Below are 108,848 nucleotides of genomic sequence, written 5' to 3'. Positions count from 1 at the left end.
ATTAAAGTTACGTTATCTTTAGAGGGACGTGCTGTCCATTATTTTGTCTAGGATCACATAGCTATTACTTCATTGCGAGCTTTATAGAGAAACATATAGAGTTCCACAGCAAATTCCTAGCTAAATAACTTTCATAGATATGAGGATGTACAATGTTGTTCTTGAGTGCTTCTTGAGCAATATAATTTCCAGATGAAGAGGTCAGGTTATAAATCTAAGGTAGAGTCAATTGATCCTTATATAACTAAGATTGAATTTAATCATCTCATATCTTAATTTTTTGATTCAAATGTTATTGATATTAACTTGAATAAATTCATAGCATTATGTCGAAATAAAAACCTAAATTTTGGCTCAGCTATGGGATGTTTTTTAACTTTTATACAACAAAACTTTCTGACATGCATACATTAGCAATGACAGAATCAGTTTGAATTCTAATCAATTGTGGAGTTTTAGTCATGCTTAAAACAGCTTTATATGTCCGTCTTGAAGCTAAACCGGGTAAAGAAGACGAAGTGGAAGCTTTCCTTAAAGCCGGTTTACCTATTGTAATGGAAGAACCTGCGACAGTTGCGTGGTTTGGCTTACGTCTTGGACCTACAACATTTGGTATTTTTGATGCATTTCCTGATGAGGCGGGTCGCCAAGCACATTTATCTGGCAAGGTTGCAGCTGCGTTGATGGCTCAGGCCGAAGAGCTATTTTCAGAGCCACCGTCTATTGAAAAAGTAGATGTTTTGGCGAGTAAACTACCAGCTTAAACCGACGCTTAAATGTATAAATGTGCTGCCTGAAATTTTGAATGAAAGGCAGCACTTCAACCCTGTGAGGTTTGTCAGAGGCTTTTTATTCAAGTTGGGCTACTTTATTTAATGGCTTAATCTCATCATTTACATGGGTCAATATCCAAAACAGGGTAAATAAACGAATGCAGCTATGTACATGCTTTATATTGAACCAATCTATCTAATTTACTGTCGCATTTGTACATCTGCTAAACCGTGCCAATCTGCTTTTAAAATATTTAATCATCGTTATTTTGTATGAGTCATTCACTGTTTTAGCCAATGCGTTCACGACCATGTCAGTAGTCATACATGTTGATACCTTCCATACAACAATCGCTCGTGAAAATACATCAATAATAAAAGTGTTATAGAACAAGCCTGAATGTGTTTAACCATCACTAAAGTCGCCAAGCTGAAATAATTTTTATAAAAATAGACGACTGGTCTATTTTTATGTATAGTTAGCACATGGTGCAGTCAAAAGCCGCAGTGTTGTCCAATTTTTTTAAAGTTTATTTGATGAATAACGGTGGTTTTTCAAATCAATTAGTTGATCATCCTAGGATAAAAATATGCTGAATTTTAACTTTTATAATCCGACCCGCATTATTTTTGGTGGCGATACAATAGCTAAAATCAATGACTATGTGCCTACAGAAGCAAAAGTATTAATGTTGTTTGGTGGTGAAAGTGCACGTAAGAATGGTACTTTAGCTGAAGTGCGTGAAGCATTAGGTGCAAGAGAAATTCATGAATTTGGCGGAATTGAGCCGAATCCGAGTTACGAAACCCTCATGAAAGCTGTAGAGCTGATTCGAGAACAAAAGATTGATTTCTTGATGGCTGTCGGTGGTGGATCGGTAATTGATGGTACTAAATTTATTGCAGCAGCAGTCAATTATACAGGGGATACATGGGAGATTTTAGAAACCCATGGTACTAAAATTACTCAAGCTTTGCCTTTTGCGAGTGTACTCACCCTTCCGGCAACTGGTTCAGAAATGAATAGCGGTGGGGTAGTAACCAGAAAATCGACCCAAGCCAAATTGTCATTTAGCAGCCCCTATGTTTTTCCGCAATTTTCCGTACTGGATCCGAATAAAACTTTTAGCTTGCCGACGCGCCAGTTAGCAAATGGCGTGGTTGATGCATTTATTCATGTCATGGAACAGTACTTAACTTACCCTGTGAATGCACAAGTACAAGATCGTTTTGCCGAAGGTCTATTGCAAACTTTGATTGAGATTGGACCGAAAATCTTGGAAGATTCAGCAGATTATGACACGCGTGCGAATTTGATGTGGGCTGCTAGCATGGCACTGAATGGGCTGATTGGAGCTGGTGTACCACAAGATTGGTCAACCCATTTGATTGGGCATGAGCTCACGGCTTTACATGGTATTGATCATGCTCGTACCTTGGCCATTGTGTTGCCGGCCAATCTACAAGTGCGTCGTCAAGAGAAGCGAGAAAAATTACTACAGTATGCAGCTCGAGTCTGGCAGATTGTCGAAGGTGATGAAGAACAACGTATTGATACTGCTATTGCTCGTACTCGAGCCTTCTTTGAGCAACTTGGATTGCCGACTCGTCTTAGCGATTATGGACTGGGGGAGACAGATATTGAGATCATCATTACGCAACTTAAATCACATAATCTTACACAGCTAGGCGAACATAAAAATGTTTCATTAGAGATCAGTCGCCAAATTCTCGAGATGAGCATCTAAGCTAAATGCGCGTATATGGCATGCTCTGACCCTGTAACAATGCTCCTCAATCATGAAAATTATCGGAGAAATAACATGAAAATTTTAATCGTTTTAACCTCACATGATCAACTTGGCAATACTGGTAAGAAAACAGGTTTCTGGCTAGAGGAACTTGCTGCACCGTATTACACCTTTATTGACTCTGGTGCTGAAGTTACGCTGGCGTCGCCTCAAGGTGGGCAGCCACCACTAGATCCGAAAAGTAATTTAGCCGATGCTCAAACTGAAACCACTCATCGTTTTGAAGCAGATCCAACTGCAATGCAAGCATTAACACAGACGCATAAACTTAGCGAAATTTCTGTAGCTGATTATGATGCAGTGTTTTATCCAGGCGGGCATGGCCCATTGTGGGATTTAGCGGAAGATCCGATTTCAATTTCTCTGATTGAACAGGCGATTCAGTCTGGCAAACCTGTTGCAGCAGTGTGTCATGCCCCGGGTGTTCTTCGTCATGTGAAAGCAAGTAATGGAGCGCCTTTAGTCAGAGGTAAATTAGTGACTGGTTTCACCAATACTGAGGAGGCCGCTGTAGGTTTGACTGAAATTGTACCATTTTTAGTCGAAGACATGCTTAAACAAAACGGTGGTCATTATTCTAAAGTGGATGATTGGCAAGTATATGTTCAAGTAGATGGCTTGCTGGTTACTGGACAAAATCCAGCATCTTCTGCTGCAACTGCCTCAGCATTACTTCAATTGTTGAAATAAAGAGTAGCTAGTGTCTGTTGTGGTGCTTAGCAGTGAATAAAACTTCTGACTCTGAGCAACTGGCGCAATAAGCAAAATAACCCTCATTTAATGGTGAAGGGCCTGAGTTAATAGCTTTCCTTCCTTTATTTTTTCTATATACAGGAAGGAAGGGTATTTTTTTAATTTAGATCAATTAAGTCATGATTACTTGGATACAATGAAATGAAAGACAGCAAACTTTTTCAGAACTTAAGCTTAGGCCCTTATGTTTTGCAAAACCGTATTGTATTGCCACCATTAACACGGTCGCGCAGTAGTCAGCCAGGGAATATTCCAAATGAATTAATGGCAACCTATTATCAACAGCGTGCCGGTGCAGGATTTATGGTCACCGAAGGTACGCAAATCGAGCCCCGTGGTCAAGGCTATGCTTGGACGCCCGGTATTTACAGCTCTGAACAGATTGCTGGATGGCGTAAAGTGACGGAAGCAGTGCATGCTAAAGGAGGCATTATTTTTGCACAACTTTGGCATGTTGGGCGTGTTTCACATACATCTTTGCAACCCGATCATGCATCACCAGTCGCGCCCTCGGCTATTAGGGCTGATAGTAATGTTAAAGTCTTTATTGAGACCGGGCCCAATGCAGGGGCCTTGGCTGATCCTTCCATGCCACGTGCTTTAAGCAATGCAGAAGTTAAAGAATTAGTGCAACTCTATGCTCAAGCAGCACGCAATGCCTTGGCTGCTGGTTTTGATGGGGTTGAAATTCATTGTGCAAATGGTTATTTGGTGAATCAATTTATCTCTGCACATAGTAACCACCGTGAAGATGAATATGGTGGATCATTAAACAATCGTTTGCGTTTTTTACGTGAAGTAGTAGAGGCAGTTGCTGAGGTGGTTGGTGCAGATCGTTTAGGAGTGCGTTTTGCCCCGCTATTTGAAAGTACAGAGGAAGATCGTGTTTACATGGGGTTGGTTGAAGATGATCCACATGTGACTTATATTGAAGCCATAAAAATACTTGAAGAAGTTGGGATTGCCTATTTATCAATTGCAGAAGCTGATTGGGATAATGCACCAGAACTTCCTCATGATTTTCGTAGAGATGTCAGAGACACTTTCAGTGGTCGGATTATTTACGCAGGTCGATATACGGCAGAAAGAGGGACTCGAATTTTAGAGGCAGGGCTGGCCGATTTAATTGCATTTGGACGCCCATTTATTGCGAATCCAGATTTACCCGATCGCATCGCCAATGTCTGGCCATTGAATGCAGTAGATGCAAGCAGTATGTATGGTGGGACGGAAAAAGGCTATATTGATTATCCAGCTTACGCAGATTAATATCGACTAAGTAAGTTATTTTGCCAACCTTTGTGGTTGGCAAAATAAGGACTTAGGATTGCTGTTGCCAGCATAAATTCTTCTTAAAACAAATTCTTAAAATTTTTTAGCTGTGTAATGAGCCAACCTGCCAGTGGGAAAGAAATCAGTTGCGTTACTGGCACTAATACTATGACTTCAATCAACACCATCATCGGGAAACTTTGATGCTGTGTAATTGGCTTTAATAAAGTGAGAACCAGTAATAGTGTGGGATATAAGCCTAAATAACCAACTAAAATACGAGTCATGAGGGCTTTAGAAGGAGAATTCATTGTGCGCTATACTCATGGATTGTAAATTGATCTAATAGCAACACAATAATAGGTAATCATTGGACTGCTATCATGAATTATTAATTATGTAGTTGATATTTAATTTTTATGAATCTTCACTTTTTAATAGAAATTTAGTTGCTCTCAGAGCTTGATGTAATGGTGTTTTATCTTTTTGCAACTTACTCAGTAATGCTGCACCTAACCACATTTGGTAAAGTACTTGTGCCAAAGTAGAGGCCTCGGTATCTGCTTGGATAGACTGATCCTGTTTTCCCAAATCAATTAAACCAGCAATACGTTGGATTACATCATCAACGCCAGCGGACATAATCGAGCGCATATCTTCAGATAGATCGGCAACTTCTGCGGCAAGTTTCACAATTAAACAGCTATCCGCCCAACCACACTGTGTTTCAGGATCTTCTATCCATAAATTAAAATACTCAATCAGCTTTTGATAAGGGGATTTATCACAACGCCATACATCATTTAAACGGACTTGGTAATTGTCTACATAATGCTGTACCAATTCACATCCGAAAGCTTCCTTAGATTGGAAATAATGATAAAACGAGCCTTTAGGGATTTCACAGCTCTGTAAAATTTCCTGTAATCCTACGCCAGTAAAACCTTTATGCAAAATCAGGTCTGAACTGGTGTTAAGAATGTGTAAGCGCTTCGCTTCAGACTTTTTAATAGGAGTAGGCTTCATATTAATTATTTACTCTATTGTAAAAAATAGACCAGTCGTATTGTTTTTTATTATAACTCATCTACAATGGATGTAAAGAAATTTTAATCACAGTTTTTGATTGTGAAGAAAAATACTTTTAAATAAAACATGGAGTTATATGTGTGAAAACAGTTATTAATCAACGCATCGTTTTAGCTAAACGGCCAGTGGGTGAGCCAAAACACAGCGATTTTCGTATTGAACAAGTTGAGCTCAATGAACTTAAACAAGGCGAGATATTGTTAAAAACCATTTACTTGTCACTCGATCCTTATATGCGTGGTCGCATGAGCGATGCTCCTTCATATGCAGCACCGGTTGAAATTGGCGAAGTGATGGTCGGTGGAACAGTCAGTCAAGTGGTGGCCTCTAAAAACCCAAAATTCAAAGAAGGCGAGTGGGTTCTTTCCGGAAATGGCTGGCAGGGCTACGCAATTTCTAATGGGTCTGCCTGTCAAAGCTTAGGTATGCAACCTGAACATCCATCTTGGGCATTGGGTATTTTGGGAATGCCAGGATTTACTGCTTATATGGGGTTGTTGGACATTGGTCAGCCTAAAGCCGGTGAAACATTAGTCGTTGCAGCTGCAACGGGACCTGTTGGTGCTACGGTTGGACAAATTGGCAAACTTAAAGGTTGTCGCGTGGTTGGCGTTGCAGGTGGGCCTGAAAAATGCCGTTATGCAGTAAAAGAACTCGGCTTCGATGCTTGTATCAATCATCATGATGAAAATTTTGCAGAACAATTACAACAAGCAGCTCCCAACGGTATTGATATTTATTATGAGAATGTCGGGGGTAAAGTGTTTGATGCGGTATGGCCATTGCTTAACTCTGCGGCACGTGTACCGGTGTGTGGTGTGGTTTCCCAGTATAACGCTACCGAGCAAGCACAAGGGCCAGACCGTTTACCGGGCTTTATTTCCACCCTTTTAAAAAAGCGTATTCGCATGCAAGGCTTTATTATTTTTGATGATTATGGCAGTCAGTATCCGGAATTCTATCAGCAAATGTCTGAATGGTTGAAAGACGGAAAAATCAAATATAAAGAGCATATGGTGCAAGGTTTAGATAACACGATCAATGCTTTCAATGGTATGTTGAAAGGCGAAAACTTTGGCAAAGTGGTTGTAAAAATTTAAAAAAATAGGAATTATCATGATCACACTACATCATTTAGATCAATCACGTTCTTTTCGTATTTTGTGGTTACTTGAAGAAATCAAGCAGCCCTATGAGCTGAAACGCTATTATCGTGACTCAAGCACGCATTTGGCCCCTGACTCTTTAAAAACCATTCACCCTTTAGGGAAATCTCCAGTATTGGAATGGGATGGCAAAGTTATTGCAGAGTCAGGCGCAATCGTTGAGTTATTAATTCAGAAACTTGCGCCGCATTTAGCACCAGATATGGATGAATCTACCTATGTCGATTATCTACAGTGGATTCATTTCTCAGAAAGCTCTGCCATGCTGCCATTTTTGTTAAAAACGTTTAATACGATAGAAACCAAGCAGGGCACGAAGTTGGTATTTCTAGAAAATTATACTCAAGTTGAGTTCGATAAAGTATTTGGCCATTTAAATGAATATTTAAAAGATAAAGAATTTCTAGTGGCAGACCGTTTAACCGGTGCTGACTTCATGATGGGCTTTGGACTACATGCTTTAGTTTATCATATGGGACAAGGTGAAAATTATCCCCATATCCAACGTTACGTAGCAGGTTTAAGCCAACTACCTAGCTGGCAAGCCGCAGTACAAATTGAACAAAATGGTGTGAAAAGTCAAAAATAGCAAGATTGTTTTTTTAAGGCAATTGAGAAAAAGAATCATGATTGACAAGTACATCTGGTTATAAAATAAGCTGACACTTATTTAAAGTAAACGCCTAATGAATTTCATCGGGCGTTCTCTATTTTAAAGATAAGGAATTACCATTATTTAAGATAAGCTTCGCCTATTCTTTCACTGCAAATTCCTATCAAAAGGGCTTGAATATCACGACGGTTACGTTGAAAGATATAATCAACTTTTGAAAGAAAAGTGACAAACGCACAGCAAGATTAAATTATTCCTCGGGGTATTAAACAAGTAATCTATATCATTTTACTAACATAAACACATCTGCGTAAAAATCACGCCCCGCTTAACTGGCAATAGTTTTTGAACCCTTGTATAAAAGCTTAAAAGAATCTAGCAAGTCTTTAGACTTCTTGCGTTAGTCAAAATTTAAACAGCATAAAGCTACATTTAATAAGGTTTTAGCCAATTCAAAAATTAGGTAAAACGATACTTTCGCAAGAGGTCTTTTATTTAATGTTAATACTCATCCAGTATTGAGGTTTTTTATCTTTTCTTGCCTGTGATCTAGGTTGTAATACTCTAATTTCATACTCGCCTGAAGCAGGTAAAATATAAATACCATTATTATCAAGCTCTGGAGAATATTCTCCAAAATTGCAATATCAATATGCTTTTGTCCTCTACAAAGCGTGGTGTACGAATATCACTGATATTCGGGGCTGCTCATCCGCAAAGTTTAATCAGACTTTGCACAAAGCCAGTGACCATACGTAAAGACAGACGGAATAAGGATTTAATCATTAAGCAGCATTGGATGGCTGCGTCGGAGTAGGTTTGATTTCGCCCTTGTTTGCCTTTTGATGGGGCATACCATTGCGTAGCAAGATCAAACCAAATGGCAATATTTCCGCGATGAATGAGTGCTCGGTTATATGCGGACCAATTGGTTGTGCGATAAATTTTATGTGTATGCTTCTTCATTTGAAAAATATATTGCTGAAAAAGCCCTTAAGAACAGCTTTGTGCAACAAAGCCGTTCAAGATTGTTATGATCTTTTTTGACAGAAAACAAATTTTCCCTGATCAAGCAAATAACTTTAAAATTTTCTTAGTGAGCAAGATGGCCAATACTTATTAGAAGAAAAATCTTTTGTTTATGATGCTGAAAATGATCAATTTCTAGAATCGGATATACAGGCATTTTATTCCCTTTTGTCTGCAATTCTAGACTGGCAAGACCCGCCTTTTAAAGGCAGTTTTCCTATGTAATAACATCGATAAATCAGAATTAGGATTGTAAATTTTTCACCCACCGAATTTTTTTGTGCTAGCTGTTATAATGCGCCAAATTGCTGCCAAGTCTCATCATTATGTAAAGAGTCATAATAATTTTGCAGTTCTACTAAATCATAATATTGAATATAAGCTAATAGCAATAGGCCGAGGATCAGTCCAACTTTAAGACAACTAAGTCTATTTGGCTTTCTATATAAATTATCTATTCCAAAAGCAGTTAGAATTAAAGAAGGAACCAATACAATTGTTTTTAAATGGTTTAGAAAGTGAATTCCATGTGTATACAATAACCCAATAATAAGCAAAACTATCCCTAAACTGGTGTAAATACGGTCATGCAGAGAAGTGCGTAACGCGAAATTACATTGAAAAGCTAAAATAAAAGTTGCAAATAAATAAAAACCAGTTCCACCAATAATGAACGTATAAATTGCATTGAATAGGCAATAAGCCAACAACACTGATAGTGCGAAAGAATAGAGTTTGGTATAGAGAATGTGTGAAAAGGTGAAAATCTGTTTCATAATTTGCTCTATTGAAAACTCACATCCTATTAAAAGAGGATTTGAAGCTTAACATACTATTCACTTTTTGCCACTGGGGCATGTTTTTTTAGTGTTGGAGATGGCTTGAATAAATGTCGCGTACGAGTAGAGCTTAGACCACAGATTATTAAACACAGCGTCCCTCCAATAAGTACTGCTGGCACCACAGAAAAATAGCGCGTCATCAGGCTCATGTGTAGGGCACCGAGCTGATTGCCTGAAGTGACTAATATGCCATTTAAAGCCGCTACACGCCCTAATAGTGCTTTTGGGGGGAGTTGCTGTAATAAAGTTTGTCGAATGACCATGCTAATGCTATCAAAGGCACCGATTAAAACAAGGAAGAAGACTGAGAGCCAAACATGGGAGGATAGTGCAAAGGCTAAAATACATAAAGCAATTGCAAAACTACTATAGAGCATATTTCTCCATGCATTTTGCATCGGAGAATAACAGGTCAACATCAACATCATGATACAGGCGCCAATAGCTGGTGCAGCTCTGAGTATACCTAAGCCTTCAACACCAAGATGCAGGATATCGTGTGCAAAAATAGGCAGTAAGATAATGACACTACAAAAAAGCATGACGCTGAGATCCAGCAACATACTCCAAAACATTAGTGGATGTTTAAAAATAAACAAATAGGCTTCTTTCAAACTTTTGCTCAAATGCTGTTTATGTGGGCTAGGGAATTGACGAGGACTTAATCTGAATAAGCAGATGCTACCCACGCAACACAAGAAAAAAACAATAAAGAGGGTCTTTTCAAGCCCAAGTTGGCCGAGTAAAAGTCCTGCGCATAAAGGCGCTAAAATGCCGCCTATTTGCCAAATGAGCGCGGTCCATGTGGCTGCATTGCTATAGGCTGACTCGGGGGTTAGAAAAGGGCGTAATGAATTAAATGATGGGCTGTAAATGCCTCTAAGTATGCCTAAGCAAAAGATGAGGCTATAAATGCCGCATAAAAGTGTATTTTGTTGAATGTGCTGTTGTTGGTACTGAGAAAAAAGAACAATAAATAATAATGGAATTAAAGTGCTACAGCTAAAACTCCACTGCACAATTTTTTGTCGGTTATAGCGATCAGCCCAGTCGCCACTGATCAGGGAGAGGCAAATAAAGGGGAGTAACTCAATTAAGGCAATCATGCCAAGGCTGAGTGGATTTTGAGTGAGTTGATAGATACTATAGGCAATGACGACTTCTTGAATCATGATGGTTAGAATTAAGCACAACTGATTGACACTCAGAAGTGAAAAATCACGTGAACGAAAAGCCAAAAAAGCATCGGAATGGAAAAGCGACATACACAGAATAGTTTCAAATATGAATTAAAAAAGGATGGCGAAAAGTCCATCCTTTTTAGGGTTTAAAGCAGATTACTGTGCTTTTGCTACCGCAATAGTTTCGTCATTTGCAGCTTTAGCCATAGGTGTATATTTCAAACCAAGGGTTGTGCTGGTGTATTGGCGAACTTGGTCAAGAAGCACAGGATTAGTGCTGAGTTCTTGTTGGTACGATTTTACAATTTCATGTAATTTCGGATTCCATTTACCTGCTACTTGCTGAGGGAACGCTTTTTCAAGCAAGCTCAACATAATATAAGGGGAAGTTGAAGCACCAGGAGACGCACCTAATAGGGCTGTCACAGCACCATCTTGTGATGCAAAAATCTCGGTACCAAATTGCAAGCTTGCAGGTTTGCCTGGTTCTTTCTTAATGATTTGAACACGTTGACCACCTTGATTCATGCGCCAGTCTTCTGGTTTTGCATCAGGATAGTATTTTTTTAACTCATTAAAACGGTCTTCATCGGTCATCATGACTTGGCTAACTAAGTATTTCACCAAATCAAGATTTTCCATACCCACAGCGGTCATTGGTAAAACGTTGTTCTTAGTGGTTGATTTCAATAAATCAAGCTGAGAACCTTGTTTTAAGAACTTGTTTGAATAAGTTGCAAATGGACCAAACAACACATATTTTTTACCGTCGATATAACGTGTATCAATATGTGGAACAGACATTGGTGGTGCGCCTAATTCAGCACGACCATAAACTTTTGCAGTATGACCTTCAGTGACTTTTGGGTTGTCGGTCATTAAGAACACGCCACCTACAGGGAAGCCAGCATATTGCTTCGCTTCTGGTAAGCCTGTCATTTGTAAAAGTTTAACCGCTGCACCGCCTGCACCAATGAAGACAAAGCGCGTTTTCACGTGATCTGTTTTCCCTGTAGTGAGGTTTTTAAATGCAACAGTCCACGTTTTATCATCATTTTGGCTAATGCCAGTCACTTCAGTCGATGTTTGTAACTGGAAATTAGATTGTTTTTTAAGGTGATCGACCAATTGAGTGGTGATCGAACCATAGTTCACATCCGAACCTACATCCATGCGTGTTGCAGCTACTTTTTGTGCAGCATCACGGCCATTCATCACCAATGGTGCCCATTGTTTAATTTCGGCAGGATTCTCAGAGAATTTCATGCCATAAAACATTGGGTTTTTAACCATTGCAGCGTAACGTTTTTCGAGGAAATTCACGTTATCGCCCCAAACGAAAGCAATGTGCGGTACAGGGTTGATGAAACTATTTGGTCGTCCCAAGACACCTTCTTTGACTTGATAAGACCAGAACTGTTTTGCAACTTCAAATTGTTCAGCCACTTTTACAGCTTTGGTAATGTCCATTTTCCCATCTTTTTCAGAGGTGTAGTTCATTTCCATAAAGCCAGAGTGACCTGTGCCTGCATTATTGAAGCCGTTAGAGCTTTCTTGTGCAACTTTGTCTAGGCGTTCATACATGCGAATTTGCCAGTTTGGCTCAAGTTCACTAAGATATGTGCCTAGGGTTGCACTCATGATGCCACCACCAACTAAGACTGCGTCAACGACAGGCTCATTGCTGGTGTTTTGAATTTTCTTAGACGCGATAGGTCTAAATAAAAAGATTAGTGCTGCAATAATAAGCAGAACGATGAATACCAATAGGTATTTTAAAAATTTGTTCATGCGATTATGACCATGGAGGGCAGGTTTGGATCGCTTTATAGCGAAGACAAGAATAACAATTATGGTGATAGGAACACTTGTAAAGAATTAGCTTAGAGAATTGAAGTAATACTCAAAATTACAAGTATGCAAAGATTAACGTTCGAAGCTATCACACATTTTTGATTGATGGATATTTTAGACTAAATATGTATTGACTTAGTAATTTTTATTGTAAATGAACATAATTAAAATATAAATACCAATGATGTTTGTTCTTGTTTATTGGTTTTTATTTTAATTCACTATCTGGTTTAAAAAAAAATCAGATGTTGAATATTTATACAAATACTCACTAATTTATGGAAAAGAAGCTTATAACTTGTTTCAAGGTTACTTTCCAACGGCTTTATTGCACAAATATTTGAAAGGCAAAGCGCCCCTAATTGAGCCAAATTTAAGACGTAACTTGGGTAAGTGGTCGACCTAATCCTGTAAATCTGTTAAGGACTGCTACACGTGCATGAATCTCATTGTGAACCGTACCGGGTTTGTCGGAGACCAACTTTCCTGAGATGAGAAGCATTGCTTCGCAAGACGTAGCGAAGCGTAGTGTTCCAATGAAAAAAGTAAAATATACCCCTGAAATCAGAGATAGAGTGGTTCAATTATTGATTGACTACCAAGACGGTATCTCAGGTGAATGACTTTACGTATATTCAAACAAATTCAGGCTGGGTCTATACCGCCTTTATTACTGATGTGTTCTCACGAGCAATTGTTGGATGGAAAGTATCAACACGTATGAATACAGATATGGTGCTCGATGCACTTGAGCAAGCATTACACGATTGAGGTATGCCAAGGAATGTGATTCACCATTCCGACAGGGGTGTGCAATATCTTTCGATTCGCTATACCAATCGTTTAGAAACAGCAAATTTACGAGCATCAGTCGGTACGACTAGTGATTCATACGATAATGCTTTGGCTGAAACGGTGAATGGCTTATACAAAACAGAGGTGATTGAATATTTAAAATCAGATTAGCAAGGTTTAGCGGATGTACAACTTGCGACATTAAATTGGGTAGATTGGTTCAATAAAAAGCGTGTACACAGTGCACTGGGTTATGTATCGCCTTTTGAGTTTGAAGCAATGTACTATGATAAGATTAACCCGTTAGGTCAGGTGGCCTAACTTAAATAAAAAAAATCTCCGATAAATCCGGTAAGGTTCAAAATGCGATTTATGGCTTTTTTATGTAAAAAAAAGTAATATCTGTTTTATTGTTAAATTATAACAATTAGTATAAATACACCTATGATTTACAGATGAAAAAGGTAGTTAAATGAAATATTTTTTAAGTTTAACTTTGTTAGTTTTAGCAATGACTGGGTGTACTTCGAGTCCAAAGACTGAAACTTTACAAGATAAGGCTACAAGCAATACTTCAGCTGATACGCAGGTCCTTAAATTTTCTGGTCCAAATGGTTTATTAATTTTTCTGAAATCATCGGATAACTTTGAAACTGCTTTAATGACTGATAACTCAGGCATGGTATATCGTTTAAAGCAAACAGTTGCTGGTAGTGGTATTCGTTTAGCTAATAATAATGGAGTTTCAATTCACTTTAAACGTGGTGAAGGGGTTGTTGAATTTGTAAAAGACCAGCCAATCAGCATTACTGAAGTAAAATAATAAGGTTTAAACTTTAAGAGAACCCCACACCATAATCTGCATACCGAAAGTTGGACACTATTCCTTGAAATGTGGTCAAACATGATCAAGGACTAATTCGCACTCTGTTAATGGGTGAATTCAAACATGAGGTGCGACAGTTTCAAAAGCCTTATGATAATCTGTGTGATTCATAGACATCACTTCAATATAATGGGTGTCTATGAACAGAGAAATTCAACAAAGACTCGTATGGGGTTAAATTATTTGAAGAGACCAATAATGCTGGCCTGGTTTGTCGGAGATGTGGCATTTCTAGACCAACTTTACGCAAGTGGTGGAAACGATATTCTGAACAAGGTATTGATGGATTAAGTAGTCATAGTAAATGTCCCTTAAAATCGCCAAATACTAAAATCAATGCTGAGCTAGAAGCTTTAATATTGGAAATGCGCTCAGCTAGAAATCTTGGTGCTCGACGTTTGCAAACCGAATTAATGAGCTGCACGGAGTCTCGTTGTCCTTGGCGACTATCCATAAAGTACTATCCACCCATTAAGTCAAACCGATTAAAAAATTCCGTCGTAAAGTAGATTACATTTGTTATGAACGTCCATTACCAGGCGATAGAATTCAAATGGATACCTGTAAACTGGGTCCTGGACTATATCAGTACACATCTATCGATGACTGCACACGATATCGCGTTTTAAGGATATATAAACGCCGAACAGCTGCGAATACACTCGACTTGTTAACTGTGTAATTGAATAAATGCCTTTTCCCATACAGCAAATACAGACCGATCGTGGACGAGAATTCTTTGCTGAAAAAGTACAGAAAAAATGATGCAGTATGGGATAAAATTTAGGCCGAATAAACCGGGTTTACCTCATCTGAATGGCAAGGTAGCGCTCACAAAAGACTGATAAATCTGAGTTCTACGCTACTGTAGATATCGATTCAGAGGAAATTCAGAGCAAACTGGCAGAATGGCAGCATTACTATAACTGGATGAGACCACATTCAGCTTTGAAAGGTAAAACACCGATGGAAAGGTACTTTGAATTATGTGAAGAAACTCCTTTCTTAGATGAAGTCCAGAAGCAATACGCCCCCTCAAATGAACGGATTCAACATGCCAATTACAAGATGTATTTAGAGATTGCTAAATTGAAACGATCTCTATGAATTACGTATCTATATCATTTTTACTAATATAAAAACATATACGTAAAAATCACGCCCCGTTTAACTGGCAATAGTTTTTGAACCCTTGTATAAAAGCTTAAACGAATCTAGCAAGTCTTTATTTAATGTTAATACTCATCCAGTATTGAGGTTTTTTATCTTTTCTTGCCTGTGATCTAGGTTGTAATACTCTAATTTCATACTCACCTGAAGCAGGTAAAATATAAATACCCTTATCATCAAGCTCTGGAGAATATTCTCCAAGATTGATGGAGTCTTTTAATTGATTACTCCATAAGTAAGCTTCAACATTTCCTCCAGTCAACTTCACTTTTAACCTTTGCCCTTTTTTAGCATAAAATTTGTAGGAATCATACTTGTATCCATCTATCCTTCCGTAATAATTTGCAGAGTAAGCTTTTTTAGCAAACTTAACTACAATAGTCTTTCGTATATCATTGTTATCATTTGCAAGTACGACAGGGCTAACTATAGTTAAAGTTAGGGCTATCAAAGCGCCAGCTAGTAATTTCGTATTCGCTATTTCCATAATAAGGTTACCCTAATTCTTGTATCGCTCCTGACATAATAACATAACTAATAAGTAACCATGAATCATAGAGCAGAAATGTGAATAGTCATAACATGAGGCTGCACTTCAAATGCCAATTTAAGACTTGCAAAATCAATGGTTAATTAATTGGTTACTAGGGAATAACCAATCTAAATATAAATTTTATTTAACAATTACTTATAAAAATATGTGATGCGTATGATACGCATCATATGAATATCGCTTAAATTTGCTATAATTGAATTGAGCAGTGCCATTTGTGGTTAGGTTAAAAATTCATGAGTCTTACTGAAATTAAGGTACGTCAAGCTAAACCAAAGGAAAAAATCTATTTTCTGGCAGATGATGATGGCTTAAGTTTGAAGGTAGAACCAAACGGACGTAAATCTTGGAGTTACCGCTATTCACTTGCAGGGACAAATAAACGTCCTCGCATGAAGTTGGGTGAATATCCTGTAATGTCCTTGAAAGAGGCCAGATCAGTCCGGGATGAATATAAATTTAATAATTATGAAAATAAACCACTGCATAAAAAATACATCAAAACTTTTCAGGATATTTGTGAAGAGTGGTTAGAATTTAAAATTAAAAATTCCTTTGAAGATGAACCACGATGCGGTGTAATTCAGCTCGCAAAAAAATGTTTAGATCAGGATGTTTATCCAAATATTGGACTAATGCCATTTATGGAAATTAAAAGATATGATCTAGTTAAGATTATTAAAAATATAGAATCTAGAAATGTAAAAGAACCTGTAAAGAAAGCCTATAGTTATTTAAATCAGATTTATGATTATGCGGTAGCGATGGGGTATTGTGAATATAATATTGCACATGGACTTCATAAAATATTAGTCAACAATAAGATTAAGAAAAACTATCCTCATTTAAATTCAGATGAACTATCTAATTTCTTAGCTAAATTAAATCAGATTAATACAGATCCTATTATTAAAAAAGCCCTGTTGTTTAAATTATATACAGGCGTCCGTGGTGGAGAATTATTGCTTTGTGAACCACATCACTTCGATCTAGATAAAAAAATATGGAAAATACCAGCCTTACATATTAAACAATATAGAAGAAAGGTTATTTTAGGTCATGATATCCCTGATTTTTTTGTTCCACTATCTGATCAAGCACTTGAAGTTGTGAAATCAGCACTCGTTTGGTCTCATGGCGAAAAATATGTGTTTTCTAGCCCCCGAAACAATAATAAACCTATTCATTTTAATACCCTGAACTTGATTATCAGAAAAATGGGATATACTAAAAATGAATTAACTTCTCATGGGTTACGATCGACATTTAGTACCATATTAAATGAATCCGGTTTATTTCAATCAAATTGGATTGAAGCACAGCTATCTCATACTGATAAAAATAAAACCCGTGCAAGTTATAATCATGCAGAATATTTTAATCAGCGTATGGAAATGATGCAATGGTGGGGCGATTTTATTGATAGTTGTACTGTAAATTAATGGTTATGAAATTCAAGTTTTAATTAGAATAGGCTTTGTTGCACAAACCTATTCACCGCCATAAATCATTATCTAAAATTGCATCTCGTGGTAAAAGCTCAATGGGCCGGCTCTATGGCTATAAATTACATGTTGTGATGAATCAACTTAGAGAAATAGTCTGTTCACAATAATGATTTCTCTTAACTCGTAAAGTTTATGACGGTGTTGAACGTGTTCAATTGAATCTTAAGCAAGGTAAATGGATAGAAGAGAACTTCATTAAGTCGTATTAAAATATTCTTGAAAAATAGGCATTTCATTTCGCATTAGAGCGAGAATCTCATGAGAAAGTTGCCTGATTGAATGTATTGAATAGATTCATTGCATAATTGTTGACTAAAATTTTCTATATCAGCCTGTTTAAGATTAATCGGGCTGATTCTGTTAGGTCGAATATAATAGCGACCTGCTTTAATCATTTTTATTTGAACTTTATTTTATGTCACAGCTTGCTTCCCATTTTAAGCACAATCAGTTTTGTATTTTGTTGGAATATTTAAGTTCTGCTAAGGGCATTGCCGTACCAATGTCTTTAGCAGAATTTCCATGTGCGATCACTTTGGCAGATCGAGTGCATGCCGATAGTGATTTGCCACCACTTGAATGTGCGAAGACATTTCCTTCATCAGTGGAAAAAATCATCCATTATTCAGGGAAAGGTCGGGATATTACTGATTTTGAGACCTTCTTAAAATTAACTCAAGCTTCGGGACAAAAAAATTTACTGCTTCTCACAGGTGATAAGTTAAAAGGGCATACAAATGGTCAAGATGGAACGAATCGCACCCGATATTTAGAGTCTGTAAATGCGGTCATGGCCGCAAAGTGTTATGGTGGATTTCATATTGGTGTAGCTTTTAATCCCTTTAAATATGCTGAAGCTGAACGTGATGCACAATATTTAAAACTTCACAAAAAGATTAAAGCAGGAGCAGACTTTATCGTTACCCAGTTGGGTTACGATATGGAGGCTTTAAAACAAGCCAAGGCTTTTTTAAATCGTCATCGATACCCACAAAATATACTTGCTTGTGTTATGCCACTTAGTTTGGCACGTGCCAATTTTATGGTGAAACATAAGGTCGCAGGAATTGTTATTACACCACACATGTTACGAGTGTTGGCTCAGGAAAAACAGGATGGACGAACTGAGAATGCTTATAAACGTTGTGCTATACAAATATTGATGTGTAAATATTTGAGTTTTGCAGGTGTGCATCTTTCAGCATGCCATAAGCCTGAAGAGCAAAAGCTTTTAGAAAAATATATTGAACAATATCGACATTATGGTTTACAGGAACTCGAAGCACTCTGGAATGCACTGTGGCAAGTGAAGACTAAAAATGAACTCGTGCCAGAATTAGCTTATTATTCCCGCCAACTATCCTCTAGCCAGCTTATTAAATATCAGCAATTGCATTTCATGCACAAGGCTCTATTTGAGTCCAAAATTGCCAAAGGTGTGGGGCATTTTATTTTTAAGGCCTCATTCTGGGAAAATGCGCCTGCAGCAAAAGCATTGTTAAAAACTGAATTTATCTCTAAGCAAGGGGTCGTGGGTTGTGAAAGTTGTGGTCAATGTAGGTTAGGAGATACTTTATATATTTGCCCTGAAACTTGTCCGAAAGGATTGGCGAATGGTCCTTGTGGGGGTACGACATTGGATCGCTGTGAGTTTGGAGATCGTGAATGCATTCATTCTGTGAAAGCCCGACTTGCCAAAGCCGTGGGACAGACTGACGTTCTAAAAGAAAAACTGATTCCAACTGTACCCATTGAAGTCCGTGGAACCAGTTCCTGGAAAAATTGGTATCTGGCGACTGAAGCTTAGCTTTCATCATCCATGGCATTCGAATAAAATTTCACGCCCAATTTGATGCGATCACGACCTTGGCTCATACGCCAACGGTTGGTATCACGTAAGGAGTATACACAGCCACAATATTCTTGTTGGTAGAATTCTTCCTTCTTGCTGATTTCAAGCATACGAACAGCACCACCATTTTTACGCCAGTTGTAGTCCCAATAGGTGATACCTTCATAATGTGAAGCAGAACGATGCCCACAATCATTGATCTGCTTCATATCTTTCCAACGAGAGATACCCAATGAGCTACTAATTAGGCTGAAGCCATTTTCAGCTGCATAAAGGGCAGTCCGTTCAAAGCGCATATCAAAACACATGGTACAGCGAATACCTTTTTCTGGCTCATTTTCCATGCCTTTGGCACGTGCAAACCAATTGTCTGTATCGTAATCACAGTCAATAAAAGGAATATTATGTTTTTCTGCAAAGCGAATATTTTCTTCCTTACGGATTTCATATTCCTTGACAGGGTGAATATTGGGATTATAAAAAAAGATCGAAAAGTCGATGCCTGATTCAATTAGGGTTTCCATCACTTCACCCGAGCATGGTGCACAGCAGGAGTGAAGCAGAAGCTTATCGTGACCTGCTGGGAGAGTCAATTTCTGACGTTCAAGTTTGTTTGACATAGTTATATGGGTTTAAATCTAAACCCTATATTTTAACGATTTAATTAGATAGTAAGGATTTGATATACTGATATTTTCTAAGGTTAAGATGAAAGAAATTCACTAATTGAAATTTAATAAGAACGGCTTTGTTGCACAAACCTATCTGTAAAGGCTTTTCAGCGATATAATTTTCAAATGAATAAGCCTACACATAAAATCTACCGCACAACCAATTGGTCCGCATATATAACCGAGCACTCATGAGTCGCGGAAATATTGCCATTTGGTTTGATCCAGCTACGCAATGGTATGCCCCATCAAAAGGCAAACAAGGGCGAAATCAAACCTACTCCGACGCAGCCATCCAATGCTGCTTAATGATTAAATCCTTATTCCGTCTGTCTTTACGTATAGTCACTGGCTTTGTGCAAAGTCTGATTAAACTTTGCGGATTGAATTGGACAGCACCAGATTACACCACGCTTTGTAGAAGATAAAAGCATATTGATATTGCAATCAGCTACCAAAAAAGTAGCGATGGGCTACCAGTTAATCTTGCGAAGCAGTGCTTCTTGTATCTTGATTGATATAGTGATTAGCTACCACTATACGCAAATTGTAGAGTTTGGAGTGCTGCTAAAATCTTAAATTTGAACCTGAGATAAAACCTACAATTTGCCCTTATCCCTCATACAACTCTGAACGGTAACTAAGCAGTTTGATGCTGTATTCACAAGGTAAGATGATGGTTAATGGGATAAAAATCATAGCTTAAACTCAAGGAATATCACCATGATTATGCTAGGTATTGATGTCAGTAAAACCAAAATAGATTGTTGCATTTTCCCTCAAGGTTTGACTGGAAAAAGAAAAAATAAAATATTTACTAATACAGAAAGTGGCTTTGGCAGTCTGCTCAAATGGCTCATCACTCTTAAAATTGAACCTGATCAAGTGACAGCAATCATGGAAGCGACTTCGGTTTATCATGAGAATTTGGGATATTATCTATATGATGCAGGTGTAAAGGTTTGTGTGGCTAATCCTTCACGAGTAAGAGCCTTTGCCAAAGGCATGTCCATGCTAAATAAAACGGATAAAGCTGATAGTGAAGCTCTTTCACGTTATGGTTACACCGCAAAGTTAATCATATGGCAGCCTGAACCTGAAAATGTCAGATTATTAAAAGCTTTACTAGGCAGACGAGATGTCTATCTAGGTAGTCTATTGCAGGAAAAGAATCGACTTGAAAAGGCGCAGTCCACTCATACCTCCGTTGTTGTGATTAAATTACTTGAAGAGAATATTGAGTATTTAAATCAGCAACTTGAACATATTGATAAGTTAATAAATAATCACATAGATCAAGATCCAACATTGAAACAGGATTTGAAATTACTGCAAACTATTCCTTCAATCGGTGAACGATCAGGCTTATTACTGTTGGGGTTATTTCATTCGCACAAGTTTGAAAAAGCAAGTCAAGCTGCTGCATATGTAGGTTTGGTTCCAGTACATCAGTTGTCTGGCAGTTCAGTCAACAAGCAAAGTCACTTATCAAAAGCAGGTGACAGTAAAATACGCTCAGTATTGTATATGTCAGCATTAACAGCGATTAAATATAATCCACACATTGAAGCTTTATATCAACGATTATTAAGCCAGGGTAAAAATAAAATGTGTGCTTTAGGTGCTGCAATGCGCAAGCTTATACATCTGTGTTATGGCGTTTTAAAACATCAGACTGCCTATCAAAGAGATTATTTATTGGTCGAATAATCTCAAAACCTGATTGACTACCAAGACGGTATCTCAGGTAGGACACTATGGAAAAAATGGTCAGGCTATCATCGGCGAAGTTTGGTTGAAACTAAGATGCACTGCATTAAATTATTAGCAGATAAACTCAGTGCAAGGAGCTTTGATAGCCAAGTGAATGAGACCCATGCACGTGTAGCAATCCTCAACAGATTTACGGAATTAGGTCGACCACTTACCCAAGTTACGCCTTAAATTTGGCTCAATTAGGGGCGCTTTGCATTTCAAATCTTTGTGCAACAAAGCCTTTACACATACTTGATAGTTGGAGATTTATTATCTTTAGTAGAGTTGCAAAAAACATTATCAATTTCAGATAAAGATTTTAGATAGCCACTTAACTTACTGAATAACTAAAAATCCTCAGAATCTTTAATTTATTAAGATGAGTATTTCTCATCTTAAGCTGAATTTATATCGTTTTACTCACTTTCTTATTCACGTTTAAATACAGCCATTCAGAAATTTAGCTTTTTATAAAATTTTTAGGTGGCAATCTCCATGAGTACAGCATTTGAGTGTTCAATTAAACGTATCCGTTTTGATGAAAACTACACGCCAGCAGAAAGCACACGTTTAACCACAAATTTTGCCAATTTGGCACGTGGGGAAAGCCGTGAAGAAAACTTGCATCGTACCCTTGCGATGATTAACAACCGTTTTAATAGCTTAGCGACCGTTGATAATCCTAAAGGTGATCGCTACTCACTTGAGATCGACATCATTTCTGCTGAAATTGATATCGAAGGCAATGGCCAAACCTTTCCATTTATTGAAACCCTCAAAAGCACCATCATCGACCATCATACGGGTGAGCGTATTGAAGGCATGATTGGCAATAGCTTTTCATCTTATGTGCGTGATTACGACTTCAGTGTGGTATTGCCTCAACTCGGTTGTGGCGTCGGTGAAAAACCTGAAGATTTTGGTAATCTACATGGCAAGCTTTATCAACATTTAGTCAATTCAGATGTATTTAAAGCAGAATTTAAAAAACAACCTGTCATTTGCTTAAGCGTTTCAACCTCTAAAACGTATTTCCGTACAGCCAACGTACATCCTATTTTGGGTGTGGAATACAAAAATGATGAATATTCACGTACTGATGAATATTTCGCCAAAATGGGCTTACGTGTACGTTACTTCAAACCAGAAGGTGGTAATGCACCATTAGCATTCTATTTCGCTGGCGACTTAGTCCGTGATTATACTGATTTTGAATTGATCAGCGCGATTGCAACCATGGAAAGCTTCCAAAAAATTTATCGTCCTGAAATTTACAACACCAACTCTCCGGCAGGTGTGGAGTATCAACCAAGCTTGAGCTATGGCGATTACTCACTGACACGTATCGTTTATGACCGTGTTGAACGTGGTGAGTTGGCGGTTAAGCAAGGTAAATGGACAGAAGAAAACTTCATCAAACCATATCAAGATATTTTAAATGAATGGGCAGCAAACTTTAAGATCGAAACAGCTGCTTAAGACATCGAATTGACACACAGACTGACGAATTTAGAGAAAGAAGATTAGACATGGCGCTTACACAACCGAAACTTTTACTCCCAACTTCAACTGCGGGTAGCTTGCCAAAACCGTCTTGGTTAGCTGAACCTGAAAAATTATGGTCTGCATGGAAACTTGAAGGCGAAGAGTTATTAGAAGCTAAACGTGATGCTTTGAAATTATCATTACATGAGCAAGTCACTGCTGGTATTGATATCGTAAGTGATGGTGAGCAAACTCGTCAGCACTTCGTAACTACGTTTATTGAACATCTTGAAGGTGTGGATTTCGAAAAGCGTGAAACCATGCGTATTCGTAATCGTTATGAAGCAAGCGTACCGTCGGTTGTGGGTGAAGTTTCTCGTAAAAAAGCAGTGTTTGTAGACGATGCGAAATTTTTACGCAGCCAAACCAGTCAGCCAATTAAATGGGCGTTGCCTGGTCCAATGACCATGATTGATACACTTTTTGACGGACACTACAAGAGCCGTGAAAAACTGGCTTGGGAATTTGCCAAAATTTTGAACCAAGAAGCTTTAGAACTTGAAGCAGCAGGCGTAGACATTATTCAATTTGATGAACCTGCGTTTAACGTATTCTTTGATGAAGTGAATGACTGGGGTGTACCAACCTTAGAACGTGCACTTGAAGGTCTAAAGTGTGAAACTGCAGTTCATATTTGCTATGGTTACGGCATTAAAGCCAATACAGATTGGAAACAAACTTTAGGTAATGAATGGCGTCAATACGAAGAGTCATTCCCGAAACTACAACAATCTAAGCTCGATATTATTTCACTTGAATGCCAAAACTCACGTGTACCAATGGATTTAATCGAATTGATCCGTGGTAAGAAAGTGATGGTGGGTGCAATTGATGTGGCAACCACTCAAGTGGAAACTGCAGAGGAAGTAGCAAATACGCTACGCAAAGCATTGCAATTTGTTGATGCAGATAAACTGTATCCTTCAACTAACTGTGGTATGACACCGCTATCTCGCCAAGTGGCACGTGGCAAACTTGAAGCTTTAAGCGCAGGTGCTGCCATTGTTCGTAAAGAGCTAGAAGCTTAATCAAACGTAGTCTCGTGCGAAGCAGAACAAATCATCGCAAGGTCATTTGTCCAGCTTTATGCGCGAGCACGTGATATGTACATTTGAGATGAAAGAGATGATTGAAGCAACAGACTTTAGAAATGCAATGTCTTTACTCACCACAGCAGTGAATGTTATTACGACTTCGGGTGAAACAGGTATGCATGGATTTACTGCATCTGCCGTATGTAGCGTGACGGATACACCGCCAATGTTATTAGTCTGTATGAATCAATCCTCCCGTTCACATGCCCATTTTGTTGAAAATAAAGTCTTGGCTGTAAACGTACTAAGTACTCAGCATGAACAGCTTTCAAATGCTTTTGCTTCAAGTAAATTCAGCTCAGAAGATCGTTTCAAACTCGGTGATTGGAGTACGATGGAAACTGGTTCACCTATTTTGAAAGATGCCTTGGTCAGTTTTGACTGTGAGATTCAAGATATTCAGCAAGTCGGTACACACAGTGTTTTCATGTGTCGTGTTCTTAAAGTTCAACAAAGCGATCAAGAAGAAAGTCTGGTGTATTTTAACCGTGCTTATCATCAAATGGGTCAGTTGGAACACGCTTAACTCAATGCCTTAATTCTTTTATCTTTTTAAAGTTAGTTTATTGTGGAACTTATAACCTTTTTAGTCATCGGCGCTTTTGCTGGTTTTGCAGCAGGGCTGTTTGGTGTCGGCGGTGGTACGATTATTGTACCACTGCTTTTTATTGTCTTTACTCAAATGGGTTATGACCCTGATGTTGTTATGCATCTCGCATTAGGTACATCTTTAGCAACAATCGTTGTCACTTCAATCAGCTCATTAATGGCACATCATAAAAATGGCGCTGTGCTATGGCCTGTATTTAAAAATCTAGCTCCACCAATGGCGATTGGTTGTTTTTTTGGGGCAGGTATTGCTGGTTTGATATCAGGGTTACATCTACAAATCATTGTTGGCTTATTTCTGATTTGGGTCGCATATACGATGCTTACAGATGCTAAAACAGCAATTAATTCAACGCAAACTTTACCGTCGTCAGGTCAACAAGTTACTGCTGGTAGTGTCATTGGGATTGCATCAGCAATTTTTGGAATAGGTGGTGGAAGTCTGACGGTTCCGTACCTGAATCGCTATGGTGTGGTCATGCAGAAGGCGGTTGGAACATCTGCGGCATGTGGATTCCCCATTGCTGTCGCTGGTGCATTAGGTTTTATTATTTTTGGTATAAATGCTGAGATTAATGTACCTAATACCATTGGTTACGTGCATATTTATGCATTTATTGGCATTAGCATCATGAGTTTCATTACGGCTAAGTTTGGTGCGAAGGCGGCACATGCTTTATCGCCAGCAATGTTAAAGAAATGCTTTGCAGTTTTATTGGTCATTGTAGCAAGCTTCTTCCTTGTGAAGGGATTAATTTAATATTGGACTTCGCATAAGAGATTTTATGCTAAATGTAATTTTAAAGGGCTTTGTTGCACAAAGATTTAAAAGACAACACTCTGCTCATTTGAACAGAATTCAAGTGACAACTTGGGTATGAGGACGACCTAATTCTGTAAATTTGTTCAATACGGCTATGCGTGCATGAATCTCATTCACCTGACTAGAAAAACTCCTTGCTGTTAATTTATCACCTAATAGTTTGATGCAATGCATCTTGGTTTCAACTAAACTTCGACGATGATAACCAGACCATTTTTTCCAAAGCGTTCTTCCTAAACGTTTAACTGTTTTCAGTAACTCATTCCGCTCTAAAGATCTCAATTTCTGATCTTTCCATGGGTTTGCATTTTTTCTTGGCGGAATGACCGCATGTGCATCTCGATCTAGAATGACTTGTCTGCAGTGCTTAGTGTCATAAGCACCATCGGTATAGACCGAATCAATTCGTTCATCTAAGGGAATTTGAGCAAGTAAATCACCGAGTACTTGCGAATCGCTCACATTATTTGTGGTAAGCTGTACTGCACGTATTTGCAAGGTTTCAGCATCGATGCCAATATGAAGCTTACGCCATTGGCGACGATATTCAGGTCCATGTTTCTTACGTTTCCACTCACCTTCACCTAGAAACTGAACCGTACCGGGTTTGTCGGAGAGTCAATATTCTGAGAGACTATCCCGATGACAAAATTAAAATATACCCCTGAAATCAGAGAAAGAGCGGTTCAATTATTGATTGAATCCGAGAAAGATTATCCATCGAATTGGGCTGCGATCACAGCTATTGCTCCCTGAGCAGTATACTGCGCAAGGGTTGTACTCCTGAAACACTACGTGTTTGGTATCAAAAATATTTAGATAAACAAAATCCAGTTAAAGTACAGCAGCTTTCAGACCAAGAACGTATCAAACAACTGGAACGCGAAAATAAAGAACTGCAACGTGCGAATGAAATTCTACGTAAAGCAGCCGCTTTTTTCGCCCAGGCGGAGCTCGACCGCCCACACAAATAATGGTGGATTTCATCCATAACAATAAAGACTTATATGGTGTTGATGCGATTTGTAGGATTTTACCGATCGCAGCTTCAACCTATTACCGGACTCTAGATCTCTGCGAAAATCCAGAACATCGAGCAAAGCGAGATTTACATGACTTGCATCATGCTGAGGAGATTAAACGAATTTGGAAGGAAAGTTCAGGTCGGTATGGTGTACGTAAAGTCTGGCAAAAACTGAAACGTGAAGGCTATATTATTGCACGCTGTACTGTTGCTCGATTAATGAAAAAGCTAGGTATACAAGGTGTTTGGCGAGGTAAGAACAAACAAACCACCCGTAGCCGAGATGATCAAAAACGAGCGAATGATTTAGTGAAACGTAATTTTAGTGCTGATCATCCAGATCAGCTGTGGGTCAGTGACTTTACGTATATTCAAACCAAGTCAGGTTGGGTCTATACCGCATTTATTATTGATGTGTTTTCACGAGCAATTGTTGGATGGAAAGTATCAACACGTATGAATACAGATATGGTGCTTGATGCATTAGAACAAGCTTTGCATGATCGAGGTATGCCAAAGAATGTAATTCATCATTCCGATAGAGGTGTGCAATATCTTTCCATTCGCTATACCAATCGTCTAGAAGCAGCAAATTTACGAGCGTCAGTCGGTACAACTGGTGATTCATACGATAATGCTTTGGCTGAAACAGTGAATGGCTTATACAAAACAGAGGTGATTGAATATTTAAAAGCAGATTGGCAAGGTTTAGCGGATGTACAACTTGCGACACTCAACTGGGTAGATTGGTTCAATAAAGAGCGTGTACACAGTGCATTGGGTTACAAGTCGCCTTTTGAGTTTGAAGCAATGTACTATGATAAGATTAACCCGTTAGGTCAGGTGGCCTAACTTAAATAAAAAAGTCTCCGACAAACCCGGTACGGTTCAAAGTGCAAGTGCAATTCCGCAGTTTATTGAACTTTTAGCTAAGCAGTCTGACTCTTACTATACTCTAGATACTAATAGAGTATAAAGTCTATGCTATACAGAATGATAAATTCTGTATAGCTAAATCTAAAAAATATAGATTAGACCTCTTGCGAAAGTATCGTTTTACCTAATTTTTGAATTGGCTAAAACCTTATAATATGTAGCTTTTGGCTGTTTAAATTTTAAATTTTGACTAACGCAAGACGTCTATTTTTATAAATATTTTTTTATTCTTAGGGCGTGTCATCAATTAGCTTGAGAAAATCTTACCGGTCCTCATAATTTTTCATGACTAAACGCTATGCATTAAAAGATGATCAGTGGGAACAGGTTAAAGATCTGTTACCTGGACGAATGGGTACTGTTGGAGTAACGGCCAAAGATAACCGACTATTTGTTGAAGCGCTATCGTTCAGGTATCCCGTGGCGAGACTTATTCGAACGCTTTGGTGATTTTAGAGTCGTGCATACTCGCTTTTCTGCGCAGCTGTATTCATTTTATCTGCATTCAGTCGTTCCAGTTCCAGGTCAACCGCAGCAATATCTTCTTCAACCGCTTCGTCCCATAGGTGGATTTGTTTTGCGGTGAGATGTTCATTTTTACTACCGAATTTATACTGTTTAAATAGCGCAAGTTCATGCTCGTATTTTTGAGCGAGAACAGAGAGATGTTGGTTGCATGCTTCAAGATGTTGAACTTTGGCATCCAATTGCTGATTTGATACTTCAAGATGCTGAACTTTGGTATCTAATTGTTGTTTATCTTCTGCGAGTTGTTGATGCTGCAGCGCTAGCTGTCTGGTAAATTCCAGCAGTTGTTCATGGGTCAGTTGGCTTAAGTCAGGCAGCATTTTAATGACCGCAGTATGCCTGAGGTCATGACGCAGAGGAAATAGAACGTTTGGAGAATAGCAGAATGTACCAAGCTGGTTTAGAGCATCGTCACCACCAATGCGCTGCCAAGGCAAACCCTGGATCAGTGACTGTAACTGTTCCAGACTGATCGCCATGCTTTCACCCTGGTGAACCTGCGCCCAGTGGAATTTTCCCTGTTCCAGCCGCCGGGCACACAGCCAGATCCCCGTCCATCATGCACCAGCACTTTCATGCGATGGCCACGTTTATTACAGAACAGGTAAGCGCAATGCGGTTTGATCGAGCCAAAGACTCTCAACACCTTAGCCATGGCAGTATCCATACCCGCACGCATGTCCATGGGCTGGGTAGACAACCAGATTTCATCAATACGGATCATTGAGTCAAACCCTGGATCAGCAACAGTAATTCAGTTACTGACTCCACTGGCCAGTCGATCTCGATCATCTGATCCCTTGCGGAACTTTGTTCCTTATGCAATGGAATCCTGATATGAGCGACAGCATTCTTCTCCGGCACAGGTGGCGGAGGTGCGTCTTGTTTGACTGGAGTCGGGTGAAGCATGACCGGAAGAAAGTCAGTCTGTGGAATGGAGGGGGTGTTAATGCAGGGGCATTGATCTGGACTGACGAATCCATTTATGCAACAGATTGGCATTGATCTGATGTTGCATTGCGACCTTAGCCACTGATGTATCTGGCTGCTGGCATTGCTGAATAAGTTGATGTTTAAATTCAGCCGTGAAGGTTCGACGGGGCTTTTTTAGCATTGGTGTGCTGTCTATAACTGTCTTTAAATCCATAAATAGGTGTCCACTTAAAATTTAGTGGACACTATCGTGGTATTCATGAGTGAGAAAAAGTGAGGCTCAGCGGACGCTTACTTTCATCTTGAGAGAGTTGGGTGTATTTCTTCATTGCGTGCTTTCCAATTGCGAGTTGAAAAAGTCTAATGATTCTACGAATACACCTAAATTTTTCAACTAACTACAAATGTGTCGCACTTGTGATTTGAATCTGCTGTTTTCAAAATCTGTTTTTCAGCTCGTTATGCAACAAACCCGAACCGAATTAAAAATAGAAATGTAGTTGAGCTGATGCTTGCTCATTTCTTTATTTTTAGTAATTGAGGTGAACATACTGTCAGTACATGGTAGTTATAAGTAACGTGTAACTTTGTTCGCACAAAGATTTGAGTTATGCCAAGTGATGGATTGATTTGTACTTAAAATTTTAAGCTTATCCACTTGCTTTGCAAGCCACTACACTTTATTTACAATCCTATGTTGTGGAAGTAAGGGATCTTGTACTCGCCCAGTATGTTCAACTTGATTATATCTAAAGGACTATTAGGCTTCAATCAAATCAATTTTCCAATTATTCGACTGAATTAACACATTTAAATCACGTAATTTAAGACTAATATCATCAGCTTGTTTTTGTAATGATGAAACTGGAATAACTTTATGCCACTTTATTTCCCGCGTACTATAACGATCAGATTCACGAGATGTATTACTTATTGCTGCAGTTAGGGTTTTGTGCTGTTCTACAAATTCATCACGCAAAGTCAATAAAGCAAGTAGAGAACGACCATCATTTAATTTTGTTAAAGCATTAGTTTCATGAATTGCATAACTTAATTTTTGAAATTCTTGAATTAAAGAAAATACTTGTTTCAATAGTTCATTTGGATCTTCAGATGGTTTATCACCATCTTGTACCAATACATTTGCATTGATACGTTGTTTTAGTGAAATAATTTTTTTTTGTTGATCACTTCGAAGTAAGAGAGCTTCTGCTAATTTCATTTTTCACCTATTAACCAATTAGAATTAAGTTTTAAGCAGCTAAGTAATTTTACAAATACTATATCCTCATTCTTTAAAGATCAAAAAAATTGATTTTTTACAATTTTCAGAGGTAGAAGTCTTATATTTTGTCATTAGTCGAAGCTCAGAATTAAGCTAAAGGCCTTTTTTTCAGATGCAGAATCCTTTATCTGATCCTAGACAGTATTATGGACATTCGATCCCTCTAAATTCTTACAATATTTTTGTTCAAAGGCTTCAGGACTTAACCAGCCATTTGCAGAATGTATTCTGATTCGATTGTAATAAATCTCGATATAGTCGAACAGGACAGCATTCGCTTCTTTTCGAGTGGCAAACACACTGCCATGGATTACATGACCTTTCAATGTATGAAAGAAGCTTTCAGTCACTGCATTGTCCCAACATGAGCAGTGTACTGCGCAAGACTGCGTGACATACTTTGAATACAGTTATTCGTCAATAATAGCGCTCTAAAAGCACGACTACAGTACTGACTGCCTTGGTCAGAATGAACCATAACTCCTGTTGAATAAGCTTTTCATGCGCCAAGGTTGGTCCGAAACCATGCAGTTGATCAGAAACAATATTGAGGCACTTGAGTCTGAGTTCTTCAGAAAGCCTGGAATTGCTGGTTTGGCCACGACCCGTATGGGCTAATACAGCTGGACCTTGAACTTTGTATTTCTGCAGTAAGCGTCTGACCTGACATTCTGAAATATGAAGTAGCTGAGCAGCCTGGGATTGAGTTATGCGTTGATCGCAGATTTCCTGCAAGACCGACAATCGTTTAAGTTCTTTATCCGACATAGACACCAACATATCAAACCGTCCGCTAAGGAAATTGCAAAAGTGCACATTCTAAAAGCGGACATTTCTATTTTGGGCTTACAACACTGTGTTATTCACCAATTAAAATGTCTATGCGATAAACCATTTAAAATGTCCTGTTTTTAACCACAAGAGTCAAGCACAGGATTTAACTTTCTTTGTTCAATAACAGCTTTCTGAGCTTTACGACTCGGCATACTTTTCTTGAGACGGGAACGTTTATTCTGTTTTTCCAACTCTTCATGCTGTTGCTGAATATGTGCCAGAACTGTACCTAACCGTTTATTCTCAACAATCTCATTTTGCTGCAGCCCAGCCAATTTATTGAAGATGCTGTAGTTGAGCTTTCGCCCTTCATGCATGAGGGCCACAGTGCCATCCGGATACTCTAGAAATGAAATGTATTGCCCAATCAGCTTATGATTCAGTACTGTTGGCTCAAGCATATAAATACATTTGTCATAGGTCAGGGTCAGATTCTTGGTGACCTTACGCGGTTCCTGCCAGGTAAAAATATCATCCAGTTCAAGATCAGATTCGGTTAATGGCCGATGTAAATTCTTTGAGTTTCGCGCATATTTGGCGAACTTCTGATTGAACTGCTCGATAAAGCAGGGCAACCATGCATTGGCCTCAGCAATCGAACAGATACCTTCCAGGCGCATCTCCTTGATCAGACGGTCCTGAAGAGTTCTATTGGCACGTTCTACGCGGCCTTTGGCTTGTGGGGAGTTGGCGAAGACAATATCAATGTTTAACTCATTCAGGATCCGCCCAAATTGCGTGATCTGGCTATCTTGGCTCGATTTCTGATTCACTCGGAATACCGAGTGTTTATCGCTATAAAACGCTAAAGGCTTGCCGTATTGCTCAATGTAGGCTCGGGTTGAAAGCATATAATCAAAGGTCGTTTCAGCCTCACAAAAGCGCAGATGCAACAGCTTTCCAGTGGCGTCATCGATATAAACCAGCAAGCAGCATTTGGAAGCTCGACCTTCAAACCAGTCGTGATATGAGCCATCGATCTGGATCAGCTCACCGAAGCAATCACGGTTGTATCGAGGCTGATATGGACGTTTCAGGCGCTTGGATCGAGGAATCCAGAGGTCATTTGCAGTCATCCAGCGACGAACCGTTTCTACCGGGATATGCAGGCCAAACATGCTGCTGAGCTTCTCATGAGCCAATGTAGGACCAAAGCCCAGCAAATGTTCAGAAATAATGGAAAGACATTCTGATTTTAACAGGACGTCATGGCGACGATGACCCGGTTGACCACGACTGGCATGTGCCATACCTGAGACACCATCTTGATTGAGCTTCTGCAATAACCGGGTAATTTGACGGGTGGAAAGATTCAGGATTTCAGCAGCACGGACCTGGGTAATACGATGATCTCTAACGTCTTGCAGAACTGCAAGACGTTGAATTTCTTTATCAGACATAGTGATCAGCATCTATATTTTATATCCAGTCCATGGTGATAAAAACCATCATAAACCAGACATTTTTATTGGTGAGAATATAGACACTTTAAATGGGTTCTAACACACTGATTTCGTATAATATTGATTATGTTAAATGACTTATACCTGATAATAACTTCATATCTTCTTTTATTAAACGAAAATTCAATAACTTAAATAATTTCAATTTCATTTGTAAAATATAATATGTTGACCTCAAGAATACTTCATAAACTTTACTATGTTTGCTTTAAAAACAATTCATTTGGAAAAGAAAGTTTCAAACGAAAATCAAATTATTCTTTTGTTTGATCTGGATTCATCATGTCCATGTTTGTACCCAGTAATCCCTCCTAAAAACAATAGGACCTAAAAGTAGAATTTTCTCTTAAAGTATAGGCAGGAGATTCTGCATGAAAACATCTAAATTTACTGACAGTCAGATCATATCCATTTTGAAACAGGCGGAGTCTGGCACACCTGTAGCCGCCCTTTGTCGTGAACACGGTATGAGTAATGCGACCTTCTATAAATGGCGTGCCAAATATGGCGGTATGGATACATCATTAATGGCAAAACTCAAAGAACTGGAAGCAGAAAATACCAGACTTAAAAAGATGTATGCTGAGGAACGCTTAAAGGCAGAGATCATTCAGGAAGCGATGGCAAAAAAGTGGTGAGGCCATCTTGCCGACGTAAGATGGCACAACAGGCAGTTGCCCACTATGCGATTAGCATTCGTTTGGCTTGCCGAGCATTTAGTATCAGTGAAACCTGCTACCGTTATCAATCCAAGTTAAACGATGACAATACATTAATTGCAGAACAGCTCATTGAGCTCACTGAAGAAAATACAGATTGGGGTTTTGGTCTGTGTTTCTCTTATCTACGTCATGTTGAAAACCATGTTTGGAATCATAAGCGTGTTTATCGCATTTACTGTGAGTTAGCACTGAATCTGCGCATTAAACCGAGAAGAAGACTAAAACGGCATGCACCAGAACCACTGAAAGAGCCGATCCGGGCAAATCAGGTCTGGTCACTGGATTTTATGCATGACCAGCTGATCGATAGTCGTAAGTTCCGATTGTTGAATGTGATTGATGATTACCGTCGAGAAGGTTTGACTATTGAAGCAGGATTCTCATTACCCACGATCAGGGTTATTCACACATTGAATCAGTTATTGGAATGGCGAGAAAAACTGTTAGTTATTCGGTGTGACAATGGCCCGGAGTTTATCAGTCACGAATTTGTACGCTGGGCAACTGAACAAGGTATTCGTATTGAATATATTCAACCAGGTAAACCACAGCAGAATGCGTATATTGAACGCTATAATCGGACTATACGTTATAGTTGGCTGAGCAAACATTTATTTGATACTTTGGATGAAGTACAAGATTATGCAACAAACTGGCTGTGGCATTACAACCATGAAAGACCACACCAAGCAAACAAAGGAAGGCCACCTCTAATGGCTGCTTAACCTCTACTTTTAACTTCGGTTATTAATGGGAGGATTACCGTTTGTGCAACAAAGCCCTTAGTTGAAAAAAACTTTTAGATTTCATGCTCACACACCACCTAAAACAAAAAATATCTGATTGATTTTACAGGCTTTTAATTTAAGGTTTTATTCTACCCACTCGCAATATCAACGTTTAGTATCACGACTCACTAACTCATTAACTAAATATGGAGCAGTACGGCTATCTTGATTTTCTGTTATTTGTTTTGGTGTTCCTGCCACAACAATATTCCCACCAGCATTTCCAGCACCTGGTCCCACATCAATCACCCAATCTGCTTGTGCAACGGCACGCATATCATGCTCAATCATAACCACGGTATTACCCGCATCGACTAATCGCTGCAATTGAACTAACAATCGATCTACATCTGATGGATGCAAACCTGTAGTTGGCTCATCAAGTATATACAGTGTATTTCCACGCTGATTGCGTTGCAGCTCGGTCGCCAATTTAATACGTTGCGCTTCTCCACCAGATAGTTCAGTCGCTGGTTGCCCTAAACGTAAATAACCAAGGCCAATTTCCTTTAATAATTGTAGTGAACGAGCAATCGAGACCTCTCCATCAAAAAAATCACGTGCTTCATTGACGGTCATTCCTAATACTTCAGCAATATTACGTCCATTCCAGCGAATTTTCAGAGTGTCATCATTATATCGAGCACCATGACATGTCGGACAAGGGGCATATACACTTGGCATAAACAATAACTCTACACTGACAAAGCCTTCACCTTCACAAGTTTCACATCGCCCTTTAGCCACATTAAACGAAAAACGTCCAGCATCATAATGAGCTTGGCGAGCTTCAGGAGTCCCAGCAAATAACTTTCTAACATGATCAAATAAACCCGTATAAGTTGCCAGATTAGAACGTGGAGTACGGCCAATTGGTTTTTGATCAACCTGTACCAGACGCTGTATAGCCTCCACATCACCAGCCAGAGAACCCTGTGTAACCTCGTTAACCAACATTCCTTCATTTAAAGGATTATTTTCATTATTGTTTTCAGTTTCAGACTCATTGCCTAAATATGAAAGTACTAACTCGGGTAAAGCTTGAGAAACGAGACTAGATTTACCTGAACCTGAAATACCTGTAACTGCTGTAAGTACACCAAGAGGTATACGAGCATCAATATTATGCAGGTTATGTCGGTAAATATTGTTAAGTTCAAGCCAACCAGAGGGTGTACGTCCATAACTTTGAGTAACTGGGATTTTATTAAATAAATAACTTGCAGTACGTGAAGCTGAAATCTCACTTAAACCCTGAGGTACTCCACTATATAAAATATTACCACCTTGCTCTCCTGCATCTGGTCCAACATCCACTAACCATTGAGCACGACGCATGAGCTCTAAATCATGCTCTACAACAAATACGGAGTTTCCAGCGTCTCTTAATTTATCGAGAGAATCATATAATGACTGACTATCTGAAGGATGTAATCCAGCAGACGGTTCATCCAGTACATAAACTACACCAAATAGCATAGAACTTAATTGTGTTGCTAAACGCAAACGTTGTAACTCTCCCGCTGAAAGAGTCGGTGTGGCTCTATCTAATGTTAGATAACCAAGACCTAACTGGCGTAATTGATTTAAACGCCCCACCACACCATTTGCTAAACGCTGGGCAGCAATTTTCTTTTCATCTGAAAGTGCTGACGTACGTCTTACATCTGGAGATACAGAATGCACTGCTCTACCTGTTGTTGCTCGTTCAGATCTATCAAGTTGGGTTACTTTATTATTAGTCTTTTCTCCAGCATCATGAGCGTCGAAATTGCCAAGAACAATGGGCTCAAGCAGGCAAGTTAACTTATCCAAAGAAAGTTGCATAAACTCACCAATATCTACTCCAGCAAAGGTAATAGATAAGGCTTCTGGTTTAAGGCGTTTACCATGACAGGAAGGGCATATTTTTCCTTCCATAAAACGTGAAACACGTTTTTTCATCAACGTACTTTGGGTATTAGCAAAAGTATGAAGGACATAGCGACGAGCACCAGTGAAAGTGCCCATATAGCTGGGTTCTAGTTTACGTTTAAGTGCAGATTGAGTCTCAGCGGGGCTTAAACCAGCATAGACAGGAACTGTTGGGGTTTCTTCAGTAAATAAAATCCAGTCTCTATCCGATTGCGGTAAATCTTTCCATGGTCGATCAACATCATACCCTAGGGTTACTAGGATATCGCGTAAGTTTTGCCCGTGCCAAGCAGGTGGCCATGATGCGATAGCTCTCTCACGAATACTGAGTGTTGGGTCAGGAACCATTGTCGATTCTGTAACTTCATAAATGTGACCTAAACCATGACAGGTAGGACAAGCACCTTGAGGAGTGTTCGGTGAAAAGTCCTCGGCATATAACATTGGCTGATCGGCAGGATATGCACCAGCACGCGAATAAATCATTCGCACGAGACTTGATAAAGTTGTTACACTTCCAACAGAAGAACGGGTATTACTTGCACCACGTTGTTGTTGCAATGCTACTGCTGGTGGTAGACCATCAATAGCATCAACATCTGGTACTCCGGCCTGATCTATTAAGCGTCTTGCATAAGGTGCAACAGATTCGAAATATCTTCTTTGTGCTTCAGCAAAAATAGTTCCAAAAGCAAGTGATGATTTTCCTGAACCCGATACACCTGAGAAAACAACAAGTGCATTTCTTGGGATAGAAACATCTACATCCTTAAGGTTATGCTCACGTGCACCTCGAACTTCAATACAATTATTAGATAAAGTAATGTTATTGTGTTCACCAAAAGAATGTATTTTCATGTTTCTACGAGCCTGTAAATTATTTTGTGTAAGTCCCATTTTTTATAAATGATCTTTTAATCGATCATCGAACTGAATCGTAAAACAATTCATTGCTAAACTAATACATTTAAATATGGCTGTCATTTGGTTTAAATCTTCAGGAGTTTTTAAACCTTTAGCTAATTCAGCTGCCATACTTTTGATTGTAGCTTCATCCATGTGAAGTACCTCTTTTTATTATCCTCAGTAGGATAAATGAAAATTAAGTACTTACACAAAATTTAGAACAGTCCCACAACTCATTTTGTTGAACTATATCTGTACAACAACTCTACCTCGAATTTTTCCATCTAAAATTTCATTTGAAATATTTAAAGCATCTGTTAACTGAATTTCAGTCGTAACTTTTTCTAATTTTGTTTGATCTAATTCTGTAGCTAAACGTTCCCATGCTTCTTTTCTTAATTCGATTGGTGCCATCACGCTATCAATTCCATATAAGGTAATCCCTCTTAGAATAAATGGAGCAACTGTTGCTGGAAAATCCATTCCGCCTGCCAAACCACACGCAGCAACTGCACCACAATATTTTGTACTAGCACATGCATTCGCTAAAGTATGGCTACCAACAGTATCAATCACGCCAGCCCAAACTTCTTTGTTTAATGGCTTTCCTGGGGAAGATAATTCAATACGATCAATAATTTCACTCGCACCTAGATAGGTTAAATATTCTGACTCTTGAGGTCGACCAGTTGAAGCTGTAATCTCATAACCAAGATGATTCAAAATAATAATGGCAATACTACCTACTCCACCATTTGCACCTGTCACTAAAATTTTTCCATCACTTGGTTTAATACCATGTTTTTGTAAAGCCATGACACACAACATTGCGGTATAACCTGCTGTACCAATAACCATCGTATCTTTAAAAGAAAAAGCAGAAGGTTTTTGTATGAGCCAATCACCAGAAACAGTGACTTGCTCGGCTAGCCCTCCAAAATACTTCTCACCCACTCCCCAACCATTCAGTAGAACTTCATCTCTTTCTTTCCATGCTGGATGTTTTGATTCAATCACAACACCCGAAAAATCGATGCCTGGGGTCAAAGGAAAACTACGCACCACTGGTGAACGCCCAGTAATGGCTAAAGCATCTTTATAATTGAGTGTTGAATATTTGACTTCGACTCTAACCTCTCCTTCTTGTAAAGGCTTTGATGCAATCTCAGTAATTTGTGATGTGTAACCTGCTTCATCTTTAGTAATTACAATACCTTTGTACATAGAACTTCCTCTCCATTTAATTAGACTGCTTGTCTAGAATTAATTAAAAAATAAATACAGACGTCTGCATTTATTTTTTAATTAACTTTTTACGTGATTTGTTGTTTTACAGCTAAAGTAAACAAGCGATAAAATGCATCTAAGGGACTTGTTGATTTGACCAAACGTGCTCTTAGAACTGCACCTTCCCACCCAATCCAAAACTGATAAGCAGCTTCATCGCAATCAGCTAGGCTATATTGTGAATTTGACTGATGTAGGCAATCAGAAACTAATTTCTCCCATACCTTAAAGATATTTTCGATTCGGGCAATGATTTCTTGTGGTAAATACGACACTTCTTGTCCTAAGTTACCTAAAATACAACCTCGTTTAAAATCATATTTTTGCATTTTTTCACCCGCATCTTTTACAAAATTTTGCAGCTTTTCTAGTGGGGAAAGATCAGTTTGACTTAAAAACTTATTCAATCGCTTCACAAAATAAAGTTCATAAGCATCTAAGACTTCTAAAATAAAAGCCTCTTTATTTACAAAATAATGGTAGAAAGACCCTTTAGGAACTTGGACTGATTTCATGAGATCGTCCAAGCTCATAGCATTCATTCCACGTTCGGTCAGTAACTCGATACCTCGGTGGATTAAAACTTCTTTAGTGTCTGCATAGTTACAACCGTGTTTGGTTGGTCGACCACGTGGTCTTTTGGGTGAGGAAAAATAATTCATATAATAAAAATAGACTATGTGACTAGAAATAACAACAATAAGATTATTTGATTGAAAATTTTATCTAAACGTCATCTAGTTCTCTTTTTTCACAGTACTTAGTCATTCATATAAATGCTCTTAAAAATCCTATAAGTTCATGAACTAATTTTTTATAAATTTCTATTATTTTTCTTCAAAATATTGAAATTAATAAATATATTGTAAAAATAATTTATAAACTAGATTTTAGGTAAACATAAGTTAAATAGAAAATTTTTAGTTAAATAAGGCTCTGTTGCACAAACTTACCACTGGAGGCTTCTTAGCTATCAAAAAAGTCGCGATAGTCTCCATCTACTCATTGACCCTACTGGCTTGAGGTTTTTAGGAGAAGGTAAATGAAAACGTAAAAAACATCAGTCTGAATATCGATGACAATAGCGTAAACTTCACATAGGTATAATAGATGCTGAAACACTGCAAAAACTTGCAGCTCAGCTCACAACCAATAATGTCAGTGACTCACAGGTGTTTGGTGATGGATTGGATAGCATAAAAAAATAATTAATATATTTCAATATATTAAACCCCAATTTCAACTTTTTAAGTGATTAAAATAAAAAGGACATAACCCTATTTTAGTTTCCACCAAGAAATTAAAGCAAAGTTATGTCCATTGAAGAATTTATCATTTTTGTCTATGTAATCATAGAACAGCTTTATCCCATTGTTGTTATTCAGCCTCTGAGAACTCGTGGTTTTCCGCCTGCTGTTACTGATGTAGAAATCATCACTATGCAAATAGTAGGTGAATTTCTTGGTTTAGATACAGACAAAAATATTTGGATGTATTTCAAAAACAATTGGTTAGAATGGTTTCCAAAATTAGGATCTTATCCCAATTTCTGTAAACATTGTGCAAACCTGTGGCATGTCAGTCAATCCATTATGGCACAGCTCATTCAGCGTTATGGTTCAGATAACATTCACTTTATTGATGGCTTCCCACTCCCTGTCTGTAGTTATACCAGAGCTAGAAAGCATAAAAACTTGATGGTTTCAAAGCTCATATCGTCATTAATCTTTCAGGCATGATTACGGGTTATACCTTTGCACCTGCTCATTGTGATGAGCGAGATGTTGCACCTGAAATCACGAATGATATTTACGGTTTACTGGGAGCAGATAAGGGCTATTTAAAACCAGAATTGAAACGATATTATGAATATCAGGGTATTGATTTACAAACACCCTTTAGAAAAAACATGATAGATTTCAGACCTAAAGAGACAATGCAAATAATGATGAAAGCCCGAAGAAAGATTGAAACAGTGATTGGTCAATTAACAGATCGCTTTCACATTCAGAAAGTGAGGGCAAAAGATCTATGGCATTTAACCCACCGCATAACTCGTAAAATTCTGTCGCATACAATTTGTGTGGTGCTAAATAAAAAGCTTGGTCATTCACCAATTCAATTCGAAAATCTTATTTTAAGTTGAGATTGGCGTATTTATATAAAATTAGATACTTAGTTGAGAACGCATTTATAGGTTAAAGCAGTTCAGAGGAATAGCAACACCATATGATAAGCTACTGAGTAGCTATGAGGATGCAGTTGCATTAGCTTGAAGCCTGTATATATATTTGGCTACCTTTATCGGGTAAATTCTATACTTGAAATGTCAACAGACCCCATACAAAACCTGAGAAATATATGAGTGCAGAAGCCACATCTATCAGCCTTCTATCCCCTGTCATACTGCTCACAGCGGCAGTGATCTCAGTCCCCTTAATAAAGCGCCTAGGATTAAGCTCGGTATTGGGATATTTAATTGCAGGATTAATTATTGGTCCATTTGGACTGGCGTTTTTCTACGATTCTGCATCTATTCTGCATATTGCTGAGCTTGGTATTGTGATGTATCTGTTTGTGATTGGACTAGAAATGCGTCCATCGTATTTATGGGGTTTAAGAAAAGAAATTTTTGGATTAGGCGCATTACAAATTAGTGCCTGTTCATTGGGGTTAACGGCGGTAGGCTTGATCTATGGCTATTCTTGGCAAGTGAGTTTTGTATGTGCTGCAGGCTTTGTACTCACCTCGACTGCAATTGTGATGCAACTTTTGGGAGATCGTGGAGACATTGCTCAACCACGAGGACAAAAAATTATCTCGATCCTGCTGTTTGAAGATTTATTGATTGTCCCTTTATTGGCAATTGTCGCTTTTATCGCACCGAATCATGTTGTTGAAAGTACTTCTACGCGTTTGCAGAGCATCGGAATTGGTTTAATTTCAATTGCAGGTTTAATCGCTGCAGGCTATTGGTTGCTTAATCCTTTATTTCGCTTATTAGCCGCAGCCAAAGCCCGTGAAGTCATGACTGCAGCAGCACTCTTAGTCGTGCTCGGCGCAGCATTACTGATGCAAGTCACTGGCTTATCGATGGCAATGGGGGCATTCCTTGCAGGGGTATTACTCTCAGAATCCACTTTTCGCCATCAGATTGAAGCAGATATTGAACCGTTTCGTGGCATATTGCTCGGATTATTTTTTCTAGGCGTAGGTATGTCATTAGACCTTAACGTCATAAAAAATAACTGGGGGTTAATTTTAAGTGCTGTACTTCTGCTGATGTTTGTCAAAGCATCCATAATTTATCTGACTGCACGCCTGACCAAAAGTTCACACTCTGAAGCACTCGATCGCGCATTACTAATGGCTCAAGGGGGGGAGTTTGCTTTTGTACTCTTTGCTGCCGCCATGAGTGCTCAAATCACTAGTGCTGTTGAACGCTCAAACCTAACTGCGATTGTAGTCTTGTCGATGATTTTGACGCCGATTATTGGCATTCTATTTAAACGTTTTACCCAAACTACAGAACAAACTTCTTTAGAAAATATCCGTATTGCTGAAGGACTTTCTGGAAAAGTACTGATGATTGGTTTCGGTCGTTTTGGACAAGTCTCCAGTCAATTGCTGCTTGCTCGAGGCATTGATGTGACCATCATTGATAATGATATCGACATGATTCAAAACGCTGAAAGATTTGGATTTAAAATTTATTATGGCGATGGTTCTCGTTTAGATATTTTACATGCCTCTGGAGCAGATACGGCTGAAGCAATTGTTGTTTGCGTAGACCATAAAGAAACGACGAATAAGATTGTAGAGTTGGTGCAACATGAATTTCCTTTGACCAAGTTACTGGTTCGCTCTTATGACCGTGAGCATGCGCTGCATTTAGCAAAACAAAATGTGGATTACATGATTCGAGAAACCTTCGAGTCGGCAATGCTATTTGGCGGTGCGATTTTAGAAGAATTGGGTGTTGACCAGAGTGATGTTGAAGAAATTAGCCAAGAAATCCGAGAACGAGACAAAGAACGTTTTGAAACCGAAGTTGCAGCAGATGATGTCTATGCGGGTATCGGCTTGCAATACACAGGACCGCGTCCGACTGCACCTTTAATTACACCAAAGCACACAGGGCAAATTCTGAATGAAGATGACACTCATCAATAATTTCACGTATTAAGCCCAAATAAAAAGAGGTCTCTGTAGATCTCTTTTTCGGTAAGCATCCGCTGAACCCCACTTTTCTTATTTTCTCAATATACCAATAGTGCCCATTATTTATTAAATGGACATTATGTTTATGGCCTTAGACACTTTTATAGACACTGAACAAACGACAGAAAGAGCCTGCAGAATCTTCGCAACTGATTTTAAACAGCACTTGGTCGAGCTTTGCCTGCAGCCAAATACATCAGTGGCTAAGGTCACAATGCAACATCAGATCAATGCCAATCTATTACATAAATGGATTCGTCAGTCCAGATCAATGGTTCCATCATTCACAACCCCTTCCATTCCACAGACCGACTTTCTTCCCGTCATTCTTCACCCGACACCAGAGTCAAACAAGAAGCACCGCCGCCACCTGAACCGGAAAAGAATGCTGTCGCTCATATCAGAATTCCACTGCATCAGAAACAATGCTCCGCAAGAGATCAGGTGATCGAAATAGAATGGCCAGTGGAATCGGCCAAGGAGTTGCTGCTTTTACTTCAGGGCTTGATCAAATGATCCGCATTGATGAAATCTGGCTTTCTACCCAACCTCTGGATATGCGAGCAGGTATGGATACTGTCATGGCTCAGGTGCTGAGAGCCTTTGGCTATATCAAACCGCATTGTGCTTATCTGTTCTGTAATAAGCGTGGCCGTCGCATGAAAGTGCTGGTGGATGATGGGCTGGGCATCTGGCTATGTGCCCGACGGCTGGAACAGGGAAAATTCCACTGGGCTAAAGTTCACCAAGATGAAACCGTGACCCTCAGCCCGGAGCAGTTACAAGCACTGATCCACGGTTTAACTTGGCAAAGAATCGGTCTGCAGCAAGTGGTAACAATGCTCTTAATCGAACTCATCCATTCTGCTATTCTCCAAACATGATCTCAACCATACTGCAGTCATGAAAATGCTGCCTGATTTAAACCAACTGACCCATGAACACCTGCTGGAATTTATCCGACAGTTGGCGCTGCAGCATCAGTCTTTAGCATAATCAAAACAACAACTGGAACAATCAAATCAGCAATTAGATTCTAAAGTTAAATCTCTCTCTAATCTCAATCAAAAATACGAGCATGAACTTTTGCAGTTTAAACGGCATAAGTTCGCCCAGAAGAATGAATACTTAACGGCCAAACAAATCCACCTCTGGGATGAAGCGGTTGAAGAAGATATTGCCGCGGTTGATCTGGAACTGGAACGGCTGAATGCAGCTAAAACCGATGCAGCGACACAGAAAGCCCCAGCCAACAAACCTAAACGTCGACCGCTACCTGATCATCTACTCACTCTGCGTATTGAGCACGAACCTGCCTCAACGCAATGCAGCTGTGACAGCTTGTACTGCAGCAACAGGTGCTGCATGCCAATGAAACACCGGTCACCATCATGCAGATGGGTGAGAATGAGAAAAAACCGAAGAAAGGTTATGTCTGGGCCTATGCCACCACACAGTACAATCTACTTCAGGCGGTGATCTATGACTTTCAGGATAAGCATGCTGAAGAGTTCCTGAAAGACTGGCAAGGCCATCTGGTCTGTGATGATTATGGTGGTTATAAAGCACGCTTTAAATCAGGCCAGATCATTGAGGTGGGCTGCATGGCCCATGCACATCTTAAATTCCATGAACTGCATGTGACCGGGAAAAGTCAGGTCGCTGAACAAGCATTAGTGATGATTCAGAAACTGTATGCCATAGAAGCAGAACTCAGGAAAAAGACCGATGGTACAGCGCAACACCGTCGCGAATACCGGCAACAACATAGCCAATCGGTGATGCAACAACTATATGAATGGCTCAACCAACATTATCTGACGGTGCCGTCGAGTTCTCCAATCGCCAAGGCGATCAATTACACTCTGAAGCGTTGGCCAGCTTTAAGTCGCTATTTGGATGATGGCAATCTACCGATTTGCAACAATTGGGTCGAAAATCAAATGCGTCCCTGGGCATTGGGACGCAAGGACTGGTTGTTTGCTGGCTCGCTACGCAGTGGTCAGCGAGCTGCGAATGTCATGACCCTGATTCAGTCAGCAAAGCTGAATGGGCTAGATCCGTATGCCTATTTAAGTGATGTGCTGAAAAGGTTGCCGACACATAAAGTGACCCAGATTGAAGAATTACTGCCACACCGCTGGAAACCCAACTCAAATTAAAAAATAGCGATGGGGTTCAGCGGACGCTTACGCTGTTTTCAATGTAGTATTCAATAATCGAGATGATCATTGCAAAAACTTTTCATTTCTGATGTCCCAAAATGGGCAATGGAAACTCGCCCCTGCCTATGATGTTACTTTCTGTGAAGGACCAGGGGGATATCATCAAATGGATATCATGGGTAAGGCACTGGATATTCCTCGACAAGCTCTTGTGAAACTTGGTACTCAGGAAGCGGAACTTTGTGTCCAAGAAGTCGATGAAATTATTGGCTCGATTTGTAAGGTTGCAATCCGATTCAGCAATATCGCTCATGACCTATTACCTGGACAAATTCAAGCAGAGACTCTCCAACTGGTCCAAAATAGGATTGAGCAAATATTCATTTATTGCACTAAATAGCTTTCACAAAGCTTCTATGAAGGGCTTATTCTAACCGTTGTTTTATCACGGCATAAGCTACACCAGTCACCACACTTCCAATCGCAATCGCCAATAAATATTTTAATGGATAATTCATCGCATTCGGAATGATCAGTACCATTACACCGCCATGAGGAGTGACTAGTTCACATTTAAATAATGCAACCAAAGCCCCAGTTACAGCACCACCTGCGATCGCGCATGGAAGCACTCGAATCGGGTCTTTGGCAGCAAACGGAATAGCCCCTTCCGAGATGAAACATAGGCCCAGAACTACAGCAGCCTTCCCTGCATCTTGCTCAGGTTTGGCAAATTTATGCTTTGCCAGAAAAGTTGCAATTGCCATACCCAATGGCGGTACCATACCCGCAGCCATGGTAATCGCCATCGGTCCGTATGTTTGTGACGTAAGTAAGCCCACCGTAAAGGCATAAGCCGCTTTATTTATTGGCCCCCCAACATCAATACACATCATACTCCCAAGGATAATCCCCATGATCATGGCATTGGTCGTCCCCATATTGGCAAGGAAGTGTGTGAGTAATTCAAACAATTGTGCAACAGGCTGTCCAACCACATAAATCATGATTAAACCAACAGCTAAACTGGCCAATAGTGGAATAATCAAAATTGGTTTTAATGCTTCTAGGCTACTTGGGAGTTTAAGCTGTTTCGATAAAAATAACGCAATATAACCTGCAATAAAACCTGCAACTAATCCACCGAGAAAGCCTGCCTCTAATTGTGTTGCAAGTAAACCGCCAATCAAACCTGGAGTTAAACCCGGACGATCCGCAATAGAATAAGCAATGTAACCTGCCAGCATAGGTACCATAAGAGTAAATGCTGCAGCACCTATTTGCTTTAAGGATGCGGCAAAGCTTCCTTCAACAGGATTGAGGCCAAACATAAACGAGATGGCAATGATCAAACCGCCCGCCACCACCATCGGCAGCATGAAAGACACCCCTGTTAAAAGGTGTTTATAAATTCCAGTTTTTTCTTTGTTTTCATTTTCTGTCTTAGTGGCTGTTTGCTTACCCGTTTCAAGCACTTTGGCTTCAGCAATTGCGTTTGCAAAAGTCTTATCCGTTTGCTTAAGGGCAAATCCTGTACTGCAGCGATATACGCGTTTGCCTACAAAGCGATCTGTATTAACCTCAATATCCGTTGCTAAGATCACCACATCTGCTTTGGCAATACTTTCTGCCGATAAAACATTTTTAGCCCCAACCGATCCTTGGGTTTCAACATCAATCTGATAACCGTGCTTTACTGCACCTTGTTGTAAGGCTTCGGCCGCCATAAACGTATGCGCAACACCAGTTGGACATGCTGTAATGGCGACAAAGCGTGTAACCCCTACATTGGCTGCAATAGTTTCATCTAAAGCATCTGAATGCTCAAGAACTTGTTGCAAAAGCATGATCGCATCGTGTTGCGCGTTATTCAAACCAATGACTTTCACAACCTTGTCACGCAGTTGAGTCGCATCTGCCGACTTCTGTCCAACAAAAACAACCGTATCAATAACATTTGATAAATCGAGATGCTCAACTGATGTCGCCACATCATTGGAAATACCAAGTGCTGTTGCTGCTTTGGACAGTTTTTTGGCCAAAATCACTGCATTAATCGGCTGCTCGGGACTATGTGGCACAAATAAAATATGTTTTATCTCTTGCATCGTATTAACTCAATGATTGGACTGAGATTTGCGATTTCAAATCTTCAATAACAGCAAAGTCTGGAAGGGCAAACCCAATTTGGGTCACAGCATTGCTCGCAATTGCGGTTGCTGTTTTCAATGTTTCTTCTGGGGAAGTTGAACTCAACAAGCCATGAATCATACCTGCCAGCAAGGAATCTCCCGCACCCACCGTACTTTGGACGGTGACCTTCGGTGCAGTAGCATGCAGGGTTTGCGTGCGGTGAAGCCAGTTCACCCCGTTTTCACCCATCGAGACCACAATATGTTCGATCTGACTATTTAAACTGGCAAAAAGATGCTGCTGTTCTGCAAACGTTTCTGCTGGCAAATGGTAGGTTTCTGTCAACTCATCTGTATTAGGCTTAATCAACCAAGGATGGGCAGCAATTGCTGCTTTCAACGCAACACCACTGGTATCTACTGCGACTTTTTTACCCGCAGATTGTAACCATAGAATCAGTGTCGAAAGCTCTTCTGCAGAAAAACCTTGTGGCAAACTGCCAGCAATCACAATCACATCAACCTCTAAAATCAGTTGAGATAGACGTTCACATAGTTGTTGTTTTGCTGAGGTATCTACAAAAAAGCCCTTGCCATTGATGTCAGTCATCTGACCAGAAGCTTCTGCAACTTTAATGTTTTGTCGTGTTTGACCTGCAACATAAATAAATTGGTTATCAAATTGCTCTTGCTGGATATGATGGTCAAAAATTTGACGGTTTTCTTGCCCCAAAAAGCCACTCACAATCAGTTCATGTCCCAAATCCTTAAGGACCTGTGCCACGTTTAAGCCCTTACCTGCTGCATGGCTTTGGGCTGTTAACTGACGATTGACCTCGCCAACTTTTAGTTGATCCAATTGCACGGTGAGGTCAATTGCAGGATTCAGAGTAATGCTTAATATCTTAGCCATTCGGTAATTACTCCACCAATGCACGTACGGCAGACGCACTGTCACAACTTAAGGCTTGCTGTGCGACCTGTTGGCAATTTATATAGTTCAAACCACGAATTTGCGCCTTCACCAATGGAATACTGGTACTCGACATACTCAACTCATCCACGCCCAAGCCTATCAATACAGGCACAGCTTTTGGATCAGCAGCCAATTCACCACAAATGCCCACCCATTTACCATGCTGATGTGCTGCCCGAACAGTTTGATCAATCAATAGCAAAATACTCGGATGTAAGCCATCAGCTTCGGCAGACAATAGTGGATGACCACGGTCAATCGCCAGAGTATATTGAGTCAAGTCATTGGTTCCAATACTAAAAAAATCAACTTCTTGAGCAAGAATTGGAGCCAACAATGCTGCCGCAGGAACCTCAATCATAATACCAACTTGTAAGTTTTCACATGGATGCTGTATGCGAACCTCATCCAAAATTGCTTTTGCTGCTCGCCATTCTTCAACCCGCCCAATCATAGGAAACATAATTCTTAATGGGCGATTATCCGCTGCTTTAAGTAAAGCAACCAATTGTTGACGTAGCAACTCTGGCTTACGTAAAGTCAGACGAATACCACGTAAGCCCAAGAATGGATTTTCTTCCTTTTCAATAGGCAAATACGGCAAAGGTTTGTCCCCGCCCACATCAAGTGTACGTACCACCAATGGACGACCCGCCAAAGCATCTAACACCACCCGATAATCGGCTTCTTGTGTAGCCTCATCAGGCGCACTGCTGTGTGACATAAAGACCAATTCTGTGCGTAGCAAACCAATTGCTTCTGCCCCATCGGCCACAGCCTGTATCGTAGCGCCCACTTTGCCAATATTGGCTGCGATTTCAACTTGATGTTGATCCAGTGTCATGGCAGGTTCTAAACAATGCTGTTCCGCTTGTTCTCGCAACTCACGCTGGCGTTGGCGCTCTGCAATGGCATGATCAATCTGACTTTGCTCGGGTGAGACCACATACTCACCAGTATCCCCATTAATTAGTACTGTGGCATGGTTCTCAATATTTAAAACAGCTACACCCGCACCTACGACTGCTGGAATAGCCAGAGCACGTGCCACAATAGCACTATGGGCACTCGCTCCACCAACCGCGGTCAAAATGCCTGCAACACGATCTTTATTCAGACGCGCTACATCACTCGGGCCAACATCATGCATAATTAAGATATAAGGTTGCTCGGGTTCTGTGACATCGGCCACACCGCACAAAACAGCCAAAACTCGCTCACCAATATCCCTTAAATCAGCCGCACGCTCTGCAAGTAAACGATCGCTAAGTGCAGCCTGTGCGGTAGCAGCCACTTCAATATGATCATGCCAAGCTGCAGCAGCAGACAACCCCTGTTTTAAACCGCGTTGTACACTTTGGAGGAGGTCTGGATCATCCAGCATTTCCAAATGTGCCATGAAGATCTGCTTAATGGCAGTAGATTCAGTATGTGCAATGAATTGACGTAAGCTATTTTTCACCTGATGAAGCGCAATTTCAAGCTTTTCATTCTCAGCTTTAAAACTCTGTCCGCGACGTTCATAACTAAATTCATGTGGCTTCACCACATGTGCAGGACCAAAAGCAAGGCCAGTTGATGCCGCAATACCGCAGCTACCCGTATCGCCATGTGATTCAAAAGGCATTAATTCCAAAGTATTTACGACTGGGTCACTACTGCTGTGCTGATGAGATACAAGATCAACAGCTTCAACCTCTTCTCCTAAGCCCTGTTGAACTGCATCAATAATCTGTTCTAAGCCTGCTACAGCATCAGTATCAGGTTGTGCAATAAAAGTCAGAGTTTGACCACGACGACATCCCATGGCTAATAATTTGGTTAAACTTTTTGCCGAAACGTAAGCCCCCTCATCTACAGCAACGAGAATATCCCCTGAAAATTTCTTGGTCATATTGACCAAGTGTGTCGCGGGACGCGCATGTAGACCATGAGCGTTAGCTAAGACAATACGACGAGATGGCCAATCAGGAATCAGTTCAGCACCAATTAACTGCGCCAACTGGTGACTATCTTGTTCTTGGTTAAGGGTATGAACTTGTTCAGTATCAAACAAAATATCCATTAACCGTTGAAACCGTTGCATATCCAGTTGCTCATTACTGGCAATACACACCAAAGTCTTGAGCATTTCCTGCTGATGGCTTAAAACCTGTTCCGCTTTTACCAAACTTACAGCTGGGCTCAAAACATGCTGGTTAGAAGTGATCGACCACACTCCCTCCCCTAAATGAATCATGCTGTTTAGGTTTAAACCCGACAGAAAACCACACTCCACCATTTTTTGCTGTTTCAGCAACTGTGTTGCCTGCCAAATCAAATCTTCTACATCAAGTGCGGGAACTTGAGTGGCGATTAAATTTTCATGCAATGCCAAAGATGCGGGTTGGGCTTGTAATAATGCAATAATTTGCTCTGCAGATTGAGCCTGTTTCACTTGATCAGCGACATCGTTAATTAAAGCCCGCGTCAAAATTTGTAAGACTTGCAAATGCTCATCTGATTTCGCAGCAATCACTACTGCTAAATAAATTTTATTTTCACCGTCCCAAACAACTCCTTCAGGAAAGTGCGCCAGACGAATCCCAGTTTTTAAAATAGATTGGCGAGACTGAGGCGTCCCATGCGGAATGGCAATTCCTTGTCCTAAATACGTTGCACTTTGTTGTTCGCGCCCGGTCAACCCATGAATATAATCAGGTGTAACCAATTGGTCTTCGACCAAGATATCGACTAGACATTGCAACGCTTGTGCTTTATCAGTGGCGTGTTGTTTCATTCGAATATGTTGTATATCTAGCGCGAGCATAAAGCGTCCTTGCAAAATAGCATAGTGAAAAGCTATGCCTTTTTACTGGAGAAAAAATAAAAGTCGAATTCTACTCAGGATTTACACAAAAATCTGTATATTTTGATTTTATCTTGATAATCATTATTACGACGCAATTAAGAAACGACGAGATTCTCCAAAGCCCAGTGTTGCGATAGTTGGGTTTAGTTCTAATTGAACCGCTATATCTCTGATTTCAGGGGTATATTTAGGTTTTTCATCGGATCACTACGCTTCGCTACGTCTTGCGAAGCAATGCGTCTCATCTCAGAAAGTTTGGTCTCCGACAAACCCGGTACGGTTCAGTTTAAGTCGTAAAATTGAAGTTAGATGTTTTTGCATAGATCCAAGTGTTAAATCATCATTGCGATTCTTGCGTACCACACCCTAGGCACGTGAAAAAGTAGAAAGCTTATATTTGTACGTGTTACGTCAAAAAGCAAAACAGAAACCGTAGCCCCAGGCAACACCCCTCTCATCATAAAATTATACCAGTCAGTAAAATACCTTTAGATTAAGCATATGTATGTTGGTTATTATTGTTGATTATCACAATAAATTAGTGACCAAAAATCAAATTACCCCACCCTACATTAAATTACACCACACAAAATAAAAACTCTATATAACTGTTATATATAGAGTTTACTAACATACCAATTATGTTATTTAGTGTATTTTATGTTGGTGACTCTTACCAAGGTTGGTTTTTTTCAAAAGGAAGCTTTGTTTACCCAAATTATTTAGATAAGAATCTCTTTTTCCAAAGGAAAGTTGGCAAAGCCTTAGTAATGTGAGTAATGAAATCGCTTACTCTTTCTCTAGTTTGACCAGGCAATCCGATGTAATATCTGCAATGGTTCTTGCACCAGTCAATGTCATTGCCACACGCATTTCTTTCTCAATCAAATCTAGTAAATTACTTACCCCAGAACCGCCGGCAGCACCAAGTGCGTATACAAATGCACGACCAAGCATACAAATATCTGCACCCATAGCCAACATACGTACCACATCAAGACCGTTACGAATCCCTGAATCTGCTAAAATTTTGATGTCACCTTTGACCGCACTTGCAATTGAAGGAAGCGCACGAGCAGAAGACAAAACACCATCAAGCTGACGACCACCGTGATTGGAGACCACAATTCCATCTGCTCCGAAACGTACCGCATCCTTGGCATCCTCAGGATCTAAAATCCCCTTAATAACCATGGGACCCTCCCAATAATCACGAATCCACTCAAGATCTTTCCAAGAAATTGAAGGGTCAAAGTTATTTCCCAGCCAACCGATATAATCTTCCAGACCTGTCGGCTTACCTAAATATTTCGAAATGTTACCCAAATCATGCGGACGACCCAATAAACCGACATTCCAAGCCCAGTGTGGGTGCATACACGATTGCATATAACGACGTATTGCAGCATTTTTACCACTCATTCCTGAATGTGCATCACGATAACGCGCACCTGGAACAGGCATATCGACTGTGAATACTAAGGTAGAACAGCCTGCGGCTTTAGCACGTTCCAAGGCATTTTTCATAAAACCACGGTCACGTAGTACATACAGTTGAAACCACATCGGACGTTGAATCGCAGGTGCCACTTCTTCAATTGGACAAACTGAAACTGTTGATAAGGTAAATGGAATGCCCTTTTTATCTGCGGCAACCGCGGCTTGAACTTCACCACGACGCGCATACATACCCGTTAGACCTACAGGTGACAATGCCACTGGCAACGCCAAATTTTCACCAAACAATTGCGTTTCTAAGCTCAGCTCAGACATGTCATTTAACACACGTTGACGTAAAGCGATTTTTGATAAATCGTCTACATTACGCTTTAAAGTATATTCCGCATAGGCACCACCATCGATGTATTCAAATAAAAATGGCGGTAAACGACGTTTCGCAGCTTCACGATAGTCATTTGCAGAAGAAATAATCATAACTTATGTCCTATTTAATCGACTCGAACGTTGACGACGAGCTTCTTCTTCATCGATCATACGTACGCGTTGAACAACAAATTCAATATGCCCACAAGCTGCCTTACGTGCAGTCTCTGAGTCTTGACGTTCAATTGCGTCCATCACCTCAAAATGCTGGTCATGCAATTGTTCAAAATGTTGTGGTGTGGTGTAAACTTTACGTCGCCCTAACATCACGTTGTCTTGCAATAAATCAAACAAACTACGCATCATTTGGATCAGCACTAGATTGTGGGATGCTTCTGCAATCGCCAGATGAAAATTCGCATCCGCTATTGCTGCGTGGGCATCATCACCTAAAGCCTGAAAATGGCTAATCTGCTCAAAACATTGACGAATATTGATCAAATCACTGGGTGTGGCACGTTGTGCGGCATACCATGCTGTACCACCTTCAAGCACCATACGAGCTTCTTGTACATCAAAACGATATTCAGGATCCTGATCCATCAAACCGGATAATGGCTCAACGATTTGATACTGTGACCAATGTGCAGGCAACTGCTTTAAATAGGTGCCTGCACCCGCTTTGCTCTGAATAATCCCTGCGGTAATCAGTTGTTGAATCGCCTCACGTAAAGAGCTACGAGACACACCTAACTGTTCACAGAGTTGGCGTTCAGCAGGCAATCGCTCTCCGACTTGCACATTATTTTTTTCAATCAATAGACGTAAACGCTGTACCACTTTGTCGGAGACTTTCATTTTTTTCCTTGACCCGTTTACGGAATCATCCACGGGAAAACATAAGCTTGTAAGGTCACAATAATACCAATCATCACCGTAAAGATAATGCTGTGTTTTACTGTAAATCTAAATAAATCAGATTCTTTACCAACTAAACCCACTGCTGCACAAGCAATCGCGATTGATTGAGGGGAAATCATCTTACCTGTTACTCCACCACTGGTATTGGCAGCAACTAACAAGACTTCAGGCACACCGATTTGCTGTGCTGTAGTTGCTTGTAACGCTGAAAACAATGCGTTAGCTGAAGTATCTGAACCTGTAAGAAACACTCCAACCCAACCCAAGAATGGTGAGAAGAACGTGAAAGCCTGACCCGTATGTGCCAGTGCTAAAGCAAGCGTCGCTGACAGACCTGAATAGTTTGCAATGAACGCAAAAGCCAGTACCATACCAATCGAATAAATTGGGGTTTTTAGTTCATTCACGGTTTCAAAGAATGTCGAAACTGCCTCTTTAGGTTTCATGTTTAAATAAATAATCGTGATCAATGCCGCCAATATAATCGCCGTACCCGTTGCTGATAACCAATCAAACTTATAAATCGCATCATAATCTTTAATTTCAGGCACGACAGGTGGTAGCTTTTGAATCAATTGATGCAAATACGGCACTTTAATTGAAACTACTAAATCACTTAATGGGCCGTCCTTAACAAATAAATCTTTAAAAGGTTTGATGCTCCAGATCGTCACCATTGCTGTAAGTATCAGAAATGGAGACCAGGCTTTGGCTATCTGTGCCACACTATATTGTTTACGAGCTTGCTTGATAATAGTTTCATCTACCTGTATATTTTTGTCCTCAAAAAGAAAAATATGTTTTGGTTTCCAATACTTAAGCAAGATAGTTAAACTGATTAATGATGCAATTGCAGCAGTGATATCGGGTAACTCAGGCCCAACAAAATTTGATGTTAGATATTGCGCTAAAGAAAAAGATAAGCTGGCAACTAAAATAGCAGGCCAAGTTTCTTTAACCCCACGCCAACCATCCATGATTGCCATGATCCAGATCAATACAATTGGCACCATAAAGGGTAACTGACGACCAACCATTTGACTGATTTCCATGGTGTCAACACCTGAAACCTGCCCAGCGACAATGATCGGAATTCCCATTGCACCAAAAGCAACAGGTGCAGTATTAACTATCAGGCATAGCCCAGCCGCATATAAAGGCTTAAAGCCGAGTCCCACCAACAGTGCCGCAGTAATTGCGACGGGCGCACCAAAACCTGCCGCACCTTCTAAAAACGTACCAAAAGCAAACCCAACTAATAGCATTTGCAAACGTTGATCTTCTGTAATTGACAGAATAGACGAACGAATAACATCAAACTGTCCTGTTTTTACTGAAATCTTATATATAAAAACTGCACCGATAATAATCCATGCAATTGGCCACAGGCCGTAGAAGAATCCATAGACCATTGATGCTAATGCCATTCCAATTGGCATTTTGTATAAAAATAATGAGACCAGAAAGGCTAAAAAAACGGTAATTGTAGCGGCTACACTACCCTTCATGCGAAAAATAGCTAACGCTAAAAAAAAGAAAATAATTGGAACTAGCGCAATAGCACTCGAAATCCAGATATTGCCTATAGGATCATAAATTTGTTGCCACTGTTGAAGCATTGTCTACTCCTTGAAATGCTTAACTACTAGATTGAACAGTTTATTGTACTTAAACACTAAATTGGTATGACCAATTTAGTGTTTAAGAGATAAAATGTGCATTTTGTATTAGCGATATTAGTAATATTAGCCCAAAAACACAATATAAAAGATTTAATTTATTTTTTGGTATGACCAATTTTTATAATCTCTTAAAATTTTATACATTAGATTTCTTTCATAATTCACTTTTTACTCAGCTCAAAATTATAGATTCCCACAATTAAATTAAATCTTAATCCTAGTCTTTTGCCAGGGTTGCGATATCGCTCGGCAAGGATTTTGAAGGTTTTCAAAGTTCCAAATACCTGTTCAATTCCAATTCTTCTTTTATTGATTTCTTGGTTATAAAGTTTTAGCTCGAGATCTGGTTTTTAGTGCTTTTTTGCTTTTAATGGCCATAAACTATTTGGATACAATGTATAAATCCCTTGATAGCCTTTATTTGCAAGAGGCTTTGTTGCACAAACCTACCACTGAAAGCTTCTTAGGGAATATAATTTCTAAATGAAGAGGTCTGCACCCAAGATCTATCGTACAACCAGTTGATCTACCTACAATAAAGCCTTGCTCAGTCAAGGAAATACATCAATTTGGTTTGATTCAGCCATCCAATGGTCGCTCGATTGACTCAACAACTGCCGATGCAAAACTTGGATGAAAATGTACTAGCCCAACAACTTCATTCCACCAATCAAGAGCAGTTGATTGCCTATAAAGTGTCTTTATTTGACTCTGACGTCAGTGTCGTTCAGCATGTGGTAGCAAAAACCCGAGGTGCACCGAAAGATTTAAGCCACCAAGTAGTTGGCTTTAGTACAAAGCAACAAGGTGAGGCTCAGTTATGTGTTACGTCGTGAGGATATTCAAGTGGTGGCAGCAGAGCGGATGTTCCTACGTGGATAATTGCTCAAAAAGATTTTATAATCGGTATTAATACCAATAATTTTGTCTTTATTGCTATGTATAGACTTAATCGTTTTGATTATTCGTCGAGAGCTTAAAGCCTTAGATGAAGTTTCAACCTTTTAAGTCAGCCAAATTTATCAGTGAATGATGCTACTCATTATTTAAAAACCTTAGATGCCAAAGTAATGCCTTCCAAGGTACAGTCCTTTGCCCAAAACTCTAAGCACTTAATACATAAACTGCATCAAAATCCGGAAAATGAAAAAGTATTTAGTTCATACGCCGCCCATGAATTGCGTAGTCCTTTAACCGCGATCAAAACTCATATTCAGCTTGCACAACTGATGGCAGAACAACAGGCAAGCTCGCCCAAATTGCAACAGAGCTTGCAGCAGGTACACCTTGGTATCCGCCGATGTACCCAGCTACTGGAACAGCTTCTAGCACTTTCCTCTACCGATCAAGTACTGAGTGATATGTAGTACAGTATTGAAATTGCACGGCTCCTGACTCAGGTGATTGCCGATTTACAGTCGCTTTATCCGGAAATTGAACCCAGTTTAACAATTGACTGACCGAGCCTGACCCGAATTGCCCTACCCGATTTTGAACTAGATACCGTCTTTAAAAACCTACTTAACAATGCTCTATTGCAGGCACAGGCAAACACCATTTCAATTGCTATGCTGCATGTGTGCTGATCATTCATAATGATAATCAAAGGTTGAAGATATGCATACTTGGGACAGCGTTTCTGGCATAAATCTCCCTAGCAAAATGGGCATGGGCTAGACCTATATTTGATGAAAATGGTGTTAAACAAATATGGCTATCAGATTCAATTTACAGTGGCGCAACCTCAATATTTAAGCATTCACATCAGCCTCGCTGCAAGCGGATCACTTACTTATGAGAAGACAGGGCTAAATTTAAAGCTGGAATATCAACCCATGTCGTATCAGCAAAATCACGCTGCAAATACTGTTTTAAATAAGCAATGGTATCTTCAGCGATCAAGGGATCTTTGGAGTTATCTGCATGATTAAAAGCAATGGCATATAATTGAACCCCGCGGAGTTTTAACAACTCAAGACTCAGCAAGGTATGATTAATACTACCCAAACGCCCTGAAGTGACCAGAATCACCGGATAATTATGTGTCTGAATATAATCAATAGTTAGGAACTCTTCGGTTAAGGGCACCATTAGACCACCTGCACCTTCCAGCAAAATACAGTCATAGCCCGCAGCCAGCTGTTCGGTGGCCTGCTGAATCTGTTCAAAATTAATGGCTCGCCCATCTAGACGCGCAGCAAGATGCGGTGAAGCCGGATACGTAAAAATTTCCGGCATGGTCAGTTTTTGCTGGTCTTCCGGTAACAGTCCACAACCCATAATTGCACGATGCTGTTCGATATCTTCTGATATATCGACATTTCCGGTCTGGATCAGCTTTTGGGTTATAGTACGAATACCCTGCTCATTCCAAATTTTGGCCAAGAAACCAGTAGTAAAGGTTTTACCAATTGCGGTATCAATGCCACTGACAAAATAAATCTGTGCGCTCATGCTGTCTTCCGTGCAATGACATAAATCGGATGATAGGTAAGTACATACTGTTTGCTTTTAGGATCTTGGAATTGTTGATAGCCGGTATAAAAATCCTGTAATGACGATTTTGTCCACCGAAACCCCTGTGCCGTCGCCTGCACACCAGTGGCTTTGATATGCTGTAACACCTGTTTCGGATGCTCAAAATATAAGGTCATCTGTTTTTCTATCTGCAGCAGAATGTCAAAGCCTAAGGATTGGAGCAGTTCACAGACCTTCGCTAAAGGCAGATAATCCAAGCCCTGTCCGGTCAGTGCCTTAATTTCCTTTAAATTATTGTCAGTATAACTGGCAAAACACAGATGCCCAGAGGGATTTAAGGCCTGCGCAATGTTGAGCAATAATGCTTTTAAATCCGAGATCCATTGCAATGCAGAACAAGACAACACCATGTCCAGAGACTGGGGCAGTGGCAAGGTTTCAATATTACCAATCTCCCACAAAAGCCGATTAGCTTCCGGGAAGTGCTGCTTCACTTCGACATATAGGTCATTTAAAAATAAATGATCAAAGCTATAATGCTGCATAAAAAGCCGGGTAAACAATCCTGAACCGCAGCCAATTTCCAATACCCGTTGCAAATGTGGTTGTGCCACATGCTGCTGCATGAAATGCATCAACTCTGCAGCTACGGTACTTTGTACCAGCGCATGCTGTTCATAACTGAGATTTGCCTGAGCAAAACGCTGGGCAATCTGTTTGCTGTTCATCGCGGTAAATTCCTCAGCACCTGCAGACATGCGTCCAGCTCATCCGCAGAAATGTTCTGATTCAGGCAGATTCTGAGTCTGGAGGTGTTGGCAGGAACCGTTGGCGGACGTACTGGTAGCACATAAAATCCCTGCTGTTGCATAATTTCAGCCGCCTGAATGGTGCGTTTTGCCTCACCAATCAGTACCGGCACAATTTGCGAGGTTGATGGACAGTGATATCCCAAGTCTTGAATGCCCTGCTGACAGCGTACAGCCAATGCTGCCAAATGTACTCGTCCCGCCTGAAGCTGCTGTACCTTCTGAAAAATAAATCTAGTCCAGGCCATACATAGTGGCGGCTGGGCGGTACTAAAAATTAAAGGTCGCATGCTATTAATCAGATAGTCACGAATCACTGGCGCACAGACCAGATAACCACCAACTGAAGCCAAAGCCTTGCCAAAGGTACCGACCAGGAAATCAATCTGATCCAATACTTGATACTGTTCTGCGCAGCCCAATCCACGTTCACCGCGCACACCAATTGCATGTGCCTCATCGACATAGAGCATGACTTTTGCAAACTGCTGTTTTAATGCCACCAAAGCAGCTAAATCTGTTTCATCCCCATCCATACTGAAAATTGATTCAGTTACCACAATGATGCGCTGGATAGATTCATCTGACTGATATTTTTCTAAAAACTGAGTCAAATGCTGCAGGTCATTATGGCGGTAACGCACATAGCCAGCTTTAGATAAACGAATCCCGTCGATAATACTGGCATGTACCAGTTTGTCAGCAATGATCATGGTTTTAGCATTACTGAGCGCAGGAAGAATCCCGATATTCATGTGATAACCACTATTAAACAGCAGTACTGAACGTCCAAAAGCCTGTGACATCTGTGCTTCAAGTTGTTCAAAATTGGGAAAGTTTCCTGTCAGTAAACGTGAAGAGCTTGAACTCATATATCGCTCAGACATCGGCGTGAGGTCAAAAAATTCTTCACGTAGCGTTAAGTTGGATGCCAGACCTAAATAGTCATTGGATGCCAGATTCAGCATCTCTTGGCCATTGAGTTGCAATAGTGGCTGGCTAGAAATATTGGACTTAAACTGGCGATATTGCCCTTGCTGTTTCAAGTCATCTAGCTGCTGCTGGAAATGCTCAAGATGGTTCATGCTACTGCCTCTATCTGCTGAATCATCTCCCGCATATGCTTTAATAAAGTTTCAAGTTGCTGTGTTGAAATTACATATGGCGGCATGACATAGACCAGACGGCCAAAAGGACGAATCCAGACGCCACGGCATACACATTCAGCCTGAAAACGCGCCAAATCAATAGTTTGATGTAGCTCAACCACGCCAATTGCGCCGAGGACACGCACATCTTTGACTTGTGCCAAGGATTTTAAATCCAGTAAATATTGTTCTAGTGTCCTTTCAATCTGTTGAATACGCGTCTGCCAGTCTTGAGCCAGTAACAGCTGGGTACTTTTTAATGCGACCGCACAGGCCAACGGATTAGCCATAAAAGTTGGGCCATGCATGAACACACCCGCTTCACCACTTGAAATCGTCTCTGCTACATGGCGAGTGGTTAAGGTCGCTGACAAGGTCATATAACCACCAGTCAATGCCTTACCGATACACATAATGTCTGGTGTGACCTGAGCGTGTTCATAAGCAAATAGTTTTCCAGTGCGGCCAAAACCGGTGGCAATTTCATCTAAAATCAGCAGTACATCGTACTTTTCACACAACAACTTAGCTTGCTTTAAATATTCTGGATGATAGAAACGCATCCCGCCTGCACCTTGCACAATCGGCTCAATGATCATGGCAGCAATCTGTTGATGCTGCTGTACCAGCAGGTGCTCAAGTGGCTGTATATCTTCGGGTTGCCATGCCCCATCAAAACGGCTTTGAGGTGCCGGAACAAATAAACGGTTCGGCAAACTCGAACCAAAAATTTGATGCATACCAGTTACAGGATCACAAACCGACATGGCATTCCAGGTGTCGCCATGATAGCCAGAGCGTGTGGTAACAAAGTTAGTTTTTTGTGGTTGCTGACGTGCATTCCAATATTGCACAGCCATTTTCAACGCCACCTCAACCGCGACCGAGCCGGAATCGGCAAAGAAAATTTTATCCAGTTCAGGCGCCGTGATCTCAAGTAGCAGTTTAGACACATCAATCGCAGGCTGATGAGTCAAACCACCAAACATGATATGTGACATCGACTCTAATTGTTTTGTTACGGCCTGATTGAGTTCAGAATGATTATAACCGTGAATTGTGCACCACCAGGACGACATGCCATCAATCAGCTCGGTACCATCTTCAAGTTCAATGACTGCACCATTTGCAGCTTTAACTTTGTAACATGGCAAGGGTTGTGTCATGGAGGTATAAGGATGCCAAATATGCTGTTGATCAAAAGCGTCCTGCACAGAATTTACCCCAATTATTAAAACTAAAACTGATCTTAGCGCGTTAAATCTGAAAATGAAACGTCAAGAGCTACCAATCTCTTTTTGCTTAAGCCAGATCGGCTAAAAATTTTAAAATTGGCTCAACGAGTAACTTGGCATCAAAAAGGATGGCATCGTGCGTGCCCTGTATTTTTACCAAATTCAGATTTTGGGTTGTTAAAAACACGGATTCTTGACTAACTTTGCAAGGAACCAACATGTCGTTCTCGGAAAATATAAATAGCATCTTGACTGAATGATTTTTTAGGATATCCACCAGATTTAATTGATGCAAGAGATAAAGATGCTTAATCTGATAGTTTAAATCAATACTATTTAACTGTTGGTGCAATAATTTTGCACGTTCACGCGCTGCTGCACCAGCTAAAGTGACCAAGGTACAGAAGCGCTGCATCCCGCGTTTTGGATCAGCCAGTATGGAGGATTTAAATTGTGTATATTGTTCAACTGGCATTGCATGTGGCCATGCTTCGTTGGCCACGAAACAGGGATTTGACATACAGCAAATCACTGGCTTGGCAATTTTCAATTGTTGCTGGATTTCATTAGCCAGCAAAAGTGCCAACTGTCCACCCAAAGACCACCCCATCAAGACATCAAACGAACTCGCCTGCCTGACTTTTTCGGCCAAAAGACTTTCTACGTTAGGATCGAAAATATCCCATACTTTAACTTGATGCTGCTGCCGCAACTGTTCTACAAACGGGGTTAAGACCGCTGTTCCTAGCCCCCAACCCGTAATCATCAGTATCTTCATTTTGTCTGTTCCAATAAAAAAGGGACCAATTCAAGTTGAAATGATCCCTGTTTGTTACACGATTAATTAAGCAGGTTGCATCGCATCTACAGCCAATTCTTTAGCTGTTTTCTTGGCAGCTTCAGCTTTTAAGCCTAATTTAGCAAACAAGGCTTTGTCTTTACCTTCACCACTGTTCGGGGCAGTAAGCAATTTATCACCTGAAAATAATGAGTTAGCTCCAGCCATAAATGCCAGTGCCTGATCAGAGTCAGAGAGAGATTCACGACCTGCCGACAAGCGGATATAACTCTTCGGCATAATAATCCGTGCTACCGCAATAGTACGAATCCAGTCAATCACATCCAGTTTTTCAACATCGGCCAGTGGTGTGCCTTCAATAGGAACCAACATATTTATGGGCACCGAACCCGGGTGAATCGGCATAGTCGCTAGTTCAAACAACAAACCGACCCGGTCTTGTACGCCTTCGCCCAAGCCGACAATACCGCCACTACAGACATTAATTCCGGCATCACGTACATGATCAAGCGTATTTAAGCGGTCATCAAAGCTACGTGTACTGATGACATTGGCATAATATTCACGTGAGGTATCAAGGTTGTGGTTATAATAATCTAGCCCTGCATCTTTCAGACGTTCCGCTTGTGAGGCATTCAGCATTCCTAGAGTCATACAGGTTTCCATGCCCAGTTTCTTGACTTCCTGCACCAGTTCCAGCACATACGGCATATCGCGTTCATGCGGATTACGCCATGCTGCGCCCATGCAGAAACGGGTCGAACCGGAAGCTTTGGCCTGTTTGGCTTCAGCAATCGCCTTTTGTACTTCTACGCGTTTTTCAATTTCCAGATCAGTATCGTAATGTGCAGATTGCGAACAGTATTTACAATCTTCCGGACAACGGCCCGTTTTAATTGAAAGCAGAGTACTGACCTGAACAGTATTCGGTTCAAAGTTTTGGCGATGAATTTGCTGTGCCTGAAACAGTAAATCCATTAAAGGCAAGTCATAAATTTCTTGTATTTCGGCACGTGACCAATCATTACGGATCATCTTGTCTGCATCATCTAAAATTCCATTGAGTAAATCATACGCTGTTTTTTTTATTTTTCTTTAACGTTTTCTTTCATATTCATTGCCTGCTTAAAATAGCTTTAGTGTATCAAGCTATTTTTGAAAGCTTATTTAACCCGAATCCTGCTTAAGCCGATGATTCCTTAATTTGAATTGTTGGCTTATTTCGATGGGTTAATTGATATGCACATAGTGAGGCGTAAATTCCACGCAGAAATCCATGAAGACTACGTGCTTTACTCGTCACTAAATTGTATTGCCCCTTCAATAAGCCGAATAATATTTCTATTTTTTGCGTTGTCTTAAGTGATATTTATCTGATGCACAGAGTTGAATAGCCTGCATATTCTTCCGATGATAAGTAATTAAATCAATACCTTGATCTTTCAATCTAATTTTTAATTCTTGGCTGATGTAACCTCGATCCCCGTAAAGTTTTGCTTCTATACCAGCAACCAATTGCTCAACCATTTTTATATTAGCAACATGTCCATTCGATAAAGCAGAACAGGCAATTTCACCAAATTGATTCATCGCAATACGTAATTTACAGCCATAAAACCAGCCCATTGAGCTTCTACCATGTGATGCAATTTGGATTAATGATTTATGACGCTAAATACGTTGATTTTTACAAATTGGCAGAGTTGTTGAATCAACCCATAAATATTGTGTACCTTGGCCTTTCATCAGTGCCACATGTAAAGCATGTAGAGCTAATTCATGCATACCCAATTGGCTCAAGCCAATGTGAAAGCCCAGCAAGCGGCAAAAAAACCGAATGTTTTTGCTTTTGGCGAATATAGTCTGGATCAAAATGAAAACTGGATTGTCGGAGTTGCCGCACGCTATAACCTGTTTTCCGGGATCGATAAAAACAAGAATATTCAGGCTGCCGAACTCAAACGCTCTGCTACAGAATTACTCACTGCACGCACCCAGCAAGAAATTGAAAATCTGATTTATAAATCTTATAGCGAAGCACTCAGTGCACAGCAAAGTGATGCACTTCTGGCACAAAACTTGAAAGCCGCACAGGAAAATTTACGCATCCAAGAATTGTCTTTTAAAGAAGATATGGGCACCGCCACACAGGTCATCGATGCACAAAATATGCTGAGCGGACTACGAGCTGAAACTGCCTTGAATGCCTACAAATATGTGATGTCACTGGCCACCCTATTACAAAGCCATGGCTCGATTACAGAATTTCCGAACTACATTCAACATACCAATACCCACTATAGATGCTAAAACTCTTCATATACGAGCAGTTCAGCTCACAACGAATAATGTGAGTGATTCACGAATCCTTGGGGAGTTACTTGATCAAATTCCGTTGGATGAACAGATTGATTCAGTTTATACAGACGAGGCTTATAACACCAAGCAATGCCGTCAAGTCATTGCAGACCGGTAAGCATATGCGGTAGTTCCCTCCAGAAAAAATGCAAAGCCTTAGAAAACTACAAAAGTTCATTCGCAAGAGCGAAATGAATTACTTCGAACCGTTAAATGTTTAGGCAGGACACTATGGAAGAAATGGTCAGGCTATCATCGGCGAAGTTTGGTCAAAACCAAAATGTATTGCATTAAATTATTAGGCGATAAATTAACGGAATTAGGTCGACCTCATACCCAAGTTGTCACTTGAATTCGAGTAACTTAGAAAAGATCTATCTCTGAAGCCTTTATGCAACAAAGTCACTCCAGATTGAGGATTTGAAAATTTATAGTGCAGTATATAAACAAATTGGTTCAGGAGCACAAAAGTAAGGTAATAACATCTTTTTTTAACAGTGATATTTTATTGTTCCCTACTTCTTACATTAAACTTTTATTTGTAGATTTACCTATCATTAACTCATTTTTCATTTGGATTTCCTATTATATTGAGATTGCTTTAAGAGATATTAAACAATAATATTACTGATAATTATTATCATTTACATTAACTAAAATGTTTTATACCGTTCCTCCATCATTTAAGCTTTCTCTTCTTAGTCTTGCAATTTTAGTGTCCCAGCAAAGTTTTGCCGATGATACTCAGCAATTACCGACGATTACAGTTACAGCGGAATCAGAACAGAGTGAGCTCAGCTCCGAACAGAGTAAGGCTTATATCATCCAAAATTCGTCAACCGCCTCAAAACTGAATATTCCACTCAAGGAAACGCCGCAAACAGTCAATGTCATCACTCGCCAGCAACTGGATGACTTTGCCTTAGATAATACCCGGGAAGTACTGCGCAATACCCCTGGCATTATCGTCAGCAATCAGGAAACGGAACGGAGCTCCTACCTTGCCCGAGGTTTCGAGATTTCGAATGTTTTAGTGGATGGCGTTGGTATTCCACTCGAAGGCTATAATTATAATAATGATAATCCGGACAGTTTTTTGTTTGACCGTATCGAAGTGGTGAAAGGCGCAAATGCCTTAAATAATGGAATTGGCGATCCTGGTGCAACCATTAACATGATTCGCAAACGCCCTACTCAGGAACTTCAGGCAGCCTTGAATGCCAGTTACGGTTCATGGAATACGCAGCGCTATGAAGCAGATATATCCTCTCCTCTCACCCAGGATGGAAAAATCAGAGGCCGTGTATTTGGCTATCAACAGAATGGTGACAGTTATCTGGATCGTTATGAACTGGAAAAAAACGGCATAGGTGCTGTTGTGGAGGCAGATGTAACTGACACAACCCTATTGACCGCAGGCTATACCGAAACCAATCACAAGCCGAATGGTGTGAATTGGGGTTCTAATCCACTGATCAATACTGAAGGCGAGCAGCTCAGTTACTCACGGAATTATAATTACAGTCCAAGCTGGGCCCACTGGGATAGCAATATTAAAAGTTACTTTGCCGAGCTTGAACAAAAACTGGGTGGCGACTGGACAGCCAAACTGACCTATGATGAAAAACGTACACAACGCGATTCAAAGCTCTTGTTTCTGTCCGGCAAACCTGGCGCAAATGGCACTTCAGGTATCTTCCTCTACCCAGGCATGTATATTGATGACAATACAGAACAACAAGCCAGCCTGAGTTTTAGCGGCACCTATCCGCTTTGGGGACAACGCCATGAAGCCTCATTGGGCTATGTCTGGGCCAAAAATCGTCTGGATGAATTGGGTTATGCTGGCAGCTTTGTCAATCCGCTGACCACAGATTTAGCCAGCTTTACACCAGAAGAACCAAGCTGGGATCTATCGAAAACCAGTGGGGAAATGCATATCCGGCAGAAGAACCAGAGCCTTTATGCTGCGACCCGACTGCATCTGAATGATGATCTGAAACTGCTTTTAGGTGCGAACTATGTTCAGGCTGAAAGCAGTGGTAGCAGTTATGGGACCGACACCATTTATGATGAAGATAAAGTTTTACCCTATGCCGGTTTGACCTATAACTTTAGCCCTGAATATACAGGCTATCTGAGTTATACCTCGATTTTCCGTCCGCAAACCACCAAAGCAGATGATGGCAGCATTAACAAACCGATCGAAGGTGAAAGCTATGAAGTCGGAGTCAAAGGTTCTTGGCTAGATGACAAGCTTACCGCCACCATGGCTGTGTTCAGAACGGAGCAAAGTAATTATCCGCTTCGTGATTCTGATGGTATCCCGACTTTACGCACAACTCAGGTCAGTGACCTACGTTCCCAAGGCTACGAGTTTGGCTTGGCGGGACAACTGACCGACCATTTTAACTTAAGCTTTGGTTATACCCAATTTAGCCTGAAAGATCTGATCAATGGCGGTGATGCGCGTACCTTCAATCCAACCCAGTCTTTTAATCTTTTAACTACCTATCAGGTGCCGCAACTTCCAAAACTGAAACTGGGCCTTGGTGTGCAGTGGCAAGATCAGACCTATCTAGATGTGCCTGAAGCAACCGCCAATGGAGTGATTACCCAGAAAGCTGGAATCATTGAGCAGGATGCTTATGCGCTCGTGAACTTAATGGCCAGCTATGAGCTGAATGAGCATATGACCTTGCAAGCCAATGGTAATAACCTGACCAATGAAAAATATCTGTTCAATTTCCCCAATCAGCAAGGTTTTTATGGTGCACCAGCGAATTACAGCGTTGCCGTGAAATTTAAATACTGATTTTCAAGCTTAGCCTTAATGACATGTTCAGGGCTAAATCATCACTACATACACAAAAATAGGTAAAACAAATGAAAAAAATGATCGCTTTGACCCTTGGACTGTCTATGACACTTTCAGCTCAGGCGCATATGCTTTGGCTAGAACGTGGCACAAATCAGCAGACTCATGCGTTCTTTGGTGAATATAGTGAACAGCTCAAAGAAACGCAGCAAGGTGCCCTCAAGTCTTTCAATCAGGCAAAGGCCGTTCAGGCCAAAAAAACATTTAGTCCTCAAATGCAACAGGATCATTTGCTCTATACAACCCAAGGCCAGACCGATGTCCAGCTCACTCATGAATTGATCTATGGAGAATCATTGCTGAGCTATCATGCCAAATCCGGCAGACAAAACTTGAAAGCAGAGTCCGAACTGGATATTGTCCCGACCCAGATCAACAGCAATACATTTACGGTACTGTATCAGGGTAAAGCTGCTGCGGATGTTGAAGTCACAGTCTTTTCCCCGCAATTTTGGCTAAAAAAATACACCACCAACGGCCAAGGCCAGATTACGATCGCCACGCCATGGAAAGGTCAATATGTCATTGAAGTTGGCAAAGAAGCAGACAAGGCCGGAAAATTGAATCAGCAGGCCTATAAAAAACAGTATCTGGTCACGACTTTAAGTTTTGTTTATTAAGTTTTTAGATTTTCATCAGTATAGATTTATTCAAGGCCAAATATGATGTCTGTTGTAGTGCAGCCACTCGCCATTTTCTATCGCTTAGGCATGAGCTTTGGGATGGGCTACTTGTGCAGTTATTTGATCGCACTCGATCTGGCTTACTTTCTACAGGCTTTTCTGCCCAAAGCAGAATCCGTCTATTTGGCCGCCGTTATTGCCCTGATTTTTTATGTCTGTTTTGTGATTGGCATCTTCTGTATCCAGAGTTTAAAAAAGCTTTCGGTCTATAGCCTGCTTCCTTTCCTTAGCTTATTTACCATCTCCCGCTTCATAGGTTAAACCATGCATAAATCTGTCCGTCAATCCATGGCATGGCTACATTCATGGTTAGGTTTAAGTTTTGGCTGGCTGCTCTTCGCGATCTTTTTAACAGGCGCGGTCACCTATTACCGGCATGAAATCAGTATATGGATGCAGCCTGAATTTGCCTCAATACAAGTCAATCAGGAAACTGCCTTAAAATCTGCTTACAGCTATTTACAGCAGCATGCACCGGACGCCCAAAACTGGTATATCGGAGTCGCCAATCAAGATTCACCTGTGAATAAAGTCTACTGGCAAAAAGCGGATGGTGGCTATGAAGTCAAAACCCTGGATGCTTCGACAGGAAAAGAATTAAACCTCTCGGCCACCCAAGGGGGAGATTTTTTCTATAATTTTCATTTTCAGCTCTATGGTATGCCCTACACCATTGGTCGGCTGATTGTGACGATTGCTGCCTTTATCATGTTATTGACTCTGATTTCAGGAATCATTACCCATAAAAAAATCCTGACAGACTTTTTTACCTTAAGAGCATTTAAGGGGCAGCGCTCCTATCTGGATTTTCATAATGTTAGTTCAGTGATTGCCCTGCCGTTCTTTTTGACCATGACATTTACCGGGCTGGCGATTTTCTTTTATATCGTACTGCCTTCCGGCATGAAAAAACTCTATCCAGACAATCCCTTTCAGTATTTTGAAGAAATTCGCACAGTCAATGTATTGGCCAACTCTGTGGTTCCGGTGAAAACCGAGATGCTGCCAATTCAACATTTTATTAGCACGGCGCAGCAACACTGGGGACATGCGGAATTTGACAATATCACGGTCAAGCAGCCCAATACCCAGCTGGCACAAATAACATTAACCCAACTCCAAGATCATTCCATTACCCGAAATCAGGCACAGCTTATTTTAAATGCAGCTACCGGAAAATTGCTTGAAAGTACACGCAATGAAAGTGCAATTGCCACACTCAATGCCGGCATGTATGGTTTGCATATGGCACGTTTTGCCGAGCCAGTCTTACGCTTAGGACTGTTTTTTTCTGGCCTATTGGGCTGCGCCATGATTGCCTCCGGTCTGCTGCTGTGGAGTCTGAAACGCCAGATGCAGAAAAAATCAGCGCGGTTTCATCTCGGACATTATTTGGTGAACCGCTTGAATATCACCATGATACTTGGCTTGCCGATTGCCATGCTGGCTTATCTCTATGCGAATCGTTTTATCAGCATCCCTGTAGGTGCACCAAATTATGAGATTTATAGTTTTTTCAGTATTTGGCTCGGCAGTTTCATTCTGGCATGTTTAACACCGCAGCAATATTTATGGAAAATTCAGCTTAAAATCCTGATTGGTACTGCCTTTATAATTCCCCTGATTGATATTTATTATTTAGTTTCCCAGCAATATGTTGATTCTTTTGCGACTTATTGGCCTTTTTTGCGTATTGATCTGATGTTGTGGAGCTTGGCACTTCTCGCCCTATTGTTACACCAGAAAATTACGCCCATTCAGCAAAAGGCTATTAAGAAAATCCAGACCAAACTGAAAGCCGTACAGCAGGAGTCTTCCACATGATATGGATTGCAGTGATCGGTCTGCTTTGGCTAAGCTGCTTTGCCTTTTATGCGGTAAGTGCAAAGCAGATCCTAAAAACCCGAAAATCTCGTTACGCTTTTTTAGCTAATTTTCCTACGCACACTAAATTCACTGCGGGTATTTTCTTATTCGTCGCGATGTTTTTATTACGTACCCAGTTTAGCTCCAGTATTAGCTTTGTGGCTTTATGGGTATTTCTAAGCCCTGTACTGTTTATCTTTATCTTAAAAATGAATAAAGCATTTTAGTATTTATTTAAAATCAGAAAGTAGTAAACAGCCTAGTGCGCTACTTACATGCCCTCTATTGAACCAATCTACTCAGTATCTGCTAAACCTTGCCAACCTACTTTTAAATATTTCAGATTTATTATTTTGGCTAGAATCAGAAATTTAAATTGGTAGGTATTTGGTAGGTAGGATTCTTTTTCACTTCATCCAATACTTATATTACGGTGAGGGTCACCGATAAAATAATCAATTAATGGTAGAAGGAATCACGCCATGGCTTTTAAAAAAATTTCAGATCAAACTAACGGTTTTTATATTCCCTGTGTTTCACTTTTTGGTCCGGGCTGTGCTAAAGAAATCGGGATAAAAGCACAAAATTTAGGTGCCAAGAAAGCGCTGATTGTAACTGATGCGGGGCTGTTTAAATTTGGTGTTGCAGATGAGATTGCAAATTATTTGAAAGAGGCGGGTGTTGACAGTTATATTTTCTCAGGCGCGGAACCCAATCCAACTGATATTAACGTGCATCATGGAGTTACAGCTTATAATGAAAATGCCTGTGATTTTATTGTATCGTTAGGTGGGGGTTCATCACATGACTGTTCCAAAGGCATTGGCCTAGTCACTGCAGGTGGCGGACATATCCGTGATTATGAAGGGATTGATAAAAGTACCGTCCCGATGACACCACTGATTGCAATCAATACCACGGCAGGGACAGCTTCGGAGATGACACGTTTCTGTATCATTACCAATACCGATACCCATGTGAAAATGGCGATTGTAGATTGGCGTTGTACACCACTCATTGCGATTGATGACCCTAAACTTATGTTGGCCAAACCTGCAGGGCTGACTGCGGCAACAGGTATGGATGCCTTGACGCATGCAATAGAAGCTTATGTGTCTACGGCAGCAAATCCAATCACTGATGCCTGTGCAGAAAAGGCGATTACCATGATCAGCGAATGGCTTAGCCTGGCAGTGGCGAATGGGGATAATTTGGAAGCACGGGATGCCATGAGCTATGCCCAATATCTTGCCGGAATGGCCTTTAACAACGCCTCTTTAGGATATGTGCATGCGATGGCACATCAGCTCGGAGGCTTCTACAACTTGCCGCATGGTGTTTGTAATGCAATTCTGCTCCCCCATGTTTGTGAATTTAACCTGATTGCTTGTCCTGAACGTTATGCCAAAATTGCCCAATTGATGGGGGTGAATACAGAAGGTTTAACCGTAACTGGAGCAGCTTATGAAGCGATTGGCGCCATTCGTCAGCTTTCGGCTTCAATTGGTATTCCATCTGGGCTGACGGAATTGAATGTAAAAGAAGCTGACTTGGCCATCATGGCGGAAAATGCACAAAAAGATGCCTGCATGTTGACCAATCCACGTAAAGCCAACCATGCCCAAGTGGTAGATATTTTTAAAGCGGCGATGTAGTACCTCAATGTAAGTATTCTCTCCAAGTATCTGACTTACATTTTCAACAGCCCCTGTTTCACTTCCTGAGGAAGTGTGCCAAGAGCAGACATGCATTTTCCTGTTCCTGGCTGATCCTTTTGCCTTCATAAGAGGATAAAAGCGGGGGGTGTTTCTTTTTTATCAGGCCCCTTTCATTATGAATATCGACATTAATCCCATGGTAGAAAAATGCCACTATTTTTTTAGCCCGTTCTAGCCATAAATAAAATTTCATAGCGTATTATCTTACGATTATATTTGATCCCTGAGGAATAAACTGCGCGTCCTTCAAATGACATGAAGGTGAGCGTAGCTGATATCAAGCATCTAGGCAAACAGCAAACTGGGTAGCCACTGATAAAAATTTTAGGATCAGGTTCAGTCTAAATTAATAAGTAAACTCACAGTAAGCAAGGATAATACTTAATATTCCAGAATATTCCTATTTTAACTGTTTAGCTTTGTACCGACAGTTACATCAGCTTTAAAGATTTTTATATTTTAACAGAGTCTGATGAACGGGATGGTTTTTGGGCATCAGTTCAATCAGGCGTTCTACAGCATCAATCGCTTCAGGAAAATGTGCCACATGTTTCAGCAAGACATCGGTTTCATTAGCCTTGAAAATGGCATCGCTCAGGCGTGATTCCAGACAATCTCTCCAAGCGCATAGAAATGGACTTTCTGTTTTGGCCAGAAATACGCCGGTACATAATTTCAAGGCTGAATCGATATACCCAGCATCTAAAGATTGCTCTGTCATTAAAAAATCAGCCTCTACATGCGCCAATAAACGATAGGGTCTGGAACCCAGCATACCACCTAATACATCGCGTAACTGTGACATTTCTGCTTTTAAAGTCCCCATACTGACCTTGCGCTCGCCATATAAGGCTTGATGCAAGATATCTAGACTCAGACCCTGCGGACATAAGGCTAGAATGGTCAGAATTTCAATCTGTCGAGGAGTCAGAACCAGCACCTTGCCATTAAACAGCACTTGAGGTACTGAAAAAGCCCGAATAAACAGGCGCTGCTTCTGGCATTCTAGTAGAGCCGACTGGATGATCGTAGCACAGCGCTCCGCAGCTAGTAGTGCTAAACTGTTATGCTTTGGCCAGGTAGTCGACAGATCAATGACACCTAAGACCTGTTTTGAATAGGGATCAATAATCGGGGCAGCGTAACAAACCCAATCATGAATGGAGGACATGTAATGTTCACTGGAAAAGACACAGCTGGATTGTTGAGTTTTTAAGGATAATGCCAATGCATTGGTTCCGACTAGCTCTTCGCGCCATTGCCCACCTTCAATAAAATGTACACTTTCTGCGGCACTTTGCATTTGTGGGCTAGAAGCTGCCCAAATGATGGTGCTGCCGATATCTCCGACCGCCAGCACCATAGAAGATTGCTCGGCAATATGTTTTAAATCCTGAGCACAATGTTGCAGGGCTTGGGCTAAAGTTGAGGAAGAAGTGGTCTTTTTTAAATCCGTCAGCGGTGCTGCTAAACGATTCTTCGGGATTTCAGCCGAGGATGAACGTTGCCAGGAGCTGGCAATACTCTGTCCCAGCTGTTCTGCATGTAAGGGAGACAAACTGCTGTTTTGCCGAAGCTGATCAGTATTGTGCCTTTTTTCCATCAAATCTTGTTTTGTCATCATTCCTTATTCTCACAACAATTCATGATTTACATCCGCTGTAATCGTTATTTTTTTAAAATGGATGAAAATATCGTGAACATGCTAGCCCCAACCTTTTTCCAACCTTATACCAGTTATATTAATCAAATAAGGTGCAGAAGTACCTTATACCAAAGCTGTAGAAGCGGTTTTGCCATACGAAAATAAGCAAAGGAAATAAATATGCGTTACGTCGATCCTAATCAACCTGATTCAAAAGTTCATTTTAAAGCACAATACGAGAATTTTATTGGCGGCGAATGGGTCGCTCCGGTCAAAGGTGAATACTTTGACAACATCTCTCCGGTAGATGGCAAAGTCTTTACCAAGGTTCCGCGTTCTTCTGTAGAAGACATTGAATTGGCCATGGATGCAGCGCACAAAGCCAAAGAACAATGGAACAGAGCATCGCCGACCACCCGCTCCAATATTCTGTTGAAAATTGCCGATCGTCTGGAACAAAATCTGGAACTGCTGGCAGTGGCAGAAACCTGGGACAATGGCAAACCGATCCGTGAAACGCTGGCTGCCGATATTCCGCTGGCTATTGACCATTTCCGTTATTTTGCCGGCTGTATTCGTGCGCAGGAAGGCGGCATTTCCGAAATTGATGAAGATACGATTGCTTATCATTTTCATGAGCCGTTGGGCGTCGTGGGTCAGATTATCCCGTGGAACTTTCCGATTCTGATGGCTGCCTGGAAACTGGCACCTGCCCTGGCTGCGGGCAACTGCATTGTGTTGAAACCTGCAGAACAGACTCCGGTCAGCATTCTGGTGCTGGCTGAACTGATTCAGGATATTTTGCCACCGGGCGTGTTGAACATCGTCAATGGCTACGGGGTCGAAGTCGGCCGTCCACTGGCGACCAATCCCCGTATTTCCAAGATTGCCTTTACCGGTTCCACCGCAGTGGGTCAGATGATCATGCAATATGCGACTGAAAATATTATTCCGGTGACTCTGGAACTTGGCGGTAAATCACCAAACTTGTTCTTTGCCGACATTATGGATCAGGAAGACGATTATCTGGACAAAGCGCTGGAAGGTTTTGCCATGTTTGCCCTGAACCAAGGTGAAATCTGCACCTGTCCATCGCGTGCGCTGATCCAGGAAAGTATTGCTGACGAATTTCTGGCGCGTGCCGTTGAACGGGTGAAACGGATTAAAACCGGGCATCCGCTGGATACTGACACCATGATTGGCGCGCAAGCCTCACAGGAACAGCAGGACAAGATTCTGGGCTGTATTGCCACTGGTCGTGAAGAAGGCGCACAGATCCTGACTGGTGGTGAAGCACGTCAGGAAGTGGGTCAAGGTTTCTATATTGAGCCGACTATCTTTAAAGGCACCAATGACATGAAGACCTTCCAGGATGAAATCTTCGGGCCTGTATTGGCTGTGACCACCTTTAAAGACTTTGATGATGCGATCAAGATCGCCAATGATACGATTTATGGACTCGGTGCCGGTGTCTGGTCACGCTCAGCGCATACCTCTTACCGTGCCGGTCGAGCCATTCAGGCCGGTCGGGTCTGGACCAACTGTTATCACATTTACCCTGCGCATGCGGCTTTCGGCGGTTATAAAAAGTCAGGGATTGGGCGTGAGAATCACAGAATGATGCTGGATCATTATCAGCAGACTAAAAACTTGCTAGTCAGCTATTCGACCAAACCAGCCGGGTTCTTTTAAGAAGTGAAATACATTCAAAGCGAACTTCGGTTCGCTTTGAATGTATGGTAGCTAGCTTTCACAAAATATCAGCAACATCTTCAAGCTGCGGCCAATTCAAATAAAGTTTTTAGTCTATAAATACTTTTTTTAAAGGAAAGAGCATCACCTCAAATTTCTATTTGCAATAGTGTCATTTCAAGATAATTTCACTCTATAAAGATTTCGCCACATTCTCCAGCCATTCAGTGCCAGAAGAATAAAAATAAAATAAAGTACGGCTGTTAAATACAGTGACTTATAGCTATACATGCCAACATAAATCACATCTAGAACACACCATAATCCCCAGCTTTCAATATATTTTTTTGCCGCCCAATAACTTGCCACCAAGCTAAAAGAGGCTAACATGGAATCCAACCAAGGTAGTGACGCTGCGGTGAAATGAGCAAATAAGGCGCCAATCACCAGACCCGCGACGATACCCACAATCAGGCTATATACCCAGATTTTTTTATTCAAATAGCCAATCTGCACGGTGATAGCCTGGTCATGATTTTTCTTCGACCAGCTATACCAGCCATACAGTTGCATCAAGATAAATACGGCTTGTAATGCTGCGTCTACAAATAAATTGACACGATAAAAAATAATCATATATGAAAATACAGCGATAATATTCACCAACCAGCAGACTTTATATTGTTTGGAGGTCAACCAGACACCTAAAACGTTTAAAATGAACGCTGCAATTTCTATATTTTCCATAGCAATATAACCTGATTAAGCAGCCAATTTAGAAGTTCAGATTGAATGACAAGGTTGCTGTACGCGGCGAACCCAAGAATAAATAATCGTCACCCAAAAATTCACCTGCATCACGCCAGTATTTCTTGTTGAACAGATTATTAATATTCAAGCGCAGCAATGCATCGGTCGTATTTAGCTTAAATTGATAAGCAGCGCCTAAATCAACCACACTATAACCTGCAACTTTCGCAGCACCCTCTTTGTTGGCATATTTGCTGGAACTGTATTGACCACCTGCTAGAACAGTGAAACCTGCAATGCTCGGTACGTTATAGCGAAGATGTGTTGCGAAACGAGCTTTTGGCACGTTTTGCGCTTGATGATGGCCATATTCAACCGCTTCCACATTTTCTAAACGGGCTTTGATCAAGGCTAAAGATGAAGTTAAGGCCAGATGGTCGGTTAATGCACCATTTAGTCCTAATTCCAGGCCCTGACTATGCTGTTCGCCTTCCGCAATAAAATAGCGAAGTCCTGAAATCGGCTTGCTATATTGATTGTCCTGACGTAAATCAAAAACGGCTGCAGTCAACAGGAAATCATGGATCTGTTGTTTGAAACCAATTTCATATTGCTCTGAGTAGATCGGTGCTAGGGTTTCAGCAGCATTCTCTGCAAACCAAGGTGCTGATTTTCCATCTGACAAGCCTTTGGCATACGAGGCATAGACGGTAGTCGATTCCAAGGGGCTATAGCTGATTGCGAATTGCGGTAAAAATTTAGCTAAATCGGTATCGCGGACTTTTATTACCTGCTTACCCTCTGCATCATAAGCATGTGCTTGCTCATCAAGCTCGATCCATTTTCCGCCAATTAAAGTGGTCCAATGTTCATTCCATTCAATACGGTCTAATGCTGTAAATGCAGTTTGTTTACTTTTAAGTGCTTGATATTTTGGTCCAGCATTCGCTGTTACTGGGGAAAAATCTATGGTTTCTGTATAAATATTACCTACACCAATCCATTCATTGACACCAGCAAAACGATCTCGCGATTTATTGGTTTGTGTAATATCAAAATTTAGATAATGTTGCGCCCAATTGGTATCAATCACCCCATCTAGTTTGACTTTAAATTGGTTGGTTTTAAAGGTTTCATCTGGATTCTGATAATCGTAAATATCATACTCGCCAGCTTTACCAAACGTGTTACAGGAATACTCTTCCAGACAGCCTTCCCGATAATAACCATAAGCAAAGCTTGAATAGTCATCAACTCTGGATTTACTGTGTGCTGCAACGAGTCCCAGGTTCCAGTCACTATTCAAAGCATAGCTATATTTTAAACTGCTATTCAGACTATCGATCGTGACCGGTTTGCCCCAAGTCTGGTAACCCAGCAATCGATCCCATTTCACATTTTCTGGGACTTTGCCATCGAGTAATTGATAGCCTGGCACTGATCTTTGTTCGGAACGCTGTGCTTCAAGATCAAATTCCAATTTAGATTGCTCAGATGTTTTCCAATCTAAGGCCAATGCCGCTAAATAGCGTTCACCATCCACATGATCGACATAAGACTCAATCTGTTCATTCACCAGATTGATGCGATATCCGAATTGTTGCTCATCACCCCAAAAACCACCTAGATCAGTTGCCACTGAAAACTGTCCATGTTGATCAGCAGAGAATGTCAGGGCCTGGATATCTTTAGGTCGCTTGGTGACATAATTGACCACACCACCCGGGGTCGACATACCACTTTGAATCGCGGAAATGCCTTTTAAAATTTCCACACGTTCTTTGTTTTCAAGTGCAACATTTTGTTCACCACGAATCACATTGCCATTAATGAGGTAGCTTGATGCCAAATCGAGTGCAAAGCCACGCGAGACAAAGTTTGGATAATAGCCAATTGCAGCATAGCCCTCACCGATGGCTGCATCATTTTTTACCACATCGCTCAGCACACGAGCATGTTGTTCAGCAATGAGATCGGCAGTCAAGATAGAGACCGATGCAGGGAGTTTTTGCAGACTGTTCGTAGCAAATCCTTCAACATTCACTTTGGCACTCGAGTAAGGAATGCTTTGATCGGCGGTGATAACAATCGTGTCAAGCTGTTGCACAGCGTCTTCAGCATAAGTCAGCGGGGCTAAACACAGCTGCGACAGAATGATCATATTTAAAGATCGAGTTAATACATTCTGTTTGAGTTGACGAGTGTTCATACGAAACCTTATGTCTGTGAAGTGGGTGATGATGCTGGGTTTAGAGAGAGCATTGAGAAGATTGCAATTCATCTTGAATGGGCCGGGTTAAGGTCTGGGTAAATTGTTGACCTTGTTCGCCAAAGAACCAGTCCACATGACCGATAATCCAGTCGTAATAAGCAGCATCTGCATGTTGCTGGTTTTGAGTAATCCCAACAAAATACTCAAGCTCTGAAAAAGCGAAATCCAAATGCACGATTTTCAGTAGTTCTGGCAAAATACTAAAATCTTCTTGTGGATGTACTTCAGAAAAATAAGCATGTAGAAAGGCGGTTAAACCAGCTTCATCAATCTGAATATGTGGGCTCTGCTCTAATTCCAACCAATCAATGAAATTACGTTCAATCGTCACAGCCAGATCATAAAGTGCAGAGTTTCGGTCAGATAAACCAAAATCAATTACGGCAGTAATTTCAGCTTTGGCATCCGGCGCTGACCAAAACAGATTAGAAGCGTGTAAATCGTTATGGGTCCAAATTTTGCTTGCCTGTTGCAATACAGGCTGAATACGCTGGTGAACCTGTAAGATTCGATCTAAAAAGTAAGGATCTAAATTTTTATCGGCAAAATAACGGCTTAATTCTGAACTGTTTGCAATGCGCTGTTGAATGGCTGTAATGATATTTTCACTGTCTAAAAGCTGCTGATTGGAAACCAAATAAGATGCTGATCTGCCCTGCTGTTCGGGAAAATCCTGCATCGCCAGATGTAGTCTGGCCAGTAAAGCCCCTGCCTTGGCGGCATGTTCAGCATAGAAAAAAGGTTTCCAGGATTGCTGATCTGCATACAGATCTAAACCGGCTGCTTTTGCATAAACTTCATAGGTCCAGTCACCCACCTCTAAAGCAGTCAGATCTTGATTTGACCTAATCAATGCTGCAACAGGAATTTCTTTGCTGGCTAAATGCTGAAGAACGGCATGCTCCTGTAAAATATCGTGGGCACGACGAAATGAACAATGACTGCGCTTGATCAAATACTGATGCGCGACTGCTTCATCCCTGCTCACAAAATCCTGCTCCACCTTGACCAGCGCCGCAGATGAAAATGGCCGGGGACTACACCACAAAATCTGAATATGACCTTGTAAACAGGAATAATGCTGCTGCAGGCTTTGTAATTCTGGATCAGAAATATGTGCCCAGTCTTTATTTTCCCAGGCATTGCCCATACCATGACCTAAATCATTGGTAATTATGGTCATCATCACTATTCCTGAGCTAGATCATTATCTAATAATGGAAAATCATCGTTTAGGCGAACATGCAAAACAGTATTTTTAAATACATTTAATATTGAAGACACACCCTAAAATTAAGTGGTACATACCAGTATTAAATTGAAGGCAAGTTTAGCCTTATAAATATAAAAATAAAATAGATCTCTCGCATAAATCAAGAAATGATCTTCTTTTTGGTTAATATTCGAACTCCAGATTTCTTAGCATTCGCGCATAATCTGCGGATGAAATACATCAATTCAAACAAGCTTTCTGATCCTCAGTTCAAGCGATAACATAGTTTTGAAATGCACCGTAATTCATTTTCATGACTTCACTAAGTAGCTCTTTAAATCCATGTTCCTCAGCAGCAAATTCTACCAGTGATTCATTGTTCAGATCAGTAACACATGCCATGGTTGTACACTTGAATGATTTTGGTCTTTAATGAAGTTCTTTAACGGCTCAGTATGGATTGCCCAGGTATCGAAGTCTTTCATCTGTATCTGACGAACTTCAATGTCATTGATTTTGATGCTTCGATTCGTTTCTAAAAAAAATCATTCATAATGATGTCTCAAATTAGATTTTAATGACAAAAAAATACCCTGATGGTTATCCCATCAGAGCTAAATATAAAATTATTTATTTCTTAATTTGAAATACTTTGATCAATCAGTTTCTCAATAATATTAGAGGCAAGGCAGAGTAAAACTTGAAGTGCGACATAAACCACCTAATTAATTTAAAGGGTATGGAGTATATAAAATTGTCATACCATCATCTTAACTTTGAAGATCGTACTGCATTAATGCTTGAGTCAAGAAAAGAAGGCTTTTCACCAAGAAAATTTGGCACTGTTGCAAATAACCACGAATGGTAAGCTTAAGACTGTTTTAGCTAAAGGTGCAGCATATGAATCCTTTCCATGGTCGGCATTTTCAGGGCGAAATCATTCTTTGGGCTGTGCGCTGGTATTGTAAATATGGCATTAGCTATCGTGAACTGCAGGAAATGCTGGCCGAACGGGGTGTGAATGTTGATCACACGACTATTTACCGTTGGGTTCAACGTTATGCTCCTGAAATAGAAAAACGTTTACGCTGGTATTGGCGTAATCCTACAGATCTGAGCTCGTGGCATATTGATGAAACCTATGTAAAAGTGAATGGACGATGGTCTTATCTGTATCGTGCAGTCGATCAACGTGGCGATACCATTGATTTTTATCTTTCTTCTAGACGTAATACCAAATCAGCATATTGTTTTCTTGGAAAAATTTTAAATAATGTGAAGAAGTGGCAAATTCCACAAGTGATCAACACGGATAAAGCACCCACATATGGACGTGCTTTATCACGGTTAAAACGGGAAGGTAAATGTCCACCAGACCTTGAGCACAGGCAGATTAAGTATAAAAATAACGTGATTGAATGTGATCATGGCAAGCTAAAGCGGATCATCAGGGCCACATTAGGATTCAAATCTATGAAGACGGCTTATGCCACAATTAAAGGTATTGAAGTCATGCGTGCACTACGTAAAGGACAAGCATCGTCATTTTATTATGGTCAGCCTCAGGGTGAAGTGTGTCTAATCAACAGGGTTTTCGGTCTCTAAGTACTTTTTAAAGGGAACATCATCGACTCAAATCTCTATTTGCAACAGTGCCAACCTAACTCAGGAGGAATACGTAAAGTTCGTTGGGGATCTGGTAAGACAGGTAAAAGCGGTGGAGTCAGAGTAATCTATTACAACCGTCTAGCTAATGGACAAATATGGTTACTTACCATTTATGGGAAATCTGCTGTTGATCAACTCGATAAAAAAGTACTACGTGCTTTAGTGGAGAAGTTAAATGAATCGCTCAAATGATATTGTAAGCCGTGATGCTGAACGAGATATTGGTGCTGAATTACTTATGGCAGTAGATGAAATGCTTGCCAATGCTCCAGTCAAAACTTATACCATTACTCAGACTGATGTCGCTTTAGCTCGCCAAAAATCAGAGTTAAGCCAACGTGAATTTGCCGAAACTTTAGGTGTATCTGTGCGTACTTTGGAAAGTTGGGAACAAGGTGTACGTAAACCATCTAAAGCAGCACAATCCTTAATTAAGCTGTTTATCAAAGATCCTTCTTTTGTTAGAGAAGCTCTTAGCTAATTAAAAAATATAGTAAAAATGGGAGCTAAAGGCTCCCATTTTTGACTTCGAATAACGTGTATTATGTTAATTTTAGGAAATCTTAGTCTTTAGCTAACATAATCTTCAGTTGATATTACTTGAGCATATGCAAATTCAAAAGCGGCCATTAATGTTGCATGGACATGACCAGCAGGTACTTTAACGCCATTAAATTCCAAGTCTAGTGTTGCACAAGCATCATGTATCACTTTTACCTTATAACCAAAATCAGAAGCAGCACGAACAGCAGCATCAACACACATATGCGTCATAGCACCAATCACGACTAACTCAGTCACTTGATTGCTATCTAAAATTTCTTTGAGATTCGTGTTTAAGAACGCATTGATGTGATTTTTAATGATCACAGATTCATCTTCTTGCGGCTTAACTGTGTCCTGAAATTCAATACCATTTGAGCTAGGTTCAAATATAGGAGATTCAGCATCAGCAATATGTTGGACATGAATCACTTGAGTACCCTGTTGACGGGCTTTCGCAATTACTTTCACTGCATTAGCAGCAGCTTGTTCAATATTTACCAATGGTAATTTACCTGTAGGTAGATATTCATTTTGTAAGTCGATAACTAATAAAGCTGATTTTGACATATCTGTTCCTTTACTTAACTAATATTTGTTTTGTTCTACTTAGGTTTTTAAAGAAGTGGAAGTATTCCATTTCTTTAAGTTACTTTAGAAAGAAAGTGTTTCACCATCGATAGGAATTAAAACCTTATCTTGAATTCCTTTGTCTTTTACATATTCTGCAAGCTGAGCACGTGTTACCGACATGTGGTTAATGGCATCCATGTGAACAGCAATAACTTTGGCATTTGGTGCTTTCTGAGTTGCGCGATAAGTATCTTCTTTACCCATAATAATGGATTCTTTAAAGCCATTAACCAAGGCGTTACCTGTATTCAATACAATCACATCAGGTTTAAATGTTTGAATCGCTTGATCAACTTCAGAACGCCAGATGGTATCACCAGCTACATAAACCATTTCATGGCCCGCAGCTTCAAATACCACACCCATTGCTTCGCCTAATCCAGCTTTAAGCTTAGGAATACGGTACATGGCATCAGTACCGTGTTGACCACCAGTTTTAGTGAGCTTAATCCCTTCAAAAGTTGCTTGCGTTAATACACGAACATCTTTGAAGCCTTGTGACTGAATGACTTTTTGGTCTTCTGTATTTTGTACAAACAACGGCATGTTTTTCGGAATAGTCGCTTGTGCTGCATCATCCCAATGATCTAAATGTGTATGGGTCACGATTACCGCATCTACACCTTCTAAAATCGTTTCAGGCTTAATAGGCAAATCGACTAATGGATTCCGTAAATAGCTACGATGAGTATCAGGAAAACCTTCATAGAACCCTTTTTTAGCAAACATTGGGTCAATTAAAAAAGTCGTATCAGCATAGGTTACTTTAATCGTTGCATTGCGAATTTCTTGTATATGCGTCACTTTAGAGGTATCTCGCTGAACCACTTTATCATTCGCATATAAATGGACTGAAGCCATTGCCAGAGAGAGTGCAATAACAGAGCTACTTAAAATTTTATTCATGTTCTAGATCCAATCATTTAGTCATACTTGAATCATGATAGAAATCATCAAACAAAAAAATTGTCCTTAAGGACAATCATCGAAACTATTGGGACAACATGCTATATTTATTATTTTAGAGAGGTAGATCGAATGGCTATACCAGTGATTGGATTGTTCGTTTATCCCAATATAAATCCATTTCACTTCTCTATCCCCCATATCATTTTCAATATCAAGATTGAAGATAAACCCTTATTTGATCTGAAAATTTTTTCTATAGATGGCCAGCCCGTAACAACAGAACAGTCTATGATGATTATCCCTGATGGTGGGGTCGAGCTCATTAAAGAGTCGGATCTTATTATTATTCCTGGGTGGGATGATTTTAATCACGAGCCTGAACAAGTACTTATCGATGCCCTAAATTGTGCATATCAGACTGGAATTAGAATTGTAGGGTTATGCTATGGAACTTATGCACTGGCATATGCTGGTTTACTTGACCATAAAAAAGCAGCTACGCACTGGATGGCTGAACAAGATTTCAGTGAGCGGTTTCCACAGGTTCAACTTGATCATGATGCCCTGTATGTAGAAGACCAAAGGATTGTAACCTCTGCTGGAACAGGTGCAGCATTAGACTGCTGCCTATATTTGGTACGAGAAATCTATAATGCACGAATTGCGAATAAAGTCTCTAGAGTAATGGTGATCCCGCCTCACCGTGAAGGTGGGCAAGCTCAGTTTATTGAACAGCCAGTCGCAGAATCGAGCCAAGATGCACAAATTAATGTATTACTTGATTTTTTAAGAAAGAATTTAGCTTTACAACATAATATTGAAAGCCTCGCTGAACGGACACATATGACACGCAGGACGTTCACACGGCATTTTAAGAAAGCGACAGGCATGACCCTAGTCGATTGGCTGAATACTGAAAGAATCAGATTAAGTTGTGAACTTTTAGAAACGACAAACTTGTCTATCGAAAAGATAACCGAGCTTTCAGGTTTTAATAATACCGTGTCATTTAGAAAAAATTTTCGTGAAAAATATGGCACCAGCCCTCAGGCATGGAGAAAAGCTTTTGGGATCATTAATGAAAATAATCCACCCATTTAACATAATGGCGATTATACGAAATACACTTGTATATTAACATTTAAATCAATAACTTAAAAAATTCATCCTGATCATAAAAACCGCAAAAAGCCGATTTTGAAACAAGTCGGCTTTTTTATGAGCAGTTTTGATAGTTCTTGCCAATAAATTTGTTTAAAAAGTAGTCGATTTTGCGATTTTTTAAATTTTATCAATGCTTGAATGCTTAAAATTATCCACATTTTTTGTGGATAAAATTTAGGCTATTTTGTACGCTCTGGCGTACATAAATCTCGGCCCTTTGCGGCTACCTGGGACAGTGGAATTTTCCTATGATGAACTCATCGGGAACAGGAAGTTCCATACAAGAATAACAAGAGATAAGCACAAGGACTGTAAGGTACGACAGGAGTTATACCGAGCGAACCAATACAAAAAACCCCGGCAGGATGCCGGGGTTTTTTATTGTTTATCCTTTCTCATTTGCAAAACAAGCATAATGCTCCTAAAATATAGACTATAATCTATATTTTGGTTGTGGTATGTGGACAGTCATTACGACAGATCTATTTAATCAGTGGCTTGAACAGCAAGACGAATCAACACAAGAGAAGGTTCTGGCTGCCCTGGTTGTTCTACAGCAGCAAGGACCAAGTTTAGGCCGCCCTTTAGTAGATACTGTCTATGACTCTAAATTTACCAACATGAAAGAGCTTCGTGTTCAACATCGAGGTAAACCACTGAGAGCTTTCTTCGCATTTGATCCCTTACGACAGGCTATTGTTCTATGTATTGCTGATAAAGGCGGTAAAAAGCGTTTTTATAAAGACATGCTGGATATTGCAGATGAACAATACCAACTTCATCTCACCACCCTAGGAGATAAATCTAATGGCTAAGACTCTGCAAGAATTGTTAGCTAGCCGCTCTCCAGAGAGCCAAGCCCGTATTCAAAAAATGGCAGATGAATTACTGCTAGAAAATCAGCTTCATCTTATTCGTGAAGAACTTGAAATTTCTCAAAAAGAACTTGCTGAAACTTTGGGAATAAAACAGCCATCGCTTTCAGCAATAGAAAATCGTGGCAATGATCTTAAGATTTCAACCATGAAAAAGTATGTTGAGGCAATGGGTGGGAAGCTCCGTATTGATGTAGAGCTTCCAACAGGAAAACATATAGGATTCAACGTTTAACAATAAAAATGGGAGCTATAGGCTCCCATTTTTAGATTCGTATAACGTTGAACCCAACGGTAAATAGTCGTGTGATCAACATTCACACCCCGTTCGGCCAGCATTTCCTGCAGTTCACGATAGCTAATGCCATATTTACAATACCAGCGCACAGCCCAAAGAATGATTTCGCCCTGAAAATGCCGACCATGGAAAGGATTCATATGCTGCACCTTTAGCTAAAACAGTCTTCAGCTTACCATTCGTGGTTATTTGCAACAGTGCCGATTTTTTGAAAAAAGCATAGGTCTAGATAATCAAGCTAGATTTTTTAAAACCCCACATTGGTCAATTGTACATAAACCATCACAAGTACCTCTTAAATCAGATAGTTGTTCAATAAGCTTTTGTTGCTTGATTATATTTTCTCTGATAGCACTGACATGTAAGTCAATTAATTCATTCACATCTGAACAATTTTTCTCAGGTTTGTCTTTATAGGTAAGTAATTGACGAATTTCATTCAAACTCATATTTAAAGTTCGGCAATTCAAAATAAATTTAATTCGCTCAACATAGCCTACATCGTAAAGGCGGTAATTTCCTTCCGTTCTTTCCGGTTCCGGAATTAAACCTTCCTTTTCATAAAACCTAATTGTTAATACTGAACATGAGGTTTTTTTAGAGAGTTCACCAATTTTTAAATGCATTGAGTTAGTATTTCCAAAGATTCTTGACTCTATAGTAACTATAGGGATTCTAATATTCAAAGTTTATAATTTTTTTAATGGGTATAATTATGAGTGGTTGTGGATGTAGTAAAGAAACACCATGCGAAGATAAGAAATCTCAACAAGAAAATCATCCATCAATTGCAGAAGCAAACAATTCAAAGAATTGTGATAATACGCTTAGCTGTTGTGGTGAAGAGGAAGAAAAAAAATCTTCATCTCCTTGCTGTAACACTTCAAACAGTTGTGAAGATACCGCTCAATCCTGTTGTGGTTCTGATCCCAAAGAAAATTTAAGCACTGAAGACGTTTTAAAAGATTCGCACTACATGAGTGAATACTTAGTTCCCAAAATGGATTGTTCTGCGGAAGAACAGATGGTTCGTATGGCGCTATCTTCAATTGATGGTGTTCAAAAACTCATCTTTGATTTACCTAACCGTTCTTTAAAGGTTCTACATAATCAAAAAGATGAAAATATAACCACCAAACTTGAAGCTTTGGGTTTTGGTGCAAAGCTTGTGAAGACTGAAACTTATATAAGCAATCAACAGGCTAAGCAAACAAGTACCTACACCATTCCTAAAATGGATTGCTCTGCTGAAGAGCAAATGGTCCGTATGGCTCTTGCAGATATTGAAGCAGTTAAAGGTCTTACTTTTGATCTTCCCAATCGAAAACTGAAAGTCTTCCATAATGAAGGGATTCAGCAAATTACGGCTAAACTCGAAGGACTGGGTTTTGGGGCGAAACTTGATGAAATACAGCTTTCTTCAGGCGATATACCTAATGAACCTGATCCTGTGAGACAAGCTAAAGTACTTAAACTGTTATTAGGTATTAATGCTCTACTTTTCTTTATAGAATTCATCAGCGGTATTATTGCTGCGTCTACAGGATTGATTGCTGATTCTCTAGATATGTTTGCCGATGCAGCCGTTTATGGTATTGCACTATATGCCGTCGGAAAAGCTGCGAAATATCAAATAAAAGCAGCCCATTTCGCAGGTTGGATTCAGTTATTACTTGCTGTTATCGTGATTGTTGATGTCATTAGACGATTCATGTTTGGAAGCGAGCCAGAATCAACGCTCATGATTGTTATTGGCCTGCTCGCACTTATAGCTAACGTGACATGCTTATATCTTATTTCTGGTCATCGAGAAGATGGCGCACATATGAAAGCCAGTTGGATTTTCTCGGCGAATGACGTTGTCGTAAATATGGGCGTTATATTTGCCGGTGTACTCGTGGCGTGGACCGGATCAGCTTATCCAGACTTAATCATTGGCATACTGGTTTCTTTATTCGTACTTAATGGTGCCCGAAAAATTTTGGCTTTGAAGTAAGGGCACTGTTGCAAATAACCACGAATGGTAAGCTTAAGACTGTTTTAGCTAAAGGTGCAGCATATGAATCCTTTCCATGGTCGGCATTTTCAGGGCGAAATCATTCTTTGGGCTGTGCGCTGGTATTGTAAATATGGCATTAGCTATCGTGAACTGCAGGAAATGCTGGCCGAACGGGGTGTGAATGTTGATCACACGACTATTTACCGTTGGGTTCAACGTTATGCTCCTGAAATAGAAAAACGTTTACGCTGGTATTGGCGTAATCCTACAGATCTGAGCTCGTGGCATATTGATGAAACCTATGTAAAAGTGAATGGACGATGGTCTTATCTGTATCGTGCAGTCGATCAACGTGGCGATACCATTGATTTTTATCTTTCTTCTAGACGTAATACCAAATCAGCATATTGTTTTCTTGGAAAAATTTTAAATAATGTGAAGAAGTGGCAAATTCCACAAGTGATCAACACGGATAAAGCACCCACATATGGACGTGCTTTATCACGGTTAAAACGGGAAGGTAAATGTCCACCAGACCTTGAGCACAGGCAGATTAAGTATAAAAATAACGTGATTGAATGTGATCATGGCAAGCTAAAGCGGATCATCAGGGCCACATTAGGATTCAAATCTATGAAGACGGCTTATGCCACAATTAAAGGTATTGAAGTCATGCGTGCACTACGTAAAGGACAAGCATCGTCATTTTATTATGGTCAGCCTCAGGGTGAAGTGTGTCTAATCAACAGGGTTTTCGGTCTCTAAGTACTTTTTAAAGGGAACATCATCGACTCAAATCTCTATTTGCAACAGTGCCGAATTCTGCATCTTGAATGCGTTGATATGGTTTTATCTGATTCAAGTCTAATGCTAGATCCTAATTCTAAACAAGGAGAAATAGCATTAATCCTCATTCGGATTTACAAGGCTCTATATCATCTGAATGGTGGTGATATCAAGTGGATGCACCATTTTCTCAACTCGCCCAATCTATTGACTGGAGGAATTCCTATAGAACAACTGGAAAGTATGAGTGGGCTGCTTTCCGTACTCAATACTGTAGAATCTCTTCAGCATAAGGTTTAGATACCTCAATTCCTATAAAGCTAGCGGTCCATAAAAATATCTTCAGGAGGTACTTTTGAACAAAAAAATTATAGCTATAAAGTGATGTGATCCGAAGAAACACTCAAATATGTGGGTTATTACCTTGAGCAGCCTTCCCTTTCATATGTCGAAGCAGATCTAATGGAGGCATTAAAAGGAATTACAAAAGTCGTGAATACGTATAATTCTAAAGCTTCAAAGTTTCCTTAAGAAGCAGCTTTATTGCAGGATCTAAATCTTTCTAATACACATTCGGAGCTACTTGGTATGCAGCTACTCAAGCCCCTAGAAAACAAATTTTTGCGAGTCGTTCCTTTGGTCAAAGGATTTACCATATTGACGCTCTGAAAGAAGCAATGGCGTTCTATGTACAAGATGCGGTATCTCGGCTAAGAGGTGAAAGATTGTTGTGTGGTTACATGATTGGTTTCGTACAATCCAGTTAATACAGATAAACATTTCCATATTACAGCAAGTCTGCAGCGCTCACTTTGCCAGAGCCAACCGACAATGTATTAACGCTGTGCAAGATCGCCACTGAGATGATAGATGACTTATATCAGAAAGATATTGGCTTCAAGAAGTGTGGCGTGATACTGACTTGTCTTGAGCCTAAAGCCAAGCATACTTATGATTTGTTCACAGATATGAAGCGGGTTGGTTTAGACAATATCTTCATGGATTCACTCGAGCAGATACATGGTAGGTTCGGCAAAGCAAAGCTTTCACTCGGTGCAAGTATGTTACCGAACAGAGCCTGGAATATGTCTAGAATTAAGCTGACACAGAATTATTTCAGTTGGGATCAATTGCTTTGTGTGAAGCAATTTTTATTGATTACTTCACACCATAATTTATTTTTTCTTCTTTAAAAACTCTTTTAAAGTTTCCTCAGTAATACCCACAAAATTGTTTCTTTTTAGAAAGTCTAGTACTTCTCCGGTTGTTGCACCAAGACCAAAGAGTTGAAGTAAAGTTTTCTTATGCTGAGTAAGCAATTGATTCCGTGTAATGGTCTTTTCATTCAATTCTTTTATATAACAAAGAAGAATGTTTTCAAAGTTTTTAGAATCATTTTTGCTATATATTTTTTGATTCTTCTCAACAAGTTTTGAATGCTTTTCTTCTTTTTGAACTTTATCTTCAAAAGAATTATCTGTTGAAAATTTAAGACTTTTGTCATCCTGATTTTCACTATCGAATTTTAAAATACTCTGATCTTGCATTAAATTTTTTCCTGAAAATAAATTTACAAGATCATTATTCGAAATATCTACTTTGAGAAAAATGGCAAAATATGACCCTTTTTTGATTTTTAAATTACTGAAGAATGTAACTTTTTGCGCTAAGAAAAAAAAGAAAAAACAAGCATGATTTTCATCATCTTCAGTTCATTCATTGACCGCTAAAAATATACAGGATGGGACGATGTATATCACATCGTCCATTTCACAAATCTCGAGCTCGCTCCGCTCGGTCTCAATTTGCATACAGTAGAAAAAATGAAAGACAAATCATTAAGAAAAAAACAAATCATTATTCGCATTACAGAAGATGAATATCAACAGATGAAGAATGCCTATGAGACGTTGCATATGAGTCAATCGGACTATATACGCTTGAAAATTTTCACTGATGCTCAGCCCAAGTTTTTAGATCAACGAAACATTCATGCTGTGAGAGTCCTCGGAATTATGCTGACAAAAATTTTGGAAAAACTCAAAGATACACGACTCATTTTGAATGAATTAGAGGAAATAGAACAGCTCATCACTGAGATCAAAATGACTGTGCGTAAACTCAATGATAGATTGGATAAAGTATGATTATTAAAGTCATTCCGAATATGATCGGGTCTTCAGTAGAAGAACGGGTGACTGGATTATCGGATTATATTCACCATCCGAAGCAGACACGTGCTCACCATTTGTCTGAATATATTCATCAGCTTCATCCTGGTTTTGATGAAAATTTACTCTCTGAAAAATGTGTCTATTCAAACTCGAGAAATTTTTTAGATGATGATCCTCACTATCAAAAAATAGAAATGTCACAAACGGCCAGTTTGAACTCTCGTGTGATTGACCCAATCGTACATATGGTCGGAAGTTTTAAAAAATTTGAAGTTCCAACCACTGAACAATTAGAAGAACAAATTGATATTTTGGTGAAGCATCTGGGTGCAGAAGAACTGCAAATGCAATATGCAATGCATATAGATACAGACAACGTGCACTTTCATTTAATCGTCAATAAAGTTCATCCCTACAAAAAAAATAAACACAGTGAAAATGAAGCTATCGATTTAGGAGGTGGTTGGATTTATAACGCTGTACATCGAGCTGCTGCAGAAATTGAAGCCAAACAGGGCTGGGAACCAGAGCCTAATCCAATGTTTATCTATAAGCATGACACGGGACAATGTGAAAAAAATCCAGATTATTTACCTCAGCCTGATGCTGAAAAAATTTATTCAAAAATTAGAGATCAAGAATATCGACATCAACAAAAAAGTCGAATAAGTAGTGAAATCGCAGAGTCAACAAACTATCAATACGATATTGAACGTGATATTCAGCAGGTAATGAGCAGTGCTAAAAACTGGCAAGACTGGCACCAACGATTAGCCAAAATTGGAATTTTGTATGAAAAAAAACGCAGTGGTAGTATTTTTAAAATTCAGACAAATGAAAAACGAACACTCACCTTTAAAGCCTCTTTATTTTGTAATAAACAAGTCACTCTAAAAAGCTTAGAAAAACAATGGGGGGATTTTACTCATCATGATGTCGATCACAAAATAATTCCTCTAATCAAATTAAGTGATACTGTTCAGCACGTGCAATCAGCAAAAGCGACGCTACATTCTTACCATTTATTTAAAAATGAAGATTTTCTAGTTAAAGATCTTCATGACATTTATCTAAAACTAAAAGTAGAAAAAGATTCAATCAGTAAAAATCGTAAAAATGAATATCAAGAAATTGTATTTGAAAATGAAATTTATAAGCACAATAAAAATTATTTTTTAAAACAATGGCAGCAGAAATTTCCAGAGCAATCATCTGATGTCATTTCTACTCTGCTGCATTACCAGCACTATGCTGATCAAATAAATTCAAGAGTATTACAAAGAGAAGAATATAACGATCAACATAAAAGCTTGAGTAAAGAGACATCTGAAGCACTACAAAAAAACTTTTCACTTTCTCCAAACTTTGATTCCTCGAAAATAACGTCTTACCCAGATTTTTTAAAACTTTTTCCCCTCTCACATCACTTGGTTATGCAACAACAATTTTTATTTGATCAGCGTCAATCTAAAAATTTTATTTGCCAAGATAACCCTAAGATTGAAAAAGCAAAAATCCTCTTTGATCAGAATGAACCGATAGCCATTCAAAATAGATATGGGATCCTGGTGTTCAGTAATTATTCCGTGACCCGACTACAACAATGTATAAAAGCACTTGATTCTAAAAAGAAAGGAACGCTCAGGGGTACGTCGGAATTTAAAGAATTGTTCCACGCCACTGTAAAAGATCTCAAAGAAAAAGAACAGATTATCGACACAAACCATGAGAGAGTATTACCAAGTTTCGAACGTCTTTCTCAAAACAATATCGAGTCGTGTTTTACTGAACTCTTTAAAAAATTTAGATCCACGCACACAAATCAAAGTACAGCCATTATTAAAACTTGTTTGCTCTTAAATTGTTGCGGTTTACCAATGGAGTCACTGCAATCAACATTAAAAAAATGTGTTGATGAAAAGAAGTTGCCTGATATTAATAAGCAAGATCAGGATCTCCTCATGCTTAGGATCCAAAATCTGATTTATACTCAGCATAAAGAACTAAATAAGCAATATTTCAATTCATCTGAGATTGAACAATGTTGGCAACTTTATTTTAATCTACATATTTCTCCACTCAAGCAGCCAAAAGAACAAAAGCACAACTCTCAGTCTTCATCTTCAACACTAGAATTAGAGCTCGTGCCTAAGGTTGAGAAAAAAAGAACAATCAAACTTCCTGAAAATTTAGCTGAATCTGAGTTTGAGCAAATGCTGCAATACTTTGAATACACTCGAAGACTCAAGCTTCAGAAAAAACAAGAAGGAGAACGCTTGAATACATTAGAATCTTCAAAGAAAATGTCTACATCTCATCAGCAATCCCAAATGACATCTCTTTTTAGAAAAGACTATGTAATCGAATACAAATTTGGACAAAAATTTTATCTGGACCAAAAAAAAGTTGCATTTTTTGAAACGAAAAACACATCAGAAATTACAGTTGTTAGTCATCAACATGAGCATATCCGTGATGCTTTATTCCTAGCGAGAGCAAAGTTTGGTGTTGTTTTAGTTTTTGGAACAGATGAGTTTAAAAAGCAAGTACAACAAATTGCTGATTCAGAGGATATCAAAATTAAATTTGAAACTACCCTTCAGCAAAAAGTGAATACGTCAATTGAGAATAGTCCAGCTGTTGATTCGGCTGCTAAAAATGACAGTGCTTCACCAAAATCTCCAATGAAAGGATTAAGTTTAGAACCTAAAGATCCTAGTATATTAAATAAGGAAGATAGAGCTGATAATTTCTATAAAAATCAATCGGTGCAATCAAGTGGCAGTCGCAAAGAGTCCACGCCAGAAAATAGTTACAATTACGGACCTAGTTTTTAAGACAATTGCCTAAACAAATTTTTATGCAATTTGAATCATAGTTTATAAAAATAGCCTAAGAATTATACTTAGGCTAAATCATAAAAAGATTAGGGTCTGTTGACATTTACTGTTCATAATTAACCCTATAAAGGTAGCCATAAAAATATACAGGCTAAAGCAACAGAACTTTGATAATTTCTTTTGAGCTTGTCATATCGAGTAGCTATTCCTCTAAATTGCTTTAATCTACAAAACATATTTTCAACTAAATGCCTGATTTTATATAAATACCAGTCCATATGGTCATTGTTCGATTGGCTATTTGTTTTCTTTGGTATATTCGCTTTAGTCCCTGTTTTCCTGATCTGTTCACGCAGTGGTTCTGAATCATAGCCTTTATCTGCACATACCACTTTTGTCTCTTTTAAATCTAATGTTGATATTAAATCAGGTGCAACTTTAACATCATGTGTGGTTCCATCGGTAATCATGAAATCAATAGGATTGCCATGTGCATCAACAATCAAATGTATTTTTGAGGAGTTTCCTCCTACACTTTTAGAAATAGATTGATTCGCTATGCCGGCAGAATGTTGATGAGCACGTACATGAGAGCCATCAATAAAAATCCACTCCATATCGGGGCATGAGGCTAGTAATTTGAATAATCTAAGTAACTTACCGCTGCTTGACCAACGATTAAAACGTTTGAAAATAGAGTTTGAATGACCAAAACAACAAGGAATATCTCGCCACGGACAGCCTGTTCTAATTCTATAGAGAATAGCTTCAATAAAATTGCGTAAATTTGAGTTGTGGTGAATGGATAAATTACGCAGAATAACTTTCAACTTTTGCCAGTTATGAACAGTAAATGTCAACAGACCCTAGTTATTTGTAGTCATAAATTTAGTCCCCACTTGTTTTTAAGTAGGGACTAAATTAAGGCTTATAGGATGAGTTCATAAGGTGTGTTCAGCGAACGCTTACGTTTTGAATAGATTTAAGAAATTAGGCAGACCTCATACCCAAGTTGTCACTTGAATTTGGATAACTTAGGGAAGATCTATCTCTAAAGCCTTTATGCAACAGAGTCGTTTTTATCCTAGGGTCCTTACCACTTGTATTCTTTACGAACATATATCTAAAAAAGTGTAGCAAGTTGCTACACTTTTCGCTAGATCAGCTCTTTACCAAAAATATCATTCAGTCTTTCACGAATACTTTGAACGAATTCCGGATTGTTTTTAAGTTTATGCTTCATATTTCGTTTAAAGTCATTCAGCCCCATACCAATTTCAGCAAAATCCATTTGGAATAAAGTGTCATTAATGACAATATTTGCTTGAGAGTCAGTGAGGCATCCTACTTTTTTAAACCACTTCTTGAACTGCTGATAATTTTCATCATTATTAAAAATATACCAAGAACGTACATTCGTATCGAATTTAGCCCCTAATTCTTTTACGGATGCATTGTCTTCAAATGGAACATCAAGATAGATTTTTTCGATCACTGCAATTTCATCCAGTGCCTTATCAGCAATCCGATGATGCAGTTTAAAATTCACACCTACAATTGGACGGCCTTTCTTAACGGTTTCATACTCTAATTGTAGATCTGTATTTTCGTTAATTTCTGCCACTATTTTGTCTAATACATAGCGTCTAAAATCTACCCAGCGATCATATTTGGTTTCATTAATATCAATCAGTGCTTTCAAGTTTTCTAAAAGTAATGGCACTTCATAACTCTTTTGATTGGCGTACTTAAATTCGTTTTTAATGAAATAAGTATAAAGACTCATACTGGCAACAGAATCTAGGGCAAAAAGATGTTTTAGCTGATAGGTAGTAAAATTACCCCCAGCCAGTTGAGTGAAATACGGCAACACCTCACTAGTAAAACGAATCTGAATCGCATTTTTAGAGTCATCTTCCCATCTTAACTCACGGATAATGGGAACGACAGAATGTACTTTTTTAGTCTTTCTCTTACCATTATCAGCAGGCTCCTCAATAATAAAATGAGCTACCCGGGATGAAAGCTCTTTATAGATCCGATCTATTGCAACATTAATTGAGTTACGTTTATTTAATCCTAGTAAATCTGCCAAATCATCCTTATACAAATAAATATAAGTTTGTTCGGTAATTTCACCATCTACCCTATTTTTCTCACTATAATTCGCAACCGCCATTGCATATAGAAGTGCCTTATATTCATTGGATGACAACTCGATTGGGCGAATTAAGCGGTTACTGGTACTGACAACGCCATTATGGCGAATGTTGCCTATACAGTAGGGAATATAATTCGTTTCTTCTTGCAATGGTTCAGATTCTGTCATAACCGTGATATTTATAATTTGACTTAGTTTTTATATACAAAAGTGGAAAAACTTTCAAGACTTTCACCACAAGATTCTAAAAGTGGAAGGTCCGTCATCAAAAAAAAGCGTTATTATCCGGTTTTTTGCCTTTAAAGTGGAATTAAATACAGTATTTCCACCCTACAGTGACAGACCTTCCACCTTTAGCCCCCGAAATTACAGTTTAGAATGACTATTTTTACTTTTTTCACCCACATTCAGATAGGTTAAGTTAAATAGAAACCCTGATGTGACAAGGCTTCCACCTTTCAGTTAGATTCGAAAGGTATAACTGCACATATAATCATCAGGAAATATCCAATAAAAACAGATTATCCACAGGTTAAGAATATACAGTGACAACCCTTCCACCTTTAAGGCTTAGTTACGAGACTTTATTAACATATTAAATAATTGTTTTTTAAATTATTTTTAAATAAAAATAGCGGTTTAAAAAATAGCAGTGACAAACCTTCCACCCTAGTGACAGACCTTCCACTTTAGAGTGACAAAGCTTCCACTTTAGAGTGACAGACCTTCCACTTTAGAGTGACAAACCTTCCACTTTAGAGTGACAGACCTTCCACTTTAGAGTGACAAAGCTTCCACTTTTAAAACTCTAAGCATTTGTTTTATATAATAAAAATACACTCTTAATTATTAATTAGCTAAATAACTAATTATTCTAATTATTAATTAAGCTAGCTTAGTTAAAGATTTATTTTTAAGCTGTTTTACATCTGAACAAATAGGATTTATAAATTTTAAAACTATAGTAAGATGAGTGAAAGTTATTTATATTACTAAACATTCAAATACGGAAGCATCTGACACGCATGTCTGCAAAAATTATTACTGTTGCTAATCATAAAGGCGGATGTGGCAAAACAACGACTGTTGTGCACCTAGCCTCAGAACTTGCCAATCTGGGCAACAAGGTTTTAGTCATTGATTTAGATCCTCAAGCAAACGCAAGTTTACACATTGGGATCCAACATCCAAGCGAAATTGTTGTGACTACAGCAGAATTACTAGTGGGCGATATTTCGTTGTTGGCAGATGCATTACAAGAAGAAACGAACTTTGAAAAAGTATCATTAATTTATGGTTCCTTGAATTTAGGAAAAACTGAAGACCAACTAAAAGAAGAAGCTCCCCGTCCTTCTGAAGAGTTAAATATCAAGTTAGAACTGTTAAAAGATCTTTATGATTTTATATTGATCGACTGTCCACCTAGTCTTAAATTATTAACCAGCAATGCCCTGGCATCTTCAACACATGTCATTATTCCTATCGAATCCGGATCACAATATGGATTGTATGGGGTAACAGATCTTTTAAATCATCTTGAAAAGATCAAACGTATTAATCCAGATTTAGAGCTTTTAGGCGCTTTACTAATTAAGCATGATGAACGTCAGAATGTCTGTAAGCTGATTCGGAATGAAGCCTTAAAACAGGTAGGAAAACTTTTAGAGACCACCATTCCTCAAAGTACTAAAGTTAATCAAGCAGCGATTCTGCAACAATCACTTTTGAATGTAGAAAAAAATTCAAAAGTACGTAAGGCTTTTGAAAGCCTTGCCAATGAAATTGTAGCTAAAGTTTAAACCTGAGAGTATTATGGCAAGCACCAAAGAGCTTTTAGCTCAGAAACTGAAACAGAATACAGAAAAACATCAGCAAGCACAGAAAGACAATATTAGAGAGCTGAAAGAGTTTAGACGTAATGTTCCTATTGAGGATATTAGCCGCAGTCCAAACCAGCCGCGTAAATTATTTGAAGAGTCACAATTAAAAGAACTGGCGGATTCCATTAATGAAGTCGGTCTGTTGCAGCCCATTACAGTACGTAAACTTGATAATCTGAAATATGAACTCATTGCAGGCGAGCGGCGCTTACGGGCGCACCATTTACTCGGCAAGTCTGTGATTGAAGCGATTATCATTGATGCGAATAATGTAGAAGCATCTTTGTTAACCTTAGCAGAGAATTTAAAGCGTCAGGACCTGACAGATTATGAAATTTTTATTGGCCTGAACTCACTTGATGAGAAGTTAAAGAAAAACAAGCAACGTTTAGCCAATTCACTGGGTTTAAATCGCGAAGATATGTACAAGTATTTAGCATACGAAAAACTGCCTCAAGTAATTTTAAATGACCTTGATGTGGAACCAGGCCTACTAGGTCGTACTGCTGCAACTGCATTCAAAAAATTTCTGTCGGATCATATAGAGCAACTTTCTGAGGCCGAAAAGGCTTTGCTAGGGGCTTGGGAAAAAGTAAAAGACAAAAAACTAGAGCAAAGTAAAGTTACTGCCTATGCTGAAAAAATATTGAGTCAGGATCCAGGAAAACTGACCACAACATCTGTGGTTAGAAAAATTGAATATGCAGGTAAGATTGCGGGGAATATCAAACTCAATCAAAAACAGCTTAAGGTTTCTCTGAATATCTCGGAAATTGACGAAGCTAGTCTCTTACAACTAGAAGATTTTTTAAAACAGCTTATTCAGAAAAGTGAAAAAGTGTAGCAAGTTGCTACACTTTTTTTGACAATCTCAAACTAGGACGTGTTATCAATTAAGCCAGAAAGATCGCTGATAAGAAGTTTTGAGCCAATTTATCATAGCGTGTGGCAATAGCATGATATTGTTTGAGCTTGGCAAAAAAATTCTCGATCAGATGTCTTGCCTTGTAGATATGTCAATCATAATCACGCTGATCAATAGAATTACTTTTCGCTGGCATCACAACTTGACCCTTCGCCTCTAAAATTAGATCAATGACCCGATCCCTGGAGTTGTAGGCTTTATCCATAAGCCAGGTCTGGCTCAACGATAAGTCCAGCAACACATCTGAACCGTTTAAGTCATGAACCTGCCCATCCGTGAGATAAAATCCTGTCGGGTTGCCTAAAGCATCAGTACGGGCATGAATTTTGGTGCTTAAGCCCCCTTTACTGCGCCTATTCGCCTGATTTCCTCCCAGCGCTGTGTTGGTAAGCACGTACAATGGGGTGCAGTCTAACATCACATATTCATTGTCACGGTCATGTGACAGCACTTCAAAGACTCTCTGCCACACACCTGTTTTAGCCCAAAGACTAAAACGAGTATGCACTACTCTAAAATCACCGAAGCGTTCGGGTAAGTCTCGCCACGGGATACCTGAACGATAGCGCTTCAACAAATAGTCGGTTATCTTTGGCCGTTACTCCAACAGTACCCATTCGTCCAGGTAACAGATCTTTAACCTGTTCCCACCAATCATCTATTAATGCATAGCGTTTATTCATGAAGAAATTATGAGGACCGGTAGGATTTTCTCAAGCTAATTGATGACACCCTAATTCAAAATAAAAAAAGGTTTTTAAATATTATTTCTATAAGTCAATGTGACATTGACTTATACCAGGTTTTAATTGACTCAGCTTAGATAGTGTATGGGGGCCTAAAAAATTAATTAATTTATGTCTATAGAAAAAATAGAAATAAATGTTCATATATCAATGATATATGGTTGTTTTTTATAATAAATAGCCTAAGCAATTATTAGTAAATATATGTTTTTTGGATATGGTATAATTAGCTAAAAATCCAGACATCAGTGGTAAATTAAAATAAATCTTAAAATATGCCAGCCTTAAACCACAGCTTTAATTTTTGCCTACAGACAGCAGCCCAAGACGTTACCTAGTGTCACGTTACGGAACCACACTCAGTGAGCTTGCCGAATTCAACAGATCTAGAGATCTTAGTATATTGCCCTATAAATCCCATTTTCTTAAAGATTACCTTTAGATAGTCAAAGGCATTCAAGTGTACAGATAGGGACTGTGCCAGGAAACGTGCTAGTATGGAGGTGGGCAATAACTGCTTAGAATCAAGGTACGTGATTTTCTCAGTCGACTATTACGAATAGCCGCCATTTGGTAGATGCCTTTTAGTTAGATTGAACCGTCACCACTCTCCTAGACAAATTTAGTCTATTCTTTTTGCATAAATGATAACATTATGAATGGACAACGATATTCTCTCAGAATCACGTATTAATCATGCTGCTAAACATTCTCATTAAAACAAAGGAATGCATCTTTTTACTGATCGTACCTTGTTTTTAATTTTCCTCTGTTCTTTAATTTAGTACTATCTTTATCATTTATGAGCACTCACTGGATTCACTGAATGAAGTATATGGAAATCAGAGATTTGATTGAGGCTGAATTGAAAAATTATAGTTCTAATCAAATGATTCCATCCGAACGGTACTTGGCATTAAAGTTTGACTGTTCAAGGGAAACAGTGCGTAAGGCCTATGAACAGCTTCGTGCCGAAGATAAAATTTTCAAACGGCAAAATCTCGGCTGGTTCGTGAGTAATAAAAAAATTCAATATTCTCCAAACTCAATTGAAAATTTTCGTTCTTATATGAAGGCACAGGGTTTTAATGTCAGAACTGAACTAATCTCGACCAGACAGTTGGAGCGATTGGATCACAGTAATCTTTTTAGTGAAGAAAATCGTAAATTGGGCTTTATTGAAATTATTCGTTTACGTTATGCTGATGATGTACCTGTACTTCTAGAATATAATTATTTACCTGTTGCGCTGTTTCCAAATGTGCTGAATTATGATGTGATTACTTCGGTACAAGATGTCATTAAAAATCACTTTCATTATAATTACACGAGTAGTCAGTTAAAAATTAAAAATACCGGTGTGTCTCATTTTGAGAGCCAGCACTTAGGTATTCCTTTAAGTCAAACCGCCACTTATATTGAACGTATTTCAAAATCAGATGATCTAGTGATTGAATATGACATCGAAATCTGGTCACAGGACAAAATTGAAATGACCTTAGATATTCAAGCATAAGCTTATATTTATATCCTGCCCATTCAAATCCTAAGAAGTTAAATGGTTTTAGGATTTTTTTTATTTTCTTAGATTAGCATTAGACCGCCTTCATAAATCATTCTTACTCAGTTGCAAATTATAAATTCCAGCAACTAGATTGAATCTCAAAAGGGGGGCGTTTAGCTCTATTGCGATAACGTTCTGAAAGCATTTTGAAAGTTTTTAGACTGCCAATCCATACTTAATTTCTATTCTTCTTTATTGATTTCCTGATTATAGATTTTTAGTTCAGGATCCAGTTTACAGCGGCTTTTGGCCTCTAATGGCAACAGGGTATTGGGAAGCGCGTTTGATTGAGGTTAAGCAGGCAGGGAAAATTAGACGTTATATCACTTTATTAATGGACCCAAAGACATATCCACTGATAGGCTTGGCGAAGCTTTATGCTCAGCGCTGGGAAATAAAAATGTGTTACCGAGAAATCAAAAGTGATTTACAGGAGGGCAAGCATTTGAGGAGCAAGCAACCTGATTTAGTTTATCAAGAATTATGGGGGGTATTGCCTATAATATTCTAAGAAGACAATGAAACATATGGCTCAACGTGCAAAAGTCAGTCCTTTGAGAACCAGCTTTCATATTGCATCTATTGGCATTCTGAATATATTAAGATTCGACTCTTTAGACTCCGCAGGTAATTTACCTAAACATTTAGAAAGTTTACTGGAAAAATCTAAGAGATATGTTTTGCCTGAGAGGGAGTGAGGAGTTGCCCACGAGTTATGAAAGGGACACCACAGAAATACCCAAGAAAATGCCAGTCAATTTCTTAACTGACCGGCATTCCTTTAATTAAGGGCTTTCAGATGATTCAGATTTTTTGTCTTTCTCATTTCCATAATCTAAAGCAACCTGTTGTGCTTCGGCGGCGGCAGTTGCTTCTATTGGAATGGATTCATCTGCAATAGCTACTGTTCCAGTAAATCCAAATAAGCTCAGGATTAGAATCTTTGAATACTTTTCCATCTGAATTTCCTCTATGTTTCTAAAACTTAATTTCAGTGTAGAGGCTAAGTTTAAATTCCGATGTATGAGCTATGTCTGCGTATGTAAGATATTCAGGATCCAAGTTATAGAACCTTGGGTTTAGGTAAGAATACTTATCGGATGAGTTTTTTTTGTAGCGTTAATTGGCCAAATACAGACCGATTTTCTTAAAAATCTTTTATAGCGAAGATAATTTAATGGCAAATTATAAAAAGAGCATAGCAAATGGTCAACTGCGGTAATCCCCCCTACAATAAAATCCAAGAAGACATAAACAATATGGAACCAGGTACGATGAAATGGATCAGCAATAATATTGAGTTAAATGACATGCGGGGTTTCCATACTTTCTTATTAAGTTTAGAAGAAGAAGGTGGTGTTGATATGATCGCAGTAGGTCATGAGTCTTATACAGGAAATCGCCTAGTACATAAGGTTAAGTTTGAAAAGAATTAGCACCTCCTTTGAGAGATTTTTCTTTACCAGCCTTATTTTTGTAACATCCAGTAATTTTTTTGTAACATTATTGTTATTTATTGTTCACTTTGTTTATTATATAAAAGATGAAAGGTGGAGAATTTAAGATTCTCACTAAGGTCGAAGCCATTGTCATTTCACTAATGGTAATTGCATTAATACTCATTATTTATGAAATGGGACAAGGACTTAATTGGACTTTATAAATGCTTTCTCAGCTTAAAAAAAGTTCTCAATTGATGGCATTAATTTATTTATCAGAAGTTTCAGAATTTTGATCTTATGCTTGGCTGACTAAAGATGAATAATATCTATATTGGTGATATTGTTTACCTAGTTTACGGTAGTCATCCAATGATGGTTGAAAAATTGCACGATAATTTAGCTACTTGTATATGGTTCAGTGATAAAAAACATTTTTTCCGTAAGAATTTTCCCTTAAATATCTTAATAAAAAAACGTAATTCAACAAAATATACCTGTATAGATTAAGCTTGAAAATTATGAACCGTACCGGGTTTGTCGGAGAGTCAATATTCTGAGAGACTATCCCGATGACAAAATTAAAATATACCCCTGAAATCAGAGAAAGAGCGGTTCAATTATTGATTGAATCTGAAAAAGATTATCCTTCTACTTGGGCTGCAATCACAGCAATTGCGCCTAAGATTGGTTGTACTCCTGAAACACTTCGTGCCTGGCATCAAAAGCATTTAGATCAGCAAAATCCTATTAAAGTACAGCAGCTTTCAGACCAAGAACGTATCAAACAACTGGAACGCGAAAATAAAGAACTGCAACGTGCGAATGAAATTCTACGTAAAGCAGCCGCTTTTTTCGCCCAGGCGGAGCTCGACCGCCCACACAAATAATGGTGGATTTCATCCATAACAATAAAGACTTATATGGTGTTGATGCGATTTGTAGGATTTTACCGATCGCAGCTTCAACCTATTACCGGACTCTAGATCTCTGCGAAAATCCAGAACATCGAGCAAAGCGAGATTTACATGACTTGCATCATGCTGAGGAGATTAAACGAATTTGGAAGGAAAGTTCAGGTCGGTATGGTGTACGTAAAGTCTGGCAAAAACTGAAACGTGAAGGCTATATTATTGCACGCTGTACTGTTGCTCGATTAATGAAAAAGCTAGGTATACAAGGTGTTTGGCGAGGTAAGAACAAACAAACCACCCGTAGCCGAGATGATCAAAAACGAGCGAATGATTTAGTGAAACGTAATTTTAGTGCTGATCATCCAGATCAGCTGTGGGTCAGTGACTTTACGTATATTCAAACCAAGTCAGGTTGGGTCTATACCGCATTTATTATTGATGTGTTTTCACGAGCAATTGTTGGATGGAAAGTATCAACACGTATGAATACAGATATGGTGCTTGATGCATTAGAACAAGCTTTGCATGATCGAGGTATGCCAAAGAATGTAATTCATCATTCCGATAGAGGTGTGCAATATCTTTCCATTCGCTATACCAATCGTCTAGAAGCAGCAAATTTACGAGCGTCAGTCGGTACAACTGGTGATTCATACGATAATGCTTTGGCTGAAACAGTGAATGGCTTATACAAAACAGAGGTGATTGAATATTTAAAAGCAGATTGGCAAGGTTTAGCGGATGTACAACTTGCGACACTCAACTGGGTAGATTGGTTCAATAAAGAGCGTGTACACAGTGCATTGGGTTACAAGTCGCCTTTTGAGTTTGAAGCAATGTACTATGATAAGATTAACCCGTTAGGTCAGGTGGCCTAACTTAAATAAAAAAGTCTCCGACAAACCCGGTACGGTTCATAATGCAACTTTAAGGGGAAATGGTGTGATCTCCGGGCTAAGTGCACCATGCATAACCATAGTTCCTCCCACAGACATCGCTTTTGCAATCTGTTCAATATGAGGCCCTCCTACAGCATCGAAGGCGACATCAAGATGTTCTCCACCTAAACGTAATACAAGCGCCTCATACAAATCTGGTTCATCTTCAGTGGCTATAACATTTTTAACACCGAGATCCAGTAAACGTTGCTTTTTCTCTATCGTCTGTGTACTTGCAATGACCTTAGCTCCCGCTGCTTCAGCTATCTGTATCGCAGCTAGTCCTACGCTACTTGAAGCTGCTGTGATCAAGATCGTTTTTCCTTTCGAAACTCCACCAGCATGGATTACACCACCCCAAGCCGTCAAATACTGCATCCAGATTGAAGAAGCTTCTTCCCAGCTTAAACTATCGGGTTTGTGAACTAAAAAAGTTTCTGGAATCAGGAGCTTGTCCGCATATGTCCCATATTTGGCTAGATTGTCAGTCGGAAGAATCGATACTGCATCTCCTGGAGAAAATTGGCGTACACCTTCACCTATCGCAAGAACTATGCCTGCTCCTTCATATCCGAGACGAGAAGGGAATACTGCCTTTTGAATATAATTACCACGCCGAAACATTACATCAGCCCGGTTGAGTCCGATCGTTTTCATCTGGATTAGAACTTCTCCTGCTGCTGGTAAAGCAACAGGAAGTGTTTCTAATGTCAGAACATCTGTATCTCCAATACTATTGAAGCGCCAAGTCTTGGCCTGAAGTGCGTTAAATGACATCAATCACGACCTTAATATTGGCAGAGCGATCTTGAACAGCATCATGAGCCTCAATCGCTTGGTCTAGAGTAAAATGACGAGGATCAACAATAGGACGCAGTTTACCTTCCTCAACAAGACGAGTCGCGATCTTAAGGATATCACCATGATGAGCACGGCGATTGCCTGTTAACATCGGCATTAGGACGAATACGCCAGACACTGTGGCACACCGTAGAGATGAACTCGCTAAATTATGATTACCAAATGCAGCACAGCTGGTAATGTGGCCATAGTGAGTTGTCATGGAAAGTGAAGCTTCGAGTACTGGACCACCCACAGTGTCGTAAACAATGTTAAAACCTTGACCCTCAGGGCTTGCAGCAATAATGTCATCGGAAGATGCTGTTGTGTAATCGAGAGGTGTTGCACCGAGTTCTGAAATCAGTGATTGATCAGCTGTACGACCAGTCGCCCAAACATTTGCATCAAGTGCTTTTGCAAGCTGAACAACCATATAACCAACGCCACCAGCACCACCCTGAACCAGTACAGTTTGCCCTGGTTGGACCTTCGCATTATCCACTAAACCTTCCCAAGCGGTGAGGAACGTCAATGGTAGTACTGCTGCCTCACGCATAGAGATATTGCGTGGCTTTAATGCGATCAGATCGGCATCTGCTACAACATATTCTGCTAAAGATCCTTGAAGACCACGAACGCCACCAATCAGACCGTAAACTTCATCTCCAACGTTGAAGTGGGTGACACCTTCACCAACAGCAGTGACAACCCCAGCCATATCTGTTCCCAACACGGCAGGAAGCTCTGGCATAGCATATGGTGCTTCACCAAGACGAATTTTATAATCAATAGGGTTTACACCACTAGCATGAATACGTACTAGAACTTGCCCAGCCTCTGGTTGAGGTATAGGCAGTTCTACACGTTTAAATTCATGATCACCAAAATTTTCTAAGATAAGAGCATTCATCATCTTATTCATAATTGTTCCTTATTTTTTAACTGGGGGATGATGTGCACAGTACCAAAGTAAATTAATCCAATAAATGATATTTATAGGATTTAATAATTCCTTAATAATGAATAATAAATATCATCCGCTCACTAAAAATATTCTATTAGAGTCTGTAAAGGCAGTTTAATCTAAACTTTCGGTAGTATTTTCAAGGCTTGAAACGTTCAAAATATCTACAAGGTGGCTAAAATTTAAAACATAATTCTAAAAGGTCACAGCATTACAAAGAACATGAGACAAAATAAAAAATGGGAGCTAAAAGTCCCATTTTTTTGTGACTTTCGCATAAGCTCTATGATGTTAATTTAAAAAAAACTAAAAACAGGAATAGAAAATTTTCGCTAAAGAGCTTTTTGATTTTCGATTTATAAAAAATATTGCTTTTTTTATACTATGGGGTAGTATAGTATTAATGCTAGCTAATAAGGAGGTCTGATGCCTAATCAGGTTGAAGACAAAAAAAAGATTCTTCTACGCGTCAGAAAGATCAAAGGTCAGACGCAAGCGATTGAAAAAGCGTTAGAAGACAATGTGGAATGTGGTGCAATTCTGCAACAAATATGCTCTGTGCGTGGTGCTATTAATGGTTTGATGAATGAAATGTTGGAGGTTCATTTAAAGGACACTTTAGTATCAGGTGAAACCACAGAACAACAACGAAAAGAAGAATTGGCTGAAATCGCCAAGATTCTAAAATCATATTTAAAATAGATCTGTATAAGGAATTATTCCATGAAGTCACGTGCTGCCGTTGCGTTTGGTCCTGGTCAACCTCTTCAAATTGTTGAAGTTGATGTTGCACCACCGAAGAAAGGTGAAGTATTAATTAAGATCTCCCATACCGGTGTGTGTCATACAGACGCATTTACTTTATCTGGCGATGATCCTGAAGGTGTTTTTCCGGCTATTCTCGGGCATGAAGGTGCTGGTGTTGTAGTTGAGGTTGGTGAAGGCGTGACTAGCATCAAACCAGGTGATCATGTTATTCCACTTTACACTGCTGAATGTGGCGAGTGCGTATTCTGTAAATCTGGAAAATCGAACTTGTGTATTTCCGTTCGCGAAACTCAAGGTAGAGGCGTAATGCCAGATGGCACCACTCGTTTTTCCTACAATGGTCAACCGATTTACCACTATATGGGCTGCTCAACGTTCAGTGAATACACGGTAGTGGCAGAAGTATCATTGGCTAAAATCAATCCTGAAGCCAATCACGAACATGTCTGCTTACTAGGTTGTGGTGTCACAACGGGTATCGGTGCAGTACACAACACGGCTAAAGTACAAGAAGGTGATAGTGTTGCGGTCTTTGGTTTAGGTGGTATTGGTTTGGCAGTCGTACAAGCCGCACGTCAAGCTAAAGCAGGGCGTATTATTGTGGTTGACATGAATCCAGATAAATTTGCGCTGGCAAAAGAGTTTGGTGCAACGGACTTCTTGAACCCTAAAGATTACGATAAACCAATCCAGCAAGTCATTGTCGAAATGACTGGCTGGGGTGTAGATCATTCATTTGAATGTATTGGCAACGTGAATGTAATGCGTGCAGCCCTTGAAAGTGCACACCGTGGCTGGGGTCAATCCGTAATTATTGGTGTAGCTGGCGCAGGTCAGGAAATCTCTACCCGTCCATTCCAACTGGTTACTGGTCGTAAATGGCTAGGTTCTGCCTTTGGTGGCGTAAAAGGTCGTACGCAACTTCCAGGAATGGTTGAAGATGCCATGAAAGGTAAAATTCAATTAGAACCATTTGTGACACATACGATGGGCTTGGATCAGATCAATGAAGCCTTTGATCTAATGCATGAAGGTAAGTCAATTCGTACTGTAATTCATTACGAATAATTGCGTCAGACCTTATGCTTTTCCATGCATGTGAATCATGATTGACATGCATGGAATCCTCTAAAACGGTACATTATCTGTAAAACAGATCTATCTGTGTAGGCATCGTGTATAGGTTCAATAAACCTGCCTACATTTTAATTCTTTATCACTATTCTCTGTGGAGAATGTCAGACTCTTTGTTTACTTGATTTCTCATGAAGTCTTGCTCAACATAGGTAATTGATTATGGAAATAATTGAGAAACATGCTTCTTTTGGTGGATCGCAACAAGTGTATCGCCATCAGTCAATAGCATTAAACTGTTCAATGAAATTCTCAATATATCTGCCACCTCATGACAAAGATGAGCGGTTGCCAGTTTTATATTGGTTATCAGGACTGACTTGCAACGAACAGAACTTTATTACTAAAGCCGGAGCACAAAAGTATGCGGCTGAACATAAAGTCATTATTGTTGCACCAGATACTAGCCCACGTGGAGAGGATGTACCAGATCATGCAGATTATGATTTAGGCCAAGGCGCAGGATTCTATGTGAATGCAACACAAGCACCCTGGTCACAGCATTTCAAAATGTATGATTATATTGTGGAGGAGCTCAGAAATCTGATTGACCTGAATTTTCCGACCAATCAAGTCCAAAGTATTATGGGGCATAGCATGGGTGGTCATGGTGCATTAGTAATTGGTTTAAAAAACCCTGAGCTGTATAAAAGTATTTCTGCTTTTGCACCAATTGTTGCACCTAGCCAAGTACCTTGGGGGAAAAAGGCTTTTACACACTATCTAGGTGAAACCGAAACTTTATGGAAAAGCTATGATGCGATTGAATTAATCAAAAACGCTGAAGTTCATTTACCTATTTTAGTCGATCAGGGAACAGCTGATGATTTTCTTGAAGAACAGTTAAGGCCTAAGCTTCTTAGTGATATTTGTTTGGAACAAGAATATCCTCTTACACTTAACCTAAGAGAAGGGTATGACCATTGATCCTAGACAGTATCGTGGACAACCAGCCCCTCTAAACTTTTAATATATTTCTGTTCAAAGGCTTCTGGACTTAACCAGCCGTTTGCAGAATGTCTTCTGACTCGATTGTAATAAATTTCAATATAGTCAAACAAGACAGCATTCGCTTCTTTTCGAGTCGAAAACACACTGCCATGTACCACATGACCTTTTAATGTATGAAAGAAGCTTTCAGTCACTGCATTATCCCAACAGTTTCCACGTCTAGACATACTCTGAGTACAATCATTTTTCAGTAACAGCGCTCTAAAATCACGACTACAGTACTGTGAGCCTTGGTCCGAATGAACCATAACACCAGTTGGATAACCCTGACGAGCCATTGCATAGTTAAACGTATCACACACCAACTGGCGGTCTATTCGATGGCTGGTTTGCCACCCCACGATACGACGGCTAAATAAATCTAGCATCACACATAAATACAACCAACCTTCTTTAGTGCGGATATAGGTAATGTCTGTTGTCCAGACTTTATTAGGCTGAGTAACTGTAAATTGGCGATCCAACAAGTTGGGTGCTGTAGGCAAACGATGGGTTGAATCAGTCGTATGCTTGTATTTACGTGCAATCCTGCTACGTAAACCAAGCTTTTTTAGCATCCTTCCAATAGTACGTTCGCTCATGTTGTAACCTAAATCATGTATGTCATGTACTAATGAAGGTGCACCCAATCGTGCATGATGCTGCCAATATACGGCTTTTAATTCATTATATTTCTGTGCCGTATTGGCTTGACGTTTTCGCCAGGCATAATAGCCTGAAGTGCTGACACCTAGGTATTTACAGGCAGAAGATACGGTGACTTCATTCATATCTAGATCTTGAATTACCGTGTACTTTTCTTGGCATGATCTGTTAGAAAGTACACATGCGCTTTTTTTAAGATGTCATTGGCTTCCTTGAGCTGTTTGACTTCTTTCTCTAATTCCACGATCCGCTGTTGTTCTGGTGAAAGTTGACGTTTGCTTGAACCTGCCGGATTGGTTTCACGAATCCATTTATCTAATGTTGAATAACCCACACCTAATTTCTGGGCGATTGCAGCTACAGACTCGTGTGAGTTTGAAAGTGCATAATCAATCGCTTGCTGTTTAAATTCGGGACTAAAACGTTTAGCCATTTCTTGAATCTCCAAAG

The 108,848-nt window shown here is 39.6% G+C and carries 85 protein-coding genes, 36 pseudogenes and 2 other annotated features; of the genes and pseudogenes, 66 read left to right on the top strand and 55 right to left on the bottom strand.

Annotated features, from left to right (window positions below):
• Positions 1 to 56 precede the first annotated feature (56 nt).
• Together J7649_RS17015 and J7649_RS16050 are read left to right on the top strand one after the other, a co-directional pair.
• A pseudogene (locus J7649_RS17015) lies at positions 57 to 128 on the top strand (alpha/beta hydrolase-fold protein); the annotation flags it as partial.
• Between the two features lie 333 nt (positions 129 to 461).
• Positions 462 to 764, top strand: a complete 303-nt coding sequence (locus J7649_RS16050; protein ID WP_000920558.1) for a putative quinol monooxygenase — start codon at positions 462 to 464, stop codon at positions 762 to 764.
• 85 nt (positions 765 to 849) lie between these two features.
• Here the strand turns inward: J7649_RS16050 and J7649_RS17010 are convergent.
• Positions 850 to 1,179, bottom strand: a pseudogene (locus J7649_RS17010) (IS3 family transposase); the annotation flags it as partial.
• A gap of 184 nt (positions 1,180 to 1,363) precedes the next feature.
• Here J7649_RS17010 and J7649_RS16045 point away from each other — a divergent pair.
• The 3 genes from J7649_RS16045 (at position 1,364) to J7649_RS16035 (ending at position 4,606) form a co-directional block, all read left to right on the top strand.
• Positions 1,364 to 2,521 (top strand): iron-containing alcohol dehydrogenase, encoded by a 1,158-nt coding sequence (locus tag J7649_RS16045; RefSeq protein WP_004733178.1) that lies wholly within the window; start codon positions 1,364 to 1,366, stop codon positions 2,519 to 2,521.
• Between the two features lie 75 nt (positions 2,522 to 2,596).
• On the top strand, positions 2,597 to 3,274 hold the full coding sequence (locus J7649_RS16040; protein WP_058952256.1) for a type 1 glutamine amidotransferase domain-containing protein: 678 nt from the start codon (positions 2,597 to 2,599) through the stop codon (positions 3,272 to 3,274).
• Between the two features lie 204 nt (positions 3,275 to 3,478).
• Positions 3,479 to 4,606, top strand: a complete 1,128-nt coding sequence (locus tag J7649_RS16035) for an alkene reductase (RefSeq protein WP_219310205.1) — start codon at positions 3,479 to 3,481, stop codon at positions 4,604 to 4,606.
• An 83-nt stretch (positions 4,607 to 4,689) separates the two neighbouring features.
• Here the strand turns inward: J7649_RS16035 and J7649_RS16030 are convergent, their stop codons facing one another.
• Positions 4,690 to 4,920, bottom strand: coding sequence for a hypothetical protein (locus tag J7649_RS16030; RefSeq protein WP_001087973.1), 231 nt, complete (start codon positions 4,918 to 4,920; stop codon positions 4,690 to 4,692).
• Positions 4,921 to 5,026: 106 nt separating this feature from the next.
• Positions 5,027 to 5,635: a TetR/AcrR family transcriptional regulator gene (locus J7649_RS16025; RefSeq protein ID WP_004733176.1), complete on the bottom strand. Its 609-nt coding sequence runs from the start codon at positions 5,633 to 5,635 to the stop codon at positions 5,027 to 5,029.
• 143 nt (positions 5,636 to 5,778) lie between these two features.
• On the opposite strand from J7649_RS16025, the gene J7649_RS16020 reads away from it, so the two are divergent.
• The gene (locus tag J7649_RS16020; RefSeq protein WP_219310203.1) at positions 5,779 to 6,798 is read left to right on the top strand and encodes an NADP-dependent oxidoreductase; all 1,020 of its coding nucleotides are present in this window, start codon (positions 5,779 to 5,781) and stop codon (positions 6,796 to 6,798) included.
• A gap of 16 nt (positions 6,799 to 6,814) precedes the next feature.
• Positions 6,815 to 7,453 carry a glutathione S-transferase family protein gene (locus J7649_RS16015; protein WP_004281825.1) on the top strand — a complete coding sequence of 213 codons (639 nt, stop codon included), beginning with the start codon at positions 6,815 to 6,817 and terminating at the stop codon, positions 7,451 to 7,453.
• A 515-nt stretch (positions 7,454 to 7,968) separates the two neighbouring features.
• Here the strand turns inward: J7649_RS16015 and J7649_RS17050 are convergent.
• The 5 genes and pseudogenes from J7649_RS17050 to mqo all read right to left on the bottom strand — a co-directional run.
• Positions 7,969 to 8,118: pseudogene (locus J7649_RS17050) on the bottom strand (PPC domain-containing protein); the annotation flags it as partial.
• A pseudogene (locus J7649_RS16010) lies at positions 8,115 to 8,443 on the bottom strand (transposase); the annotation flags it as partial. The pseudogenes J7649_RS17050 and J7649_RS16010, both read right to left, overlap by 4 nt.
• 353 nt (positions 8,444 to 8,796) lie before the next feature.
• The gene (locus tag J7649_RS16005; RefSeq protein WP_035337386.1) at positions 8,797 to 9,282 is read right to left on the bottom strand and encodes a hypothetical protein; all 486 of its coding nucleotides are present in this window, start codon (positions 9,280 to 9,282) and stop codon (positions 8,797 to 8,799) included.
• 56 nt (positions 9,283 to 9,338) lie between these two features.
• Positions 9,339 to 10,613: an MFS transporter gene (locus J7649_RS16000; RefSeq protein WP_100329929.1), complete on the bottom strand. Its 1,275-nt coding sequence runs from the start codon at positions 10,611 to 10,613 to the stop codon at positions 9,339 to 9,341.
• A gap of 72 nt (positions 10,614 to 10,685) precedes the next feature.
• Positions 10,686 to 12,320: a malate dehydrogenase (quinone) gene (gene mqo / locus J7649_RS15995; RefSeq protein WP_048881937.1), complete on the bottom strand. Its 1,635-nt coding sequence runs from the start codon at positions 12,318 to 12,320 to the stop codon at positions 10,686 to 10,688.
• A 678-nt stretch (positions 12,321 to 12,998) separates the two neighbouring features.
• Between mqo and J7649_RS15990 the strand changes: the two are divergent.
• From J7649_RS15990 to J7649_RS15980, 3 genes and pseudogenes are all read left to right on the top strand, one after another.
• Positions 12,999 to 13,499 (top strand): annotated as a pseudogene (locus J7649_RS15990) (IS3 family transposase); the annotation flags it as partial.
• 151 nt (positions 13,500 to 13,650) lie between these two features.
• A complete protein-coding gene (locus J7649_RS15985; RefSeq protein ID WP_004281821.1) occupies positions 13,651 to 14,001 on the top strand; it encodes a hypothetical protein in 351 nt (116 codons plus the stop codon).
• Between the two features lie 202 nt (positions 14,002 to 14,203).
• Positions 14,204 to 15,171: pseudogene (locus J7649_RS15980) on the top strand (IS481 family transposase).
• 118 nt (positions 15,172 to 15,289) lie between these two features.
• Here J7649_RS15980 and J7649_RS15975 read toward each other — a convergent pair.
• A complete protein-coding gene (locus tag J7649_RS15975; protein WP_219310201.1) occupies positions 15,290 to 15,721 on the bottom strand; it encodes a PPC domain-containing protein in 432 nt (143 codons plus the stop codon).
• Positions 15,722 to 16,023: 302 nt separating this feature from the next.
• Between J7649_RS15975 and J7649_RS15970 the strand changes: the two genes are divergently transcribed.
• From J7649_RS15970 to J7649_RS15960, 3 genes and pseudogenes are all read left to right on the top strand, one after another.
• The gene (locus tag J7649_RS15970; RefSeq protein WP_004647716.1) at positions 16,024 to 17,229 is read left to right on the top strand and encodes a tyrosine-type recombinase/integrase; all 1,206 of its coding nucleotides are present in this window, start codon (positions 16,024 to 16,026) and stop codon (positions 17,227 to 17,229) included.
• 50 nt (positions 17,230 to 17,279) lie between these two features.
• A pseudogene (locus J7649_RS15965) lies at positions 17,280 to 17,396 on the top strand (transposase); the annotation flags it as partial.
• A 314-nt stretch (positions 17,397 to 17,710) separates the two neighbouring features.
• Positions 17,711 to 19,102: a methylenetetrahydrofolate reductase C-terminal domain-containing protein gene (locus J7649_RS15960; RefSeq protein WP_219310199.1), complete on the top strand. Its 1,392-nt coding sequence runs from the start codon at positions 17,711 to 17,713 to the stop codon at positions 19,100 to 19,102.
• Here the strand turns inward: J7649_RS15960 and J7649_RS15955 are convergent.
• Positions 19,099 to 19,767: an epoxyqueuosine reductase QueH gene (locus J7649_RS15955; protein WP_004647714.1), complete on the bottom strand. Its 669-nt coding sequence runs from the start codon at positions 19,765 to 19,767 to the stop codon at positions 19,099 to 19,101. The genes J7649_RS15960 and J7649_RS15955 overlap by 4 nt on opposite strands.
• 177 nt (positions 19,768 to 19,944) lie before the next feature.
• On the opposite strand from J7649_RS15955, the pseudogene J7649_RS15950 reads away from it, so the two are divergent.
• The 7 genes and pseudogenes from J7649_RS15950 to J7649_RS15920 all read left to right on the top strand — a co-directional run.
• Positions 19,945 to 20,243 (top strand): annotated as a pseudogene (locus J7649_RS15950) (transposase); the annotation flags it as partial.
• A gap of 298 nt (positions 20,244 to 20,541) precedes the next feature.
• Complete coding sequence (locus tag J7649_RS15945) at positions 20,542 to 21,528, top strand: IS110 family RNA-guided transposase (protein WP_004278529.1); 987 nt, start codon at positions 20,542 to 20,544, stop codon at positions 21,526 to 21,528.
• Between the two features lie 36 nt (positions 21,529 to 21,564).
• Positions 21,565 to 21,762: pseudogene (locus J7649_RS15940) on the top strand (IS5/IS1182 family transposase); the annotation flags it as partial.
• A 306-nt stretch (positions 21,763 to 22,068) separates the two neighbouring features.
• On the top strand, positions 22,069 to 23,052 hold the full coding sequence (locus J7649_RS15935; protein ID WP_219310197.1) for a putative oxygenase MesX: 984 nt from the start codon (positions 22,069 to 22,071) through the stop codon (positions 23,050 to 23,052).
• A 50-nt stretch (positions 23,053 to 23,102) separates the two neighbouring features.
• The gene (locus tag J7649_RS15930; protein ID WP_213687784.1) at positions 23,103 to 24,146 is read left to right on the top strand and encodes a methionine synthase; all 1,044 of its coding nucleotides are present in this window, start codon (positions 23,103 to 23,105) and stop codon (positions 24,144 to 24,146) included.
• A 97-nt stretch (positions 24,147 to 24,243) separates the two neighbouring features.
• Complete coding sequence (locus J7649_RS15925; protein ID WP_219310195.1) at positions 24,244 to 24,738, top strand: flavin reductase family protein; 495 nt, start codon at positions 24,244 to 24,246, stop codon at positions 24,736 to 24,738.
• A gap of 42 nt (positions 24,739 to 24,780) precedes the next feature.
• Positions 24,781 to 25,581 (top strand): sulfite exporter TauE/SafE family protein, encoded by an 801-nt coding sequence (locus tag J7649_RS15920; protein WP_219310193.1) that lies wholly within the window; start codon positions 24,781 to 24,783, stop codon positions 25,579 to 25,581.
• Positions 25,582 to 25,680: 99 nt separating this feature from the next.
• Here J7649_RS15920 and J7649_RS15915 read toward each other — a convergent pair.
• A pseudogene (locus J7649_RS15915) lies at positions 25,681 to 26,241 on the bottom strand (IS5 family transposase); the annotation flags it as partial.
• A gap of 45 nt (positions 26,242 to 26,286) precedes the next feature.
• Here J7649_RS15915 and J7649_RS15910 point away from each other — a divergent pair.
• A pseudogene (locus J7649_RS15910) lies at positions 26,287 to 27,520 on the top strand (IS3 family transposase).
• Positions 26,576 to 26,692: a sequence feature (AL1L pseudoknot), on the top strand. (Overlaps the previous pseudogene by 117 nt.)
• 369 nt (positions 27,521 to 27,889) lie before the next feature.
• Positions 27,890 to 28,076, top strand: a pseudogene (locus J7649_RS15905) (transposase); the annotation flags it as partial.
• Here the strand turns inward: J7649_RS15905 and J7649_RS15900 are convergent.
• The 8 genes and pseudogenes from J7649_RS15900 to J7649_RS15865 all read right to left on the bottom strand — a co-directional run.
• Positions 28,072 to 28,458: pseudogene (locus tag J7649_RS15900) on the bottom strand (IS66 family transposase); the annotation flags it as partial. The pseudogenes J7649_RS15905 and J7649_RS15900 sit on opposite strands and share 5 nt — an antisense overlap.
• Before the next feature lie 153 nt (positions 28,459 to 28,611).
• Positions 28,612 to 28,787 (bottom strand): annotated as a pseudogene (tnpB, locus tag J7649_RS16930) (IS66 family insertion sequence element accessory protein TnpB); the annotation flags it as partial.
• Positions 28,788 to 28,852: 65 nt separating this feature from the next.
• Entirely contained in the window at positions 28,853 to 29,041 is a 189-nt protein-coding gene (locus J7649_RS15890) for a hypothetical protein (RefSeq protein ID WP_016807214.1), read from the bottom strand.
• A gap of 37 nt (positions 29,042 to 29,078) precedes the next feature.
• Positions 29,079 to 29,279 carry a transposase gene (locus tag J7649_RS15885; RefSeq protein ID WP_004647840.1) on the bottom strand — a complete coding sequence of 67 codons (201 nt, stop codon included), beginning with the start codon at positions 29,277 to 29,279 and terminating at the stop codon, positions 29,079 to 29,081.
• Between the two features lie 546 nt (positions 29,280 to 29,825).
• The gene (locus J7649_RS15880; protein ID WP_004647839.1) at positions 29,826 to 30,287 is read right to left on the bottom strand and encodes a DIP1984 family protein; all 462 of its coding nucleotides are present in this window, start codon (positions 30,285 to 30,287) and stop codon (positions 29,826 to 29,828) included.
• A gap of 197 nt (positions 30,288 to 30,484) precedes the next feature.
• Positions 30,485 to 30,849, bottom strand: a pseudogene (locus J7649_RS15875) (IS3 family transposase); the annotation flags it as partial.
• Positions 30,843 to 31,118, bottom strand: a pseudogene (locus tag J7649_RS15870) (helix-turn-helix domain-containing protein); the annotation flags it as partial. The pseudogenes J7649_RS15870 and J7649_RS15875, both read right to left, overlap by 7 nt.
• 143 nt (positions 31,119 to 31,261) lie before the next feature.
• Positions 31,262 to 32,596, bottom strand: a complete 1,335-nt coding sequence (locus J7649_RS15865; protein WP_219310190.1) for an ISNCY family transposase — start codon at positions 32,594 to 32,596, stop codon at positions 31,262 to 31,264.
• A 250-nt stretch (positions 32,597 to 32,846) separates the two neighbouring features.
• Here J7649_RS15865 and J7649_RS16960 point away from each other — a divergent pair.
• Both J7649_RS16960 and J7649_RS15860 read left to right on the top strand, forming a co-directional pair.
• Positions 32,847 to 32,954, top strand: a pseudogene (locus tag J7649_RS16960) (site-specific integrase); the annotation flags it as partial.
• A 64-nt stretch (positions 32,955 to 33,018) separates the two neighbouring features.
• Positions 33,019 to 34,094, top strand: a protein-coding gene (locus J7649_RS15860; protein WP_219310188.1) for an IS3 family transposase whose coding sequence is annotated in 2 segments (ribosomal slippage) — positions 33,019 to 33,271 and positions 33,271 to 34,094 — 1,077 coding nt in all. Because the reading frame shifts where the segments join, the coding sequence is not laid out codon by codon here.
• Between the two features lie 168 nt (positions 34,095 to 34,262).
• On the opposite strand, the gene J7649_RS15855 is transcribed toward J7649_RS15860, so the two are convergent.
• From J7649_RS15855 to acuR, 4 genes are all read right to left on the bottom strand, one after another.
• On the bottom strand, positions 34,263 to 36,929 hold the full coding sequence (locus J7649_RS15855) for an excinuclease ABC subunit UvrA (RefSeq protein WP_086044950.1): 2,667 nt from the start codon (positions 36,927 to 36,929) through the stop codon (positions 34,263 to 34,265).
• A 42-nt stretch (positions 36,930 to 36,971) separates the two neighbouring features.
• Positions 36,972 to 37,130, bottom strand: coding sequence for a hypothetical protein (locus tag J7649_RS15850; protein WP_161489514.1), 159 nt, complete (start codon positions 37,128 to 37,130; stop codon positions 36,972 to 36,974).
• A 93-nt stretch (positions 37,131 to 37,223) separates the two neighbouring features.
• Entirely contained in the window at positions 37,224 to 38,201 is a 978-nt protein-coding gene (gene acuI / locus J7649_RS15845; protein ID WP_219310186.1) for an acrylyl-CoA reductase (NADPH), read from the bottom strand.
• An 89-nt stretch (positions 38,202 to 38,290) separates the two neighbouring features.
• A complete protein-coding gene (acuR, locus tag J7649_RS15840; protein ID WP_219310184.1) occupies positions 38,291 to 38,926 on the bottom strand; it encodes an acrylate utilization transcriptional regulator AcuR in 636 nt (211 codons plus the stop codon).
• A gap of 303 nt (positions 38,927 to 39,229) precedes the next feature.
• Here acuR and J7649_RS15835 point away from each other — a divergent pair.
• The 8 genes and pseudogenes from J7649_RS15835 to J7649_RS15800 form a co-directional block, all read left to right on the top strand.
• Positions 39,230 to 39,463, top strand: a pseudogene (locus J7649_RS15835) (transposase); the annotation flags it as partial.
• A 114-nt stretch (positions 39,464 to 39,577) separates the two neighbouring features.
• Positions 39,578 to 40,410: pseudogene (locus J7649_RS15830) on the top strand (IS982 family transposase).
• 8 nt (positions 40,411 to 40,418) lie between these two features.
• Positions 40,419 to 40,540 (top strand): annotated as a pseudogene (locus tag J7649_RS15825) (IS5/IS1182 family transposase); the annotation flags it as partial.
• Between the two features lie 85 nt (positions 40,541 to 40,625).
• A complete protein-coding gene (locus J7649_RS15820; protein WP_219310182.1) occupies positions 40,626 to 42,437 on the top strand; it encodes a monovalent cation:proton antiporter-2 (CPA2) family protein in 1,812 nt (603 codons plus the stop codon).
• A 118-nt stretch (positions 42,438 to 42,555) separates the two neighbouring features.
• The gene (locus J7649_RS15815; protein ID WP_338026414.1) at positions 42,556 to 42,933 is read left to right on the top strand and encodes a transposase; all 378 of its coding nucleotides are present in this window, start codon (positions 42,556 to 42,558) and stop codon (positions 42,931 to 42,933) included.
• A 10-nt stretch (positions 42,934 to 42,943) separates the two neighbouring features.
• Positions 42,944 to 43,369 (top strand): IS66 family insertion sequence element accessory protein TnpB, encoded by a 426-nt coding sequence (gene tnpB / locus J7649_RS15810; RefSeq protein ID WP_228738682.1) that lies wholly within the window; start codon positions 42,944 to 42,946, stop codon positions 43,367 to 43,369.
• 124 nt (positions 43,370 to 43,493) lie between these two features.
• A pseudogene (gene tnpC, locus J7649_RS15805) lies at positions 43,494 to 44,647 on the top strand (IS66 family transposase).
• Between the two features lie 31 nt (positions 44,648 to 44,678).
• Positions 44,679 to 45,046, top strand: a pseudogene (locus J7649_RS15800) (HipA domain-containing protein); the annotation flags it as partial.
• Between the two features lie 29 nt (positions 45,047 to 45,075).
• Here J7649_RS15800 and J7649_RS15795 read toward each other — a convergent pair.
• From J7649_RS15795 to fruB, 4 genes and pseudogenes are all read right to left on the bottom strand, one after another.
• Positions 45,076 to 46,758, bottom strand: a complete 1,683-nt coding sequence (locus tag J7649_RS15795; protein ID WP_004647821.1) for a fructose-specific PTS transporter subunit EIIC — start codon at positions 46,756 to 46,758, stop codon at positions 45,076 to 45,078.
• Positions 46,759 to 46,762: 4 nt separating this feature from the next.
• Positions 46,763 to 47,695: a 1-phosphofructokinase gene (gene pfkB / locus J7649_RS15790; RefSeq protein ID WP_004647820.1), complete on the bottom strand. Its 933-nt coding sequence runs from the start codon at positions 47,693 to 47,695 to the stop codon at positions 46,763 to 46,765.
• A 7-nt stretch (positions 47,696 to 47,702) separates the two neighbouring features.
• Positions 47,703 to 49,352, bottom strand: a pseudogene (ptsP, locus tag J7649_RS17005) (phosphoenolpyruvate--protein phosphotransferase); the annotation flags it as partial.
• An 86-nt stretch (positions 49,353 to 49,438) separates the two neighbouring features.
• Positions 49,439 to 50,567: pseudogene (fruB, locus tag J7649_RS17000) on the bottom strand (fused PTS fructose transporter subunit IIA/HPr protein); the annotation flags it as partial.
• Between the two features lie 328 nt (positions 50,568 to 50,895).
• Between fruB and J7649_RS15780 the strand changes: the two are divergent.
• Positions 50,896 to 51,045 (top strand): annotated as a pseudogene (locus J7649_RS15780) (VF530 family DNA-binding protein); the annotation flags it as partial.
• Between the two features lie 353 nt (positions 51,046 to 51,398).
• Here J7649_RS15780 and lldD read toward each other — a convergent pair.
• The 4 genes from lldD to J7649_RS16850 all read right to left on the bottom strand — a co-directional run bounded on the left by lldD (position 51,399) and on the right by J7649_RS16850 (position 55,350).
• Positions 51,399 to 52,544, bottom strand: a complete 1,146-nt coding sequence (gene lldD / locus J7649_RS15775) for an FMN-dependent L-lactate dehydrogenase LldD (protein ID WP_004282143.1) — start codon at positions 52,542 to 52,544, stop codon at positions 51,399 to 51,401.
• Between the two features lie 3 nt (positions 52,545 to 52,547).
• The gene (gene lldR / locus J7649_RS15770) at positions 52,548 to 53,291 is read right to left on the bottom strand and encodes a transcriptional regulator LldR (protein ID WP_004282146.1); all 744 of its coding nucleotides are present in this window, start codon (positions 53,289 to 53,291) and stop codon (positions 52,548 to 52,550) included.
• Positions 53,292 to 53,308: 17 nt separating this feature from the next.
• Positions 53,309 to 54,973 carry an L-lactate permease gene (gene lldP / locus J7649_RS15765; protein WP_004282148.1) on the bottom strand — a complete coding sequence of 555 codons (1,665 nt, stop codon included), beginning with the start codon at positions 54,971 to 54,973 and terminating at the stop codon, positions 53,309 to 53,311.
• Positions 54,974 to 55,197: 224 nt separating this feature from the next.
• Positions 55,198 to 55,350, bottom strand: a complete 153-nt coding sequence (locus J7649_RS16850) for a hypothetical protein (RefSeq protein ID WP_370940781.1) — start codon at positions 55,348 to 55,350, stop codon at positions 55,198 to 55,200.
• A gap of 288 nt (positions 55,351 to 55,638) precedes the next feature.
• Here J7649_RS16850 and J7649_RS15760 point away from each other — a divergent pair, with 288 nt between their 5' ends.
• Entirely contained in the window at positions 55,639 to 55,872 is a 234-nt protein-coding gene (locus tag J7649_RS15760) for a hypothetical protein (RefSeq protein ID WP_228738685.1), read from the top strand.
• 189 nt (positions 55,873 to 56,061) lie between these two features.
• The gene (locus J7649_RS15755; RefSeq protein ID WP_086044954.1) at positions 56,062 to 56,403 is read left to right on the top strand and encodes a histidine kinase dimerization/phospho-acceptor domain-containing protein; all 342 of its coding nucleotides are present in this window, start codon (positions 56,062 to 56,064) and stop codon (positions 56,401 to 56,403) included.
• Between the two features lie 421 nt (positions 56,404 to 56,824).
• Here J7649_RS15755 and bioD read toward each other — a convergent pair whose 3' ends face one another.
• The 7 genes and pseudogenes from bioD to J7649_RS15720 form a co-directional block, all read right to left on the bottom strand.
• Positions 56,825 to 57,490, bottom strand: coding sequence for a dethiobiotin synthase (gene bioD / locus J7649_RS15750; RefSeq protein ID WP_044112456.1), 666 nt, complete (start codon positions 57,488 to 57,490; stop codon positions 56,825 to 56,827).
• Positions 57,487 to 58,272, bottom strand: coding sequence for a malonyl-ACP O-methyltransferase BioC (bioC, locus tag J7649_RS15745; protein WP_081407922.1), 786 nt, complete (start codon positions 58,270 to 58,272; stop codon positions 57,487 to 57,489). Before bioC ends, bioD begins: the two co-directional genes overlap by 4 nt.
• Positions 58,239 to 59,408, bottom strand: a complete 1,170-nt coding sequence (locus tag J7649_RS15740; protein ID WP_219310234.1) for an 8-amino-7-oxononanoate synthase — start codon at positions 59,406 to 59,408, stop codon at positions 58,239 to 58,241. The genes bioC and J7649_RS15740 overlap by 34 nt, the downstream gene beginning before the upstream one ends.
• Positions 59,405 to 60,685 carry an adenosylmethionine--8-amino-7-oxononanoate transaminase gene (gene bioA, locus J7649_RS15735; protein ID WP_044112459.1) on the bottom strand — a complete coding sequence of 427 codons (1,281 nt, stop codon included), beginning with the start codon at positions 60,683 to 60,685 and terminating at the stop codon, positions 59,405 to 59,407. The genes J7649_RS15740 and bioA overlap by 4 nt, the downstream gene beginning before the upstream one ends.
• 88 nt (positions 60,686 to 60,773) lie before the next feature.
• Complete coding sequence (locus J7649_RS15730; protein WP_219310232.1) at positions 60,774 to 61,484, bottom strand: alpha/beta hydrolase family protein; 711 nt, start codon at positions 61,482 to 61,484, stop codon at positions 60,774 to 60,776.
• A gap of 66 nt (positions 61,485 to 61,550) precedes the next feature.
• Positions 61,551 to 62,540 carry a biotin synthase BioB gene (bioB, locus tag J7649_RS15725; protein ID WP_005093784.1) on the bottom strand — a complete coding sequence of 330 codons (990 nt, stop codon included), beginning with the start codon at positions 62,538 to 62,540 and terminating at the stop codon, positions 61,551 to 61,553.
• Between the two features lie 148 nt (positions 62,541 to 62,688).
• Positions 62,689 to 63,296, bottom strand: a pseudogene (locus J7649_RS15720) (IS982 family transposase); the annotation flags it as partial.
• Between J7649_RS15720 and J7649_RS15715 the strand changes: the two are divergent.
• The 8 genes and pseudogenes from J7649_RS15715 to mdh form a co-directional block, all read left to right on the top strand.
• Positions 63,285 to 63,815, top strand: a pseudogene (locus J7649_RS15715) (TolC family protein); the annotation flags it as partial. The pseudogenes J7649_RS15720 and J7649_RS15715 overlap by 12 nt on opposite strands.
• Positions 63,805 to 64,215: pseudogene (locus tag J7649_RS15710) on the top strand (transposase); the annotation flags it as partial. The pseudogenes J7649_RS15715 and J7649_RS15710, both read left to right, overlap by 11 nt.
• A 306-nt stretch (positions 64,216 to 64,521) precedes the next feature.
• Entirely contained in the window at positions 64,522 to 66,678 is a 2,157-nt protein-coding gene (locus J7649_RS15705; protein WP_219310230.1) for a TonB-dependent siderophore receptor, read from the top strand.
• Positions 66,679 to 66,749: 71 nt separating this feature from the next.
• Positions 66,750 to 67,361, top strand: a complete 612-nt coding sequence (locus J7649_RS15700) for a DUF4198 domain-containing protein (protein WP_219310229.1) — start codon at positions 66,750 to 66,752, stop codon at positions 67,359 to 67,361.
• A 42-nt stretch (positions 67,362 to 67,403) separates the two neighbouring features.
• Positions 67,404 to 67,685 carry a hypothetical protein gene (locus tag J7649_RS15695; RefSeq protein WP_004647796.1) on the top strand — a complete coding sequence of 94 codons (282 nt, stop codon included), beginning with the start codon at positions 67,404 to 67,406 and terminating at the stop codon, positions 67,683 to 67,685.
• Between the two features lie 3 nt (positions 67,686 to 67,688).
• Positions 67,689 to 69,248 carry a PepSY-associated TM helix domain-containing protein gene (locus J7649_RS15690; RefSeq protein WP_219310227.1) on the top strand — a complete coding sequence of 520 codons (1,560 nt, stop codon included), beginning with the start codon at positions 67,689 to 67,691 and terminating at the stop codon, positions 69,246 to 69,248.
• A complete protein-coding gene (locus J7649_RS15685) occupies positions 69,245 to 69,517 on the top strand; it encodes a hypothetical protein (RefSeq protein WP_219310224.1) in 273 nt (90 codons plus the stop codon). Before J7649_RS15690 ends, J7649_RS15685 begins: the two co-directional genes overlap by 4 nt.
• Before the next feature lie 255 nt (positions 69,518 to 69,772).
• Positions 69,773 to 70,945, top strand: a complete 1,173-nt coding sequence (mdh, locus tag J7649_RS15680) for an iron-dependent methanol dehydrogenase (protein WP_219310222.1) — start codon at positions 69,773 to 69,775, stop codon at positions 70,943 to 70,945.
• 505 nt (positions 70,946 to 71,450) lie between these two features.
• Here the strand turns inward: mdh and J7649_RS15675 are convergent.
• Positions 71,451 to 72,632, bottom strand: a complete 1,182-nt coding sequence (locus J7649_RS15675; protein ID WP_219310220.1) for a sigma-54-dependent transcriptional regulator family protein — start codon at positions 72,630 to 72,632, stop codon at positions 71,451 to 71,453.
• A gap of 201 nt (positions 72,633 to 72,833) precedes the next feature.
• On the opposite strand from J7649_RS15675, the gene exaC reads away from it, so the two are divergent.
• Positions 72,834 to 74,345, top strand: a complete 1,512-nt coding sequence (gene exaC, locus J7649_RS15670) for an acetaldehyde dehydrogenase ExaC (RefSeq protein ID WP_219310218.1) — start codon at positions 72,834 to 72,836, stop codon at positions 74,343 to 74,345.
• A 177-nt stretch (positions 74,346 to 74,522) separates the two neighbouring features.
• On the opposite strand, the gene pnuC is transcribed toward exaC, so the two are convergent.
• The 4 genes from pnuC to J7649_RS16925 form a co-directional block, all read right to left on the bottom strand.
• Positions 74,523 to 75,092, bottom strand: a complete 570-nt coding sequence (pnuC, locus tag J7649_RS15665; protein ID WP_219310216.1) for a nicotinamide riboside transporter PnuC — start codon at positions 75,090 to 75,092, stop codon at positions 74,523 to 74,525.
• A gap of 28 nt (positions 75,093 to 75,120) precedes the next feature.
• Positions 75,121 to 77,304 (bottom strand): TonB-dependent siderophore receptor, encoded by a 2,184-nt coding sequence (locus tag J7649_RS15660; RefSeq protein ID WP_219310214.1) that lies wholly within the window; start codon positions 77,302 to 77,304, stop codon positions 75,121 to 75,123.
• Positions 77,305 to 77,344: 40 nt separating this feature from the next.
• Positions 77,345 to 78,550 carry a phosphotransferase enzyme family protein gene (locus J7649_RS15655; protein ID WP_219310238.1) on the bottom strand — a complete coding sequence of 402 codons (1,206 nt, stop codon included), beginning with the start codon at positions 78,548 to 78,550 and terminating at the stop codon, positions 77,345 to 77,347.
• A gap of 300 nt (positions 78,551 to 78,850) precedes the next feature.
• Positions 78,851 to 78,982 carry a hypothetical protein gene (locus tag J7649_RS16925; protein ID WP_005100775.1) on the bottom strand — a complete coding sequence of 44 codons (132 nt, stop codon included), beginning with the start codon at positions 78,980 to 78,982 and terminating at the stop codon, positions 78,851 to 78,853.
• Positions 78,983 to 79,480: 498 nt separating this feature from the next.
• Here J7649_RS16925 and J7649_RS15645 point away from each other — a divergent pair, with 498 nt between their 5' ends.
• The 3 genes and pseudogenes from J7649_RS15645 (at position 79,481) to J7649_RS15640 (ending at position 80,729) form a co-directional block, all read left to right on the top strand.
• The gene (locus J7649_RS15645; RefSeq protein ID WP_001067784.1) at positions 79,481 to 80,185 is read left to right on the top strand and encodes an IS6-like element IS1006 family transposase; all 705 of its coding nucleotides are present in this window, start codon (positions 79,481 to 79,483) and stop codon (positions 80,183 to 80,185) included.
• Positions 80,186 to 80,236: 51 nt separating this feature from the next.
• Positions 80,237 to 80,440: pseudogene (locus tag J7649_RS16840) on the top strand (transcriptional regulator); the annotation flags it as partial.
• The gene (locus J7649_RS15640; RefSeq protein WP_005020909.1) at positions 80,424 to 80,729 is read left to right on the top strand and encodes a helix-turn-helix domain-containing protein; all 306 of its coding nucleotides are present in this window, start codon (positions 80,424 to 80,426) and stop codon (positions 80,727 to 80,729) included. The pseudogene J7649_RS16840 and the gene J7649_RS15640, both read left to right, overlap by 17 nt.
• Positions 80,730 to 80,818: 89 nt before the next feature.
• Here J7649_RS15640 and J7649_RS15635 read toward each other — a convergent pair whose 3' ends face one another.
• A complete protein-coding gene (locus J7649_RS15635) occupies positions 80,819 to 81,361 on the bottom strand; it encodes a cysteine hydrolase family protein (protein ID WP_004637127.1) in 543 nt (180 codons plus the stop codon).
• 84 nt (positions 81,362 to 81,445) lie between these two features.
• Positions 81,446 to 82,330, bottom strand: a complete 885-nt coding sequence (locus J7649_RS15630) for an MBL fold metallo-hydrolase (RefSeq protein WP_178929016.1) — start codon at positions 82,328 to 82,330, stop codon at positions 81,446 to 81,448.
• A gap of 132 nt (positions 82,331 to 82,462) precedes the next feature.
• On the opposite strand from J7649_RS15630, the gene J7649_RS15625 reads away from it, so the two are divergent.
• The 3 genes from J7649_RS15625 to J7649_RS15615 all read left to right on the top strand — a co-directional run bounded on the left by J7649_RS15625 (position 82,463) and on the right by J7649_RS15615 (position 84,607).
• Positions 82,463 to 83,434, top strand: coding sequence for a GlxA family transcriptional regulator (locus J7649_RS15625; protein WP_005176780.1), 972 nt, complete (start codon positions 82,463 to 82,465; stop codon positions 83,432 to 83,434).
• A 521-nt stretch (positions 83,435 to 83,955) separates the two neighbouring features.
• The gene (locus J7649_RS15620) at positions 83,956 to 84,312 is read left to right on the top strand and encodes a type II toxin-antitoxin system RelE/ParE family toxin (RefSeq protein WP_103857265.1); all 357 of its coding nucleotides are present in this window, start codon (positions 83,956 to 83,958) and stop codon (positions 84,310 to 84,312) included.
• A complete protein-coding gene (locus J7649_RS15615; protein WP_001140620.1) occupies positions 84,305 to 84,607 on the top strand; it encodes a helix-turn-helix domain-containing protein in 303 nt (100 codons plus the stop codon). Before J7649_RS15620 ends, J7649_RS15615 begins: the two co-directional genes overlap by 8 nt.
• Positions 84,608 to 84,648: 41 nt before the next feature.
• Here J7649_RS15615 and J7649_RS15610 read toward each other — a convergent pair.
• Positions 84,649 to 84,810 (bottom strand): annotated as a pseudogene (locus tag J7649_RS15610) (IS6 family transposase); the annotation flags it as partial.
• Positions 84,811 to 84,903: 93 nt separating this feature from the next.
• The gene (gene cadR / locus J7649_RS15605; RefSeq protein WP_000550240.1) at positions 84,904 to 85,296 is read right to left on the bottom strand and encodes a Cd(II)/Pb(II)-responsive transcriptional regulator; all 393 of its coding nucleotides are present in this window, start codon (positions 85,294 to 85,296) and stop codon (positions 84,904 to 84,906) included.
• 89 nt (positions 85,297 to 85,385) lie between these two features.
• On the opposite strand from cadR, the gene J7649_RS15600 reads away from it, so the two are divergent.
• The 5 genes and pseudogenes from J7649_RS15600 (at position 85,386) to J7649_RS17040 (ending at position 88,648) form a co-directional block, all read left to right on the top strand.
• A complete protein-coding gene (locus tag J7649_RS15600; protein WP_005093338.1) occupies positions 85,386 to 86,666 on the top strand; it encodes a cation efflux transmembrane domain-containing protein in 1,281 nt (426 codons plus the stop codon).
• 63 nt (positions 86,667 to 86,729) lie between these two features.
• On the top strand, positions 86,730 to 87,434 hold the full coding sequence (locus J7649_RS15595) for an IS6-like element IS1006 family transposase (protein ID WP_001067784.1): 705 nt from the start codon (positions 86,730 to 86,732) through the stop codon (positions 87,432 to 87,434).
• Between the two features lie 78 nt (positions 87,435 to 87,512).
• Positions 87,513 to 87,755, top strand: coding sequence for an antitoxin Xre/MbcA/ParS toxin-binding domain-containing protein (locus J7649_RS16955; protein WP_338026417.1), 243 nt, complete (start codon positions 87,513 to 87,515; stop codon positions 87,753 to 87,755).
• A gap of 317 nt (positions 87,756 to 88,072) precedes the next feature.
• A pseudogene (locus J7649_RS17045) lies at positions 88,073 to 88,399 on the top strand (DinB/UmuC family translesion DNA polymerase); the annotation flags it as partial.
• Between the two features lie 24 nt (positions 88,400 to 88,423).
• Positions 88,424 to 88,648, top strand: a complete 225-nt coding sequence (locus tag J7649_RS17040; RefSeq protein ID WP_476760503.1) for a DUF4113 domain-containing protein — start codon at positions 88,424 to 88,426, stop codon at positions 88,646 to 88,648.
• Here the strand turns inward: J7649_RS17040 and J7649_RS15585 are convergent.
• On the bottom strand, positions 88,631 to 89,002 hold the full coding sequence (locus tag J7649_RS15585; RefSeq protein ID WP_219310212.1) for a hypothetical protein: 372 nt from the start codon (positions 89,000 to 89,002) through the stop codon (positions 88,631 to 88,633). The genes J7649_RS17040 and J7649_RS15585 overlap by 18 nt on opposite strands.
• A gap of 276 nt (positions 89,003 to 89,278) precedes the next feature.
• Here J7649_RS15585 and J7649_RS15580 point away from each other — a divergent pair, with 276 nt between their 5' ends.
• Positions 89,279 to 89,602, top strand: a complete 324-nt coding sequence (locus J7649_RS15580; protein ID WP_219310211.1) for a plasmid mobilization protein — start codon at positions 89,279 to 89,281, stop codon at positions 89,600 to 89,602.
• Positions 89,599 to 92,466, top strand: a complete 2,868-nt coding sequence (locus J7649_RS15575; RefSeq protein WP_219310210.1) for a relaxase/mobilization nuclease domain-containing protein — start codon at positions 89,599 to 89,601, stop codon at positions 92,464 to 92,466. The genes J7649_RS15580 and J7649_RS15575 overlap by 4 nt, the downstream gene beginning before the upstream one ends.
• Before the next feature lie 106 nt (positions 92,467 to 92,572).
• On the opposite strand, the pseudogene J7649_RS15570 reads toward J7649_RS15575, so the two are convergent.
• Together J7649_RS15570 and J7649_RS15565 are read right to left on the bottom strand one after the other, a co-directional pair.
• Positions 92,573 to 93,332: pseudogene (locus J7649_RS15570) on the bottom strand (IS5-like element ISAba31 family transposase).
• 293 nt (positions 93,333 to 93,625) lie between these two features.
• On the bottom strand, positions 93,626 to 94,798 hold the full coding sequence (locus J7649_RS15565) for a replication initiation protein (RefSeq protein ID WP_004647771.1): 1,173 nt from the start codon (positions 94,796 to 94,798) through the stop codon (positions 93,626 to 93,628).
• A gap of 857 nt (positions 94,799 to 95,655) precedes the next feature.
• Between J7649_RS15565 and J7649_RS15560 the strand changes: the two genes are divergently transcribed.
• Complete coding sequence (locus J7649_RS15560) at positions 95,656 to 96,429, top strand: ParA family protein (protein WP_004647772.1); 774 nt, start codon at positions 95,656 to 95,658, stop codon at positions 96,427 to 96,429.
• A gap of 13 nt (positions 96,430 to 96,442) precedes the next feature.
• Positions 96,443 to 97,354 carry a ParB/RepB/Spo0J family partition protein gene (locus J7649_RS15555; RefSeq protein ID WP_103801007.1) on the top strand — a complete coding sequence of 304 codons (912 nt, stop codon included), beginning with the start codon at positions 96,443 to 96,445 and terminating at the stop codon, positions 97,352 to 97,354.
• Between the two features lie 49 nt (positions 97,355 to 97,403).
• Here the strand turns inward: J7649_RS15555 and J7649_RS15550 are convergent.
• Positions 97,404 to 98,118: pseudogene (locus tag J7649_RS15550) on the bottom strand (IS5 family transposase).
• Between the two features lie 889 nt (positions 98,119 to 99,007).
• Between J7649_RS15550 and J7649_RS15545 the strand changes: the two are divergent.
• Together J7649_RS15545 and J7649_RS16950 are read left to right on the top strand one after the other, a co-directional pair.
• The gene (locus J7649_RS15545; RefSeq protein WP_004647775.1) at positions 99,008 to 99,697 is read left to right on the top strand and encodes a GntR family transcriptional regulator; all 690 of its coding nucleotides are present in this window, start codon (positions 99,008 to 99,010) and stop codon (positions 99,695 to 99,697) included.
• A 316-nt stretch (positions 99,698 to 100,013) separates the two neighbouring features.
• Positions 100,014 to 100,511: pseudogene (locus J7649_RS16950) on the top strand (IS4 family transposase); the annotation flags it as partial.
• A 19-nt stretch (positions 100,512 to 100,530) separates the two neighbouring features.
• Here J7649_RS16950 and J7649_RS15535 read toward each other — a convergent pair.
• Entirely contained in the window at positions 100,531 to 100,704 is a 174-nt protein-coding gene (locus J7649_RS15535) for a hypothetical protein (RefSeq protein WP_004281965.1), read from the bottom strand.
• 315 nt (positions 100,705 to 101,019) lie between these two features.
• Between J7649_RS15535 and J7649_RS15530 the strand changes: the two genes are divergently transcribed.
• Both J7649_RS15530 and J7649_RS15525 read left to right on the top strand, forming a co-directional pair.
• Positions 101,020 to 101,181 carry a hypothetical protein gene (locus J7649_RS15530; protein WP_219310242.1) on the top strand — a complete coding sequence of 54 codons (162 nt, stop codon included), beginning with the start codon at positions 101,020 to 101,022 and terminating at the stop codon, positions 101,179 to 101,181.
• Between the two features lie 575 nt (positions 101,182 to 101,756).
• Positions 101,757 to 102,976, top strand: a protein-coding gene (locus J7649_RS15525; RefSeq protein ID WP_219310209.1) for an IS3 family transposase whose coding sequence is annotated in 2 segments (ribosomal slippage) — positions 101,757 to 102,033 and positions 102,033 to 102,976 — 1,221 coding nt in all. Because the reading frame shifts where the segments join, the coding sequence is not laid out codon by codon here.
• Positions 102,032 to 102,148: a sequence feature (AL1L pseudoknot), on the top strand. It overlaps the preceding gene by 117 nt.
• A gap of 39 nt (positions 102,977 to 103,015) precedes the next feature.
• On the opposite strand, the pseudogene J7649_RS15520 reads toward J7649_RS15525, so the two are convergent.
• Positions 103,016 to 103,813 (bottom strand): annotated as a pseudogene (locus tag J7649_RS15520) (zinc-dependent alcohol dehydrogenase family protein); the annotation flags it as partial.
• Positions 103,803 to 104,798 carry a zinc-dependent alcohol dehydrogenase family protein gene (locus J7649_RS15515; RefSeq protein WP_151676294.1) on the bottom strand — a complete coding sequence of 332 codons (996 nt, stop codon included), beginning with the start codon at positions 104,796 to 104,798 and terminating at the stop codon, positions 103,803 to 103,805. The gene J7649_RS15515 and the pseudogene J7649_RS15520, both read right to left, overlap by 11 nt.
• 468 nt (positions 104,799 to 105,266) lie before the next feature.
• Between J7649_RS15515 and J7649_RS15510 the strand changes: the two genes are divergently transcribed.
• The 3 genes and pseudogenes from J7649_RS15510 to fghA all read left to right on the top strand — a co-directional run.
• Positions 105,267 to 105,542: a metal/formaldehyde-sensitive transcriptional repressor gene (locus J7649_RS15510; protein ID WP_001133624.1), complete on the top strand. Its 276-nt coding sequence runs from the start codon at positions 105,267 to 105,269 to the stop codon at positions 105,540 to 105,542.
• 21 nt (positions 105,543 to 105,563) lie between these two features.
• Positions 105,564 to 106,676: an S-(hydroxymethyl)glutathione dehydrogenase/class III alcohol dehydrogenase gene (locus tag J7649_RS15505; RefSeq protein WP_219310208.1), complete on the top strand. Its 1,113-nt coding sequence runs from the start codon at positions 105,564 to 105,566 to the stop codon at positions 106,674 to 106,676.
• A gap of 228 nt (positions 106,677 to 106,904) precedes the next feature.
• Positions 106,905 to 107,666 (top strand): annotated as a pseudogene (gene fghA / locus J7649_RS15500) (S-formylglutathione hydrolase); the annotation flags it as partial.
• A 5-nt stretch (positions 107,667 to 107,671) separates the two neighbouring features.
• On the opposite strand, the gene J7649_RS15495 reads toward fghA, so the two are convergent.
• Positions 107,672 to 108,831 (bottom strand): IS3 family transposase gene (locus J7649_RS15495; RefSeq protein WP_219310206.1). Its coding sequence is split into 2 segments (ribosomal slippage): positions 107,672 to 108,597 and positions 108,597 to 108,831, totalling 1,161 coding nucleotides; the frame shifts between segments, so codons are not numbered across the junction.
• Positions 108,832 to 108,848: the final 17 nt, after the last annotated feature.

The sequence above is a fragment of the Acinetobacter lwoffii genome (assembly GCF_019343495.1).
In the GTDB taxonomy this organism is placed as follows: Bacteria; Pseudomonadota; Gammaproteobacteria; order Pseudomonadales; family Moraxellaceae; genus Acinetobacter; species Acinetobacter lwoffii_P.
Note: the sequence above shows the minus strand (reverse complement) of the source record. Positions and strands in the feature narration are given on the sequence as shown.

Coding starts and splice junctions, on each gene's coding strand:
- J7649_RS15970 (WP_004647716.1), top strand. CDS start 16,024: ATGAGTCTTACTGAAATTAAGGTACGTCAAGCTAAACCAAAGGAAAAA.
- J7649_RS15930 (WP_213687784.1), top strand. CDS start 23,103: ATGGCGCTTACACAACCGAAACTTTTACTCCCAACTTCAACTGCGGGT.
- mdh (WP_219310222.1), top strand. CDS start 69,773: ATGGCTTTTAAAAAAATTTCAGATCAAACTAACGGTTTTTATATTCCC.
- J7649_RS16005 (WP_035337386.1), bottom strand. CDS start 9,282: ATGAAACAGATTTTCACCTTTTCACACATTCTCTATACCAAACTCTAT.
- J7649_RS15865 (WP_219310190.1), bottom strand. CDS start 32,596: ATGCTGATCACTATGTCTGATAAAGAAATTCAACGTCTTGCAGTTCTG.
- J7649_RS15635 (WP_004637127.1), bottom strand. CDS start 81,361: ATGTCAAAATCAGCTTTATTAGTTATCGACTTACAAAATGAATATCTA.
- J7649_RS15545 (WP_004647775.1), top strand. CDS start 99,008: ATGAAGTATATGGAAATCAGAGATTTGATTGAGGCTGAATTGAAAAAT.
- mqo (WP_048881937.1), bottom strand. CDS start 12,320: ATGAACAAATTTTTAAAATACCTATTGGTATTCATCGTTCTGCTTATT.
- J7649_RS15855 (WP_086044950.1), bottom strand. CDS start 36,929: ATGAAAATACATTCTTTTGGTGAACACAATAACATTACTTTATCTAAT.
- J7649_RS15705 (WP_219310230.1), top strand. CDS start 64,522: ATGTTTTATACCGTTCCTCCATCATTTAAGCTTTCTCTTCTTAGTCTT.
- J7649_RS15730 (WP_219310232.1), bottom strand. CDS start 61,484: ATGAAGATACTGATGATTACGGGTTGGGGGCTAGGAACAGCGGTCTTA.
- J7649_RS15580 (WP_219310211.1), top strand. CDS start 89,279: ATGAAAGACAAATCATTAAGAAAAAAACAAATCATTATTCGCATTACA.
- J7649_RS15820 (WP_219310182.1), top strand. CDS start 40,626: ATGAGTGCAGAAGCCACATCTATCAGCCTTCTATCCCCTGTCATACTG.
- J7649_RS15955 (WP_004647714.1), bottom strand. CDS start 19,767: ATGTCAAACAAACTTGAACGTCAGAAATTGACTCTCCCAGCAGGTCAC.
- J7649_RS15690 (WP_219310227.1), top strand. CDS start 67,689: ATGCATAAATCTGTCCGTCAATCCATGGCATGGCTACATTCATGGTTA.
- J7649_RS15885 (WP_004647840.1), bottom strand. CDS start 29,279: ATGGATTTAAAGACAGTTATAGACAGCACACCAATGCTAAAAAAGCCC.
- J7649_RS15625 (WP_005176780.1), top strand. CDS start 82,463: ATGGCTATACCAGTGATTGGATTGTTCGTTTATCCCAATATAAATCCA.
- lldP (WP_004282148.1), bottom strand. CDS start 54,973: ATGCTTCAACAGTGGCAACAAATTTATGATCCTATAGGCAATATCTGG.
- lldD (WP_004282143.1), bottom strand. CDS start 52,544: ATGATTATTTCTTCTGCAAATGACTATCGTGAAGCTGCGAAACGTCGT.
- acuR (WP_219310184.1), bottom strand. CDS start 38,926: ATGAATTATTTTTCCTCACCCAAAAGACCACGTGGTCGACCAACCAAA.
- J7649_RS16030 (WP_001087973.1), bottom strand. CDS start 4,920: ATGAATTCTCCTTCTAAAGCCCTCATGACTCGTATTTTAGTTGGTTAT.
- J7649_RS15695 (WP_004647796.1), top strand. CDS start 67,404: ATGATGTCTGTTGTAGTGCAGCCACTCGCCATTTTCTATCGCTTAGGC.
- J7649_RS15815 (WP_338026414.1), top strand. CDS start 42,556: ATGGACATTATGTTTATGGCCTTAGACACTTTTATAGACACTGAACAA.
- J7649_RS16040 (WP_058952256.1), top strand. CDS start 2,597: ATGAAAATTTTAATCGTTTTAACCTCACATGATCAACTTGGCAATACT.
- J7649_RS15960 (WP_219310199.1), top strand. CDS start 17,711: ATGTCACAGCTTGCTTCCCATTTTAAGCACAATCAGTTTTGTATTTTG.
- J7649_RS15620 (WP_103857265.1), top strand. CDS start 83,956: ATGTGGACAGTCATTACGACAGATCTATTTAATCAGTGGCTTGAACAG.
- J7649_RS15515 (WP_151676294.1), bottom strand. CDS start 104,798: ATGAATAAGATGATGAATGCTCTTATCTTAGAAAATTTTGGTGATCAT.
- J7649_RS15645 (WP_001067784.1), top strand. CDS start 79,481: ATGAATCCTTTCCATGGTCGGCATTTTCAGGGCGAAATCATTCTTTGG.
- J7649_RS15555 (WP_103801007.1), top strand. CDS start 96,443: ATGGCAAGCACCAAAGAGCTTTTAGCTCAGAAACTGAAACAGAATACA.
- J7649_RS16015 (WP_004281825.1), top strand. CDS start 6,815: ATGATCACACTACATCATTTAGATCAATCACGTTCTTTTCGTATTTTG.
- J7649_RS15700 (WP_219310229.1), top strand. CDS start 66,750: ATGAAAAAAATGATCGCTTTGACCCTTGGACTGTCTATGACACTTTCA.
- J7649_RS15935 (WP_219310197.1), top strand. CDS start 22,069: ATGAGTACAGCATTTGAGTGTTCAATTAAACGTATCCGTTTTGATGAA.
- pfkB (WP_004647820.1), bottom strand. CDS start 47,695: ATGGCTAAGATATTAAGCATTACTCTGAATCCTGCAATTGACCTCACC.
- J7649_RS15880 (WP_004647839.1), bottom strand. CDS start 30,287: ATGAAATTAGCAGAAGCTCTCTTACTTCGAAGTGATCAACAAAAAAAA.
- pnuC (WP_219310216.1), bottom strand. CDS start 75,092: ATGGAAAATATAGAAATTGCAGCGTTCATTTTAAACGTTTTAGGTGTC.
- J7649_RS16025 (WP_004733176.1), bottom strand. CDS start 5,635: ATGAAGCCTACTCCTATTAAAAAGTCTGAAGCGAAGCGCTTACACATT.
- J7649_RS16045 (WP_004733178.1), top strand. CDS start 1,364: ATGCTGAATTTTAACTTTTATAATCCGACCCGCATTATTTTTGGTGGC.
- acuI (WP_219310186.1), bottom strand. CDS start 38,201: ATGTACAAAGGTATTGTAATTACTAAAGATGAAGCAGGTTACACATCA.
- J7649_RS15975 (WP_219310201.1), bottom strand. CDS start 15,721: ATGGAAATAGCGAATACGAAATTACTAGCTGGCGCTTTGATAGCCCTA.
- J7649_RS15675 (WP_219310220.1), bottom strand. CDS start 72,632: ATGATGACAAAACAAGATTTGATGGAAAAAAGGCACAATACTGATCAG.
- J7649_RS15615 (WP_001140620.1), top strand. CDS start 84,305: ATGGCTAAGACTCTGCAAGAATTGTTAGCTAGCCGCTCTCCAGAGAGC.
- J7649_RS15585 (WP_219310212.1), bottom strand. CDS start 89,002: ATGCAAGATCAGAGTATTTTAAAATTCGATAGTGAAAATCAGGATGAC.
- J7649_RS15795 (WP_004647821.1), bottom strand. CDS start 46,758: ATGCAAGAGATAAAACATATTTTATTTGTGCCACATAGTCCCGAGCAG.
- J7649_RS15595 (WP_001067784.1), top strand. CDS start 86,730: ATGAATCCTTTCCATGGTCGGCATTTTCAGGGCGAAATCATTCTTTGG.
- J7649_RS15565 (WP_004647771.1), bottom strand. CDS start 94,798: ATGACAGAATCTGAACCATTGCAAGAAGAAACGAATTATATTCCCTAC.
- J7649_RS15535 (WP_004281965.1), bottom strand. CDS start 100,704: ATGGAAAAGTATTCAAAGATTCTAATCCTGAGCTTATTTGGATTTACT.
- J7649_RS15850 (WP_161489514.1), bottom strand. CDS start 37,130: ATGGATGAAGCTACAATCAAAAGTATGGCAGCTGAATTAGCTAAAGGT.
- J7649_RS15575 (WP_219310210.1), top strand. CDS start 89,599: ATGATTATTAAAGTCATTCCGAATATGATCGGGTCTTCAGTAGAAGAA.
- tnpB (WP_228738682.1), top strand. CDS start 42,944: ATGGCCAGTGGAATCGGCCAAGGAGTTGCTGCTTTTACTTCAGGGCTT.
- J7649_RS15630 (WP_178929016.1), bottom strand. CDS start 82,330: ATGAATAAAATTTTAAGTAGCTCTGTTATTGCACTCTCTCTGGCAATG.
- J7649_RS15655 (WP_219310238.1), bottom strand. CDS start 78,550: ATGACCATAATTACCAATGATTTAGGTCATGGTATGGGCAATGCCTGG.
- J7649_RS15530 (WP_219310242.1), top strand. CDS start 101,020: ATGAAATGGATCAGCAATAATATTGAGTTAAATGACATGCGGGGTTTC.
- J7649_RS15640 (WP_005020909.1), top strand. CDS start 80,424: ATGAATCGCTCAAATGATATTGTAAGCCGTGATGCTGAACGAGATATT.
- J7649_RS15945 (WP_004278529.1), top strand. CDS start 20,542: ATGATTATGCTAGGTATTGATGTCAGTAAAACCAAAATAGATTGTTGC.
- J7649_RS16925 (WP_005100775.1), bottom strand. CDS start 78,982: ATGGCATGTGTTACTGATCTGAACAATGAATCACTGGTAGAATTTGCT.
- cadR (WP_000550240.1), bottom strand. CDS start 85,296: ATGCATTTAAAAATTGGTGAACTCTCTAAAAAAACCTCATGTTCAGTA.
- J7649_RS16050 (WP_000920558.1), top strand. CDS start 462: ATGCTTAAAACAGCTTTATATGTCCGTCTTGAAGCTAAACCGGGTAAA.
- J7649_RS15685 (WP_219310224.1), top strand. CDS start 69,245: ATGATATGGATTGCAGTGATCGGTCTGCTTTGGCTAAGCTGCTTTGCC.
- J7649_RS15505 (WP_219310208.1), top strand. CDS start 105,564: ATGAAGTCACGTGCTGCCGTTGCGTTTGGTCCTGGTCAACCTCTTCAA.
- J7649_RS16000 (WP_100329929.1), bottom strand. CDS start 10,613: ATGTCGCTTTTCCATTCCGATGCTTTTTTGGCTTTTCGTTCACGTGAT.
- J7649_RS17040 (WP_476760503.1), top strand. CDS start 88,424: ATGAAGCGGGTTGGTTTAGACAATATCTTCATGGATTCACTCGAGCAG.
- J7649_RS16035 (WP_219310205.1), top strand. CDS start 3,479: ATGAAAGACAGCAAACTTTTTCAGAACTTAAGCTTAGGCCCTTATGTT.
- bioD (WP_044112456.1), bottom strand. CDS start 57,490: ATGAGCGCACAGATTTATTTTGTCAGTGGCATTGATACCGCAATTGGT.
- exaC (WP_219310218.1), top strand. CDS start 72,834: ATGCGTTACGTCGATCCTAATCAACCTGATTCAAAAGTTCATTTTAAA.
- J7649_RS16955 (WP_338026417.1), top strand. CDS start 87,513: ATGGTTTTATCTGATTCAAGTCTAATGCTAGATCCTAATTCTAAACAA.
- J7649_RS15560 (WP_004647772.1), top strand. CDS start 95,656: ATGTCTGCAAAAATTATTACTGTTGCTAATCATAAAGGCGGATGTGGC.
- J7649_RS15600 (WP_005093338.1), top strand. CDS start 85,386: ATGAGTGGTTGTGGATGTAGTAAAGAAACACCATGCGAAGATAAGAAA.
- J7649_RS15890 (WP_016807214.1), bottom strand. CDS start 29,041: ATGCTTCACCCGACTCCAGTCAAACAAGACGCACCTCCGCCACCTGTG.
- J7649_RS15510 (WP_001133624.1), top strand. CDS start 105,267: ATGCCTAATCAGGTTGAAGACAAAAAAAAGATTCTTCTACGCGTCAGA.
- J7649_RS15925 (WP_219310195.1), top strand. CDS start 24,244: ATGATTGAAGCAACAGACTTTAGAAATGCAATGTCTTTACTCACCACA.
- J7649_RS15740 (WP_219310234.1), bottom strand. CDS start 59,408: ATGAACCATCTTGAGCATTTCCAGCAGCAGCTAGATGACTTGAAACAG.
- J7649_RS15660 (WP_219310214.1), bottom strand. CDS start 77,304: ATGAACACTCGTCAACTCAAACAGAATGTATTAACTCGATCTTTAAAT.
- bioC (WP_081407922.1), bottom strand. CDS start 58,272: ATGTCTGCAGGTGCTGAGGAATTTACCGCGATGAACAGCAAACAGATT.
- J7649_RS15985 (WP_004281821.1), top strand. CDS start 13,651: ATGAAATATTTTTTAAGTTTAACTTTGTTAGTTTTAGCAATGACTGGG.
- bioB (WP_005093784.1), bottom strand. CDS start 62,540: ATGATCCGTAATGATTGGTCACGTGCCGAAATACAAGAAATTTATGAC.
- lldR (WP_004282146.1), bottom strand. CDS start 53,291: ATGAAAGTCTCCGACAAAGTGGTACAGCGTTTACGTCTATTGATTGAA.